The sequence below is a fragment of the Bradyrhizobium sp. HKCCYLS3077 genome, from assembly GCF_051167555.1.
Classification (GTDB): domain Bacteria; phylum Pseudomonadota; class Alphaproteobacteria; order Rhizobiales; family Xanthobacteraceae; genus Bradyrhizobium.
Genome location: NZ_JBNPTH010000013.1, coordinates 1 through 115,343 on the forward strand (window position 1 = coordinate 1; position 115,343 = coordinate 115,343).

General features: G+C 65.3%; 84 protein-coding genes, 1 tRNA gene and 1 pseudogene (1 of these 86 running past the window's edge). 44 read left to right on the forward strand and 42 right to left on the reverse strand.

Annotation, left to right across the window (positions count from 1 at the left end; genetic code table 11):
- The coding region (locus ACQR0Z_RS34200) for a hypothetical protein (RefSeq protein WP_434921579.1) at nucleotides 1-228 on the forward strand (228 nt) is incomplete at its 5' end.
- On the opposite strand, the gene ACQR0Z_RS34205 is transcribed toward ACQR0Z_RS34200, so the two are convergent.
- Nucleotides 215-856: an NADPH-dependent F420 reductase gene (locus ACQR0Z_RS34205; protein WP_434921580.1), complete on the reverse strand. Its 642-nt coding sequence runs from the start codon at nucleotides 854-856 to the stop codon at nucleotides 215-217. The two genes, ACQR0Z_RS34200 and ACQR0Z_RS34205, sit on opposite strands and share 14 nt — an antisense overlap.
- Nucleotides 857-1,034: 178 nt before the next feature.
- Here ACQR0Z_RS34205 and ACQR0Z_RS34210 point away from each other — a divergent pair, with 178 nt between their 5' ends.
- The 4 genes and pseudogenes from ACQR0Z_RS34210 (at nucleotide 1,035) to ACQR0Z_RS34225 (ending at nucleotide 7,106) form a co-directional block, all read left to right on the forward strand.
- Nucleotides 1,035-1,964 (forward strand): LysR substrate-binding domain-containing protein, encoded by a 930-nt coding sequence (locus ACQR0Z_RS34210; protein WP_434860015.1) that lies wholly within the window; start codon nucleotides 1,035-1,037, stop codon nucleotides 1,962-1,964.
- Nucleotides 1,965-2,129: 165 nt separating this feature from the next.
- A complete protein-coding gene (locus ACQR0Z_RS34215) occupies nucleotides 2,130-2,705 on the forward strand; it encodes a DUF3885 domain-containing protein (protein WP_434921581.1) in 576 nt (191 codons plus the stop codon).
- 2,527 nt (nucleotides 2,706-5,232) lie between these two features.
- Nucleotides 5,233-5,412, forward strand: a pseudogene (locus tag ACQR0Z_RS34220) (hypothetical protein); the annotation flags it as partial.
- Nucleotides 5,413-5,564: 152 nt separating this feature from the next.
- A complete protein-coding gene (locus tag ACQR0Z_RS34225; protein WP_434921582.1) occupies nucleotides 5,565-7,106 on the forward strand; it encodes a hypothetical protein in 1,542 nt (513 codons plus the stop codon).
- A 1-nt stretch (nucleotide 7,107) separates the two neighbouring features.
- Here ACQR0Z_RS34225 and ACQR0Z_RS34230 read toward each other — a convergent pair whose 3' ends face one another.
- The 3 genes from ACQR0Z_RS34230 to ACQR0Z_RS34240 all read right to left on the reverse strand — a co-directional run bounded on the left by ACQR0Z_RS34230 (nucleotide 7,108) and on the right by ACQR0Z_RS34240 (nucleotide 10,725).
- Entirely contained in the window at nucleotides 7,108-8,316 is a 1,209-nt protein-coding gene (locus ACQR0Z_RS34230; RefSeq protein WP_434921583.1) for a CaiB/BaiF CoA transferase family protein, read from the reverse strand.
- A gap of 248 nt (nucleotides 8,317-8,564) precedes the next feature.
- Entirely contained in the window at nucleotides 8,565-8,765 is a 201-nt protein-coding gene (locus ACQR0Z_RS34235) for a cold-shock protein (RefSeq protein WP_434860019.1), read from the reverse strand.
- A gap of 235 nt (nucleotides 8,766-9,000) precedes the next feature.
- Complete coding sequence (locus tag ACQR0Z_RS34240; RefSeq protein WP_434921584.1) at nucleotides 9,001-10,725, reverse strand: adenylate/guanylate cyclase domain-containing protein; 1,725 nt, start codon at nucleotides 10,723-10,725, stop codon at nucleotides 9,001-9,003.
- 239 nt (nucleotides 10,726-10,964) lie between these two features.
- On the opposite strand from ACQR0Z_RS34240, the gene ACQR0Z_RS34245 reads away from it, so the two are divergent.
- Nucleotides 10,965-12,470 carry a glycosyltransferase family 39 protein gene (locus tag ACQR0Z_RS34245; RefSeq protein WP_434921645.1) on the forward strand — a complete coding sequence of 502 codons (1,506 nt, stop codon included), beginning with the start codon at nucleotides 10,965-10,967 and terminating at the stop codon, nucleotides 12,468-12,470.
- Here ACQR0Z_RS34245 and ACQR0Z_RS34250 read toward each other — a convergent pair whose 3' ends face one another.
- Nucleotides 12,471-13,502, reverse strand: coding sequence for a YcjF family protein (locus ACQR0Z_RS34250; protein WP_434921585.1), 1,032 nt, complete (start codon nucleotides 13,500-13,502; stop codon nucleotides 12,471-12,473).
- Nucleotides 13,499-14,962, reverse strand: coding sequence for a YcjX family protein (locus tag ACQR0Z_RS34255; protein WP_434878477.1), 1,464 nt, complete (start codon nucleotides 14,960-14,962; stop codon nucleotides 13,499-13,501). Before ACQR0Z_RS34255 ends, ACQR0Z_RS34250 begins: the two co-directional genes overlap by 4 nt.
- Nucleotides 14,963-15,169: 207 nt before the next feature.
- Between ACQR0Z_RS34255 and trhA the strand changes: the two genes are divergently transcribed.
- Together trhA and ACQR0Z_RS34265 are read left to right on the forward strand one after the other, a co-directional pair.
- Complete coding sequence (gene trhA / locus ACQR0Z_RS34260; protein ID WP_434860023.1) at nucleotides 15,170-15,865, forward strand: PAQR family membrane homeostasis protein TrhA; 696 nt, start codon at nucleotides 15,170-15,172, stop codon at nucleotides 15,863-15,865.
- 24 nt (nucleotides 15,866-15,889) lie between these two features.
- Nucleotides 15,890-16,684: an SDR family oxidoreductase gene (locus ACQR0Z_RS34265; RefSeq protein ID WP_434921586.1), complete on the forward strand. Its 795-nt coding sequence runs from the start codon at nucleotides 15,890-15,892 to the stop codon at nucleotides 16,682-16,684.
- A 663-nt stretch (nucleotides 16,685-17,347) separates the two neighbouring features.
- Here the strand turns inward: ACQR0Z_RS34265 and ACQR0Z_RS34270 are convergent.
- Nucleotides 17,348-17,818, reverse strand: a complete 471-nt coding sequence (locus ACQR0Z_RS34270; protein ID WP_434878480.1) for a MarR family winged helix-turn-helix transcriptional regulator — start codon at nucleotides 17,816-17,818, stop codon at nucleotides 17,348-17,350.
- An 86-nt stretch (nucleotides 17,819-17,904) separates the two neighbouring features.
- Here ACQR0Z_RS34270 and ACQR0Z_RS34275 point away from each other — a divergent pair, with 86 nt between their 5' ends.
- Nucleotides 17,905-18,702, forward strand: a complete 798-nt coding sequence (locus ACQR0Z_RS34275) for an SDR family NAD(P)-dependent oxidoreductase (protein ID WP_434921587.1) — start codon at nucleotides 17,905-17,907, stop codon at nucleotides 18,700-18,702.
- 387 nt (nucleotides 18,703-19,089) lie between these two features.
- On the forward strand, nucleotides 19,090-20,763 hold the full coding sequence (locus ACQR0Z_RS34280) for an outer membrane beta-barrel protein (RefSeq protein ID WP_434921588.1): 1,674 nt from the start codon (nucleotides 19,090-19,092) through the stop codon (nucleotides 20,761-20,763).
- Between the two features lie 427 nt (nucleotides 20,764-21,190).
- On the opposite strand, the gene ACQR0Z_RS34285 is transcribed toward ACQR0Z_RS34280, so the two are convergent.
- The 9 genes from ACQR0Z_RS34285 to ACQR0Z_RS34325 all read right to left on the reverse strand — a co-directional run bounded on the left by ACQR0Z_RS34285 (nucleotide 21,191) and on the right by ACQR0Z_RS34325 (nucleotide 33,114).
- On the reverse strand, nucleotides 21,191-22,942 hold the full coding sequence (locus tag ACQR0Z_RS34285) for a hypothetical protein (RefSeq protein WP_434921589.1): 1,752 nt from the start codon (nucleotides 22,940-22,942) through the stop codon (nucleotides 21,191-21,193).
- A gap of 346 nt (nucleotides 22,943-23,288) precedes the next feature.
- A complete protein-coding gene (gene mdlC / locus ACQR0Z_RS34290) occupies nucleotides 23,289-24,911 on the reverse strand; it encodes a benzoylformate decarboxylase (RefSeq protein WP_434921590.1) in 1,623 nt (540 codons plus the stop codon).
- Between the two features lie 110 nt (nucleotides 24,912-25,021).
- A complete protein-coding gene (locus tag ACQR0Z_RS34295; protein ID WP_434921591.1) occupies nucleotides 25,022-25,870 on the reverse strand; it encodes an FAS1-like dehydratase domain-containing protein in 849 nt (282 codons plus the stop codon).
- 2 nt (nucleotides 25,871-25,872) lie between these two features.
- Nucleotides 25,873-26,985, reverse strand: coding sequence for a CaiB/BaiF CoA transferase family protein (locus ACQR0Z_RS34300; protein WP_434921592.1), 1,113 nt, complete (start codon nucleotides 26,983-26,985; stop codon nucleotides 25,873-25,875).
- 170 nt (nucleotides 26,986-27,155) lie between these two features.
- Entirely contained in the window at nucleotides 27,156-28,322 is a 1,167-nt protein-coding gene (locus ACQR0Z_RS34305; RefSeq protein WP_434921593.1) for an acyl-CoA dehydrogenase family protein, read from the reverse strand.
- Nucleotides 28,323-28,480: 158 nt separating this feature from the next.
- Nucleotides 28,481-29,062, reverse strand: coding sequence for a thiamine pyrophosphate-dependent enzyme (locus tag ACQR0Z_RS34310; RefSeq protein WP_434921594.1), 582 nt, complete (start codon nucleotides 29,060-29,062; stop codon nucleotides 28,481-28,483).
- Nucleotides 29,062-29,607, reverse strand: a complete 546-nt coding sequence (locus tag ACQR0Z_RS34315) for a phosphonopyruvate decarboxylase (protein ID WP_434921595.1) — start codon at nucleotides 29,605-29,607, stop codon at nucleotides 29,062-29,064. The genes ACQR0Z_RS34310 and ACQR0Z_RS34315 overlap by 1 nt, the downstream gene beginning before the upstream one ends.
- Nucleotides 29,608-30,242: 635 nt before the next feature.
- Nucleotides 30,243-31,514: a cytochrome P450 gene (locus tag ACQR0Z_RS34320; RefSeq protein WP_434921596.1), complete on the reverse strand. Its 1,272-nt coding sequence runs from the start codon at nucleotides 31,512-31,514 to the stop codon at nucleotides 30,243-30,245.
- A 304-nt stretch (nucleotides 31,515-31,818) separates the two neighbouring features.
- Nucleotides 31,819-33,114: a cytochrome P450 gene (locus ACQR0Z_RS34325; RefSeq protein ID WP_434921597.1), complete on the reverse strand. Its 1,296-nt coding sequence runs from the start codon at nucleotides 33,112-33,114 to the stop codon at nucleotides 31,819-31,821.
- 222 nt (nucleotides 33,115-33,336) lie between these two features.
- Between ACQR0Z_RS34325 and ACQR0Z_RS34330 the strand changes: the two genes are divergently transcribed.
- From ACQR0Z_RS34330 to ACQR0Z_RS34340, 3 genes are all read left to right on the forward strand, one after another.
- Nucleotides 33,337-34,509, forward strand: coding sequence for an isovaleryl-CoA dehydrogenase (locus ACQR0Z_RS34330; RefSeq protein WP_434921598.1), 1,173 nt, complete (start codon nucleotides 33,337-33,339; stop codon nucleotides 34,507-34,509).
- Nucleotides 34,510-34,719: 210 nt separating this feature from the next.
- Nucleotides 34,720-35,841: a DUF898 family protein gene (locus tag ACQR0Z_RS34335; RefSeq protein ID WP_434878521.1), complete on the forward strand. Its 1,122-nt coding sequence runs from the start codon at nucleotides 34,720-34,722 to the stop codon at nucleotides 35,839-35,841.
- Nucleotides 35,816-36,976, forward strand: coding sequence for a M48 family metallopeptidase (locus tag ACQR0Z_RS34340; protein ID WP_434878493.1), 1,161 nt, complete (start codon nucleotides 35,816-35,818; stop codon nucleotides 36,974-36,976). The genes ACQR0Z_RS34335 and ACQR0Z_RS34340 overlap by 26 nt, the downstream gene beginning before the upstream one ends.
- A 223-nt stretch (nucleotides 36,977-37,199) precedes the next feature.
- Here the strand turns inward: ACQR0Z_RS34340 and ACQR0Z_RS34345 are convergent, their stop codons facing one another.
- Both ACQR0Z_RS34345 and ACQR0Z_RS34350 read right to left on the reverse strand, forming a co-directional pair.
- Nucleotides 37,200-37,943 (reverse strand): DUF2927 domain-containing protein, encoded by a 744-nt coding sequence (locus ACQR0Z_RS34345; protein ID WP_434921646.1) that lies wholly within the window; start codon nucleotides 37,941-37,943, stop codon nucleotides 37,200-37,202.
- Between the two features lie 128 nt (nucleotides 37,944-38,071).
- Complete coding sequence (locus tag ACQR0Z_RS34350; RefSeq protein WP_434860040.1) at nucleotides 38,072-38,644, reverse strand: L,D-transpeptidase; 573 nt, start codon at nucleotides 38,642-38,644, stop codon at nucleotides 38,072-38,074.
- Nucleotides 38,645-38,923: 279 nt separating this feature from the next.
- Between ACQR0Z_RS34350 and ACQR0Z_RS34355 the strand changes: the two genes are divergently transcribed.
- Together ACQR0Z_RS34355 and ACQR0Z_RS34360 are read left to right on the forward strand one after the other, a co-directional pair.
- A complete protein-coding gene (locus ACQR0Z_RS34355; protein WP_434921647.1) occupies nucleotides 38,924-40,471 on the forward strand; it encodes an acetolactate synthase large subunit in 1,548 nt (515 codons plus the stop codon).
- A 135-nt stretch (nucleotides 40,472-40,606) separates the two neighbouring features.
- The gene (locus tag ACQR0Z_RS34360; RefSeq protein WP_434921599.1) at nucleotides 40,607-41,122 is read left to right on the forward strand and encodes a hypothetical protein; all 516 of its coding nucleotides are present in this window, start codon (nucleotides 40,607-40,609) and stop codon (nucleotides 41,120-41,122) included.
- A gap of 101 nt (nucleotides 41,123-41,223) precedes the next feature.
- On the opposite strand, the gene ACQR0Z_RS34365 is transcribed toward ACQR0Z_RS34360, so the two are convergent.
- From ACQR0Z_RS34365 to ACQR0Z_RS34380, 4 genes are all read right to left on the reverse strand, one after another.
- Nucleotides 41,224-41,424: a hypothetical protein gene (locus ACQR0Z_RS34365; protein ID WP_434860043.1), complete on the reverse strand. Its 201-nt coding sequence runs from the start codon at nucleotides 41,422-41,424 to the stop codon at nucleotides 41,224-41,226.
- Nucleotides 41,425-41,658: 234 nt separating this feature from the next.
- Nucleotides 41,659-42,816, reverse strand: coding sequence for a Na+/H+ antiporter NhaA (nhaA, locus tag ACQR0Z_RS34370; RefSeq protein ID WP_434921648.1), 1,158 nt, complete (start codon nucleotides 42,814-42,816; stop codon nucleotides 41,659-41,661).
- 82 nt (nucleotides 42,817-42,898) lie between these two features.
- Nucleotides 42,899-43,747: an OpgC domain-containing protein gene (gene opgC, locus ACQR0Z_RS34375; RefSeq protein WP_434921600.1), complete on the reverse strand. Its 849-nt coding sequence runs from the start codon at nucleotides 43,745-43,747 to the stop codon at nucleotides 42,899-42,901.
- Nucleotides 43,744-44,109, reverse strand: coding sequence for a hypothetical protein (locus ACQR0Z_RS34380; RefSeq protein ID WP_434921649.1), 366 nt, complete (start codon nucleotides 44,107-44,109; stop codon nucleotides 43,744-43,746). Before ACQR0Z_RS34380 ends, opgC begins: the two co-directional genes overlap by 4 nt.
- A 1,168-nt stretch (nucleotides 44,110-45,277) precedes the next feature.
- Between ACQR0Z_RS34380 and ACQR0Z_RS34385 the strand changes: the two genes are divergently transcribed.
- Complete coding sequence (locus ACQR0Z_RS34385; protein WP_434921601.1) at nucleotides 45,278-47,026, forward strand: ABC transporter ATP-binding protein; 1,749 nt, start codon at nucleotides 45,278-45,280, stop codon at nucleotides 47,024-47,026.
- A gap of 196 nt (nucleotides 47,027-47,222) precedes the next feature.
- Here the strand turns inward: ACQR0Z_RS34385 and ACQR0Z_RS34390 are convergent, their stop codons facing one another.
- Nucleotides 47,223-48,011: a thioesterase II family protein gene (locus tag ACQR0Z_RS34390; protein WP_434921602.1), complete on the reverse strand. Its 789-nt coding sequence runs from the start codon at nucleotides 48,009-48,011 to the stop codon at nucleotides 47,223-47,225.
- A 785-nt stretch (nucleotides 48,012-48,796) separates the two neighbouring features.
- Between ACQR0Z_RS34390 and ACQR0Z_RS34395 the strand changes: the two genes are divergently transcribed.
- Together ACQR0Z_RS34395 and ACQR0Z_RS34400 are read left to right on the forward strand one after the other, a co-directional pair.
- Nucleotides 48,797-49,771 (forward strand): TauD/TfdA family dioxygenase, encoded by a 975-nt coding sequence (locus ACQR0Z_RS34395; protein ID WP_434921603.1) that lies wholly within the window; start codon nucleotides 48,797-48,799, stop codon nucleotides 49,769-49,771.
- 7 nt (nucleotides 49,772-49,778) lie between these two features.
- Nucleotides 49,779-53,978 (forward strand): amino acid adenylation domain-containing protein, encoded by a 4,200-nt coding sequence (locus ACQR0Z_RS34400; protein WP_434921604.1) that lies wholly within the window; start codon nucleotides 49,779-49,781, stop codon nucleotides 53,976-53,978.
- 14 nt (nucleotides 53,979-53,992) lie between these two features.
- On the opposite strand, the gene ACQR0Z_RS34405 is transcribed toward ACQR0Z_RS34400, so the two are convergent.
- Nucleotides 53,993-54,265, reverse strand: coding sequence for a hypothetical protein (locus tag ACQR0Z_RS34405; protein ID WP_434921605.1), 273 nt, complete (start codon nucleotides 54,263-54,265; stop codon nucleotides 53,993-53,995).
- Nucleotides 54,266-54,344: 79 nt separating this feature from the next.
- On the opposite strand from ACQR0Z_RS34405, the gene ACQR0Z_RS34410 reads away from it, so the two are divergent.
- The 4 genes from ACQR0Z_RS34410 to ACQR0Z_RS34425 all read left to right on the forward strand — a co-directional run bounded on the left by ACQR0Z_RS34410 (nucleotide 54,345) and on the right by ACQR0Z_RS34425 (nucleotide 74,210).
- Entirely contained in the window at nucleotides 54,345-70,061 is a 15,717-nt protein-coding gene (locus ACQR0Z_RS34410) for an amino acid adenylation domain-containing protein (RefSeq protein WP_434921606.1), read from the forward strand.
- Entirely contained in the window at nucleotides 70,058-70,276 is a 219-nt protein-coding gene (locus tag ACQR0Z_RS34415; RefSeq protein WP_434860054.1) for an MbtH family protein, read from the forward strand. Before ACQR0Z_RS34410 ends, ACQR0Z_RS34415 begins: the two co-directional genes overlap by 4 nt.
- Entirely contained in the window at nucleotides 70,273-71,238 is a 966-nt protein-coding gene (locus ACQR0Z_RS34420) for a phytanoyl-CoA dioxygenase family protein (protein WP_434921607.1), read from the forward strand. The genes ACQR0Z_RS34415 and ACQR0Z_RS34420 overlap by 4 nt, the downstream gene beginning before the upstream one ends.
- A gap of 788 nt (nucleotides 71,239-72,026) precedes the next feature.
- Nucleotides 72,027-74,210 carry a TonB-dependent siderophore receptor gene (locus tag ACQR0Z_RS34425; RefSeq protein WP_434921608.1) on the forward strand — a complete coding sequence of 728 codons (2,184 nt, stop codon included), beginning with the start codon at nucleotides 72,027-72,029 and terminating at the stop codon, nucleotides 74,208-74,210.
- 372 nt (nucleotides 74,211-74,582) lie between these two features.
- On the opposite strand, the gene ACQR0Z_RS34430 is transcribed toward ACQR0Z_RS34425, so the two are convergent.
- The 3 genes from ACQR0Z_RS34430 to exbB form a co-directional block, all read right to left on the reverse strand.
- The gene (locus ACQR0Z_RS34430) at nucleotides 74,583-75,398 is read right to left on the reverse strand and encodes a TonB family protein (RefSeq protein ID WP_434921609.1); all 816 of its coding nucleotides are present in this window, start codon (nucleotides 75,396-75,398) and stop codon (nucleotides 74,583-74,585) included.
- Between the two features lie 74 nt (nucleotides 75,399-75,472).
- Nucleotides 75,473-75,895 (reverse strand): TonB system transport protein ExbD, encoded by a 423-nt coding sequence (gene exbD, locus ACQR0Z_RS34435; RefSeq protein ID WP_434921610.1) that lies wholly within the window; start codon nucleotides 75,893-75,895, stop codon nucleotides 75,473-75,475.
- Nucleotides 75,896-75,903: 8 nt separating this feature from the next.
- Nucleotides 75,904-76,593 (reverse strand): tonB-system energizer ExbB, encoded by a 690-nt coding sequence (gene exbB / locus ACQR0Z_RS34440; protein WP_434921611.1) that lies wholly within the window; start codon nucleotides 76,591-76,593, stop codon nucleotides 75,904-75,906.
- Nucleotides 76,594-77,162: 569 nt separating this feature from the next.
- Between exbB and ACQR0Z_RS34445 the strand changes: the two genes are divergently transcribed.
- The 3 genes from ACQR0Z_RS34445 to ACQR0Z_RS34455 all read left to right on the forward strand — a co-directional run bounded on the left by ACQR0Z_RS34445 (nucleotide 77,163) and on the right by ACQR0Z_RS34455 (nucleotide 78,937).
- Nucleotides 77,163-77,507, forward strand: a complete 345-nt coding sequence (locus ACQR0Z_RS34445) for a hypothetical protein (RefSeq protein ID WP_434921612.1) — start codon at nucleotides 77,163-77,165, stop codon at nucleotides 77,505-77,507.
- Between the two features lie 77 nt (nucleotides 77,508-77,584).
- Nucleotides 77,585-78,205, forward strand: a complete 621-nt coding sequence (locus tag ACQR0Z_RS34450; RefSeq protein WP_434860061.1) for a response regulator transcription factor — start codon at nucleotides 77,585-77,587, stop codon at nucleotides 78,203-78,205.
- A 567-nt stretch (nucleotides 78,206-78,772) separates the two neighbouring features.
- On the forward strand, nucleotides 78,773-78,937 hold the full coding sequence (locus ACQR0Z_RS34455) for a hypothetical protein (protein WP_434921613.1): 165 nt from the start codon (nucleotides 78,773-78,775) through the stop codon (nucleotides 78,935-78,937).
- A gap of 218 nt (nucleotides 78,938-79,155) precedes the next feature.
- Here the strand turns inward: ACQR0Z_RS34455 and ACQR0Z_RS34460 are convergent.
- From ACQR0Z_RS34460 to ACQR0Z_RS34470, 3 genes are all read right to left on the reverse strand, one after another.
- Nucleotides 79,156-79,230 (reverse strand) — tRNA-Val (locus ACQR0Z_RS34460).
- Between the two features lie 240 nt (nucleotides 79,231-79,470).
- Nucleotides 79,471-80,751, reverse strand: coding sequence for a hypothetical protein (locus tag ACQR0Z_RS34465; protein WP_434921614.1), 1,281 nt, complete (start codon nucleotides 80,749-80,751; stop codon nucleotides 79,471-79,473).
- Between the two features lie 132 nt (nucleotides 80,752-80,883).
- The gene (locus ACQR0Z_RS34470) at nucleotides 80,884-81,546 is read right to left on the reverse strand and encodes a DUF1134 domain-containing protein (protein WP_434860063.1); all 663 of its coding nucleotides are present in this window, start codon (nucleotides 81,544-81,546) and stop codon (nucleotides 80,884-80,886) included.
- 120 nt (nucleotides 81,547-81,666) lie between these two features.
- Here ACQR0Z_RS34470 and ACQR0Z_RS34475 point away from each other — a divergent pair, with 120 nt between their 5' ends.
- Nucleotides 81,667-82,179, forward strand: a complete 513-nt coding sequence (locus ACQR0Z_RS34475; protein WP_434921615.1) for a YHS domain-containing (seleno)protein — start codon at nucleotides 81,667-81,669, stop codon at nucleotides 82,177-82,179.
- 20 nt (nucleotides 82,180-82,199) lie between these two features.
- Here the strand turns inward: ACQR0Z_RS34475 and cysQ are convergent, their stop codons facing one another.
- Nucleotides 82,200-83,036, reverse strand: a complete 837-nt coding sequence (gene cysQ, locus ACQR0Z_RS34480) for a 3'(2'),5'-bisphosphate nucleotidase CysQ (RefSeq protein WP_434921616.1) — start codon at nucleotides 83,034-83,036, stop codon at nucleotides 82,200-82,202.
- A 241-nt stretch (nucleotides 83,037-83,277) separates the two neighbouring features.
- On the opposite strand from cysQ, the gene chpT reads away from it, so the two are divergent.
- The 8 genes from chpT to ACQR0Z_RS34520 all read left to right on the forward strand — a co-directional run bounded on the left by chpT (nucleotide 83,278) and on the right by ACQR0Z_RS34520 (nucleotide 91,006).
- Nucleotides 83,278-83,940 carry a histidine phosphotransferase ChpT gene (gene chpT / locus ACQR0Z_RS34485; protein WP_434860066.1) on the forward strand — a complete coding sequence of 221 codons (663 nt, stop codon included), beginning with the start codon at nucleotides 83,278-83,280 and terminating at the stop codon, nucleotides 83,938-83,940.
- A 253-nt stretch (nucleotides 83,941-84,193) separates the two neighbouring features.
- Nucleotides 84,194-86,992 (forward strand): hybrid sensor histidine kinase/response regulator, encoded by a 2,799-nt coding sequence (locus ACQR0Z_RS34490; protein WP_434921617.1) that lies wholly within the window; start codon nucleotides 84,194-84,196, stop codon nucleotides 86,990-86,992.
- Nucleotides 86,993-87,019: 27 nt separating this feature from the next.
- Entirely contained in the window at nucleotides 87,020-87,496 is a 477-nt protein-coding gene (locus ACQR0Z_RS34495) for a chemotaxis protein CheW (protein WP_434862038.1), read from the forward strand.
- A gap of 30 nt (nucleotides 87,497-87,526) precedes the next feature.
- A complete protein-coding gene (locus tag ACQR0Z_RS34500) occupies nucleotides 87,527-87,916 on the forward strand; it encodes a response regulator (protein WP_434862037.1) in 390 nt (129 codons plus the stop codon).
- Between the two features lie 27 nt (nucleotides 87,917-87,943).
- On the forward strand, nucleotides 87,944-88,813 hold the full coding sequence (locus ACQR0Z_RS34505; protein ID WP_434862036.1) for a CheR family methyltransferase: 870 nt from the start codon (nucleotides 87,944-87,946) through the stop codon (nucleotides 88,811-88,813).
- Between the two features lie 99 nt (nucleotides 88,814-88,912).
- On the forward strand, nucleotides 88,913-89,233 hold the full coding sequence (locus ACQR0Z_RS34510; protein WP_434862035.1) for a PilZ domain-containing protein: 321 nt from the start codon (nucleotides 88,913-88,915) through the stop codon (nucleotides 89,231-89,233).
- Between the two features lie 182 nt (nucleotides 89,234-89,415).
- Nucleotides 89,416-89,925, forward strand: a complete 510-nt coding sequence (locus ACQR0Z_RS34515; protein ID WP_434862034.1) for a response regulator — start codon at nucleotides 89,416-89,418, stop codon at nucleotides 89,923-89,925.
- Between the two features lie 445 nt (nucleotides 89,926-90,370).
- Nucleotides 90,371-91,006 carry a response regulator transcription factor gene (locus ACQR0Z_RS34520; protein ID WP_315717165.1) on the forward strand — a complete coding sequence of 212 codons (636 nt, stop codon included), beginning with the start codon at nucleotides 90,371-90,373 and terminating at the stop codon, nucleotides 91,004-91,006.
- Nucleotides 91,007-91,065: 59 nt separating this feature from the next.
- Here the strand turns inward: ACQR0Z_RS34520 and ACQR0Z_RS34525 are convergent, their stop codons facing one another.
- Together ACQR0Z_RS34525 and ACQR0Z_RS34530 are read right to left on the reverse strand one after the other, a co-directional pair.
- A complete protein-coding gene (locus tag ACQR0Z_RS34525; RefSeq protein ID WP_434921618.1) occupies nucleotides 91,066-94,677 on the reverse strand; it encodes a PAS domain S-box protein in 3,612 nt (1,203 codons plus the stop codon).
- Nucleotides 94,658-95,092 (reverse strand): response regulator, encoded by a 435-nt coding sequence (locus tag ACQR0Z_RS34530; protein WP_434862041.1) that lies wholly within the window; start codon nucleotides 95,090-95,092, stop codon nucleotides 94,658-94,660. The genes ACQR0Z_RS34525 and ACQR0Z_RS34530 overlap by 20 nt, the downstream gene beginning before the upstream one ends.
- A 350-nt stretch (nucleotides 95,093-95,442) precedes the next feature.
- Between ACQR0Z_RS34530 and ACQR0Z_RS34535 the strand changes: the two genes are divergently transcribed.
- Together ACQR0Z_RS34535 and ACQR0Z_RS34540 are read left to right on the forward strand one after the other, a co-directional pair.
- Nucleotides 95,443-97,536: a methyl-accepting chemotaxis protein gene (locus ACQR0Z_RS34535; protein WP_434921619.1), complete on the forward strand. Its 2,094-nt coding sequence runs from the start codon at nucleotides 95,443-95,445 to the stop codon at nucleotides 97,534-97,536.
- Between the two features lie 56 nt (nucleotides 97,537-97,592).
- Nucleotides 97,593-99,794 carry a HAMP domain-containing methyl-accepting chemotaxis protein gene (locus ACQR0Z_RS34540; RefSeq protein ID WP_434921620.1) on the forward strand — a complete coding sequence of 734 codons (2,202 nt, stop codon included), beginning with the start codon at nucleotides 97,593-97,595 and terminating at the stop codon, nucleotides 99,792-99,794.
- Between the two features lie 36 nt (nucleotides 99,795-99,830).
- Here ACQR0Z_RS34540 and ACQR0Z_RS34545 read toward each other — a convergent pair whose 3' ends face one another.
- The gene (locus ACQR0Z_RS34545; RefSeq protein WP_434862030.1) at nucleotides 99,831-100,541 is read right to left on the reverse strand and encodes a GntR family transcriptional regulator; all 711 of its coding nucleotides are present in this window, start codon (nucleotides 100,539-100,541) and stop codon (nucleotides 99,831-99,833) included.
- Between the two features lie 123 nt (nucleotides 100,542-100,664).
- On the opposite strand from ACQR0Z_RS34545, the gene ACQR0Z_RS34550 reads away from it, so the two are divergent.
- From ACQR0Z_RS34550 to ACQR0Z_RS34575, 6 genes are all read left to right on the forward strand, one after another.
- Entirely contained in the window at nucleotides 100,665-101,696 is a 1,032-nt protein-coding gene (locus ACQR0Z_RS34550; protein ID WP_434921621.1) for an ABC transporter substrate-binding protein, read from the forward strand.
- Nucleotides 101,696-102,460 carry an ABC transporter ATP-binding protein gene (locus tag ACQR0Z_RS34555; protein ID WP_015663656.1) on the forward strand — a complete coding sequence of 255 codons (765 nt, stop codon included), beginning with the start codon at nucleotides 101,696-101,698 and terminating at the stop codon, nucleotides 102,458-102,460. The genes ACQR0Z_RS34550 and ACQR0Z_RS34555 overlap by 1 nt, the downstream gene beginning before the upstream one ends.
- Before the next feature lie 12 nt (nucleotides 102,461-102,472).
- Nucleotides 102,473-103,333: an ABC transporter permease gene (locus ACQR0Z_RS34560; protein ID WP_434921622.1), complete on the forward strand. Its 861-nt coding sequence runs from the start codon at nucleotides 102,473-102,475 to the stop codon at nucleotides 103,331-103,333.
- Nucleotides 103,330-105,066, forward strand: a complete 1,737-nt coding sequence (gene araD / locus ACQR0Z_RS34565) for an L-arabinonate dehydratase (RefSeq protein WP_434921623.1) — start codon at nucleotides 103,330-103,332, stop codon at nucleotides 105,064-105,066. The genes ACQR0Z_RS34560 and araD overlap by 4 nt, the downstream gene beginning before the upstream one ends.
- Before the next feature lie 167 nt (nucleotides 105,067-105,233).
- Nucleotides 105,234-105,953: a ribonuclease activity regulator RraA gene (locus ACQR0Z_RS34570; protein ID WP_434921624.1), complete on the forward strand. Its 720-nt coding sequence runs from the start codon at nucleotides 105,234-105,236 to the stop codon at nucleotides 105,951-105,953.
- A gap of 182 nt (nucleotides 105,954-106,135) precedes the next feature.
- Nucleotides 106,136-107,035, forward strand: coding sequence for an EamA family transporter (locus tag ACQR0Z_RS34575; protein ID WP_434921625.1), 900 nt, complete (start codon nucleotides 106,136-106,138; stop codon nucleotides 107,033-107,035).
- Here ACQR0Z_RS34575 and ACQR0Z_RS34580 read toward each other — a convergent pair whose 3' ends face one another.
- From ACQR0Z_RS34580 to ACQR0Z_RS34600, 5 genes are all read right to left on the reverse strand, one after another.
- Nucleotides 107,036-107,473, reverse strand: coding sequence for an EamA family transporter (locus tag ACQR0Z_RS34580; RefSeq protein WP_434921626.1), 438 nt, complete (start codon nucleotides 107,471-107,473; stop codon nucleotides 107,036-107,038).
- Nucleotides 107,474-107,671: 198 nt separating this feature from the next.
- Nucleotides 107,672-108,154, reverse strand: coding sequence for a DUF1178 family protein (locus tag ACQR0Z_RS34585; protein WP_434921627.1), 483 nt, complete (start codon nucleotides 108,152-108,154; stop codon nucleotides 107,672-107,674).
- The gene (locus ACQR0Z_RS34590) at nucleotides 108,151-109,029 is read right to left on the reverse strand and encodes a carbon-nitrogen hydrolase family protein (RefSeq protein WP_434921628.1); all 879 of its coding nucleotides are present in this window, start codon (nucleotides 109,027-109,029) and stop codon (nucleotides 108,151-108,153) included. Before ACQR0Z_RS34590 ends, ACQR0Z_RS34585 begins: the two co-directional genes overlap by 4 nt.
- Nucleotides 109,026-109,301, reverse strand: a complete 276-nt coding sequence (gene grxC, locus ACQR0Z_RS34595) for a glutaredoxin 3 (RefSeq protein WP_434862021.1) — start codon at nucleotides 109,299-109,301, stop codon at nucleotides 109,026-109,028. Before grxC ends, ACQR0Z_RS34590 begins: the two co-directional genes overlap by 4 nt.
- 30 nt (nucleotides 109,302-109,331) lie before the next feature.
- Nucleotides 109,332-110,135, reverse strand: coding sequence for a ComF family protein (locus ACQR0Z_RS34600; RefSeq protein ID WP_434921629.1), 804 nt, complete (start codon nucleotides 110,133-110,135; stop codon nucleotides 109,332-109,334).
- A 79-nt stretch (nucleotides 110,136-110,214) separates the two neighbouring features.
- On the opposite strand from ACQR0Z_RS34600, the gene ACQR0Z_RS34605 reads away from it, so the two are divergent.
- Nucleotides 110,215-111,072, forward strand: a complete 858-nt coding sequence (locus tag ACQR0Z_RS34605; protein ID WP_434921630.1) for a methyltransferase domain-containing protein — start codon at nucleotides 110,215-110,217, stop codon at nucleotides 111,070-111,072.
- A 151-nt stretch (nucleotides 111,073-111,223) separates the two neighbouring features.
- Here ACQR0Z_RS34605 and ACQR0Z_RS34610 read toward each other — a convergent pair whose 3' ends face one another.
- Nucleotides 111,224-111,634: a (deoxy)nucleoside triphosphate pyrophosphohydrolase gene (locus tag ACQR0Z_RS34610; protein WP_434862018.1), complete on the reverse strand. Its 411-nt coding sequence runs from the start codon at nucleotides 111,632-111,634 to the stop codon at nucleotides 111,224-111,226.
- A 206-nt stretch (nucleotides 111,635-111,840) separates the two neighbouring features.
- On the opposite strand from ACQR0Z_RS34610, the gene ACQR0Z_RS34615 reads away from it, so the two are divergent.
- Nucleotides 111,841-113,169: a TadE/TadG family type IV pilus assembly protein gene (locus ACQR0Z_RS34615; RefSeq protein WP_434921631.1), complete on the forward strand. Its 1,329-nt coding sequence runs from the start codon at nucleotides 111,841-111,843 to the stop codon at nucleotides 113,167-113,169.
- Nucleotides 113,170-113,227: 58 nt separating this feature from the next.
- Here ACQR0Z_RS34615 and argJ read toward each other — a convergent pair whose 3' ends face one another.
- Entirely contained in the window at nucleotides 113,228-114,469 is a 1,242-nt protein-coding gene (gene argJ / locus ACQR0Z_RS34620; RefSeq protein WP_434921632.1) for a bifunctional glutamate N-acetyltransferase/amino-acid acetyltransferase ArgJ, read from the reverse strand.
- Between the two features lie 273 nt (nucleotides 114,470-114,742).
- A protein-coding gene (locus tag ACQR0Z_RS34625; protein WP_434921633.1) for a peptidylprolyl isomerase crosses the window boundary here: on the reverse strand, nucleotides 114,743-115,343 show its 3' portion. The gene runs 299 nt beyond the window's last position; only the last 601 of its 900 coding nucleotides appear in the window; its start codon lies off the right edge, out of view; its stop codon occupies nucleotides 114,743-114,745.

Here is a 115,343-nt window from a genome sequence, read left to right on the forward strand (position 1 = left end):
ATTCGCAACCTTCTGAACCTGAACAGAATCAACGCCGTGCACATTCTCAAGCACGTTTCGTACCGGACAGCCGTGGGCTTGTCCCGGGCATCCACGTCGTTCGGCACGCTGGGAACGACGTGGATGGCCGGGACAAGCCCGGCCATGACGGCGCTGAGAGAGAGGAGCCCAATCTTCGATTGTCATGTGCGGCAGCCCTGGTGGGCGGCTGCGGTCAGTCGAACTTGACGAGATTGAGCGCGGGCAGCGGGCCGCCCGGGAACTGGACGAGACGTGCGCCGATCGAAAGCGGACCGAGATCGATGCCGAAGAAGCCGAGGCGGTCGATCAGCGCGCCAAGCTCGGCTTTCGCGTCCGCATCGTCGCCCGAATAGAACAGCACGCGCCGGCCGCCTTCGCTGCGGGGATCGCCCGCCAGCACCGGCGCGAGCAGATGGTTGAACGCCTTGATGACGCGAGCGCCCGGCACCATGCCGGCGACGATCTCCGAGGACGTGCGGCCATGAAGCTCGGCCGGCTTGAACAGCGGCGCCTCGATCGGATTGTTGGCGTCGATCACGATCCTCCCGGCGAAGTTCGGCAGGCCGGCGAGCGCCGCTGGAAGCTTCGACCAGTTCACTGCGACGACAACGATGTCCTTTGCCGCGGCCTCCTCGCGCGTGCTGGCGCGGATGCTCGGCCCGATCGCGGCGACGGTCTCTGCAAGGCTGTCGGGGCCGCGGCTGTTGGAGAGCGTTGCCGCGATGCCGTTGCGGGCGAGCGCCGCAGCGACGGCGCGGCCGATATTCCCCGCGCCGATGATGCCGATGCTGGGATCGCGCCGTGCCGGTTCGGAGGATTCATTGAAGGTTGTCATCACGCGCCTGCCTTTCGTCTCGCATTGTTGATCAGCGGCGGACCGTCCAGCGTTTCTCGCTGCGGGCCACATTCGTTCAGGTCCAGTCGTCCGCTGAAGTCACCATGACCGAAGCCGAGCGGCAGGATTAGCCGGCCGTGGCTTGCAGGATTTTCAACGAATGTTTTAAAGTGGAGGCGTGGAAACTCTCGCCAATCTCGAGTCCTTCATCCGCAGCGCGGAGCAGGGCAGCTTCTCGGAGGCCGCGCGGCGCCTGTCGATCACGCCCGCTGCGGTGAGCCGCAACGTCGCGACCCTGGAGCGCAACCTCGGTGTGCGCCTGTTCCAGCGCTCGACGCGGAAGCTGACCCTCACCGAAGCCGGTGAAGCGTTCCGCGCGGCGATTGCCGACAACCTCGAAAGCCTGCAGGCAGCGATCGCGGGGATTGCGACGGACAAGGGCGATCCGGCCGGGACTCTCAAAGTCAGCATGCCCCCGACGCTGGGCATGATGTACATCCTGCCTCAGTTGTCGAGCTTCAGGGCGCGCCACCCGCGCATCAGGCCGGAGTGGCATTTCGAGACTCGCCAGGTCGATCTGATCGCCGAAGGCTATGACGTCGCGATCGGCGGCGGCTTCGACCGCTCCGCCGGGATCGTGGCCCGCGCGCTGGCGCCTGCGCATATCATCGCGGTCGCTTCCCCCGCCTATCTGAAAGGGCGCAAGCTGCCGGCCGATCCCGGCCGGCTGCGCGAGATGGACGGCATCGTCATGCGCTCGCTCGATACGGGACGTATCCGGCAATGGACCATGCGCGACGTCACTGGCCGGGAAATGGCCGCGCCGCTTCCTGCGACCCTTGTGGTGAATGATCCCGTGGCGATGCGAGAGGCCGCACTGCTCGGCCTCGGCGTCACCTTGACCGCCAGCGCCGACGTCCTGCCGGCCTTGGAATCGGGAGCGCTGCTGCGCCTCGTTCCCAACTGGTACGCCGACGCCGGCGCGATCTCGATCTACTACGCATCGCGCAAGCTGCTGCCGGGCAAGACCCGCGTCTTCGTCGACTGGGTCGCCGAGGCGTTCAAGACGCAGCGTCTGGCCGAGCGTTTCGCGGGCAGTCTCCGGTAGCTGGTCGTTGCCGGGAGCGGGTCATCTTGAGCCCTCGGGATCAACGGTGACGACATGGGGTGACGTCATGTGTGCCGAACGCCACAGTCAGAAGGGTCGAGGCATGCAACTGGCATGGACCATGACATTCCCCAGTCAGTCCTTCTCTGTTCAGCCAGGTCGCCTATGAACGATCAGACGACACAGCTCCTCGACCTCTTCCAGGCCAGCTGGTCCCGCTTCCACGGCATCGCGCCGCCGCTGGCGTATGTTCTCAGGAGCGCGCAGCGAACGCCCTGGGTGCGTTTCCACGCTGTGCCGAATTCCAAGCGCTACGCGGACAGCGCTGAGGAGCGTCAGGAGATTCTGCACCGGGCGAACGCGTTAGGAACTGAGATCCTCTCCCCTGACTCGGATTGCTGGCTGGTCCAATGCCGCGCCGAGGGAGAGACGATGTCATCTCCCGCTGCATCCTCGTTCAAGCCTGACGCGTCCTTTCGATTCCCCGACGCCGAGGATGACGACCATCATTGGATCGCAGCGGTGACTTTGGTGCGCTGGCAAGAGAGGAGCTTCGACGACTTGCTGATAGCCAGAGCTGACGGTGAGACAGGGCCAACCTTGTGGATGAACGGCAGCAACGGAGCGATCTTCGCTCCTTACGACGGTGGCTTCGACCTGTTTCCTGCCTCTGTTGCCGACGTGAACCGTCTCAAGGCACGCCATGCGGATTGGCTGTCGCGCCATCCTGACGGCCTGTGATCCTACTGTGCAAATGCGGGTGATACTGGCGCATTCAGATTCTTAGCCCGCACGACGGGCAATTCCCGCAATCCCCTCATGCGCCATTTGCCCGTCGAGCCAGTTTGCCGCACGCTGCGCCCTTGTGTTGTCGGGCAAATCACGACGATGATTCCGGCCATCCCGCCTGCGATGAAGAGGGGCGTGTCGGCCGATCGTCACGAGACGTGGCAGCGGGGAGCGGTGGCCGTGTCGGGCTTGGGGCTTCGCGATGAGCGGGGCCGGCGAGCAAGCCGGATGCGGACGGTCAAGTCGTAGGGTCCTGGCATCCCGATGCCGATGCCAAGTTCGTAAGCAGGCTTCGCCTGCTGCGGATGACGGTGACCAGAAAGCCCGGCGCACCGGGGAGACTACGAAGCAGCCGTAAAGCCATCGCGCAGGGAAGGCCGGGTGTGTCCGGCTGAGCCTGTGGTTCCTGCCCCGTGCACTCTTTTCCCGCACGGGGGCCGCGGGTATCAGTCGATACCCGGTCTTCCCTGCGCCCTCCGACGAGTCGGGAGGGAGACAAGCCTGCCAAACCTCGGGCGCAATCGTGCCGCGAGCTCGTGCCATGCTGCTCGCGGTGCTGAACAGAGCGCTCGTCGCCGCGTCCCGATCAGCCGCATATTCAGGCACCGCTTGCCACACGAGTTCCACTTTGTTGGCGCAAATCCGCCCCGGATGAATCCCTAAAACTCAGCCAAGCCTTCGAAAAGTAAGATTTTAGCAATCAATCAAACGCTAACTAAGGTTACCAAGTGCTCAACGTCATGCGGAGACTCTGAACGTGAGCGAGAAACAGGCCGAACGGGCCAGCCTCGATAGGGGCCCTGATATGGGCCTTGGCATGGCCAAGGATGGCGCAGAGCCGGTACTGAACACCCCCGCATCTCCCGAAGTCGCCGAGTCCGCCGTGCCTGCGGTTGCCGCGGTCGCACAGCCGATGATCGCGCCGGATCACGAAGCGCCTGCGGCGGACGTGCCGGGGCAACTCGTGAGCGAGACCAAGCCGGTCGTGGCGGAAGCCGCTGCGACGAAGACGGAGGCCAAGCCAGAGGCCGTTGCCATGATCACGGAGCCGGCCAACGTCGAGCCTGCCAAGATCGAGCCGGCCAAGATCGAACCGACTCCGATGACCCATTCAGAGCCGGCGCCGATCCAGGACAACGCCGAAACGATCAAGGCCGAGCCGGCCAAGCCTGAGACAGCAAAGCCTGAGACCGCAAAGGCCGAGCCTGCAAAGATGGAGGCCGCAAAGCCTGCGCCTGCCAAGCCCGAGCCCGGCAGGATCAACCTCGCCAAGCCGTTGCCCGGCAAGTCCGAGGCCGCGACCACCTCGAACATCGCAAGATCATCGCCGACGATTCTCGACCTGATGCGGACCGAACCGGTGAAATCTCCACCGATCAAGACCGCTGCCGCCGGCGAACCGCTCAAGGTCGACACCCCCAAACTGTCATCGCTCGCGGCGAGCGCGCCCAAGATCGGGCCGATGGCGGCCACGCCGTCCAAATCGGAGATCAAGCCCGATAAGAAGGCGGAGCTGCCGAACAAGGCCGACGTGTCGGCCAAGCCGGCAGCCACGGCGAAGCCGGAGCCCGTCTCCAAGCCCGAGCTGGCGGCCAAGCCCGATCTGGCGATCAAGCCGGAATCGGCTGCGCCTGCGGCTGCAGCGGTCAAGCCCGACCTGGCCGCGAAACGCCCGGCCGCAGCAAATGTCGAGACGGCGGCGAAGGCCGGCATCGCCAGCGCCGCGGTGGACAAGGCCACGGCCTGGGCCAAAGCGAAGTTCAAGCCCGAGCCGACCCCAGCCGATTCAGCGAAGACGGCCAGCCCCGCGGCAGCGGCCGGCGCCGCCGCGCCGCAGCCGGGCGTGATCGCGGCGCAGCGCGCCGCGGCCGCGCGCCTCGGCCTTCCCGCGATGGCTGCCATCCTGCTGCTGGCGATGGTCGTCGGCGGAGTCGCCGGAGGTCTGGTCACGGCCACCTTCGTCAAGCGCAGTGGCGGCGAGGTCGCCGGCGGCACGGCGGAGACCACCACCGATCCCACGCTCGCCGCCACCGTGGCGCGGATCGACGGGGATATCGCCGCGCTCAAAGCGAGCCTCGACCAGACCAATCAGACCAGCCTGGTCGAACTCAACAAGTCGGCCGAGCGCATCGACCGGCTGGAGAAGATCCTGGGCGAGCTGTCGACCAAGTCCTCGGCCAAGCCGAGCGAATTGCAGCGCCTGAGCGACGCGGTGGAGCGGCTGCGCGCGGCGCAGGCGTCCGCCACGGCGCAGCAGCCGGCGACGCGCGACGCCAACGCATCTGTCCCGCAGGCCGTCGGCGCCATCAATGCCGCTGCGCCGCCTGCAGGCGTGGCCACCAGGCAGGAAGCGAGCCGGATGCTTGAAGCCGCGCGCGCCGAAGCAGCCAAGTCCGAAGCAGCCAAGTCCGAGGCCGCAAGGGCAGAGGCGAGCCGGGCCGCCGATGCGGCGCGGGCCGAGGCCAGCAAGCCGAAGGTTGTCGACGGCTGGGTGCTGCGCGACGTCGGCCGTGGCGGGGCGCTGATCGAGGGCCGCGGCGGCCTCTATGAAGTCTACGCCGGCGATCCCGTTCCGGGCCTCGGCAAGGTCGACGCCATCCGCAAGCAGGACGGCCGCTGGGTCGTCGTCACCACCAAGGGGCTTGTCGTCGCGCGCTGACGGACCATCTTCTCGTGAACGCAGTCGACGAGGCGCCTCACCGGCACGTGAGGCGCCTCGTCGCACAATTGGCTGCAGCCGCCGCCTTTCGGCTATGTTCGAGGGCTAGCAGGCCGTCAGTTGCGTCTACGTCGGAAGCGAGGAGGCCGGTCTTGCGACTGTCTGTCATTGGTCTTGTGCTGCTGGGCCTGAGCTCGCTCGCCCACGCCGACGAGAGCGCGCCGCTGGAGCGCGGCACCGCGATCCTCGAGCCGTTCGCGCTGCGCGAGCTCGACAAGGGTGCGTTCGGGCTCGGCGCGATGCTCGCGAAAAGCGAAGCGCCGCTGACCGGCGCCGCGTTGTTCGCGCTGCCTGCCATGGTCCCCGTACGCAAGGCGCTCGACGCCGAGTTCGACCGTTATGTCGACAAGCACAAGGCGACGTTGCCGAACGAAAGCATCGGCGTCGGCAATGCCTACGCATTCCAATTGTTCGACCGCGCGGTGCTGGATTCTTCCGACGCCCGCTTCGTGCTGGCCGGAATCGTCAACCGCATGGACCGCGCTTTCGTCGATCCCGCTCATTGCGGCGAGGTGCGGCTGCTGTATCGCCTGACGCGGACCACGCCGCCCGAGGCCAAAGGCGGCGAGGTCGCGTCGCCCAGGCTGCCGATGACGCTGAACGTCGTGCTCAAGGCGCGCAGCGACGAGCAGGCCAAGAGCGACAGGCCGAGCTGCGCCGACATCGCGCGCCGCTGGCTCGCGACCGCCAACCTGAAACTGACCGGCGCCGAGCTGGCGGCCAAGCTGGCCGCGCCCGACGGACCATTGGCGCTGATCCGGCCGGAGAACATCCACCGCATCGAGACCAATCTGCAGATCGCGCATGCGCCGAAATCGGCGGTGCGCGAATTCCGCACCGACTACATGATGAAGGTGTTCGACTATCAGGCCGCGAGCAACAGCTTCGAGGAGGCGGTGCTGGAGGATCAGGTCGATCGCGACCGGCTGCTCGCCGACGCGGATCTCGCGCGCGAATTCAAGGCGTGGCTGCTCGAGCCGGTCAATCTCGCCGCGTTCGATCGCGGCATGGCGGTGATCCCGGACAAGTTCCTGGCCAAGGTCGCGGTGGCGCCGACGCCCACCGGCTTCGTCAATTCGGATCTGCTGCCGGCCTATGGGCTGGTGCAGGGAGAGGAAGGGAAGGGCGCGGTCTTCAGCGAGGCCGACGTGGTCGGGGCGCTGGAGAAGGCGGCCGCGCAGGGGGTGGCGCTGCAGACCATTCAATCGGTCGCCGGCTTCGAGCGGCGCCTGAACGATGCGAGCTGCGGCGGTTGCCACCAGACCCGCGGCATCGGCGGTTTCCACTTCCCGGGCGTCGACTGGATGGCCGAGAAGCCGTCCAACACCACGGTGGTGCCGGCCTCGCCGCACTTCTTCGGCGACCAGGTGCGCCGTCGCGACATCCTCACTGCCTTCGCCGAAGGCCGCGCACCCGACTTCTCGCGCGGCTTCGCCAGCCGTCCGCAACTGCGCGGCAGCGACGAACTTGCGGGCACCGTCTACAATGACGGCTGGGGCGGGCATTGCTACGCGGCCAAGAGCGAGGCCGCCGGCAACGACAGGAGCTTTTCGACCTGGAGCTGCGCCGCGAGGCTATCCTGTCAGACCGGCCCCGCGACGCGCTTCGGCATGTGCTTCATCGCGACGCGCTAGCTCAGGCCACCGCGCCCTTTGCGCGCAAGGTCTGGATGGCGTCGTCGTCGAAGCCGGCCTGGCGCAGGATCTCGTCGCTGTGCTGGCCCACGCCGGGCGGTTTGCGCGGGGCGACCTTGCGCTGGCCGTCGATGAAGATCGGGCTGCTGACGGTGAGCATGGTGTCGTTCTCGAACGGCACCAGCACCTCGTTCTCCAGCATCTGCTTGTCGTTCGGAATGTCGTCCAAAATTCCGACGACGCCGAACACCAGGCCGCTGCCGTCGAGGATCTTGCGCCAATCGGCCAGCGGCTTGGTCGCGAACACCGCGTCGAACTCGTGAATCAGCTCGACCGAGCGGGCGTGGCGGTCGGCCTTGGTGGCGAAGCGCGGATCGTCGATCAGGTCGTCACGGCCCAAGCAGCGCGCCAGGATCGGCCACTGCTTCTCCTCGTTGAGCAGCGACAGCATGATCCAGCGGCCGTCCTGGCACTTGTAGTGGTTGGCGACCGCGTTCAGCGCCCGCTCGCGCGGCCGCCGCTCGACGAAGGTCGCGCCGCACAGCTTGGCCTGGGCGAGCACGGAGGCCGCCCAGACGCCGTTCGCCATCAGGTTGGAGGCCACATGCGAGCCCTGGCCGGTCCGCTCGCGCTGATACAGCGCCGTGACGATCGCGCCATAAAAGGCCATCGCGCAGGGATGGTCCCCCATGCCGGCCACCGAGCGCGCCGGCGTCGTGCTCTCGTCGGCGCGGACGAGGTCCATCAGTCCGGACCGCGCCCAATAGGCGTTGCTGTCGAAGCCCGGCTTGTCGGCCTCCTCGCCCTTTTCCCCATACCCCGTAAACGACGCATAGATCAGCCGCTCATTCAAAGGCGCCAGTCTTTCGTAGGTGAGGCCGAGCTTGGCGCGGACCGAGGGCGGGAAGTTGGTGATGAAAACGTCGGCCTCGCGAACCAGCCTTTGCAGGACGTCTTGCGCCTCCGGCTTCGACAGATCGAGCGCGAGGCTGCGCTTGTTGCGGGCTTCGAGATACCAGGCGTAATTGTGCTCGCTGCGGGGATAGCCGGGCAGGTTCGGGAGGTTGCGGTAGGGATCGCCGGCGCCGGGCGGCTCGATCTTGATGACGTCGGCGCCGAAATCGGAAAGAACGGTGGCGGCGGCAGGGGCGGCGATGAAGCTCGCGCAATCCAGCACCTTCAGGCCATGAAAAATGCCCTTGTCATCCATGTGGCGTCACTCCCGTCATCGTTTCCGCGCGCTGGAATTCCGGTGTCGGCGCGGTTCGGGGCCTATTTGACCCGGGACGGGCGGGCGAGGCAATGGCGGGGAAGACGGATGCTACTACAAACAATATGAAACATGTGATCAGGAGCGGTCGCCGCTCCTGTCTGATCTCGTCGTGTCAAATAGCGATGGCGTGGTGCCTGGAACGCGTGCGCCGAAAAGCCGTCTGACGGAATGGCGCGCCGCGCCTGCTACACCTTGAGGTTCTCAGCCGACGTCCTGCCACGGTTGGCGATCTCTTCGTACTCGATGGTCTGCCCCTCGTTGAGGGTCGTGAGTCCGGCCTTCTGCACTGCGGAGATATGAACGAAAATGTCCTTGCCCCCGGCCGCGGGCTGGATGAAACCATAGCCCTTGGTCGGGTTGAACCACTTGACCGTACCTTTAGCCATACGTTGCCTCCGCGGGTATCAATCCAGAACGAGCCTACGGTCCCCGCAAACCGTCAGGCCCGGATTTCGAGACTACTGCGGTTGTGACAGGCTTGGTAGCGCAAACAGCGGGCGCTCCTGGCCCGAAACGATCGATATCGTGGCGGTTTTGCGGCTTTCGACCGACGCGCGCCCACCCCGTCGCAACCGTTCTCGATATGACAGCGCAGGCTGCGGACAGGTTCAATGAGACCTTTCATGCGGCAGCGCCTCCACCTGCCACGAGATCGGTGGGCTCCGCAGCGGTGCGGACCCGCATCGGCTCGGCGCGGCCGCGGATCTCCACCTCCCGCTGCGGCAGGATGTCCGGACCGATCCCGGCCCGCGCGTAGACGTCGTCGGAGATGATGACCTGACAGCCGAGTGTCTTTGTCAGGTCCTGCAGCCGCGAGGCCACATTCACGGCATCGCCGAGCGCCGTAAACACCATGTGGTCGCGATAGCCGATCTCGCCAACGATGACTTCGCCGCCGTGAATGCCGATGCCGAAGCGGATCGGCTCGGGCAGATCGTGGCTCAGGAGCCGATTGAGCTCGGCGACGTTGACCGCGATGTCACCCGCGGCCCGGATCGCCTGGCTGCAGGCGACCTGCGGATCCGTCGACAGTCCGAACAGCGCGAGCATGCCGTCACCGACGAACTGATTAGGTTGCCCGCCGTTGCTGAGCACGGCTTGTGAGACCGCTGTGAGAAAGCGATTGACGATGAACACGACGTCGAACGGCAGGCGCTTCTCGGCAAGGCTGGTCGATCCGCGCATGTCGACGAACAGGCTGACGAGATAGCGTTCCTGCCCGATGCCAGCGCTCGGGTTGCTGTGCGCTCCATGCGCCAGGTTGGGCATGAACAACTGGAAGAAGGACAGGTCGTCGGTGGGACGCAACTGACAGGCCAGCCGAATCGAAGGATCGTCGGTGCCGACCTGCGCCAGGACCAAGGCTTCCCGTGGTGATGGCGGCGGCAAGTGGCTAGGATCGCCGATCACCCGGATGCGGCACGTCGAGCAGCGCGCGCGTCCGCCGCACATGCTGGCATGAGGTACGTTGTTGCGTTGGCTGGCCTCCAGCACCGAGAGGCCCTTCGGCACCCGGATGACGCGGCCGTTGTTGTAGGACAGGGTCACCACCCCGCCGCGCCGCTCGTGCAACGCGCGGGCTCCGCGGGCGGCGAGCGCGATGCCGATCAGGCCGAGATAGCCGATCAGGAAACCGTTCATGATGGCTTCGAGCTTTGCCCCCTCCATGGGGGTTCCCATCTGCTTCTGAGACAGGTTCTCGGCGCGCCATTGCGCGGTCGTGCTCGCGGCGATGACGTCACGGCCGCCGCGGTAGAAGCCGAGCAGCGCCAGCGTGGGGATCAGTACGGCGCAAGCGAGCAGCCACGGCGCCGCGCGCCTGTAGAACGGCTTCAGCCGCAGCCAGAAATGCAGCCCGATGCAGCCGTGGGTCCACGACGTCAGCAGTGCCGCGGACATCAGCCAGAGCCGCCAGGACGGGCCGGTCCAATAGGAATACAGAACCTGCGGGTACAGCTTCTCCTGTCCGTACAGCGTCTGCCCGAGACGCACGCCCGCGATGTGGCTGAAGATCAGCGCGGGAATGCTCAGGCCGAGCAAAAGCTGCAATGGCTCGATCGTGCCGCAGCTGAATTGCCGGCGCTGATACAGTGCCCACACACCCAGCCCGCTATGCGTCAGAGCGGCCGCGTAGAATACGATGGCGACGGGGAGGAATTGCCAGAAGGCGATGTGGTAGGACACGCCTTCGGCGAGGGCGTCCAGCGAGATGTTACCGAGGGCATGGTTGAGGAAGTGGCTGAGGAGATAGCAGAACAGGATGATCCCGCAGACCAGCCGGATCTGGCGGAGGCCGAGGCCGCGAAACGCGGTGCGCAGATGGTGTGGAAGCGAGAAGCGGGTCATGCGGTCCGTGCGAGCGTGAACCGCCAAACTAGAGATTTATTCCAGCACGGCCTAGAGGCGATGGCCGAGCGGCGGCGGTATCGGCGGGGCGTCTGCGCACGAGCATCGACTCCCGCGTTGACTCGTCCGGCCATGTCGGGGAAAAGCACGCCGTGGCGACCATCCCTCCCGACATTGACAGCCGAAAATCCCAGGACCAGCGCGCGGCGTGGCTGATCCCGTTGGCCGTGATCACGGGCATGACGATCATGCGCATGGTCTATGCGGCCGCTCTCGATCTGCGCACCGACGAGGCCTATTACTGGACCTGGTCGAAGGAGCTGCAGCTCTGCTTCCTCGACCATCCGCCGATGATCTCCTGGTTCGTCCGGCTGGGAACCGCGCTGTTCGGCGACACCAATCTCGGCGTTCGTTTCGCCGGCATCGTTGCGATGGCCGCGACGCAGGTGCTGCTCGCCGACATCGTCCGCCGCGTCACCCACAATGTGCAGGCTGTGATTCTCGCAGTGCTGCTGCCCGAGGCCGCGCTGTATTACGGGCTCCTGATGGCCAAGGTCGCGCCGGATGTCGCGGCGATTCCGTTCGCGGTGGCGATGGTGTGGGCGCTGGTCAGGCTCGCCGAATGCAATGACGCACGTTGGTGGCTGGCCGCCGGGATGTTCGGCGGTCTGGCGTTGTTGTCCAAATTCACGGTGGTGATGCTGCTGCCCGCCGTCGCGGCGTTCCTGCTCGTGCCGAGCTGGCGTGGCCGCTGGCTGTTCAGTCCGTATCCGTGGCTCGGCGCGGCAATCGCGCTGGTCGTGTTCTCGCCGGTGCTGATCTGGAACGTTCAGCACGATTGGGCCTCGTTCCGCTTCCAATTCGTCCGTGCCACGGCGCCGCATGATTTCTCGTTGCGGACGCTCGGTGACTACATCGGGCTGCAGTTCGGTCAGGTCGGCTTCGTGCTGCTGCCGGTCACGCTGACGGCGCTGACGCTGACCGCCTGGCGCGGCTATCGCGCGCGGGAGCCGGTCGGCATGCTGCTGTCGACGGCGGTGCTCGTTCCCTTTCTCTACTTCCTCTGGAAATCCCTGACTCTGCGGATCGGCGACACCTGGCCGATGTTCATGTGGCCGATCGGGTTTGCAGCGGTGGCGATCAACATCGTCAAGCTCAGGGAGGACGGCGCTCCGGCCTGGTTCATCCGCTCGACGCTGCGCTGGGCGCGGATCGCGGTGGCGAGTGGGATCGCCATGGTCGTGCTGATCTTCCTCTATTACGTCGCCGCGCCCTGGAATTGCCTGGGCCGCACCGATCCGATCGGCGCGGAGGCTGGCTATGAGCAGGTGGCGGAGCGGCTCGAACAGGAGCTCAAAACCACCGGCGCCAGCTGGATCGCGACTTCCGACTATCGCACCTATGCGATGATGCGCTGGTTCTTGCGCGGCCGCGTGCCGGTGATCCAGATCAACGAGCGCGCCCGCTTTATCGGCTTTCGAAACCCTGGCATGAACCTGATCGCCGATCATGCCGGGCTCTATGTCGTGCGCGAGCCGGACAACACCGCACCGCTGCTGGCGGGCACCACCGCACGGCGCGAGCCGCTCGGCAGCGTGGAGCGGAGCTGGCGCGGCCGTGTCATGGACAGCTACACGTTCGGCAAGCTGACGGGCTGGACGCCCGAGCTCTCGCCGCCGGCGGAGTCGCCGCTGTACCAGTGGCGCTGGCTCGCCGGCGATCCCGACGCCACGCCGTACGCCTGATCATTTCTCGTCATCCTCCTGCTTGCGCAGCAGGTCCTTGGCGAGATCCGCGAGCGCCGGCCGCGGCAGCGCGGCGAACGGCATCGGTCGCGTGACGTCGATCGCGGCGAGACCGAGCCGCGCCGTCAGCAGGCCGTTGAGCACGCCTTCGCCGAGGCGCTGTGACAGCTTCGCCGCGATGCCGTGACCGAGCACCTGCTGGATCAGGCTGTCGCTCGCCGCCATGCCGCCGGTGATGGCGAGATGCGCGACGACGTGGCGCAAGAGACTGATCATGCCGAGCGCGCCGGGACGTCCGCCATAGAGCCGCGCCAATTGCCGGATCATGCGTAAGGACGCGACGAACACGAACAGCACGTCGATCATCGCGCGCGGGCTGACCGCGGTGACCACCGAGACGCGCTGCGCGGCGACCGAGACCAGCCGTCTTGCCTCGATGTCGAGCGGCGCCATCAGCTCGCGCTCGGCGAGCTTGATCATGTCGGCGCCGTCGATGATGTCGTCGGCATGACCGGCAAGCGCGGCGCGGGGCCGCGCCAGTCGCGGATTTGCGTGCGCGATCCGCAACAGCTCGGCCACGACCTCGCGGCTTTCGGCGCGATCATCGGAGAGCAGCACCGCAGCCGCGCGCTGATGCAGCTTCTCGATCGTGGCGAGCCGCACCAGCCCGTAGGTCTCGCGGCCGATCACGGCGGCCAGCGCGATCGCCGCTGCCGCGGCAAAACCTGAGCCGACATAGCCGAGCGCCTCGCTGCGCGCGAACAGATCCTCGATCAGCCGGGTGACGCCGAGGCCCAGGCCGAGCAGGACGAGGCCGCCGACCGATCCCCAAAACAAGCCGCCCCAGGGAAAGCCGCGCCGCGCCGGCAGCACGGTCTCGATCGGCACCGGCAGTTGCGCCGGATCGGCCTCCGGGGTGATCTGGATGGTGCCGCGGCTCGGGCGCGCGGCGTCCTCGGTATCGACCACGACGACATCGGGATCGTCGAGCCGGAAGGTCTGGGGCCGACGGGGCTTGGCGCGATCGCTCATTGCAGCCGGTCTCCGATCAGGAACTGAAGGGCGCGGTCCATGCGGATATGGGGCAGCGCCGGCTCGACGCCAGCCTCCGGGACCAGCAGCGGCGGCCGGAAGCGGAGGAAACGGAAGTCGGTGCCGTCGGCGCCCGCGCTGGACAGGCCGCGATAGGCGCCGCCCTTGAACAGCTCCTCGGCATCGGCCGGAAGCTCGCCGGGGAAGGTGGCGACCTCGGTGTTGCCGTCGAAGATTTCGCCATTGGCGCTCTCGCCGGCGGCCGGCGTGCCGAGCAGCGACGGCAGCTTGTCGCGGCCGCGCGCGACCAGCGCCTCGCGCGTCGCGCGCACCGCTGCCAGTGCCACCACGTCGATCACGGCGCCGGTGCTCTCGGCGCGAGCGACCGCGCGATTGACCGCGCGCCGCAGCACCGCTTCGAGACGATCGTGGCTGGTGTGGTGGAGATGGTCGGCCTTGGTCGCTGCGAACAGGATGCGGTCGATCCGCGGCCTGAACAAAGCCGTCAGCAAATTGCCGCGTCCGACGCGGAAGCAGTCGAGAATGCCGGTCAGCGCGGCCTCGAGATCGTGCAGCGCCTCGGGGCCGGCGTTGAACGCAGCAAGAGCATCGACCAGCACGATCTGGCGGTCGAGCCGCGCGAAATGATCGCGGAAGAACGGCCTCACCACGATTTCTTTGTAGGACTCGAAGCGCCGCGCCATCATCGCCCACAGCGAGCCGCTCGGCGCGCTGCCGTCGGCCGGCACGTCGAGCGGGGCGAAGGTCAGCGCCGGCGAGCCGGCGAGATTGCCGGGCATCAGGAAACGTCCGGGCGGCAGCAGGCTCATCGCGAAGCGCTCATCGCGGCAGGCCCGCAAATAATCGGTGAACAGACGGGCCGCCTCGAGCGTCGCCGGCTCATCCTCGCGGCCCTCGGCCGACAGGGTCGAAAGATGCGCGTGCCAGGCCTTGGCGACATCTGCCCGCGGCTCGCTGCGCGACAGCGCGAGGCTCTCGCTCGCCCACTGTTCATAGGTCTTGTTGAGCAGCGGCAAATCGAGCAGCCACTCGCCGGGATAGTCGACGATGTCCAGGGTCAAGGTGCGCTCGGCGCCGTTGGTGCGCTGAAATTCGATCACCAGCCGGAGCTCGCTGATATCGACCGTCGAGCTCGGCCAGCGCCGCTCGGCGACCAGCGCCTTGACGTGGCTCTCATAGGCAAAGCGCGGCACGCCGTCGTCGGGTTGCGGCGCGAGATAGGCCTTTGCGATACGGCCCGACGCCAGCGCCTCGAACACCGGCATGCGTCCGCCGCGAACGAGGTCGTGGATCAGCGCGGTGATGAACACCGTCTTGCCGGCCCGTGACAGCCCGGTGACGCCGAGCCGTAATGTCGGGTTCAGAAAGCTCTCGCCATAATCGAGCAGGGCGCGGGCCGAGAGCCGCGCTTCCTCGACGAGATCGGAGAAGGACACCATGGGAGGAGGGGATTGGCCAGTTGAAAAGGGCGTGAGCGATTTTTGACAGGTGGCGACGCAAAACGCCGGATTCAAGCTCACATTTCCGCACCGTTTCCGGATAGAACCAGACCTTGAACGGAACGTTGACCACTGGAAACCATAATCATTGCGGCACAATTGTCCCCTGTGGCCAGTTGTGCCGGCCAGCCAGCGCCAGGTTCTGAGATGACCGTATTTCAACTGAAGCAGTTCGCATCCACCTCCGTCCACGCCGCCACCGGGGCGATGCGGTGGAATTACGACAAGGTCGAGATCATCGCCGACGGCGTCGTGCATATTGTCGGCATCGCGGCGGGCCTGGTCGCGGCGACCGTCCTCGTGGTGCTGACCTCGATTTATGCCAGCGCCGTCGACATCGTCGTGGTGTCGATCTATGTCGCGGGCCTGCTGTCGATGCTGACCTTGTCGGCGACCTATAATCTCTGGCCGGTGTCGCCGACCAAATGGGTGCTGCGTCGGTTCGATCATTCCGCCATCTACGTGCTGATCGCCGCGACCTACACGCCGTTCATCGCCGCGTTGAAGGACACGCTGTTCTCGTCGGTGCTGCTGCTCGGCGTCTGGGGCGTCGCCATCTTCGGCATCGTGCTCAAGCTGCGCTGGCCCGGCCGCTTCGATGCGCTGTCGATCGGGCTGTATCTGGCGCTCGGCTGGAGCGGCATCATGATGTACGACCGGGTGATCACGGTGATGCCGACCTCGGTGCTGGCCTGCGTGCTCACCGGCGGCATTCTCTACAGCCTCGGCGTCATCTTCCATTCCTGGCGGCGCTTGCGTTTCCAGAACGCGATCTGGCATGGTTTCGTGTTGCTGGGCGCCGGCTTTCATTATACGGCCGTTCTGGACCTGGTTCTGACATAGAAAATTTCACGAGGAGGGCTTTGCATGCAGGTGACCGGAAATATTGTGGTGGTCACCGGCGGAGCCCGCGGCATCGGCAAGGCGCTGTGCGAGGCTTTTGCCGGCGCCGGGGCGGCCAAGGTGATCGTGGCCGACCTCGACGAGGCCGGTGCCAAGGCCGTTGCTGAGAGCATCGGCGGCGCGGCGTTCAAATGCGACGTTTCCCAGGAAGCCGACATCAAGCATGTCATCGAAGAGACCGAGCGGCAGTTCGGACCGATTGCGCTGTTCTGTTCCAATGCCGGCATCGGCGGTGGCTTCGATCCGCTGTCGGTGAATGTCGGCGGCACCTCCGACGAGCCGTGGGCGCGGAGCTGGGCGATCCACGTCATGGCCCATGTCTGGGCAGCGCGGCATCTGATCCCGCGCTACAAGGCGCGGGGTGGCGGATATTTTCTGAACACGATCTCGGCCGCCGGCCTGCTGTCGCAGGTCGGCAGCGCGCCTTACTCGACCACCAAGCACGCCGCGGTCGGCTTCGCCGAGAACCTCGCGATCTCGCACAAGGCCGACAACATCAAGGTCTCGATCCTGTGCCCGCAGGGCGTCGACACCGACATGCTGCGCTCGATCCCCAAGGGCCCGCAATCCGGCGACGGCGATCTTTCGCCGGAGCAGGTCGCGCAGGAGGTGCTGAAGGGTCTCGCCGAAGAGAGCTTCCTGATCCTGCCGCATCCCCAGGTGCTCGGCTACATGCGCAAGAAGACCGAGAACTACGACCGCTGGCTCGGCGGCATGGCGAAGATCCAGGCGAGGATGCGCGAGGAGTTCGGGAAGTAGCTGCTTGTTCATTGGCGTCTCCGTCATTGCGAGCGAAGCAATCCAGGGCTGAGCGTGGGACTCGGGATTGCTTCGCTTCGCTCGCAATGACGGCGTGGAGGGAGGCGCGGTATATCCAGGCAACTTGACGTGACTCCGCATCCCCGCGGCGTATGACGCCCGAGCTGTGCAATCGACTTGCCCCTCAACTATTCGAAGGGCGCAGGGAATGCCGGGTGATGGCCTCACCCATGGCCCGCCTGCGGAAAAAATGCAGGCGGCAGGTACCACAGGTGCAGCCGGATCGACCCGGCATTCCCTGCGCGACGGTCTTAACGCTTATACGCAGTCTCCCTGGTGCGCCGGGCTTGTGTTGGCCACCATTCGCAACGATGCTTGCGCATCGCGCGGGACACCAGCATCGGGGTGTCAGGACGCTGCGACTTCACGTCCGCAGTCCCACCGTTCGTCGGCGCATCCGAGGACACGCTGCGGCAGACCGCGGCCATCGCATCCCTGCCTCGCGTGTCGTGACGATCGCGCGCAACGCCCCTTCGAGTGAGACGGGATGCGCGGAAGAATCGTCCTGATTTGCCCGACGTGACAAGGCCGCAAGATGCGACAATTCAACACGACGGGCAGTTTCGTCATGGCCCCCTTGCGTCATCTGCCCCTCGTGCACGGTCAGCCCGGCGATGGCATGTCTGCATCCGCAGCGCGCCGGGCTTCGAGCGCGCGCGCGTAAAGGAGCAGGCCGTCGCGGACCGTTCGCCGTTCGGATGTCGACAGTGACAACAGTGCTCCGCGGACCTGCTGCCGGCCGAACGCATGCAGCGAGGCCAACGTTTTTCGCCCCTTGGCGGTGAGGCAGAGCGGCTTGCTGCGGGCATCGCCGGGATCGACCGTCTCTTGCAATTCGCCAGCATCGATCAGCTTGCGGACCATGCGGCTGACGCTGGATTTTTCCAGATGCAGCGCGGCGCCGATCTGCATCGCCGTCAACGGGCCGCGCAGGCCGATCTCCAGGATGGTGTGGACGGCCGACGGCGGATGTTCGGTGGCGGCCAGCGTGGCGTCCATGAAGCCGAGCTCGCGCACCATCAGGCGCGAGGCGGCGCGGATGTCGTCGACGAGAGTGAGGTCCGGCTCAGGCATCTTGACTCCTGTCCAATAGTTGTAGCATACAACAAATAGCCGACGCAACGGAGCGTCGCCGGCGGTCTGCCTCCGGAGGGTGCGACATGGGTGATACACGGCTCGCGGCGCAGCTCGGAACGCCCACGGCCTCGCGCATGCAGGGACAGGTCTGCCTCGTCACCGGAGGCGGCTCCGGCATCGGCCGCGCCGCCGCCCTGAAGCTGGCGGCCGAAGGGGCGGAGGCCGTGATCATCGCCGGCCGCCGCGAGGCAGAGCTCGAGGACACGGCGTCGCAATGCCGGGCGCTCGGTTGCGAGGTGCTTGCCGTGAGAACCGACGTGACACGCACAGACGACGTGGCAGACCTGGTGCAAACCGTGCTGGATCGCTACGGCAGGTTGGATGCGGCCTTCAACAATGCCGGGTTTCAGGAGCGCCGGGCGCCGATCGAGCAACAGGGCGACGACGTCTATGAGGACGTGTTCGGCACCAATGTGCGATCGGTGTTTCTGTGCCTGCGTGCGCAGCTTGCAGCCATGTATGTCCGCGGACAGGGCCGCATCGTGATCAACGCCTCGGTGAGCGGGGTGCGCAATCCGAATGCCGGGCTCGCGCTCTATTCGGCGTCGAAGGCCGCCGTCATTTCCCTGACCCGCTCGGCTGCGATGGAGGCGGGGCCGCGTGGCGTCCGGATCAATGCGATCGCGCCGGGACGCGTCGTCACCGACATGATGCTGCGCGCCGGTGTCGGTGACATGGCGACGGTCGCTGCCGGGCTGCCGTTGCGCCGGATGGGGCAGCCGGAGGACATCGCCGAGGCCGTGCTGTGGCTATTGTCGGATGCATCGTCCTACGTCGTCGGCCACGTCTTGGCCGCGGATGGCGGATTTCTGGCAGCCTGAGGCTCACGAGTCCGCCGATCATCCGGCGGCATGCGAACACGGCGAGGGTGGCGGTCGACCAGATGCGGCTCGACCCGATCTCCGCGCGAGCGGTCGCCCGAATGGGTGCGTTCGTTCGAAGAGCGTTCAACTTGCGACCCGGCCGCCGCCGAAACCGATTGCGTGCGCTTCTCAATCTCGCATGAAATCTCCCCAGCGCGGCAAAACTTCCGCCGAGCTTTGCCGATTATTTCCAAGGGAAGGGGAACTCGTCGCGGAAGCGCTGCGTGTCGTCGCGACGGCGCCCTGACCTGACGTTCACGCATTTTTCGGCATATCCCCGGTTTTGCTTTGCAAGCTCATTCACCTCACAAGACCGGCGCGTTCGCGGTGCGGACGAAGCGGCTCATGGTGACGCGATCCCAGCGCGGGGTCACGCTCGCCTTCGTCGAGGTGCTGCTTCTGGCGGTGATGGTGGCTGACCCGGCCTCCGCGCAGCAGACCGTCAAGACGAAGCCGACCGACGTCGTGCCGGGACGCGCCGATCGCCTGTTCTTCCGTCACGTCACCGCGCGCAGCATCTACTACAACGTTCCGCGGATCGCGACCGACAGCCGCATTCTCATGATGCGCCAGGATCCGCGCGGCATCAGCGCGCTGCTGCGTCCCATGCGCGAGGCGGGGGCGCCATCGCTGGCTGCGCCGGGCAGGGATGCGCCGGCCGGCAGCTTCGCGTTCGGGCCTGCAACCTTCCGGCCGGCGCGTGGCACGGTCGGGGCGGCCACGCTGCCGGCCACCCGCACCGCAGCGCCCACCGCGCCACCGGCGCCGAAGCAGATTGCGGCCGCGACTGCGGCGCCCGAAACCACGGTCGCTGCGGCCCAGCCTGTGCCGGTGCTGCGCAATCGTGACGTCCTGCCCGAGCGCAATCTCGACACCGTGAAGCCGCAGCCGGTGGCGGCGGAGGCGAAGCCCTATGATCCGACAGGCGTGACGATCGGCTCGTTCCTGGTGAAGCCGGCGGTCGAAATCCAGGCCGGCTATGACACCAATCCGACCCGGCGTAACGGCGGGGCCGGATCGCCGGTGGCGATCGTCGCGACTGAAGTCGCGGTGCGCTCGCAATGGGAGCGCCATCAGCTCAACGCCGATTTTCGCGGCGCCTATATCGAGGACACCAACGTCCGCTCGCTCAGCCATCCGACGTTCGAGGCGCGCGCGCAGGGACGCTACGATGTCATCGAGGGAACGGCGCTGACCGGCGAGGCGCGCTTCGTCAACGATGCGCTGGCGCTTCCCGGCGCCGTCAAGCTGCCGCGCGCGACGACCTTCGGCGGCAGTGCCGGCGTGCTGCAGAAGATCGGCCCAGCCGAGATCGCGTTCAAGGGATCGGCCGATCGCGTCGTGTTCAACGATGCGCTGATCACCGCCAACGTGCCGCTGCGGACGCAGGATCGCAACTTTACCCAGCCGGGCGCACAGGTGCGCGTCACCTATGTGCTGACGCCGAACATCTCGCCTTTCATCGACATGAGCTTCGACCGGCGCAACCATGATCTGCAGGTCGACTTCAACGGCCAGCGCCGCGACTCCACCGGCATCGCCGGACGCGCCGGCGCGGTCGTCAACATGGGCTCGGTGACCGGCGAGGCCTCGGTCGGCTATCTCACCCGTCGCATGGACTCGCCCATGATGCCCAATATCAGCGGCGTGATCGCGGATGCGACCTTGGCCTGGGCCGCGACCGATACGACGACCTTCGTGCTGGTGGCGCGCTCGCAGGCGTCGGAGACGCCGGCCGTGAACGTCTCCGGCATCCTGTCGCGCGACGTGATCCTGCAGATGGATCATCAGTTCGAGCCCTGGCTGATCGGCTCGCTGCGCGGCGGCTATGGCCAGGACCAGTTCGTCGGCATCGGCCGCGTCGACCAGCGCATGTTTCTCGCCGCGGGCGGCGTCTACAAGCTGAACCGCAACGTGCAGCTCAAGAGCGAGGTGCGCACGGAGTGGACGCGCTCCAACGCGGCGCTGAACAACTTCATGGCCGTGGTCGGCGTCGTCGGGGTGCGGGTGCAGTACTGAGGCGCAGCGGGACGCGAGGCGTGCCGCTCCACGCGGCGCCGATCTCCGTACTCGACCCTCATGGTGAGGAGGCGCGCAGCGCCGTCTCGAACCATGAGGCCACAGCCGGGCCTCGCCCTTCGAGACGCCCGCCTGCGGCGCGCTCCTCAGGGTGAGGAGCGAGGTCGTCCGCGTAGCCAGTGTGCAGCGACAACTTCCGCGCTTCATCCCACCCACGCAAAAAAAGCCCCGCCGGGGAGCGGGGCGCGAAGGCACGGGCATGCCGGGGCGGATGGGGAGCCGGGGCGCATCACGCGGCGGGGTGAGGTCAACTCCCGCCGCGTGACCGTGATCCCCGGCCAGTTCGGCATGCGGCTGGTACTGGCCGTGTTCTTGTTGTCGTGACCGCGCCGCCCGACAGTCATCGGCGGCGCGGTGTGCAGCGGCCTTACTGCTCGAGCGCGGCGAGCGCTGCGTTGCCGATCTTCTGCGCCTCGGCCCAGGCGGCCTGGGTCGCCTGCTGCGCGGCGGCGTAGCCGGCCTGGATCTGCTTCTCGGCTGCCTCCCGCAGTGCCCCCTCCTGCTGCTCGCCGGTGACGCGCGCCTGGCTCAGCGCCTGGTTGTCCGCGTTCAGCTGGTTGTTGGCGGCGTTGAACGCGTTGGCGGTGGTCTGCGCCTTGGCCTGGGCGGCCGCGAGAGCCGCTTGGTTGGCCGCGTTGTTGGCGCGCTCGAGCACCTCGGCGGCCTCCTGCGCGTCCTGCTTGGCCTGTTGCGCGGCCTGGCGGGCCTGCTCCAGGGCCTGACGGTCGGCATTGACCTTCTGCTCGGCCGCCTCGACCGTCGCATCGATCGCGCCGATCTTCTGGTTCAGCGCGGCCTCGACCGCCTTCTGGTTCGCCGACGCGGCGGCGTTGGCCGCCTGGGTCTTCTGCTGGGCGACCGCGCGCGCCTGCTCGCCGGTCTTCAACGCGGCCTGGAGTGCGGCCTGCTCGGCGGCTTCCTGCGCCTCCTGGTTCTGCTGGTTGTTGTTATTGTTGTTGCCATTGCCGGCCGCGGCGCCGCCGCCATTGTTGGCATTGCCACCATTGTTGGCGTTGCCGCCATTGCCAGCGTTGCCGGCGGCCTGACCGGCCTTGGCCGCAGCTTCCGCCGTCTCGCGTGCGGTGTCCTTGGCGGCGTTGGCGGCTTCCTTGGCCTCGTTGGAGACGTCGATGTCCTTGTCGAGCTTCTGGAAGGCGGCCTGCAGCGCGGCCGAGGCGGTGGTCAGTTTGGCGGCAGCCGCAGCGGCGGCGGCCTTGTTGGCGGCGGTCGGGTTCTTCTCGGACTGCTCCTGGGCCTCGATCGCGGCGCCCTTGGCGTTCTGCTCGGCCTGGCGCGCGACGTTGATCGCCTGGCGGTCGGCGGCGACCTGGGCCTCGGCCTTGGCGGCAGCCTGAGCGGCGGCCGCGGCGGCGGCATTGGCCTTGGCGACCGCGTCATTGTTCGCGGCACCCGCGGCGGCGGCGGCCTTGGCCGGCGTTGCGGCGGCGGCAGGTGCAGCCGCGGCCTTGGCGACGGCCACGGTGGTGGTCGCAGCCGGCTTGGCGGCGGCCGCCGTGGAGGTGGCGGGGGCCGCGGCGGCGGCCTTGGCCGTGCCGGTGGTCGTCGCCGCAGCCGTGGCCGCGGCCGGCTTGGCGACCGGGGTCGGCGTCGCGGCGGTGGCGACGGTGGTGGGCTTGGCCGCCGCGGTGCCGGTGGTCGTGGTCGCAGCAGCGGTCGCCGCGGTCTTGGCAGCGCTGCTCGCCGCAGCCGTGGCCGCGGTGGTCGCAGCCTTCGCGGCGGCGTTGGCAGCCGCCTTCGCGGCAGCATCAGCGGCGGCCTTGGCGGCCGCCTTGGCCGCGGCGTCCTGCGCGGCCTTCGCGGCGGCGGCGGCTGTTGCCTTGGCGGCGGCATCCTGCGCGGCTTTCGCTGCGGCATTGGCTGCCGCCTTGGCAGCAGCATCCTGCGCCGCCTTCGCGGCGGCCTTGGCAGCCGCGTCCTGGGCGGCCTTCGCGGCGGCGTTGGTGGTGGCCGAGGTGGCGAGCGCGGTGGTCACGGCCTGCGCGTTCGCCTGATGCGGCATGGCCGCCATCGCGAGCGCGGACATGAGGGCAAGCGCGCTGACGTGCCGATAGAGGTCGGTTCTCGATGTCGCCGTTTGAAAGGTCTTCTTGTCCGCCATCAGCTCAACTCCATGGGTACGCTGGATTGGATGGTGGAACCTTCTGATAATGATTTTGGCTTGCAGAATGGTCGGACCTTGCACGCAGCAAGGCGTCTGCTTGCCAGCAAAGGGCAGGATTTCGCGATGTTTGCGGCGGAGTGGCTGCGACGGGATGGCGCAGGGGCGCAGAAAGCTTTCGAAACAATCGCTTGCGGCTGTAACTGCCGGTTGCACCGTTGCGGCGGGGGCGTGAGCATTCGGCGGCAGGTCTTGCTGTCGCCCTAAAAGATGCGGCGCATGGTCGCATCCCCTGGGATTGACATGGCGTCCGGTGGACGAACAGCGGCTCAGCTCTTTGGCGCGTTCAGCCCTTTGGCGCGTAGAGCAGCGGCACGGCGGAGTCGACCATCACCTCGACGAGGCTGGTGCCGTCATGCGCCAGGCCGCGCGCGAGCGCAGCCGGCAGATCGGCGGCGCGGCTGATGCGCACGGCATCGCAGCCCAAGCCCTCGGCGAGCTTGACGAAATCGAGGCCGGGCAGCTCCAGCCCGGGCACGTTGCGCACCTGCATGACCTGGCTGAACGAGCGCATCGCGCCGTAGCCGGAATTGTTGATGACCACGACGGTCACCGGCAGCTTGCGCTGTGCCGCGGTCCACAGCGCCTGCAGCGAATACATCGCCGAGCCGTCGCCGATCAGGCAGATGGTGCGATCCTTGGGCCGTCCCAGCGCCATGCCGACCGCGGCCGGCAGGCTGTAGCCGAGGCCGCCGCTCGCCATCGTGTAGAACGAATCCGCGCCCGGCATCGGCATGTATTTGTGCATCACAGGCCGATGCGAGGGGATCTCTTCGACGAGTGCAGCATGAGCCGGCAGGGCTTGCGACAGCGTGTGCAGCAGATAGTCGACGGGAATGGGATCGGCCGGCTTCGGCACCTCCGGCAGCACGCGGCCCTTCGGCGCCGCGCGTTTGGTCTCCGGCAGCAGCTCGAGCAGCAGCGACAGCGCAGGGCGCATCGTCGCGATGATGCTGGTGCCGATCGGCGGCACGGCCGCGCCCTCGGCATCATCGGTGATCTGATAGAGCGAGGTGGCGCCGTCGAAGATCGCGGCGTGGCCTTCGACGTGGAAGGTGAACACCGGCGCGCCGATCACGACAACGAGGTCGTGCGGCTTCAGCGCGTCCGACAATTGTCCGGGCGAGGCGTGCAGAAAACCCTGGAATTGCGGATGGCGCTCGGGGAATGAGCAGCGCGCCGAGAACGGGCTGACCCAGACGCTGGCTTTCGCCTTCTCCACGACCTGAACCATCAGATCGACGCAGGCCGCGCGGTCGATGCCGGGGCCGACGACGAGGGCGGGATTCTTCGCAGCCGTGAGCGCTGCGACCAGCTCCTCCATCGCGGCGCGGTCAGGGCCGAGCTCGCGGCTGACCTTGCGTGCTGCAACCGGCTGCGCCGGATGCATCCAGTCATCGATCGGGATCGAGACGAAGGTCGGGCCGCAGGGCGGCTGCATCGCGGTGTAGTAGGCGCGGGCGATGGCTGCCGGCACGTCCTCGGGCCGCGCCGGCTCGACGCTGTATTTGACGTAAGGGCGCGGGAATTCGCTCGGGCGCTCGGCATAGAGGAACGCCTGCAGCGGCAGGATCGAGCGCGCCTGCTGGCCGGCGGTGATGACCAGCGGCGTCTGGTTACGATGCGCGGTGTAGATGTTGCCGAGCGCGTTGCCGACGCCGGCGGCCGAATGCAGGTTGACGAAGCCGGCATTGCGCGTCGCCTGGGCATAGCCATCGGCCATGCCGACCACGGAGGCCTCCTGCAGGCCGAGCACGTAGTCGATGTCGTCGGGCCAGTCGCTCAGGAACGGCAGCTCGGTCGAGCCGGGATTGCCGAAGACCTTGTTGATGCCGAAGGCGCGCAGCAGCTCGAAGGTGGCCTGCTTGACGGTGACGGGCTTGGTTGTTGTTTTCGTTGTCTTGGCCAAAGGCGTTTCCTCGGATTGCCGTCATTGCGAGGAGCGAAGCGACGAAGCAATCCAGAGCCACCGCGGGACTCTGGATTGCGTCGCTTCGCTCGCAATGACGAGAGCTTATATCACCACGTCGCGGTGCCCTTCATGGTCGGCTGGCGCTCGGCGTTGGCGGTCCACAGCTCCAGGCCGCCGTCCTTGTCATTGGCGTTCACCGAGAACTCGCCGCCTTCGAACAGCGGCTGCACGCCGCGATAGGCGAACTTGGCGGGCGGCTTGCCCTTCAGCTTCGCCGCGAACTCGACCAGCAGCGCGGCCTGCAAGGGTCCGTGGAAGACGAGGCCCGGATAGCCCTCGACCTTGGTGACGTAGTCGCGATCGTAATGGATGCGGTGGCCGTTGAAGGTCAGCGCGGAGTAACGAAACAGCAGCACGGGATCGGAAACATGGCTCTCGCTGTGCTGCGCGACCGGCGGAGGCGGCGGCGCCTTCGCGGGCGCAGGCTGGCTGCCGCCCATGTCGCGATAGACGATGTCCTGGCGCTCGCGGATCGCGACACCGCGTGGCGTCGACACGACATGCTCGACGGCGACGAAGCAGAGCTGCCCGGTCGAGCCGCTCTTCAGGCTGACATCCGTGATGGTCGAGACGCGCGTCGCGAGATCGCCGACGCGCAGCGGATCGATGAACTGAACCTCGCCGCCGGCCCACATCCGCCGCGGCAGCGGCACCGGCGGCAGGAAGCCGCCTCGCGTGGGATGGCCGTCGGGGCCGAGCTGGTCATGCGGAAACACCGGCTGGCCCAGGCACCAGTGCACCGTGTAGGGCGCGATATCGCCGGTCGCAGGCTCGCCGATGTCCTGGAACAAGGTCGCGCGCAGGCCCTTGGTGAGCTGCGCGGTGACGATGTCGGCGGCCTCGGCGCTGCGGCCGACCCATTGCTTGAGGTGATCGAGATCGAGGGGCTCCGTCATGATCATCCCTTTTTCGGGTGGGGTGACGCCGCTTCGCCGATCGCGGGTACGGCGCCATATGATCTGTTATCGCCGACCACGATCGCCGCCGGCGCCGGGTAGGAGACGACGCCGTTCGGCGTGTCGACCTCGATGCGCCGCAGATGCGGATGTGTTGCGAGGTCCGCCATGCTGTTGACCTCGGCAAAGGCGATGTCGGCCGCGGCGAGTTTTGTCAGCAACTCGTCGCGCGACAGCGCCGCGAAGCGATCGGCGACGATCTGGTCGGTCAAGGCGCGGTTGCGGACGCGCTCGACCATGTTGGCGAAGCGTGGGTCATCCGGCAGGCCGGGCTGCTCCAGCACCTTGGCGCACAAGGTCTTCCACTCGCGCTCGCTCTGGATCGAGATCAGGATGTCCTTGCCGTCCTTCGAGGTGAACACGCCATAGGGCGCGATCGAGGGATGGGCGAGGCCGATGCGCTTCGGTGCATTGCCGGACTCCGCATTGAGCAGGGGCACCGTGAGCCAGTCGGCCATCACGTCGAACATCGAGATCCGGATGTCGGCGCCCTCGCCGGTGCGGCCGCGCTTGATCAGCGCCTCCAGGATCGCCGCGTGCGCGGTGGCGCCGGTGGCGACGTCGACGATCGACATGCCGACGCGCGACGGGCCTTCGGGGCCGCCGGTGATCGAGGCGAGCCCGCTCTCGGCCTGGATCAAGAGATCATAGGCCTTGCGGTCGGCATAGGGACCGGTGTCGCCATAGCCCGTGATGGTGCAGCAAATCAGCTTCGGATAGTCCTTGCGCAGCCGCTCGCGGGCGAAGCCGAGCTTGTCCATCGAGCCGGGCTTGAGGTTCTGCAACAGCACGTCGGCGCCGGCGATGAGTTGCTCCAGCTCGGCGCGGCCTTCGGGCTTCGACAGATCGACGATGCGCGAATCCTTGCCGCGGTTGAGCCAGACGAAATAGCTGCTCTGCCCCTTGGCGGCGGCGTCATAGCCCCGGGCGAAATCGCCCTCGGGCCGTTCGATCTTGATGACATGGGCGCCGGCATCCGCCAGGCGCGACGAGCAGAACGGCGCAGCCACCGCCTGTTCGACGGCGACGACGGTGATCCCTTCAAGCGGAAGCATGGTTTGAACTCGAGAGTTGGGGCCTCATGGTTCGAGACGCGCCGCAAGGGCGGCGCTCCTCACCATGAGGGTTGAGATTTTCGCTGCGCCCGAAGTCCTCATCCTGAGGAGCCCGCCGGAGGCGGGCGTCTCGAAGGATGGCCACGAGCTCTGGGGCGGCCGCGACATTGCTAGTACGACCTGGGCATGCCGAGCACGTGCTCGGCGACGTAGGACAGGATGAGATTGGTCGAGATCGGCGCCACCTGGTACAGCCGCGTCTCGCGGAACTTGCGCTCGACGTCGTACTCCTCGGCGAAGCCGAAGCCGCCATGGGTCTGGATGCAGGCATTGGCCGCCTCGAACGAGGCGTCGGCCGCGAGCATCTTGGCCATGTTGGCCTCGGCGCCGCAGTCCTGCCCGGCCTCGTATTTGCGGGTCGCTTCCTTCACCATCAGCTCGGCGGCGCGCATCGAGGCATAGGCCTTGGCGATCGGGAACTGGATGCCTTGATTTTGCCCGATCGGACGGCCGAACACGACGCGCTCCTTGGCGTAGTTGGTGGCCTTGGCGATGAACCATTTGGCGTCGCCGACGCATTCGGCCGCGATCAGGATGCGCTCGGCATTCATGCCGGAGAGGATGTAGCGAAAACCCTTGCCTTCCTCGCCGATCAAATTCTCCGCCGGCACGCGCATGTCGGTGAAGAACACCTCCGTGGTGGCGTGGTTCATCATCGTCCGGATCGGGCGAATGGTGAGCCCGGCCTTCTTAGCCTCGCGCATGTCGACGAGAAACACCGACAGGCCATCGGTGCGCTTCTGCACCTGGTCCTTCGGCGTGGTGCGCGCGAGCAGCAGCATCAGGTCGGAATATTCGGCGCGGCTGGTCCAGATCTTCTGGCCGTTGACGACGTAGCTGTCGCCATCGCGCTTGGCGACCGTCTTCAGCGAGGTGGTGTCGGTGCCGGAGGTGGGCTCGGTGACGCCGAACGCCTGCAGCCGCAACTCGCCGCTCGCGACCTTCGGCAGCCACTTCGCCTTCTGCTCGGGCGAGCCGTGGCGCAGCACCGTGCCCATCGTGTACATCTGCGCGTGGCAGCCGCCGCCATTGCCGCCGGCGCGCTGGATCTCCTCGAGGATCGCGGCCGCGGCCGACAGCTTCAGCCCGGCGCCGCCATATTCCTCGGGAATCAGCACGGAGAGATAGCCCGCCTGCGTCAGCGCGTCGACGAAGGCGGACGGGTAGGCCATCTCGCGATCGAGCTTGCGCCAATATTCGCCGGGGAACTGGGCGCAGAGCTTGGCCACCGCGTCGCGGATGTCGGCGTAGTCGTCGTGCTGATGCTGGTCTGTCATGTCCTTGTTCCCCAGGCCGCTGTCACGCTGCCTGTGGTCTCCCTGGGTTTGTTGCTAATAGCCTATGACGAAGCGTGCGGCGCTTGGCAAGCCTGGCATGCCAGCGTTGCGGGCAGTCTTCCCTGCCGCGGTATGGGGATGAAGCGTGCATCCATGCTCTAGCTGACGGGATAGCCGAGATGGCCGCGAAAACGGTTCTTCAGGAACACGCCGTCGCGCGGCGGCAACGCGCGGTCGACGTGATCGGTGGAGATCACGATGCGGGCAAAGTGGGGTCCGGCGCGATCGTGCAGCTTCGGCCTGAAGGCGTCGAGCGCCGCGTGATCCGCGATCGTGTGCACCGATGGGAAGCCGGCACCCGACGCGATCAGCTCGAGATTGGCGCCGAGGCCGGAATGGCTCGTCTGCATTCCCGTTTCGCCGAAATGCGCGTTGTCGAGCACGACGACTGAGAGATTGGTGGGCTTCTTCGCCGCCGATGTCGCGAGGCTGCCGAGGCCCATCCATTGCTCGCCGTCGCCGGTGATGACCGCGACCGGCCGCGACGGCTGCGCCAGCGCAAGCCCGAGGCCGATCATGACGGCGCCACCCATCGCGCCCCATAGATAGAAGTTGGCGTCGTGATCGCCGGCGGCGAACAAATCGTAGGACGATGAGCCGAGGCCGCTGACGACCAGCAGGTCGCCGCGATCTCTCAGCAGCGCCTGCACGGCGGCGCGACGGTCGAGCGCTGATCTCATCACTTGCCCTCCGTCCACTTCTTGGCGCCGATCATGCGCTGTGAGATTAGCACCGCGATCGGCTGGTCGCTGTCGAAGGCAAGCTTTGCGGCTGCGGCCGCCATCTCGCCGGCATCCTCGGGATGCTCCAGCCGGAACACGGTGACACCCATGATCTCGAACGCCGCCTGCGTCGCCTTGCCCATCGGCACCTGCCACGGATTGAACTCGGCCCATTCGCCCCGCATCGTGACGAAGGTGAGGAACGGGAACCGGCAGCTCGCCAGCAGCGACAGCATGTTGACGCAATTGCCGACGCCGCTCGACTGCATCAAGAGCACCGCGCGCTGGCCGCCGAGCCAGGCGCCGGCCGACAGCGCGACGCCTTCCTCCTCGGTGGTCAAGACGGTGGTGGAGATCGCGGGATCGTCATGCGCGAGGCGGATGAGGCGGGAATGGCCGGCATCGGGCACGTAGCAGAGCTGCCGGACGTCGGCCGCCTTCAGCGCCTGGTAGATGGCGAGCGGCCAGTCTGGAGCTGTCGTCGGCGTGTCGGAAGCGGCCATGGCGTCCTGCGGAATATGCGCACCGATGGTGCAGCGGTTGATTTAGCCACAAACGGCGAGCGAGGCCCATTGAATCTCGTTCACCCCGCCATGCCGGATTCTTATAGGCAGTTGCGGGGCCTCATGGTTCGAGACGCCGCTGCGCGGCTCCTCACCATGAGGGGACGGTCATCCGAAGATACGGAACTCTCAAACCTCTCCAAGAACACGCGGCTGATGCTCATGTGTGGGGACTGGCGGGCGCGACGCTCGCTGCCAGCCTCTCCCCGCGTGCGGGGAGAGGCCGGATTGCATCGGAGATGCACCGGGTGAGGGGGGCTCTCCGCATGTCTGGTGCTCGTGGCCGCCCCTCACCCCAAACCTCTCCCCGTGAAGAACGGGGAGAGGGAGCGCACCGACATCGCCGCGCCGATACTCCTTCCATCTCTACATGAAACAGCTTCCTTGCTTGTCCATGGTCGATATAGGACCCACTTGGGTGCCAGATCCTCATGGTGAGGAGCGCCGCGGGAGAAAGCCGGCCAAGACAACAGTCTTGATGGCGGCGCGTCTCGAACCATGAGGCCGAGGTGTCGGGCCTCGCCCTTCGAGACGCCCGCCTATGGGCGGGCCCTCAGGGTGAGGGTTGAAAGTCCTCACCCCGGGATTCGCACCGGCAGGCTCTCGTAGCCGCGGACGAAGCTGGAATAGACGCGCTTCGGCGGGCCTACGACCTCGATGCGGTCGAAGCGCTTGAGGATCTCCTGCCAGACGATGCGCAGCTGCAGTTCGGCCAGGCGCATGCCGACGCAGCGGTGGATGCCGAAGCCGAAGGAGAGGTGGATGCGCGGCCGCTTGCGGTCGATGATGAAGGCGTCGGGATTCTCGATCACCTCGCCGTCGCGGTTGCCCGAGACGTACCACATCACGACGCGGTCGCCCTTCCTGATCTTCTGGCCGCCCAGTTCGGTGTCGACCAGCGCGGTGCGCCGCATATGCGCGAGCGGCGTCTGCCAGCGGATCACCTCGGGCACCATGGTGTCGATCAGCGCCGGGTTGTCGCGCAGCTTCTGATACTCGGCCGGGTTCTCGTGCAGCGCCAGCACCGACGCGGTCATGGTGTTGCGTGTGGTGTCGTTGCCGCCGACGATGAGCAGGATCAGATTGCCCATCAGATTGTCCGGCGTCATCTGCCGCGTCGCCTCGCTGTGCGCCATCATCGAAATCAGGTCGCGCCCGGGATTGGCCTGGCGTTCCTTCCACATCCGGCCGAAGGTCTCGGCGCAATCCGCGAGCTCGCGCCGGCGCTCCTCCTCCGAGGAGACGATGCCGCTCTTTGGCAAAGCCGTGGAGACATCCGACCAGCGCGTCAGCTTGCGCCGTTCCTCGAACGGGAAGTCGAACAGCGTCGCGAGCATCTGCGTCGTCAGCTCGATCGACACCTTCTCGACCCAGTTGAAGGTCTCGTTGCGCGGCAGGGAGTCCAGCACCTTGGCCGAGCGCTGCCGGATCAGCACTGCCATCTCGTCGAGATGCTCCGGCGTGAACATCGGCTGCACCGTCTTGCGCTGCTCGCCATGGCGGGGCTCGTCCATCGCGATGAAGCTCGGCCATTCATAGCCGGGCGGCACGTCGCGGATCATGATGCCGCCATTGCTGACATCCGAGGAGAAGATCGCGTGGCTGGTGTCGACATGCATGATGTCGTGATAGCGCGTCACCGACCAATACGGCTCGATCGGCGCCTTGGTGCAGTAATGCACCGGCGCTTCCTTGCGCAGCCGCTCGAACCACGGCCACAGCGTGTCGTTCTGGAACAGGCGGGGCGCGCCCGGATGGAAGTCCTCGATCGGCGTCGCATAGGCCTCTAGCCGCGCCTCGCGCAGCAGATCGGCAGGGTCGGAACGAAGCGCGGCCTGGGCGGTCATGGGGTGGTCCTTCTTCAAAGGTCGATTCATTCTCGACAATTCACGAAGTATGGGTGGTCTCCGTCATTGCGAGCGAAGCGAAGCAATCCAGGGCCAGGAAGAAAGTCTGGATTGCTTCGTCGCCTTCGGCTCCTCGCAATGACGCAACGCGTGGATAGGATCGTAGGGTGGGCAAAGCGAAGCGTGCCCACCGTCTTTCGCGCCAGTCGCGATATGGTGGGCACGGCGTTCGCGCGAGGCGCGACCGCCTTTGCCCACCCTACGAGATCGTTCGTGCCGGACCCGATTCGTCATCAAATACAACCTACGCCGCAATCCTCACCGGCAATGTCTCATAGCCCTTCACGAAGCTCGAATAGACGCGCTTCGGCTCGTCCATCACGTCGATATGATCGAAGCGCTTCAGGATTTCCTCCCAGATGATCTTGAGCTGCAGTTCGGCGAGCCGCAGGCCGACGCAGCGGTGGATGCCGAAGCCGAACGACAGATGCGTCCGGGGGCGGGCACGGTCGATGATGAAGTCGTAGGGACGCTCGATCGCCGCTTCGTCGCGATTGCCCGAGACGTACCACATCACGACCTTGTCGCCCTTTTTGATCTGCTTGCCGCGGAACTCGATGTCATCAAGCGCGGTGCGGCGCATATGCGCCAGCGGGGTCTGCCAGCGGATCACCTCCGGCACGAAGCTGTCGAGCAGCGCCGGATTGTCCTTGAGCTTGCGATACTGATCCGGGTTCTGGCTCAGCGCGTAGATGCTGCCGGACATCGTGTTGCGCGTGGTGTCGTTGCCGCCGACGATCAGGAGCACGAGATTGCCGAGGAAGTTCTTCGGGTCCATGTCGCGCGTCGCTTCGCTGTGCGCCATCATCGACAGAAGATCGCTCTTCGGCGGCTGGTTCTGCCGCTGCTGCCACAGCCGGGCGAAGTAGCGCGCGCAGTCCATCAGCTCGGCCTGCCGCTCGTCCTCGGTCGCGACCAGTCCACCGGGGCCCGGCAGCGTGGTCGCGATGTCGGACCACCGCGTCAGCTTGCGGCGGTCCTCCCAGGGGAAGTCGAACAGCACCGCCAGCATCTGTGTCGTCAGCTCGATCGAGACGCGGTCGACCCAGTCGAACACCTCGCCGACGGGCAGGTTGTCGAGGCATTCGGCCGAGCGCTTGCGGATGTTGATCGCGAGCTCGTCGAGATGCGTCGGCGTGAACATCGGCGCCACGGTCTTGCGCTGGGCGGCGTGGCGCGGCGGGTCCATCGCGATGAAGCTCTCGCGGCGCAGGTCGGGCGGCACGTCGCGGATGGTGATGCCGCCGAGCGCTGAGGCCGACGAGAACACCGCGTGGTTGGTCTCGATCTCCATGATGTCGTCGTAGCGGGTGATCGACCAGTAAGGACCGAACATCGAGTCCTTGCAGTAGTGCACCGGGTCCTCGCGCCGCAGCCGGTCGAAGTATGGCCAATGCGTGTCGGTGCGGAACAGCTCGGGATCGCCGGGATCGAAGTCGGTTAGCGGCAAGGATGCCGCACGGCGTGTGGCTGCGTCGATCGCGTGCTCGGCGGCGCTGGCGTGCCGGTGTGCCTCGGCCGGTTTGGCGGTCCCGTGCATGGACGTCTCCCTGAGAGCCGGATTCTTCTGTCCGGCGATGTTTGGCGCGATTACATCCTGCCCGGGAGCGCTGGGCAAGCGCGGAGTTTGACGGGGCCGCCCGGACGGGTCTTGCGTCGCGAGGCTGCTGTTCGGTCCGAGGTGGGGCGTGACAAGCGTCACGTCACGGAATATGGCTTTGGCGATTGTTGCAAAGCAGAAGAAGAGCAGGAGGCCGCCACCATGATCGCCAACGCGCAGCGCATGTTCAATTTCGATCTCGGCGAGACCGCCGACGCGATCCGCGAGACGGTGGCCAGCTTTTCCCAGGAGCAGATCGCGCCGCGCGCGGCCGAGATCGACCGCTCCAACCAGTTTCCGCGCGATCTCTGGCCCAAGCTCGGCGAGCTCGGCCTGCACGGCATCACAGTCGAGGAGGAGTATGGTGGTGCCGGTCTCGGCTATCTCGAGCACTGCATCGCCATGGAGGAGATTTCGCGCGCCTCGGCCTCGGTCGGCCTTTCGTACGGTGCGCACTCCAACCTCTGCGTCAACCAGATCCGCCGCAACGGCAACGAGGCGCAGAAGCAGAGATATCTGCCCAAGCTGATCTCCGGCGAGCATGTCGGCTCGCTCGCGATGTCCGAGCCGCAGGCCGGCTCCGACGTCGTCTCGATGAAGACCCGCGCTGACAAGAAAGGCGACCGCTTCGTCCTCAACGGCAACAAGATGTGGATCACCAATGGTCCGGTCGCCGAGACGCTGGTGGTCTACGCCAAGACCGATCCGCAGGGCGGCCCGCGCGGCATCACCGCCTTCCTGATCGAGAAGGGCATGAAGGGATTCTCGACGGCGCAGAAACTCGACAAGCTCGGCATGCGCGGCTCCGATACCTGTGAGCTCGTGTTCGAGGATTGCGAGGTGCCGGAGGAGAACGTGCTGGGGCAGGTCGGCCGCGGCGTGAACGTGCTGATGAGCGGCCTCGACTACGAGCGTGCGGTGCTCGCGGCTGGTCCGCTCGGCATCATGCAGGCCTGCATGGACGTGGTGCTGCCTTACGTGCATGAGCGCAAGCAGTTCGGCCAGCCGATCGGCACCTTCCAGCTGGTGCAGGGCAAGGTCGCCGACATGTACACCACGATGAATGCCGCGCGCGCCTATGTCTATGCGGTGGCCAAGGCCTGCGATCGCGGCGAGACCACCCGCGAGGATGCGGCTGGCGCCATTCTATTTGCAGCAGAGAAGGCGACGCAGTGCGCGCTCGACGCGATCCAGCTGCTCGGCGGCAACGGCTACATCAACGATTATGCCACCGGACGGCTGCTGCGCGACGCCAAGCTCTACGAGATCGGCGCCGGCACCAGCGAGATCCGGCGCATGCTGATCGGACGGGAATTGTTCGAGAAGACGTCCTGAACCGCGCAGCGCTCCGGCAGGCGAGGGGCGCGTTCGCCAACCGGTCAGGTGCCGATATTTCTTCAAGCATGCTGCGGCCGGAGCTTTTTTCCGGCCCACTTGCGTGCAAAATACGTCGAACCTCGGAGTCGCGCCCGCGACCAACAGACGAGGCGTATCGGGCATATTTTTATGTCATTGCGTGTGTCGGAGGCGTAAGCCGTGAACCAGATGAGTTTCGTTCCGGAGCAGCCTCCGCCGCTTCCCCCTTTGACGGCAGCGTTCTCGGGCAGCCGTGGTGAATTCTTCCGGCTGGTGAGCCGCGGCGCCGCGATCGAACTGATTACGCTGGGGTTCTACCGGTTCTGGCTGGCCACCGATATCCGGCGGCATCTCTGGGTCAACACCGCCGTCGACGGCGATGCCGCCGAATATACCGGGCGCGGCAAGGAGCTCCTGATCGGCTTCCTGTTCGCGATGGCGATCCTGGTGCCGATCTACCTTGCCTATTTCCTGATCGGCGTCGAGGCCGAACGCTATCAGGGCTTTGCCAGCGTGCCGCTGGTGATCGCCTTCTATGCCTTCGGCCAGTTCGCGATCTTCCGCGCGCGGCGCTACCGGCTGACGCGCACGGTCTGGCGCGGCATCCGGTTCTGGATGGATGGGTCGGGCTGGGCCTATGCCGGGCGCGCCATGCTGTGGACGCTGCTGACCGTGCTGACGCTGGGGCTGGCCTGGCCATGGCGGGCCGCCGCGCTCGAGCGCTACAAGATGCGGCACTCGCATTACGGCAATCTCAGCGGTGACTTCGAAGGCCGGGGCTGGGCGTTCTTCAAGCAGGCCTGGTATCTGTGGCTGATCGCGCCGTTTGCGCTGGCCTTGTTTCCGCTGTTTCCGTTCGTCTACGCGCAGTTCAAAGCGATCGAGTGGCGCTGGTGGGTGTCGGGCATCCGCTTCGGCGGCGTCCGTCTTGAGTCTCACCTGCCGGGAAATGCGTTTTTCGGCCTCTACTGGAAGGTGATCGGCTGGTGGACGCTGCTGTCGATCGCCTCGATCCTCTATTTCGCCGGTGTTGCGGTCCTGGTGTTCAAGTGGCTCGGGCCGGACGCCAACCCGCAGGACCTGTCCAACAACATCCCGATGATGGTGCTGATGGGGATCGGCTACATCATCTGGATCCTGGCGCTCAACGTCGTGACGCGCCTCTATCTGGTGCGCGACATGTGGGCGACGGTGCTCGAGTCGATCCAGATTCATGGCATCGAGGCCATGGCCGATGTCGCCGCCAAGGGCGATCTGGCCAGCGCGCTCGGCGAGGGGTTTGCCGATGGACTCGACGTCGCAGGATTCTGATCCCGCGCTCGGCCCCGCCGGCGATGCCGAGGCGCCGCCCGTGGCCGAGGTGCCGCCCGTCGGGTCGACCGCTCCGTCCGGCGGTCCCGCAACCTATTTCGACGGACTGTCGAACCGGCGCCAGAACGTCACGATTGGCTTTGCCAATCAGCTGGTGATGCGCAGTCCCGATAATTTCGTGTCCTGGCCCTATCAGGACATCCGCCGCGTCGACGGCCCCAGTGGCACGCTGCGCGTCAGCTGCCTGTCGGCCTCGCCGCTGGCGCGGCTCGAGATTCGCGACACGGCGCTGGCGGCCGAACTGATCGCGCGCTGCAGCCAGATCGACCAGAACCTGCTCACGCGCGGCGGCATCGCGCGGATCATCGGCTGGTCGCTGGCGGCCGCGGCCTCGATCGTCGCCATCGTTCTGGTCGTGCTGCCGTTCGCCGCCGAACGGCTGACGCCGCTGGTTCCGCCGGCCATGGAGAAACATCTCGGCGAGGCCGCCGTGGTGCAGATCCACGCGCTGTTCGGCGACAAGGCGTGCAACCAGACGGCGGGGCAGGCGGCCTTTGCCAAGCTGGTGACGGCGCTGCGCCGGCCGGCGGATCTCGACGACAGCATCGCATCGCAGGTGCTGGATACGCCGATCCCCAATGCGTTCGCGCTGCCGGGCGGGCGCTTCTTCCTGTTTCGCGGGCTGCTCGACAAATCGAACGATCCCGACGAGGTCGCCGGCGTGCTGGCGCATGAGCTCGGTCATCTGAAGCATCGCGACAACCTGCGGCAGCTGATTCACAACGGATCGAGCTCGTTCCTGATCGGGCTCCTGTTCGGCGACATCACGGGCGCGGGCGCGGCGATCTTCGCCTCGCGCGCCATGATCAACGCGTCCTATTCGCGCGAGGCCGAGGAGGCTGCCGACAGTTTTGCGATCGACGTCATGCACAAGCTTGGCCGGCCGACGCGGCCGATGGGCGAGCTGATGTTCCGGATCACCGGCAAGGAGGACGGCAAGCGCCCGTCGCTGTGGGCGAGCCACCCGCTGACCGAGGACCGCCTCGCCCGCATGCGCGCCGCCGACCGCCCCGCCAGCGGCCCGCCGCTGCTCAGCGCGGAGGAATGGAAGGCGCTGAAGGGGATCTGCAGGTAGCCGTCGCGTTCATGCGCCTTACGCGCGATTGGTTGGGACGATCGACAGTCTCTCATCCGTCATTGCGAGCGCAGCGAAGCAATCCAGAGTCCCGCCCGTCGCCCTGGATTGCTTCGCTGCGCTCGCAATGACGGGGTGAGAGCGGTGCGCATCAGCTTCGACGCGGGTTGAGCGATGACACGTTGAGCGACGGCACTTCTGGTGAGAAGGCGGCGCCGCCGCCTCACTCCGCCAGATTGTTGGTCTTCTTCACCCACGCCCGGACGTCCGTCAGCACGTCCGGCAGCACGGCCCGGACCTCGGCCAGCGTCATGCCGGCCTTGACGCGGGGGTCGTAGAGCAGGTTGAGGATGTACTGATCGTAGACGTCGAAATAGCCCATCGAGACGTTGTCGTTGAACATCGTCCAGGGCACGCTGGAGGTGTCGTTGATCGGCCCGAGCGACTGCAACAGCTCCTCATAGGCGCAGTCGAGGAAGACGAAGTCGCCATTGTCGACGGTCAGGATAACGTCGGAATGCTCGATCTCGAACGCGTCGTTCTTGCGGAAGCCGGACAGGCATTGCGGGTCGAGCGAGGTCTTGATCTCGCGGGCGCGCTCGCTGCCATAGGCCTGGCTGATGGTGTGGTAGAGGTCGCGATCGCGCACCAGCTTGACGCGGACATTGGCGTCGCCGTCGCTCTCGGTCATCGCGATGTCGAGATGACGGATGCGCGTGGCGATGTCGCCGACGACCTTGGCGAGCTGCGCCTTGCGGTCGGGGCGGCGGCCGTCCGCGAACACCCGCACCGGCGCGCTGTACTTCCTGATCCGGTCGACGCGGCCGGCGAGGTGATACTCCGCGCCGAACGCGGTCTTGAAGAAGCCGTCGATGATCTCGGCGTCGGTGAAGCTCTTCTTCTCGGCGCGCTGGCGCGCGGCGATGGCTGGAACCTCGGCGGTCGAGGCCGGCAATGGGATCGTCATGGTCACGAGCGCGGCCGCCGCCGCGGTCAGCGCAAGCGCTGTCCTCGGCAGGCGGCGCCAGGAGCGGCGCTGCTCCTGGCGAGGGCGGACGCTGTGGCCTTCGGACATCATCCCGATCGATCAGGCTCTCAGTTCTTGACGATCACGGTGGTGCCGACCGAGACCCGATCATAGAGATCGGCGACGTCGTCATTGGTCATGCGGAAGCAGCCCGACGACACCGCCTGGCCGATCGTCTCCGGTTCGTTGGAGCCGTGGATGCGATACAGCGTCGAGCCGAGATACATCGCCCGCGCACCGAGCGGGTTCTCGATGCCGCCGGCCATGTGGCGCGGCAAATCGGGGCGGCGGCGGAGCATCTGCGCCGGCGGGGTCCAGGCCGGCCATTCCTTCTTGGCGGTGATGCGGTGGACGCCGCTCCAGCGGAACCCGTCGCGGCCGACGCCGATGCCATAGCGCAACGCCTGGCCGCCCTGCAGCACCAGATAGAGCCGGCGCTCGGAGGTGTTCACGACGATCGTGCCCGGCGCATACTGGCTCTGGAACATGACGGTCTCGCGCGGAATCGGGCTGACGCCGCCCTGGTAGAAGTTCGGCCCGCCACCGAAGATGTCCCTGGTGTCGAACATTTCCGCCCGCGCCAGGCCGGCGCTGGCCATCAACGCGACTGCAGCAATTCCCAAAGCAATAGACTGCTTCATTTCCATCCCCTGGCAAACAATCGAATTCCGTTCGCAGACAGGCCATAAACGGTTGCAATTCGCAACCCACGGCGGCGTGAGGCCGCCATGTGAAGCCGATCCGTGGCCCAAATCCCACGGCGCGGCGCATGGTCGGAGCCCAATACCCTGTTAGCAAAGTCCGCGTATGAGCAGGGCCGTGATGGCAGCAATGCGGCCGGGCCCTTTGACGGGGCCGGCGAACAATGATTGATCTGCCTTAAGCTTTTGAATACGGCGCGGATACAGCGGGAGCGAATGATGAACGGTGCGGAAAGCCTGGTGCGGACTTTGGTCGCGGGGGGCGTTGACGTCTGCTTTACCAATCCGGGCACGTCCGAGATGCATTTCGTCGCGGCGCTCGACCGGGTCGAGGGCATGCGCTGCGTGCTCGGCCTGTTCGAGGGCGTGGTGACCGGCGCCGCCGACGGCTATTTCCGCATGAAGGGCACGCCGGCCTCGACGCTTCTCCACCTCGGCCCCGGCCTCGCCAATGGCCTCGCCAATCTGCACAACGCCAAGAAGGCACGCTCGGGCATCGTCAACATCGTCGGCCAGCACGCCACCTACCACATCGGCTTCAACGCCCCGCTGACCTCGGACATCGAGGGCCTGGCGCGGCCGATGTCCGACTGGGTGCGGACCTCGCCGAGCGCCAAGGCGGTGGCCGCCGACGGTGCCGCCGCGATCGCCGCCGCCAAGAGCGCGCCGCCGCAGATCGCCACGCTGATCCTGCCCGCCGACACCGCCTGGAACGAGGCCGACGGCATCGCCCAGGTTCCCGCTGATGCCCAGCGCCCGAGCTACTCGGCCGACGCGGTCGAGAAGGCGGCGAAGATCCTGCACGCCCACGGCCCGGACACGCTGGTGCTGATGACCGCGGGCGCGCTGACCGAGCAGGCGCTGACCTTCGCCCAGCAGATCGCCGGCAAGACCGGCTGCCGCGTCATGGGCCAGACTTACCACCCGCGCATGGCGCGCGGCGCAGGCCGCTTCTCGATCGACCGCATTCCCTATGTGATCGAGCAGGCGCTGCCGATCCTGAAGAACTACAAGCACATCGTGCTGGTCGAGGCCAACGACCCCGTCGCCTTCTTCGCCTATCCGAACAAGCCGAGCATGCTGAAAGCGGAGGGCACCGAGGTGCACCGCATGACCGCCTGGGGCGAGAACTCGGCCGCCGCGCTGGAGGCGCTCGCCGGCCATCTCGGCGCCAAGGCGGCTGACGTGAAGCCGCAGGCGCTCGCCGAGCTGATCAAGCCGACCGGCGCGCTGAACCACACGACGATTGCCCAGGCCATCGCCTATGCGATCCCCGAGAATGCGATCGTCGTCGACGAATCCATCACCACCGGCCGCGGCTTCTTCCCGCCGACGGCGGCAGCGAAGCCGCATGACTGGCTGCAGAACATGGGCGGCTCGATCGGCTTCTCGACCCCCGTCGCGACCGGCGCCGCGGTGGCCTGCCCGGACCGCAAGGTGATGTGCCTCGTCGGCGACGGCAGCGCGATGTACACGATCCAGTCGCTGTGGACCCAGGCGCGCGAGAACCTCAACGTCGTCACCGTGGTGTTCGCCAACAGGATCTACCAGATCCTGCGCGGCGAGTTCGACGGCGTCGGCGCCGGCCAGCCCGGCCAGCGCGCCCAGGACATGCTGAAGATCGACCGCCCGACGCTCGACTTCGTCGCGATGGCCAAGGGCATGGGCGTCCCCGGCCGCGCGGTCACCACGGCGGACGAGTTCAACGCCGCGCTGGCGGAAGCGAATGCCGAATACGGCCCGCGCCTGATCGAAGTGCAGATGTAAGCGCCTCGCCCACGACCCGGCGGCCGCAAATCGGCCGCCGGCCGATGGCAGCGTCATCGCCGCTTTTTAGGTTGGCGACTCAACGCGATCGCGTGTTGATGGTGACGTCTCCATCGTTTGTTCTGTTTGGGCGGCATGCACAGCGAATTGAACCGGTTGATCTCCGCGCTGCAGGAGTTCTATGCGCGCGAGCGCTTCATCCTCGACCGTGATCTCGGTGAGCGCGCCCTGACGCACCGGCTGGCCGTGCATCTGGAACGCAACTTCCTCGGCTGGGACGTCGATTGCGACTACAACCGGCTCGACGACCGCACCATGCTGCTGCCGCGCGGCTCGATCGTCTCGACCGACGACGAACTGGGCAAATCGATCTATCCTGACATCGTCGTGCACAAGCGCGCCGTCCCCGACAATCTCCTGGCCATCGAGGTCCGCAAGGCCAGCAATCACCAGCCGCTCGCGCATGACCGCCACAAGCTGATGGCGCTGACCGACCCGCATCTATGGTTTGCCTATTGGATCGGCGTGCTGGTGATCCTCGACCGCCGCGGTGTGATCACGCCCGAGGTCTATGTCGGCGCCCGGATCGATCCCGTGCTGTCGGCCTGGTTTGCTGGCCGATTGCAGCAGATGGGGCTGGCCTCGGGCTGAGATGCATCGGTCCCCGTTCCACATGAACAAGGGCCGCCCCTGAAGGGAGCGGCCCGATCTCGTGACGAAGCGGCGGGCCTGCGGACAGGCGCCGCCATCGCCTATTTCGACATGGCGTCGCCAGACGACTTCTTCGCCGCCTTCTTCTTCGTCTTGCTCATCTTCATGTCGTCTCCTCCGCCCATGGCGTCGCCGCCCTTGGCCGCCTGGCCGGTGGTCGTCATCGGCTTCTCGGTCGACTGGGCAAGAGCAGCCGACGAGACGAAGGCGAGGGCGGCGGTGGCGATGATCAGTTTACGCATGCGGAAAACCTCCGTGGGTTGGAAACGGTGCGGACCATAGGGGGATTCGAGCCGCGGCGTTCTGACGCACGAGTCAGGAAAACGTGAGAGTTCCGCCCTGCAATTGCCCGTTTGCGCCGTCCTCACGGGCTACGGCGGGGGCATTCTGTGGCGAATGTGCTCTGCGCAGGGACCCCATGCGCAAGCAAGCGAGGTCAAAATGGCCGGGTGGCGGCGATCCCGACTGATACGAAGCTACGTCGCAGCTATGGCGGCACGCCTCGCAGGCAGACTCAGCAGCGCCATGCCGAGTAGTCCGGACATCAGAGATCCCAGCATCACGCCGACCTTCACCTCGTTCTGAAGCGTCTCGGCGCTGGGAAATGCGAGCAGGCCGATGAACAGGCTCATGGTGAAGCCGATGCCGCAGAGGACGGACACCCCGTAGATCTGGTGCCAGGCCGTTCCGTCAGGCCGGTCAGCCAGCCCAAGGCGAATGGCGACCCACGTCGCGGCGAACACGCCGATCTGCTTGCCCAGGAACAGGCCCGTCACGATGCCGATGGTCACGGGCTCCTTCAGCGCCACCCAGGTCATTCCGGCGAGAGACAGGCCGGCATTGGCGAAAGCGAAGACAGGCAGGATCGCATAGGAGACCCATGGCTGGATCGCATGCTCCAGCCGGAGCAGCGGCGATTGCCCGGCTCCCGACGCAGGAATGGTCAGTGCGAGTGCGACGCCTGCCAAGGTGGCGTGGACGCCGGACTGCAGCGTGGTGAACCAGAGGACGGCGCCAGGGATCAAGTAGACCCACAAGCTGGCAACCCCGGCTCGATTCAGGATCAGCAGCATCAAGATGATGGCTGCTGCCGCAGCGAGCCATCCGAGGAGAAGATGATCGGTGTAGAAGACCGCAATGACCGTGACCGCAGCGAGGTCGTCCAGAATGGCGAGGGCTGTCAGGAACACCTTGAGCGATGCCGGCACGCGCGAGCCGAGCAGCGCCAGTGCTCCGAGAGCGAACGCGATGTCGGTGGCCGTCGGTATCGCCCAGCCGCGGATCGTCTCGGCATCGTCCAGGTTGAAGCCGACGTAGAAGAGGGCGGGAACAGCCATTCCGCCTGCTGCCGCAAACGCCGGGAGCGCCCTACGCGGCCAGCTCGAAAGCTGCCCCGTCAGGAACTCGCGCTTGATCTCCAGCCCGACGAGCAGAAAGAACACCGCCATGAGAGCGTCGTTGATCCAGTGCAGGATGGACAGACCTGCGACGTATTGCTGGAGCGTGCCGAAGTAGAACTCTGATGCCGGGGAGTTGGCGATGATCAGCGCGGCGGTGGCCGCGATCATCAGGATGACGCCGGCGCCCGCTTGACTGGCCACATGGTGCTTCAACCATTGAGACAATGACAACATCAGATGATCTATGCCCGCCACGGGCAGTCGGATCAAACCATGCGGCGGTGATGCGGATGCGGCCAATCGCTGCGGGCTCTCGTCAGGAACTTCCTGACGCGCCGGCGCTTGTCGGTCTCGCGTCGCGGCTTCGACCATCGATATGCTTGAACCAGCTCATGATCTTGGCTGCCGATGTCATCAGCACGATCCCGGCGAGACTCACGAGCAGCTGCAGGGCGACGCCGCCGTGAGCTTCCATGATGATGAAGTGCGCTGCGAATGAGAGCAGGACGCCGAGACAGAAGATCTCGAGCGAATGCTGGCCGCAAAGCACCAGCGGGCGAAGATAGGGCGAACGCAAGCCGGGTGTCCCATGCGGCACAAGGCGCACCACGAACACCGCCAGTGCCAGAAAGTGCATGATCCGCAACGGATCGAGACTCGCTTTGTCGATCGGATACATCCACTGCGCGAGCCATCGCGGCACCAGGATGGTCCACGCGGGGACGTGCCAGGTGACGACGATCGCCAGCGAGATCACGAGGGTGATGGCGGCGTGACAGGTCGCGCAAGACACGTTCCCGCTGCCCGACAGAGGGGCGTCATCGAAGAACTGCATGCGCAACATCTGGGAGTCCGATTGGTCCAGCTCGACAGCCGCGCCGTGCAGGGCGTTCACCGCAACAACAGACGCCGTCGTTGCCGAATAGTCGTACGAACCTCCCATGATCGACCATCTTTGCCGCCGCTTGCCGAACTCGCACGGACGATTTCGCAAATGGTGTCGACCATTGCTTCGCCCTGCAAAGAGAATTTTGCGGATTGTCCGTTGAGGTGTTGAAATCCGTGCCGGTCGGGCGGCTTCCCTCGGCATTGCTGTCAAGCTCTGAGCGTCAAAGCCTTCATTGATTCGACCTGCCAGCAGGAGCGGGGGAGACAACTGGCTCAAGTCATATGGCCCGGCATGAAGCAGCGAATGTCGATGCGCAAGGCGCTATCGAGCTGCCAGTAGTAGACTGGCCAGACCATGGTCCGACCGGCGCGGTTCGGTTCTTTGATGACGGCTTCTTCGGGTACGTTCCACCACTGGCCCTCGATCCGGACGCGGTACTGACCGTCAGTCACGTCCCAATCGATATCGGACAGAGCCGTTCCATCGGCATCGGAACAACACGGGCCCTTCTGCGAACGCAGGGTCTCGAACCAGCTCTTCAGGGGAGAGGAGGCGTATCGACCGTCGGCATCCCGCGCCTTGGCGTCGAAACTTTGGACGACCAACTGCGCCAGAGCCGTGACGGAGATAATTGCCATTCCAACACGCTGTCTTCGAAACGCGCTCGAAGCCGTCGGCATCATAATCTCTCGCAGGCGACAACTGACGTGCGTCTCAAAACGCTTGAACAAGCGCGATGCCAGGACCGAGAGCGTTGGCTGCATGATGAGCTCCTCCTACCGCGTGATGTCGAACAACTCATGGAGATCTGTGGCAGAAGTTCGGGGCAAATCGACTTGATAGTCGTGAATGATACGTCGAGTTGAGCGCCTCGACTGCAGTCAAAACTGGCGCGGACGCACGGGAAGAAGTCCCGATCATTTCGGCTGCGTCGTCTCCGCGCTATGTTTTTGACGTCGAATTCGAACGTGGCGACCTCTCCGCAACGAGTACGCTGTCCTGACTGCGTGTACTCCAAGGACCTGAAGGCCGCCGATCCCGACAATGACGACACGCTGGACGCGAAAGAGCTGAAGGCGGTGGCCAAGCTGTTGAAGTGAATGGCACCGGAGCGAAGCCGGTCCGCTGAGTCGTGAGGTCGCGCCGGGAAGTCGCCGTGGGCTCGTTGTTCTCGAGGGGAAGCCGAACATCTTCATGCACGTTCCGGCTTCTGCTGCCACCACGATATCGGAATGAGCAGGCATTGGCTTCGGAGCTGGCCACCGTGCGAACCGAGCCGGCAAGTGAAAAGCTGCGCAGCAGACGTCTTGTCGGAGAAAAACATCGAGCGTGATAAATAAGTCCTGCCTGCGCACCCCCAAGCTTGAATGATGGTCATTCGGGAATATTGAGCGCGCAAAAGAGGAGATCTTGCCCGAGAGTTCGGGAGAGGATGGAGGGGGGGCCGGCCCTGTTCTGGCAAGGATTGCCTGCGCAGATGGACCGATCGTTGCTGTCCAGATCGTGGCCAGGTTAACCATCGAGCTATCGACCGAACGGCCGGAGGAGCCCGGGCCTGTCTTTGGGATCGTGGATCGATTGGGGGCTGATCTATGCTGCTTGGTCACGGCTTCGATCTGGGCGGCGCCCGAAGCGAATGGCCGGCCTGCTCACGGCAATGCCGTCGGTCGCGATCTGTTTGGCATCTCGCTGTGCTGGACGGAGGGCCGCTGGATCTGGCGCGTGGGCTCCGTTGTTCCTCCGGACGACTGCGAGGTCGACGGTCCATGGCGTCAGCAAGCCGCAGTCCCGTGAGGTGTTCTCGTCATGAAGGAGTGGATCAAGCTGTCGGTGTGGATGTCCCACCACCTCCGGCTCAGGGAACGCCGTATGATTGTGGTGACCGTGCTGTGTGTGGTGATCGCGTCAGGATGCTTGGCGATGTCACCTCTTCTTCTCGGCCGACTGACCGATGACCTGCTGCAAGCAAGGTTCGGCTCAGGCTGGTACACCGCCTTTCTGGTATTCGGATATCTGGCCGCGATCGCTCTGCCGAGAATCATCGGAGTTCTCGTGCTGCAGCTCCAGAGCACATTGCGGCTCAATGCCAACAGCTCGCTGCTTGCAGGATACTTCGACTATCTTTGCGAGCAATCAGATGGTTTTTTCTCAAAGCGAAATTCAGGCGAACTGAGCCAGGAAATCGCGCAGGCGTCGAACGATCTTTACATCATCATACGAAGCGTCTCGTCCTCTGTGGTCGCCCCGCTGGTGCAGATCGGTGTCGCCATGGTCGTGCTTGCGGCCAACCGAAACGTCATCATGGCAACATTGATCGCGGTCTATGTCGTGCTGTTCATGGCGAACCATCGTGTCCACGGTCGAAAGCTCGGTGCGCTCAAGACCGGATCAATGGTCGCCGGCCGAAGGACCTATGCGACGCTGGTGGATTCGATTGCCAACATTCAAGTCGCGCGCCAATTCAACGGGTACGACCTTCTGCTCGCAAGGTACCGCAAGGCGCTCGATGAAGATCGAGATGCGCAGACCGCCTATTGGAACGTCAGCGTCCGGATGCAGCTTGTGAATGCGCTGCTCTTCGTCGGACTCTTTGGTGCCTCCTTTATGCTTGCTCTGTACGATGTGGTTCAGGAAGGTCACTCGGTCGGCAATCTCGTGCTTGTCGGCACATACGCACTGACGCTTCTTTCTCCGATTGAGACTCTCGGTAACATGTTCTCCGAGATCAATCGGTCGCTCGCGACGTTCGGACAATTCATCGAAAAGCTGTCAGGCGCTCCGGCTCAACTGGTCAGGCCCGCTCCAACGACCGTGTCTGCCTCGCCATATCCCGCGATCGAATTCGAGCATGTATCATTGACCTATCCCGGCGCACAGACTGCCGCCCTGAACGATGTCAGCTTTACTGTGTTGCCAGGCCAGCGCGTTGTCATAACGGGACCAAGTGGCGCAGGTAAGAGTTCGGTCGTCAAGGCCTTGACGAGGCAGTACCCGCCCGACCGCGGGGCAATCCGGGTGTTCGGGCACGATATTGCGGCCTTTGACGTGCGGACCTTGAATGAGCGCGTGGGATGCGTTTCTCAAGACGTGTTCCTGTTCAAGGATACGCTCAGGTTCAATCTGCTGATTGCACGCCCGTCGGCTTCCGATCAGGAGTTACGATCCGCGCTCGACCGCGCTGGGCTAGGCGATTTCTTGAGCAGATTGCCCGCTGGCCTGGAGACGCTTCTCGGTGATCGCGGTGCCACGATCTCGGGCGGCCAGCGACAGAGGCTTGCTCTTGCGAGATTGTTCCTGCGCGCCCCCGATATTGTGGTGATCGATGAGGGGATGTCCTCGCTCGACGTGGTGACCGAACGCTGGGTGATCGACCAGATTCTCGGATCATTCGCGGGGGCAACGATCTTGATGGTGACGCATCGACCCAGCGCCATGGTGATGGGCGATGCGGTCATCGTGGTTCACGACGGCCGCATAGAAGGATATGGTACGTATGATGAACTGCGATCTCGAAGCGATTTCTTTGCGTGCGTGACCGGCGAAGCGACCTGCTGAGCCGTGCAGGGTTCGCTCGTCAGCCGTTGCCGCGCGTTTCTGTGGGTTATCACTTTCGGAGCATGTCAAGGCGTCGATTGTCATCTTGCGCTTAGGCGACCGAAGCGGCCATGCGACCAGACCCATCGATTGATAGTGAAAATCGCAATGATCTCGCAGCTCGCGCGCGTGAGCGAAATGCCGATCTTGGTCGCAGCTAAGCCACCATTCGGATCACGATCGCAGCGATATGTGCCAGAACGTCCTTCTCAGCCGAACGGATAAAAAAGTGGTCGCCATCGAACATGTGCATGCCCGTGGGTTCCGGGGCATGTGTGGCCCATGCGCGGAGATCGTGTGGCGTCGTCAACGGATCACGGATGCCGCCGAAGACCGTGACCGGACATGACAGCTTCGGACCCGGCCTGTAGCGATAGGTCTCGCTCGCTGCGAAATCGGCGCGCAGCATTGGCAGCAAGAGCTCCAGCAGTCCGACGTGATGGAAGACTTCAGGAGGCGTGCCGTTCAGTCTCCGGAGACGCGCGATAAACTCGGGCTCAGGCAGGCCGTGCGAGGGGGCTTGCGGATCGGGCAGATGCGGTGCGCGCCGTCCCGAGACGATCAGGTGATGTGGGGCGGAATGCGAGGCAGTCATCAGCCGTTGAGCGACGAGGAAAGCCAACAGTGCGCCCAGGGAATGACCGAAGAAGCAGACGGGACCGCGTAGATTGGGAATGACGGCCGTGGTGATGGCGTCGGCGAGCGGCTCGGCTCGATCGAACGGCACTTCGGCGAAACGCCCGTCGCGTCCGGGATACTGGATTGCCCAGACGTTGCACCAGCCCGGCAGATGATCAGTCCATCGGCGTGCCATCGATGCCGTCCCCCCAGCGTGCGGAAATGCCAAAAGCGTCGCGCGGCCTGCTGAGGTGCTGCGCCACTTTACAATCCATGGCGTGTCGTTTGTATCTGTCACAGAGTAAGTCTCGGTGTGGGGACGTGGCATCCAGCTACGATTGATCCTCTACAGCGCCGGTCCGACGACAAAAAGAGTCTTTGAAGGGACGCGCGGTGAAACTGCATGATATCCGGCTCAGCCAGGGGGCCTTCGGCGCATCATGGTGTGACGAGCGAAAGTCATCATCGTAACCATGCCTGGACACGAGATCCAACAAGCGTGAGAGCGGTCCTCGCCGTTGTCGACTCTCGCAAACGTATGAGGCGTTGCACTAATTGTTCGAGAGTGGCGCGGTTGCATCAATTTTCGATGACACGGTCAGGAACGCGGCCTTTCGGGAAAGTTTGATCTTGGCCAATGGGAGCGGTCGCGACCGATCTCGGGAGAATCTGGAAAGGGCGGAGATGCCCAGCGGACGCGTCGTCGCGTGTGGTGTTGCGGTTAAAATTGGTTTCAGGCTACCAATTCCGTCCAAAGCGGATCGTCGCCGAATTCCGGGAGGGAACATGGTCAACTGTTATTTCAGTTCTCAGCAATGCTCGGCGATTGAACCACGTCGACAGATGCTGTCTGCCGTCGAACCGATTCCGGCAGCCTCGGTCGAAATCAGCTTGTCCGGGCCACGCTAGTTTTCACGCACTTCGTAGCTTGCTGCCGCAAGGCTCCTGACATCCATCGCAGATTTCATCGTCTCCGTAGGCGCCTGATCGACGATCGGCGCGGCGAACGATTGCGCTCTGGGCTCATGCTTGGACGCGTGCCTCGATGAATTCGCGTTTCGCGTCCGGATCACGGGAGCGGCGGAGGGGACCGTTTGGAAGGAGGCCCTCTTGTTGGATCGATCTGACGTGACCGCGCAGCCATTGCGGGAGGATGGGCGCCTGCCGCTGGTCGTGCGGCCGGTGAGAGATGGTCTCGAAGCTGGCCCGTTTCTGCGGGCCAATCGCGCAGCCGTCGACCATCTGCTCTTGCAGCATGGAGCGATCCTGTTCCGTGGCTTCTCGACCGACTCGGTCGAACGCTTCGAGATCGTCATCAAGGCGCTCACCAACGAGGTGCTGGCTTACGAATATCGTTCGACACCACGAGAGAAGCTTGGGGGCGCCACCTATACCGCCTCCGAGTATCCCGCGATGCATACGATTCCGATGCATTGCGAAAATGCGTACCAGCGCGATTGGCCGACGAAGCTCCTCTTCGCCTGCGCGCGCGCCCCTCAGACCGGTGGGCAGACGCCGCTGGCTGACATGGTTGCTGTGACGAGCCGAATTTCACCGGCTTGTTTCGACAGCTTCAGGACGAAAGGGGTCGCTTACCTCCGTAACTATCATGAGGGGCTTGATCTGAGCTGGCGCAACGTTTTTCAGACGGACTCACCCGAAGAGGTGGAGCTCATTTGTCGGCGGTTGGAAGTCGACTTCGAATGGGTGGACGGCGAGCGTCTGCGAACGCGGCAGCTCGCGCAGGGCGTCGCGCGCCATCATGGGCTGGATCAGACCATCTTCTTCAACCAGGCCCACTTGTTTCATGTCTCGAGCCTGGGCAGTGAGACGGCTGATGCGCTCGTAGAGACCTTCGGACTCGAGGACCTGCCACGGCACGCGTGCTTCGGCGATGGCAGCGAGATTCCGTCCGCCCAACTCGCCGAGATCAGAGCTGCCTTCGACGCTGAAAAGGTGCATTTCGACTGGCAACAGGGCGACGTCCTCCTGGTCGACAACATGCAGGTGGCACACGGCCGCGAGCCCTTTACGGGAGAAAGACTGATCCTGGCGTCGCTCTGCGATGCTTACTCCAAATCGCGATAGTCCGAACATGCAGCACGCCTCCAAGCCTGCATCATTTGCGTTCGAGCCCCTGTCGCAGCCGGTAGCTGGAGTTTCTAGGCCGACCTCCCTGTCGGCTGCCCAGACCGAAATCTGGCTCGCGCAGGCGCTCGCGCCAGAGAGTCCGGTTTACACGCTGGCGCAAAGGGCGACGCTTCCGGACGACCTCGATGTGGCCTCGTTCGAGCGTGCGGTGCAGGCGACGGTTGATGAGACCGAGGCTTTGCATGTGCGGTTCGTCTCGGGCGACAACGGCCCGTTGCAGATCCAGGGCGTTGCTCCGCATTGGAGCCTCGAGGGCGAGCGCAGCGTCGGGTTGCCACCGCCCGACATCGATAGGGTGATCGACGAAGCCTTGCGGTGGCCGTTGCCGCTCGCGGAAGGCGCGCTCTTCCGGTTGTTCCTGTTTCGGCGCCAGGATGGAGCGTGGGAGTACTGCCAGCTCTTCCATCATATTGCGATGGACGGTTTGAGTTGCGTGTTGTTCGCCACGCGGGTCGCCGAACACTATGGGAGTTTCGTTCGCGGCGGTCAGCCGGCGCCGCGGCGGTTCGAACATTTCGGCGCTCTGTTGGCTGCCGATCGCGACTATCGCAGCTCCAAGCGGGCCGAGGAGGATCGCAAATATTGGCGTGAGACGCTCGCGGGACTGGATGACGGGTTGGAGGGGCAGGCAGCCAAGGCGTCTTATGCGGCGGTTTTGCAGACGGCACGTCTTTGTCGTAAGCAAACCGCTCGGCTGAAGGCCATCGCGACCTCGGCTGGTACGACCCTCCCCAGCCTGTTTGGCGCGGTGGCTGGAGTCCTTTCCTCGGTTCGGAAGGATACCGACGACACCGTCATCGGTTTCGTCGTCGCCGGGCGGCCGGACGGTCCATCGCGGAGCATCCCTGGAGCGGTGTCCAACATCGTCGCCTTGCGGCTATGCGTACCACAGGGGCTTCGCTGGATTGAGTTGATCCGCTTAGCGGGCAGGCTGGTCAAAAGAGGGCTCCGGCATCAGCGAGCACGCCTGGAGGACGTCAGGCGGGATCTCGGCCTGTTCGGTCATGGCGAGCAGCTCACCTCGATCGTCGTCAACTACACGCCGTTCTATGGGCCCATTGACCTTGGCGCGTCCACAGTGCGCCTTCGCAACATGGGTAATGGTCCAGTCGACGATTTTGCGATCGTCGTCTATCACCACCCGGACGACGACGAGATTCTCATCGATTTCAAGGCGAACGGCTCTCGGCGTAGCGCCTCCGATGTCGCGCAATTTCGCCAGCAGTTCGAGTTTCTGCTCGCGGCTCTCGCCGTGGATGCCGATGCGCCGGCCGAGTCGGCCGCGGTCCTCGGACCAGGAGAGCGCGAGCGGATCCTCACGGGCTGGAACGAGACCAGCAACGCTCTCCCGGATGTGACCCTGCCGGACATGTTTGCCGCGGTTGTCCAACGCGTCGGCCGCGATATCGCCATCGTCGCTGGCGATGTGACACTCAGCTACCGCGATATCGACGAGCAATCAAATCGTATCGCCCGTGCCCTGATTGCGTTCGGCGCCCGTCCCGAAACGCGGGTGGCGGTTGCGATGCGTCGCTCTGAGCGGCTGATTCTGGCTTTGCTCGCGATCCTCAAGACGGGGGCGGCCTATCTGCCGCTCGATCTCGACAGCCCGCGTGCCAGGCTCGAGCTGGTTCTGGCCGATGCGGAGCCGGTTGCTATCGTCACATGCCAGGACGATCGCGCGAACATCGAGGCTTTGGTCGGCACCAAGCTCAACCGCGGCAGCATCTTCGTGCTCGATGATCCCGATACGAACTGGTGCACAGATGAAGTCTGCGAAGCTGCCGCGGCGGGCGTCGTGCGATCCTGCGCGCTCCTGCCCGATCATCCGGCCTATCTCTGCTACACATCGGGTTCAACCGGCCAGCCAAAGGCCGTCATCGTCACGCATCGTGACGTGGCAGACCTCGTCCGCGATCGCCGCTGGCAACAGTCGGCGCCTGTCCGGATGCTCGTCCATTCGCCAGTGGCGTTCGATGCCTCGACCTACGAAATTTGGGTTCCGCTCCTGAACGGCGGTTCGACCGTGGTGGCGCCTCCGGGCCGGCTCGATTCGCGAACGCTGGAAAACGTCATCGCTTCGCAGGGGGTGACGGACCTGTGGCTGACGGCTGGCCTGTTCCATCTCATTGCGGATGAGTCGCCGATCTCGTTCTCTGGGCTCCGCCAAGTCGTGGCCGGTGGCGACGTGCTCTCGGCCGAAGCCATCAGCAAGGTTCTAAAGGCGTGTCCGGATCTCCGCGTGGTGAACGGCTACGGCCCCACGGAAACCACCACCTTCTGCACGACCCATGAGATGACGGAGCGTTCGGCCCGGTCAGCGCCGGTGCCGATCGGCCGGCCGCTGGACAATGTCAGGGCTTATGTTCTGGATCGCCGGCTTCGTGTGTTGCCTGCCGGCGTGGTCGGCGAGCTGTATATCGCGGGCGCCGGGCTGGCGCGGGGATATTGGCGGCGACCCGATCTCACCTCCGAGCGCTTCGTCGCCTGCCCGTTTGGACCCGCTGGTGAGCGCATGTATCGGACCGGCGATCGCGCCTCCTGGCACCAGGATGGATATCTGATGTTCGCGGGCCGCGCAGATTCGCAGTTGAAACTGCGCGGATTTCGCATCGAGCCGCGGGAGATCGAGGCTGCGCTCGCCGAACTCGGGATCGGCCAGAGCGCGGTCGTGCTGCACAAGGGATCGGCTGGGCGCGATCTCCTCACCGCTTACGTCGTCGGCGAGGGCGCCGACCCGCAAATGCTCAGGCGGCAGCTCGCGACGAAGCTGCCGGACTACATGGTACCGGCGGTGATCATTAGGCTCGAGACTCTGCCATTGACGCCAAACGGCAAGCTGGATCGGCGCAGCCTCCCGGCTCCCAGCTTTACAAGCCAGGAGCCGATGGCTCCGCGAACCGCGATGGAGGAGATCATCGGCCGGCTGTTTGCGGACGCACTTCAACTCGAGACGGTTGGCATCCACGACAACTTCTTCGATGACCTCGGCGGCAATTCCCTGCTGGCGCTGCGCATCACCGGCGCTATCCGTCGCGACATCGGTGCAGACGTCGCCGCGACCGCGATGTTCACCGCGCCGACGATCGCCTTGCTGGCCCGCCATGTCGAAAGCTTCAAACCTGCCGCTGCTGCGGTTGCAGCCCCGGCGGTCGTCGCGTCTGGCGAGGCGATCGAGACGACGATGTCGCTCGCCGAAATCGAGACCATCCTCGAAGGGCGATTTCGCAACGAGTCCTCCGACGCCAAGGCCTTCATCGCCACGGTGACGGAGCAGGGTGATGAATTCCTGCTGTTCTCGCCCGGTGAGCGGCGCGCCAGCGATCGGACGGATGTCGCCTTTCCCCTGGGATCGATCTCGAAATTCCTCGCCTCGCTGCTGCTGGGCATGATGGAGCAGGCCGGCCGGATCACGATCCACACCGCTTTTGGAAGGAGGGTCCCTCGCGAGTGGCGGCTCCCCGAAACGCTTGCCGAGGGCATCTCGATGGCCGACCTGGCCACGCACACGTCGGGCTTGCCGGCCTATGTCAAAGAACTCGTGAATTGTTCGGAAGACGTCCTTCGCAACTATCTCGAGACGTTCGAGGGTGATCTGAGCGACAGAGCGTATGAATACTGTTCGCTCGGAATCTCGCTGCTCGGTTTCGCTTTGCGCCAAGACGAGGCGGATGACTACCTGAAGGTCCTGAAACGATATCTCCTCGATCCGCTCGGCATGACCAACACGGTTTCGAGGATACGAAGGACTTTGTCCGACGGCACCCAAGAGACGGGCTTCCATTTCTACGAATGCAGCTCCGACATGGCCGCCTCGATCGACGATCTGCACCGGATTCTCGCCGCCTTTCTGGCGCGCGGGTCGTCACCGGCCAAATCCGCTCTGTCCCGCATGCTGACGGTGTCACGGCCAACGGGGATGCCTGAACTCAATATGACGATCGGGCTTCGGTCGAGAACCACCCATGGGGATCATCTTCTCTATCATGGCGGCGGCGGCTCCGGCTTCCGGGCATTCTTCGGTCTCGCCCCGAGACGATCGAAGGGCATCGTGATCCTCACGAACCGTGAGATTCACATCGGCGATATCGGCCAGCATTGGCTCAGTCCGGCCTATCCGCTCATCGTCCCCAGACGCCCATAGCCGCGCAGGCTTGCTCAGGCCGGGGCGGCAGCAATCGCCTGGATGACGATCAGCACCGCGATACAGGCTCGCTCTCGTGTTCTTCCAACGGACGGCTCTTCCCCATGATGACAGGTCCTCTCGTTTCGCTCAGTGCTGCGCAGTTGGAGATCTGGCTGGCGCAGGCGCTGCAGCCTGATAGTCCATCCTACACCGTCGGCGAGGTGATCCATCTTCCCAGCGGCCTCGATCGCGGCTGCTTCGAGCGCGCGCTCCGGCAGACGGTCGATGAGACCGATGCGTTGCACGTTCCGATTCTCGCGCTCGGACCGGGGACCCGTCCAACGGCTCGGTGTGCGGCCGCGCTGGCATCTCGTGCAGGAGGACATGCTGCTCCGCTCGGACGCCGATCTGTCGGCCAGACTGGCGCACGAGCTCACCGTGCCCATCGACATCGAGGGCGACTGTCTGGCGCGCTCGCTGCTGCTGCTGTTCGAAGACGGGCATTTCGTCTGGTGCCAGCTCTTCCACCACATTGCGATGGATGGCTTTGCACGCGCGCTTTTTGCCAAGCGCGTTGCCGACACGTACAGCCGGCTCATCTCGGGCAGGGAGACCTCCCCGAGGCCCTTCGGGGCTTTCGCAGAGCTGCTGGGTGATGATCGCGACTATCGTGCGTCCGACGGAGCTTTACAGGATCGCGCCTATTGGCGAAACGAGCTCGATGGTTTCGTTCATGGTGCATCCGCAGGAGCGCATGATCCGGATGGAAATGGCTTTCGACGTCAGACGGAACATCTCTCCGCAGGTTTGACCTCCGCTCTTGGGATGGTGACTGCGACGACCGGCCTGAGCATCGCAACCATCCTCTGTGCCGCTGCGGCGGTGATCTCGTCGTCAAGCCGTGGATCTCGCGATACCGTCATCGGCTTCGTGGTTTCGGCGCGTTCCGCAGCAGCGGCGCGGAGCACGCCGGGCACCGTCTCGAACGTGGTTCCGCTTCGGCTGGCCGTCGATCCCCGCGTCAGCTGGCGCGAGTTTCTGGCCGAGATCCGGTTGAAGGTAAAAGCCGCGCTCCAGCATCAGCGTACACGGCTCGAGGACATCCGCCGCGACTTGTCCCTGACCGGAGCAGGGGACGAGCTCACCTCCGTCGTGGTCAACGTCATCCCGTTCTTCGACCTTCTGCAATTCGGTGACGAGACCGCGAAGCTGGAAAACCTGTCGAATGGTCCGGTCGACGACTACTCGGTCGTCGCCTACCCGAACGGCGACACCCCGATGTTGCGGATCGACTTCAACGCCAATGCCGGGCGGCGCAACGACGAGGACCTCGCGCGGTTTCGTCGGCGCTTCCTGCATCTTCTGTCGTGTTTGACATCTGACGTGGATGGCCGTGTGGGCGCGGTAGACCTGCTGCTGGAGGAGGAGCGCGATCTGGTGCTAGGTCGCTGGAATGCGACGGCCGCTCCGCTGCCCGAGAGGCTGCCCGCGGCGTGGTTCGAAGCGCAGGTGCGCCGCTCGCCCGACGTCACGGCGGTCGTCTGCGGTAACGCTGCCTGGACATATGACGAGCTGAATCGTCGCGCCAACCGGATCGCCCACACGCTGCTGGCCCGGGGCCTCGGACCCGAGGACCGCGTCGCTCTCGTCATGTCGCGCACGACGCCGGATCTGATTGCTGCGCTGATGGGCGTGCTCAAGAGCGGCGCTGCCTACCTGCCGCTCGATGCGACCTATCCGCCGGCGCGCATCGCCGCGGTGATCCGCGACGCTCATGTTCGCGTCGCGCTGACAGATGACGCCAATGTGGAGCGCCTGCCTGCAGACCTGCCTTGCCTGCGTCTCGGCCATGATGCGCTCGCAGCTGACGAGACCGATCCGTCTCCGCATCAGGGCCATCACCGCCTGGCCCCCGGCAACGCCGCCTATGTCATCTACACCTCCGGATCGACCGGCGTGCCCAAGGGCGTCGTCGTCGAACAGCGAGGTGTCGCCGATCTCATTGCCTGGGCCCAAGACACCTACGGGCGCAGCCTCGACCGCGTCTTCGTCACGACATCGCTCGCCTTCGACGTCTCGGTCTTCGAGATCCTGGCGCCGCTGTGCCGGGGAGGGCGCATCGACCTGCTGGAGAACCTGCTCGCGCTCGCCGAGCATGCCGGCGATGCGGGTCCCGCCGCGATGATCAGCGGCGTTCCGTCCGCGCTGGCGAGCCTGCTCGATCACGCCGCCCTGCCACCAAAACTGTCCGCCGTCGTGCTGGCGGGGGAGGCGTTGCCGGCGCGCCTCATCCGCCGGCTGCGGGCTGAACGCCCCGGCTGCCGCATCTCCAACGTCTATGGCCCGACGGAGGCCACGGTCTACGCCACCGCGTGGCACGCGCCCGACAGCGGCGACGAGGTTCCGCCGATCGGACGGCCGCTGCGCAACCGGCCCGTCTACGTCCTCGACAAGGCGCTGCGGCCACTGCCTCCCGGTGTCGCCGGCGATCTGTATCTCGCCGGCGTCGGGCTGGCGCGCGGCTATCTCGACCGCCCTGGTCTCACCGCCGAACGCTTTGTCGCCAATCCCCATGGCGCCCCTGGCGAGCGGATGTACCGCACCGGCGACATCGTGCGGTGGCGCAGCGACGGCAACCTCGACTATCTCGGCCGTTCCGATCATCAGGTGAAGGTCCGCGGCTACCGGATCGAGCTCGGCGAAGTGGAGGAGCGTCTGGTGCGTCATGCCGCCGTCAAGGACGCCGTCGTCGTGCCGCGCGACCTCGGATCGGGTGTCGCCTCGCTGGTCGCCTATGTCGTGGCGCGCGATACCATGCCGCCGGCTGCGGAGCTGCGCGCTCATCTGGCCGAGACGCTGCCGGACTACATGGTGCCGGGTGCCTTCGTCGGCCTGGCAGCGCTGCCGCTCAACGCCAATGGCAAGCTCGATCGCGCCGCGCTGCCCGCGCCGCGGGCCGGGAGCTGGGGCGAGAGCGCCGTCCCGCTCTCGACGCCCACCGAGATGATCATCGCCGACATCTTCGCGGACCTCCTCGCCACTCCCGACATCCATGCCAACGCAAACTTCTTCCATCTCGGCGGGGATTCGCTGCTGGCCGTTCGCCTGGTCGCTGCCCTGCGCAGCCGAATGGGAGGACGCTGGCCGCTCAGCACGGTGTTCCGATCGCCGACCGTGGCCATGCTTGCGCAGCATGTTGAGAGAGAAGCCGCCAGCGGCGATCTGAGTGATGACAAGCCGCAATGGACCCGTCTCACTCCACGGCCCGAACGCATCCCGCTCTCCAGGGCCCAACGCCGTCTTTGGCTGCTGGATCGCCTCGAGGGATCATTGCCCGCCTATCACGTTCCCGTGGCGATCGAGCTTGCGGGTCACCTCGATGAGGCCGCGCTCCGTGACGCCGTCAACGATGTCGTTCGGCGCCACGAGCCGCTTCGGACTTGCTTCGGCGAGGAGGACGGCGAGCCGTTTCAGATCGTCGTCGCCGAAACGAGCATCAGCCTCGAACCGAAGATCGTGCAGGTCGAAGCGGCAGAAGTCGACCCATCGATCCTCGCCGAAGGACGAACCCCCTTCGATCTTGAGCATGACATTCCCTGTCGTGCGGTGTTGTTCCGGATTGCTCCGGAGCTGCATGTTCTCCTTCTGACCGTGCATCACATCGCGATCGATGGCGCGTCGCTGACGCCATTGTTGCGGGATCTCATCCATAGCTATGCAGATCGGCACGCCGGGCGCCCCACGATGCTGGCTCCGTTGCCTCTCCAATATGCGGATTTCGCTCTCTCCGAGCAGAGCGGAGATGGCTCGCCGGGATCGAGCCCGCCGGATGACGAAGCGTTCTGGACGGAGACCCTCCACGGCCTGCCGCAGGAAGCGACGCCCCGAACCGACTACGTCCGTCCGGCGGTTCTCGACGACAGCGGCGACGAGCATCATTTCGCTATTCCTGTCGAACTGCATCGCCGTATCCTTGACCTCGCGGCCGAAGCCGATGCCACCCCTTTCATGTTCATCCATGCGGCGCTCGCCGTGTTGTTGTCCAGGCTCGGCGCTGGAACGGATGTGCCGATCGGCACGCCGATCGATGGACGCCATGATCCCGTCCTTCGCGACCTGGTCGGATGTTTTGCCAACACGCTGGTGTTGCGGACCGACCTTGGAGACGATCCGTCGTTCAGAACTCTGCTGGCCCGGGTGCGTGAGGCAGATCTCGCCGCCTACGACCATCAGGCTCTGCCGTTCGAGCGCTTGATCGAGCTTCTCGATCCACCTCGCTCGCTCTCTCTCCATCCGCTGTTCCAGGTGATGATGGCCTTTGGCAACGCCGATCCGTTGCCTTGCGCACCTGGATTGTCGATTCGACGCCGCGCGGTGTCGACCAAGACGTCGAAGTTCGATCTGTCGTTCACCTTTCGCGATTACCGGGATTCCGATCTGCGGCCGCTCGGCATGAGCGCCGTGATCGAATACAGCACGTCGCTCTATGCCCCGACGACGATCGACCTGTTTGCGAGGCGCTTCCTGCATCTTCTGTCGTGTTTGACATCTGACGTGGATGGCCGCGTGGGCGCGGTGGACCTGCTGCTGGAGGAAGAGCGCGATCTGGTGCTCGGCCGCTGGAATGCGACGGCCGCTCCGCTGCCCGAGAGGCTGCCCGCGGCGTGGTTCGAAGCGCAGGTTCAGCGCTCGCGCGACGCCACGGCGGTCGTCTGCGGTAGCGCTGCCTGGACATATGACGAGCTGAATCGTCGCGCCAACCGGATCGCCCACACGCTGCTGGCCCAGGGCCTTGGGCCCGAGGACCGCGTCGCTCTCGTCATGTCGCGCACGACGCCGGATCTGATTGCTGCGCTGATGGGCGTGCTCAAGAGCGGCGCTGCCTACCTGCCGCTCGATGCGACCTATCCGCCGGCGCGCATCGCCGCGGTGATCCGCGACGCTCATGTTCGCTTCGCGCTGACAGATGACGCCAATGTGGAGCGCCTGCCTGCGGACCTGCCTTGCCTGCGTCTCGGTCACGGTGCGCTCGCCGCTGAGGAAACCGACCCGTCTCCGCATCAGGGCCATCACCGCCTGGCCCCCGGCAACGCCGCCTATGTCATCTACACCTCCGGATCGACCGGCCTGCCCAAGGGCGTCGTCGTCGAGCAGCGGGGTGTCGCCGATCTCATTGCCTGGGCCCACGACACTTACGGGCGCAGCCTCGACCGCGTCTTCGTGACGACATCGCTCGCCTTCGACGTCTCCGTGTTCGAGATCCTGGCGCCGCTGTGCCGGGGAGGGCGCATCGACCTGCTGGAGAACCTGCTCGCGCTCGCCGAGCATGCCGATGATGCGGGCCCTGCTGCGATGATCAGCGGCGTTCCGTCTGCGCTGGCGAGTCTGCTCGACCACGCCGGCCTGCCGCCGGTTCTGTCCGCCGTCGTGCTGGCGGGGGAGGCGTTGCCGGCGCGCCTCGTCCGCCGGCTGCGGGCTGAACGCCCCGGCTGCCGCATCTCCAACGTCTATGGTCCGACCGAGGCCACGGTCTACGCCACCGCTTGGCACGCTCCCGGCAGCGGCGACGAGGTTCCGCCGATCGGACGGCCGCTGCGCAACCGGCCCGTCTACGTCCTCGACGAGGCGCTGCGGCCACTGCCTCCCGGTGTCGCCGGCGATCTCTATCTCGCCGGCGTCGGGCTGGCGCGCGGCTATCTCGACCGCCCAGGTCTCACCGCCGAACGCTTTGTCGCCAATCCCCATGGCGCCCCCGGCGAGCGGATGTACCGCACCGGCGACATCGTGCGGTGGCGCAGCGACGGCAACCTCGACTATCTCGGCCGTTCCGATCATCAGGTGAAGGTCCGCGGCTACCGGATCGAGCTCGGCGAAGTGGAAGAGCGTCTGGTGCGTCATGCCGCCGTCAAGGACGCCGTGGTCGTGCCGCGCGACCTCGGATCGGGTGTCGCCTCGCTGGTCGCCTATGTCGTGGCGCGCGATACCATGCCGCCGGCCGCGGAGCTGCGCGCTCATCTGGCTGAGACGCTGCCGGACTACATGGTGCCGGGTGTCTTCGTCAGCCTTGCGGCGCTGCCGCTCAACGCCAATGGCAAGCTCGATCGCGCCGCGCTGCCCGCGCCGCGGGCCGGGAGCTGGGGCGAGAGCGCCGTCCCGCTCTCGACGCCCACCGAGATGATCATCGCCGACATCTTCGCGGACCTCCTCGCCACTCCCGACATCCATGCCAACTCAAACTTCTTCCATCTCGGCGGCGACAGCATCACATCGCTACGGCTGGTGGCGCGTGCCCGCACGCGCGGCCTCGCCATCAGCCCGCGCCAGGTCTTCCGTCATCCCACCGTCGCCGGACTCGCGCTGGTGGCCAGCCGGGCTGCCGATGGTCCTTCGTCCGATCCGATCCCGGGGACATCGCTGCCGGCAACGCCGATCATGCTCTGGCTGAGGGATCGAGGGCAGAGCGCCCATTTCAGCCAATCCGTACTGCTCGATGTCCCCGTCGATTTGACCGAGACCGCGGTGACCTTGCTGCTCGATCGGCTTGCCGCCCGCCACGATGCGCTGCGGCTTCGTCTCAACGCCGATTGGACCCTCGAGGTGCGGCCGGCCGAAGCCGGATTCCATGCCGGTTCGGTTGCCACATTGCCGGCCGGGGCCGACGTTGCTGTGGCAACGCAGGAGGCCGCGATGCAGCTTCAGCCCTTCGAAGGCCGGCTGCTGCAGGCGCGACTCGTACCCGAGTCCGGAGATCTCGGACGCCGTCTGCTCCTCGTAATCCATCACCTTGCCATCGACGGCGTGTCCTGGCGCATCGTGATGAACGAACTTGCGGCGCTGTGGCAGGCGTTCGCGAATGGTACCGAGCCTCCGCCGCCCCCCTCGACCTTCCGCAGCTGGGCTCTCGGACTGAGTGACGCTGCGGGAAGCGCTGAGGTGGTCAGCGAAATTCCCTACTGGCGCGCGGTTCTGGACGCATCCACGATCAGCTTTGCGTCAGGCCCGCTGATGGCGGCCCGCGACCGCGTCGCGCTCGTCAATCGCATGACCAGCTCTCTGACGCCGGCGGAGACGAGATCGCTCCTCGCCGCTCCCGGCCGGCTGAACCTGAAGATCCACGAGCTTCTGCTGACGGCGCTTCTCATGGCTGTCCGCCGGACCGCGCAGTCGGACGATGGTGCACTGAGGATCGACGTCGAGGGACACGGACGCGAAGACGTCGTCGCGGGGATCGACGCCGGCCAGACGGTGGGCTGGTTCACGAGCCTCTTTCCGGCGGTGTTGAGCGGTCCTGCCGGAAACGGAGCAGCCGAACTTCCGGCGCTCATGCGCAGCGTCAAGCAGGCCATGCGCACGATCCCAGCCAATGGCGTGGGGTTTGGGCTGTTGCGCTACTTGAACGAGTCCGAAGGCAAGCTGCTTCGGGATGCTATGACGCCTGAGATCTGCTTCAACTATCTCGGCCGCTTCAGTGACGGAGCGGGATCATGGCTGCCGGCGCTTGAGCATCCGGCCCTCGGCGTTGTCCGTGATCCCGATATGGCTGTCGCGCATGCCATCGAGGTGCTTGCGCATATCAGGGATGACAGGTCCGGTCCTGTCTTTTCGATCGAATGGGCATGGGCCCCCGATCTCGTCGCCTGCTCGACCGTTGAAGCACTGGCTCGGTCGTGGGACGACGCCCTCCGATCCGTCCTCGATTTCGCGGGCAGGGACGACGTTCGTCCGATCTTGACGCCGGCAGATCTTCCGCTGGTCAACCTGTCACAGGCCGAGATCGATGGGCTCGCTGCGCGGCGGCCGCAGCTCGAGGATGTTCTTCCGCTCACGCCGCTTCAGGAAGGACTGCTGTTTCACACGCTTTATGACGACGAGGGCGATGACACCTATCTCGTCCAACTGGTCTTGAGGTTGGGTGGGCAAGTCGATCCGGTCCGCCTGCGTGCGTCATGTGCTGCGCTCGTCGCGCGACATGCCGTCCTGCGCTCATGTTTCGAGCACCAGGGCCATGATCGTCCGATCCAGATCGTCTTGTCCGCGGTCGAGCTGTGCTGGGAAGAGGTCCGCATCGCCAATGCGGATGACGAGCAGGCCTGGCTCGCGTCCAACCAGGCCAGACGCTTCGACCCCGCGCAGCCGCCTTTGGTCGCCTTCACGCTGCTTCAACGAGACGACGGGACCTCGCTGCTGGTCCTCAGTCTGCATCATCTTCTTCTCGATGGCTGGTCGATTCCGGTCGTGATGCGAGATCTCGCCGCGCTGTATGACGGTGTCGGTCTGCCGGCGGCCGTTCCCCATCGCCGCTTTCTGGAATGGCTGGCCGCTCAAGACCGGGTCGAGGCTCTCAAGTCCTGGACCGAAGCCCTTGCCGGTGCTCCGCCGCTCACGCATCTGGTCGAGAAGAAGGATAAGAGCCGGTCGATGCTCCACGCCGTTGCGCGGGCTTCCTTGAGCGCTGCGGAAACCTCCGCGGTCGCATCCTGTGCCGCAGCCTTGTCCACCACGCCCAGCGTGCTGGTGCAGACCGCGTGGGCGGTTCTGCTGTCGCGTCTGACGCGCCAGGACGAGGTTTCGTTTGGGATCACGGTTTCGGGCCGGCCGCCCGAACTCTCAGGCGCGGACCGGATCGTCGGTCTGCTGATCAATACGCTCCCGCTGTGGGTCTCCGTCCGGAAGGACATGACGTTGCGGCAGCTCTGCCAATCCGTTCAGGACAGGGTCGCCTTCCTGCTCGCGCATCCCAACGTGCCGTTGGCCGATCTCCAGCGCATCGCAGACGGCAAGCTGTTCGATACGCTGGTCGTGTACGAGAGCTTCCCCGATCGCGAGGCAAGCCTCGGCGCCGGCGACTTGCGCATCGACGCCGTCGAGGGACGTGAAACGTCTCACTACACGCTCTCGTTTCTGGCGCTACCAGGCAAGCAGCTCGCCTTCAGGCTCAACTATCGCGCCGATCTGTTCGAGCCGGGTGTCGGGGACGAACTGCTCACCCGCTTTCGGCATCTTCTGATCGGGCTTTGCGCCAACCCGGACCAGGCCGTTGGCGCCCTGAGAGCGAGTTCTCGCGAAGATCTGCAGCCGGGACTGATCAGCGGTCCAGATCCAGTGGCGCCAGCCCAAGACGTGATCGCCCGTTTCAACGCGCAGGTCGTTCGCCGGCCGGCGACGATTGCTGTCGAGAGCGGGGCGGATTGGCTGACTTTCAAAGACCTCGATCTCTGGTCGGATGCGATCGCCGCGCGCCTGACGAACAGAGGCGTAAGGCCGGAAGACCGGGTTGCGCTTCTCTTCGAGCGCGGAGCGGAATTGGTGGCCGCGCTCATCGGTGTTCTGAAGACCGGCGCCACGTTCGTGCCGCTCGACCCGAAGTACCCCGATGCGAGGCTCGAGGCGCTGATCGCACAAGCCGACGTCAGCTTGACGCTCGGCGACGCCGCCGCAAGGCAACGCATGCGGTCCAAGATCAGTCTGGTCGATGCCCGCGAGAGCGGCGATCGCTTTCCCACGGTCCTCCCGTCCCCTGACAGCCCGGCCTACCTCATTTTCACCTCCGGCACGACGGGACGACCGAAAGGAGTCGTCGTCACCCGGGGCGGGCTTGCAAACTACGCCGGTTGGGCGATCGACGCCTACGGTCTCGGCGAGGGCGGTGGCGCGGCGGTCACCACGTCCCTCGCGTTCGACGCGACCATCACGAGTTTGTTGCTGCCGCTCCTGGCCGGCGAACGCGTCATTCTGTTTGACGAAGCGCGCCAGTTCGATCTGCTGGCCGACCGACGTGATCGCCTTTCCCTGCTCAAGCTGACGCCGACCCAAGTCGGATTGCTGGCGCAGATGTCCACTGTGGAACGTCTCGCCGGACTGGCGCGGCGGCTCGTCATCGGCGGCGAAGCGCTTGCGGCGGAAACGCTGCAGCCCTGGCGAAGAGGGGCGCCCGACACACGCCTCATCAACGAGTACGGTCCGACCGAAACCGTCGTCGGCTGTGTGGCCTATGAAGTTCGTGCCGACGATCCGGAAGCGGGCGCTGTCGCGATCGGCGCGCCAATTGCCGGCACCCGGCTCCTGATCCTCGATGAGGCGCTGCAACCCGTTCCTCAAGGACTCCCCGGAGAATTGTACATTGCGGGCGCCGGACTTGCGCGCGGCTATTTCCGGCGGCCGGATCTCACAGCCGAGCGCTTCGTCGCGGCCCCCTGCTGCGGTCCAGGCGCGCGCATGTATCGGACCGGCGACCTCGTGCAGCGCCGAGGCGATGGCGCGCTCGTCTTCCTCGGCCGCACGGATCATCAGATCAAGATGCGGGGTCACCGGATAGAACCTGCCGAGATCGAGATGGCGCTTCTCGAACTGCCGGGCATCGATCAGGCATTGGTGTTGGCGAGGTCCGACGAGGCGGGGCGGCAGAGGCTCGTGGCCTATGCCGTTGCCCGCGCCGCGCCTCCGCACTGGCGCGAGATGCTGGCGGGCCGGCTGCCGGACTTCATGGTGCCGGACGATCTGGTGATGCTCGACCAGTTCCCGCTGACGGCCAACGGCAAGATCGATCGGGCGGGGTTGCTGACACCGACGCCCAAGGCCGAGAGTTTCGTAGAGCCGGAGACGGAGGCTGAGCGCGCACTCGCGCAGATCGCCGCGGGCCTTCTCAAGGTCGATCGCGTCAGCGCGGACGCAGGCTTCTTCGCGCTCGGTGGCGATTCCATCCTGTCGATCCAACTGGTCAGCCGCGCCCGTCGCGCCGGCTATGTGCTGAAGCCGCAACAGGTGTTCGAGCTGCAGACGGTGCGCGCCCTTGCGGCCGCAGCCCGGCCCGTGAAGGCGGACGCCGCCGCGCGGCCTGCCGCGGCGACGTCATTCGAGCCGACACCGATCATGCAATGGTTGTCGCGCCGCGGCGGTCCCATCGGGTGCTACGCCCAGTCGGTGGTCATAGACCTCGGGTCGGACACCACCTCCACCGCGGTGATCGAAGCCGTCGGCACGCTTTGGCGTCGTCACGAGATGCTCCGCGCCAAGCAGCTTGCCGACGCCATCACGATCCTGCCGGTTGAAGCAGCCACACCACCAGACGTCTCAGAGAAGGCCGCGGCAACGACGGAGTGGAGAGCGCAGCTTGCGGAGGAGCGTCAGAGGCTGGCCTCGGCTCTCTCGCCCGAACGCGGCGTCATGCTGCGGGCGACGATCTTTGCCGGTGAGGATCGGCTCTGGCTGCTGCTCTGCCTGCATCATCTCGTCTGCGATGGTGTTTCCTGGCGGATCCTGATCGAGGATCTCGAGAATCTTCTTCGCGGCCGCGCGCTCGATCAGCCCTCGACGCCGTTTGCCGCCTACGCGCGCGAGATGGCCGGCGATGCCTCGTCGCGCCGGGACGAGCTCCCGTTCTGGCACGGGCAGCTCGATTCAGCGGGCCAGCTGCTGCCGAACGTCTCCCTCGACCGGGCACGCGATACGTTCGGGACGCGGCAGGTGCTCCGCACGACCTGTCCGCACGAGGTGACCCGAGCGCTGCTTGGGCCGATCCCGCAAGCCTTCGCCGCGAGCATTGACGATATCCTGCTGACGGCTCTCGTGGTCGCCGTCAAGCGCTGGCGTCAGGGTCAAGGAGATGCACGGCCGAAGCTGCTCGTGGCTGTCGAAGGCCACGGACGCGGGCATGGGTCTCTCGATGTCTCGCGCACGGTGGGCTGGTTCACCGTGATGTATCCGCTCCTACTGTCGCTCGACGAGTCGTCGAACGAGATCGATGATGCGGTGCTGACCATCAAGGAGCAGCGGCGACGCATGCCGGGAGATGGCAGCGGCTACGGCATCCTCCGCGCATTGGCCGAGAACGGCGACGCGGACGCCCGGAGTCTGACCGCCAATGGGATTGAGCCGCAGATTCTCTTCAACTACCTGGGGCGTTCGACAGGAGCGCTCGACGAATTCGCCGCGAGCGCCGACGACGACTTACCGCTCGCACATATCCTGACCGTCAATGCCATCACCCGAGAGGGGGAGGGGCGGTCCACATTTGACCTCGATTGGTCATTCGCTCCCCGTCTGATCGGTGCGTCGGACGTCACGGCGATCGCTGACCATTGGCACGCTGCGATTGCTGACATTGCGAGCTCGGTGGCGCGGGGCGGGGGAGGGCGGTCGCCGTCAGATTTCCCGCTCGTCGCGCTATCGCAGGAGCAGGTCAACGGCCTCCTCAGGGCCGTTCCGGACGCCGTCGATATTCTACCCCTCGCCCCGCTCCAGGAAGGCCTCCTGTTCCACGCCCGCTACGAGCGAGAGGCGAGCGCCATCTACGTGTCGCAGGTCGTTCTCGAGCTCGAAGGTCCGCTGGATGAGGAGCGGCTGCACGCGGCAGCCACTCGTCTGATCGACCGGCATGACAGCCTGAGGGCGACCTTCCTCGACACCAGCGATGCGCGGCCGGTGCAAGCGATCCGCCGCACGGTGCCGCTCGACTGGCGGGTCATGAGCCTGCCGCAGCAAAGCGACGTCGCCCCCGATCAGGCCATTCGCGACATCATGGATAAGGATCGCTGCGCGGGTTTCCGGCTGGATCGTTCCGATCCGCTGGTCCGCTTCCGCCTCATTCGCCGTGATGCGCAGCATCACAGTCTGCTCTGCACCTTCCATCATATCGTCGTCGACGGCTGGTCGATCCCGAACATCATTCGCGAATTGATGACACTGCACGCTGATCCCTCGGCGGAACTGGTTTCTCCGGGGCGGCGCAAGGACTACCTCACCTGGCTCGCCGCGCAGGATCGTGAAGCTGCGATCGGCGCTTGGCTCAACGCCTTGCGTGGACTCAACCAGCCGGTCCGATTGGCCGGCGCCGCCGCGCCGGGCGACGGCTCGCACGTGCAGATCAGGCGCCGCCTCGCCCTGAACACGGAGGCCGGCCTTCTCGCCCTCGCACGCGCCAACGATCTGACCCTCAACACCGTGATGCAGGTCGCCTGGGCCATTCTGCTCGGACGGCTCACGCGACGCAACGACGTGGTCTTCGGCATCACGATCGGTGGGCGGCCGCCGGAATTGCCAGGTGTCGAGACGAGCGTGGGTTTGTTCATCAACACGCTTCCGCTGCGGGTCGTGCTACGCACGGACGAAAGCGCCCATGCTCTTCTGCAACGGGTTCAGGCCTCTCAAGCCGCGCTGCTGTCGCATCAACATGTAAGCCTCACTGCCATCCAGCGGGCCATCGGACTGGGCGATCTGTTCGACACGCTGCTCGCGTACGAAAACTACCCGCTCGACCGGGCCGCGCTTGCTCGACCGGTGGGAGAGCTCGCGGTCGCCCGCGTCTGGAGCGTCGATTTCGCGCACTATCCGCTGTCGATCGTCATCGTACCGAGCGAGTCGCTGGACATCAGGTTCAACGCCCGAGCGGACATCATTCCGGAAGCAACGCTCGAGGGAATTGCCGCGCAATTCGTTGCGCTTTTGGAGGATCTTTCGCGGCAGACCGATCGGCCCGTAGGAGCTCTTGGAACGACAAGATCGTCCGTACCACCGGCGCTGGGGGGCGCTGAGGTCGATCAGCCCGAACGTTCGATCTGTGATGTCTTCGCGCGCCAAGTCGAACAGCGGCCCGGCGCGACGGCCATCGTCGATGGAGACCGGACGATCACCTATGCCGAGCTTGATGCATCGTCCAACCGGCTCGCCCGGCATCTCGTGACCTTGGGCCTCAGCGTCGGTCAATCCGTGGCCATGGTTCTGCCGAGAGGTCGGGAGCAGGTCATCACGATGCTGGCGATCCTCAAGGCCGGGGGCTGCTACATCCCACTCGACGAAGCGCTTCCGGCCGCCCGCGTTGCTGACATCCTGGCCGAAGCCGGTGCGACCGTCCTGGTCACTGTGACAGCTACAGACCCTTCCGTGCGCGAAGGCATCAGGGCGGTCGTCCTGGATGATCCTGAGACCGCATCTTGTATCGCCTCGTTGCCTTCAACGCCGCCTGGCATCACGGCGCATCCGCTGGCAGCCGCCTATGTGATCTACACATCCGGGTCCACGGGGCGCCCCAAGGGCGTGGTGGTGACGCACGCGAATGTCTTGCGGCTGTTCACGGCCACGCGGCAGTTTGCCTTCAATGAACGGGATTGCTGGACTCTCTTCCACTCGACGGCGTTCGACTTCTCGGTCTGGGAGATATGGGGCGCGCTGTTGCATGGCGGTCGTCTCGTCATCGTGCCGTGGGAGACGTCGCGCGACCCTGGCGCGTTCCTGGCGCTGCTCGAGGCGCAGGCAGTCACGATCCTGAACCAGACCCCGTCGGCGTTCTACCAGCTCCTGGACGCGATCGAACTGCAGCCCGAGCTCGCTGCGAGTTTAGCGCTTCGCTGGGTTATTTTCGGTGGCGAGGCTCTCGACGTTCACAAATTGCGTCCTTGGTTCGACCGGTTCGGAACCGATCGGCCGCAGCTCGTCAACATGTACGGGATCACCGAGACGACGGTCCATGTCACGCATCTCCTCCTGCCGGTCTCGCCGACGAGAGGCGGCAGCCCGATCGGCATCCCGATCGATGATCTCGAAATTCACCTCCTCGACACGGCGCTGCGCGAAGTGCCGAGCGGACTCATCGGCGAGGTCTTCGTCGGCGGAGGCGGCGTGTCTCGGGGGTACCTCGGGCGCCCCGATCTCACAGCCGAACGCTTCGTCGCCGATCCGACGGGCAGCGGCAGACGACTCTACCGGACCGGCGATCTGGCCTTGCGGCGCGAGGATGGAAGCCTGGCCTATGTCGGCCGCTCCGATCATCAGGTGAAGATGCGCGGCTTCCGCATCGAGCTCGGCGAAATCGAAAGCCGGCTCTCGCTGGTCGATGGCGTCAGGCAGGCGGCCGTGATCCTGCGCGAGGACGAGCCGGGGTATCGGCGGCTCGTGGGTTATGTCGTGCTGAGCAAGGATGCCGTGCATGACGAGGCGAGCCTGCGGGCGTCGCTGGCCGCCTACCTGCCCGGCTACATGGTCCCGTCGCAGATCATCATGCTCGACCACATGCCGTTGACCCGCAACGGCAAGCTTGACCGCGACCGGCTGCCCGCGCCGGAACGCGCTGTGTCCGTCAGCAGGCGCGCCCCGCGTGACAGGCGAGAGGAAGAGATGGGCAGACTGTTTGCCGAGGTTCTCGGCCTGCCCGAGGTCGGTGTCGACGAGGAATTCTTTGCGCTGGGCGGCGACTCGCTGCGTGCGATGCGTCTGATCGGGCTGGTCAGAGCCCGCTTCCAGGTCAATTGCTCGATCCGCACGCTGTTCGACAATCCGACGGTCGAAGCCCTGGCGAACAGCATTGATCACGTCGCCCCTGAGGGGAATCCCTTGGAGGGTCTCATTGCGATCAGAGCTGCCGGGACGAGGCCGCCCCTGTTCTGCATCCATCCGGGTGGCGGGCTGAGCTGGGTCTATGCGCGATTGATGCGATATCTCCCGGCCGATCAGCCGATCTTTGCGCTGCAGGCCCGCGGCTTCAAGGACGGCGACACGCTTGCTTCGAGCATCGAGGCGATGGCGGAGGACTATCTGGCGGCCATGCGCAGGGTCCGGCCGAAAGGTCCATATCACCTTCTCGGTTGGTCGTTCGGCGGCTTGACCGCCTATGCCATTGCGTGCCGCCTGCAAGAGCAGGGCGAGGCTCCGGGGATCGTCACGCTGCTCGACGCCTATCCGGTCCGCGCTGCGGATCAAGCCATGCCGGTCCATGACGATGAATTGCTTGCCGATCAGGTCGCGATGTTAGGCGCGGTTCCTCGGTGGAAGGAAGCCAGGTCCCTGCGCCAGGCGCTGCTGGCCGATCGTGGTGCTCTCGCGACGCTTAGTGCAAGGGACATCGACGCGCTCGTCGAGATCACGCGAAACAACGTTCGATTGGCCACGGGTTGGGAGCCGCCCCGTCTGGAAGGTGATGCGCATCTCTTCATTGCGGATGCCGGCGCCCTGCCGCCGTTCGATTGGAGGGACCGGGTTGACGGGACGCTCCATCGCCACCTCATTCCCTGTCGCCACGGGGACATGCTGCAACCCGGCCCGCTCGCCAGCATCTGTCACACCCTCAACGGCCTACTGACACAAGCTCACAAGCAGGAGATCCTCTCATGACCAACCCGTTCGAAGATCCTGACGCCCGATACCTGGTTCTGATCAACGAGGAGGGGCAATACTCGCTCTGGCCGGCGTTCGCGGACGTTCCTCCCGGCTGGGAGGTCCGGCTGCGGGACGCCGCGCGCGCCGAGGCGCTTGCTTTCGTGAACGAGAACTGGACCGACATGCGTCCGCGCAGCCTGGTCAAGGCCATGGAGGGCGGCACGCAATGACCGAGCTCGTCGAAAGAACGGCAGAGACGCTTCGATCAGATTGGCATGAGGCGTTTGCCCGCGAGGGATACATCGTTATTCACGACGTCCTGTCCGCCGCTGAAATCGATGCCTGCGCGGCGTCGCTCGCAACGCTGCGCGAGCTGCGTCCGGACCTCGTCGCTCCGTCGACCGCGCCCGCCCGCGATCGGATCGAATCCATGGTGAGGCTGGCGCAGGCAGGAAACGAGATCGATGCGGTGGAGCAAATTGCCCTGCATCCAACGATTCGCGACGCCCTTCACCAGGTGTTCGGTCAGGAGCCGGTGGCGCGCTACACGCGGCTTCTCGCTCAATCCCCGGGCGCCTTGCCGGTCAACGCTGCGCGACGCGGCACGCCCCATCTCCATAATTTCGGAATGGCGACCCGCCCGCCGGGCGGCCGGGCGATCGCCTGGACTCCCGTCGACGACGTTCATCTCGATGCCGGCCCGATGTGGGTGCTGCCGCGATCTCATATCGCGTTCGCCTCATTTCCGGATCGGCTGCTCGATGCCATTCCGGACGGTCGCGACCGCCTGCACGAGCTGTGGCGGCAAGGCGGCAGCGCCGAAGACTGGCTGAGCTGGCACGGCGCGGTCGGCGATCACTCGATGGCGATCCTCGCCGATTGGATCGAGGAGACCGGCGCTCAGCCTGTTCCGGTGATGCTGCGCAGGGGAGACGTTCTGATCTTCTCCAACGACCTGCTGCATGGCTCGCTGATAGCCCGCAATCCCGACATCCCGCGCCGGATCATGTTCACCCACTATCATGCCGACGGGCGAGAACTCTGGGAGCTCGGTGACGCCGTGGGATCTGACGAGAATCCGCAAGGACCCCGGCTCTTCGAGAAGCGCGACTGGGTCCGGCGCACGCGCGGACTGACCGATCCCGACGGCCTGTACCGGTTCTATGCTTCCATGAAGGGATTTTTCGACTAACTCACCGGGTGAATGTACCAGCTTCGTCCGGGACGGCATTGAAACAGACGTCGCGAGACTTTCGCGATGCCGCTCCAAAATGCGCGGCTTGAGCGTCCATACACGGCAACTGAACCAATTGGCGGTGATGAGGGCGGATCCTCGTCCCGCTTAGTCAACATCACGGAAAGCACCCAATGTAACCAGTCCATGGAGCAAGCACCCATGGTCAAATCGCGACGTGCCTTGGCCGCACTGATCAGCGTTTCCGCGCTGTTCGGGCCGTTTGTTGCGCACTCCCAGACGCTGACGAGGCTTCACGCATTCACGGGATAGGGCGACGGCCTCAAGCCATGGTCGCTGTTGAGCGCGGGCGGGAAGTTGTTCGGGACGACGCCGGCCGGCGGCGCCGCAAGTTCAACCATGGCGCGGGTCACACACGCGCGCTGTGACGCGAGTCGTTCGACGGTGCTGCAGGATGCAATCTGCAAGGCGACAATCAGCGATCGGTATCGGCAACTATCAAGCACGTCATGGACGAGAGTATTCTTCAGCGTGGCCAGGACGCGTCGTTCGCGCGACCCGGTCGTCCGAATGGCAGCCTGCCGGGACGAATGATGCTTTGACCAAGGGAATTTGCTTAATCGAATTTCGGGAAATTTTGGAAATTAGCCGCCTCTCTTGTCTCAACCTTGCGTTTGGCGAAATTGCGCTGTGTTGCTGCCTGAATCGATTCCTAGCTATCAAGTCAAGCTAATAGCAAATCGCTGAGGGGATCGGGGCACATGGTGAGACGCAGTCTACTTACAATGCTGTTGACGACGGTTGCGCAAAACGCCCTTGCTCAATCTGCAGGAGGGACGGCTCCGATCGCCGTCCCTGAAATCGTCGTCTCTGCTCCGCCGAAATACGATCCTTACGGCGGCAAGTACAACGGAGCCGTCGCTGAGACATCCGATGTGACCGGGACGAACAAGCCGATCCTCGACACGCCCCGCTCGGTCTACGTCGTCACCCCGCAGACGCTTCAGCAGCAGATGCCGCAGAGCCTCGTCGAAGCGGCTCGGAGCATCCCGGGTGTTTATGCCGGCAACGGCACCGGCGGCAACACGGACTACCTCACGCTTAAGGGGTTCGAAGTCAACACGACGGACGCGATCCTGATCGGCAGTGGCAACGGGCTGCTGGTCGACGGTGTACGTGCGCCGATGAATCGCGCCCTGAACGCGAACTCGAACAGCGTGGAAGTTCTCAGCGGTCCGGCCTCCTACCTCTATGGCTATTCGTCCGAGGGCGGTGTCTTGAACGTCAACCGGAAGCTGCCTTTGCCGGAAGCCCATTACACGGCGGAGTTCCTCGGCGGTCTGCCGAGCGGCGATTTCAAGAACTTCGCAGGCTCGATCGATGCGACGGGGCCGCTGTACAAAACGGCTGATGGCGTATTTGCCTATCGGTTTGTCGCCAGTGCGTCAAAGAACGATCCCTGGCGCACCGGCAATCCGGTCAGCCGCGATGAGCTCATTGCGCCGACGTTGGCGTATTATAGCGACATGGTGACTTCGGTCCTCGCCTACGAGCACGGACAGAACCGGCAGCCTTATGACCGCGGTGTGACCAGCTTCAACAATGCGCCGCTGAACATCCCGCGAACTATTTCATATTCGGAGGAGTTTTCGAACTATAGCGAGAAATATGATTGGGTACATGGCCATACAGACTATAATCTGGACGAGAATACCGACTTTCATCTGAAATATTCGTACGCATCCACGCTCATGAACCAGTCCGTGATCCGGTCGGACAACCAGACGGACTTCAATGCCGCAACTGGAAACTTGAAGCGCTATTACTCCACCAACGGGCCTGACGGCCGTCTGACCGATCAAGGTCTGATCGGCTTCAGCGGCGCTCACCGGTTCGATACCGGAATCCTGCACCATGAGGTCCAGGCCGGCGTTGATTATTACGAGGCTAAGCTCACCGAGCGAGATGTCTACAACAGCAAGAGCTTTGACGGGTTCAATCTCTATAATCCAATCTACGGTCAGGCCAATATTCCGGCTCTCACAGCAACGAGCCATCCGGCCGGCGAGCCGCTCTCATTGCAAAAGATCCGAGAGCTCGGCGTGTTCGCGCAGGATGCGGTCACCCTCGGCAAGTTGACCTTGACCGGAGGCGGCCGCTACGCCCAGATCTACGAGTATCAGCGCTATGCCGGATCGACCCAGACGGACTACACCTCGTATGCGTTCCTGCCGTCGGTTTCGGCGCTTTTCAAGATCAATGATCGCGCGTCGCTGTTTGCCGATTACGCGCAGTCCTATCGTCCGAACATCTACGCGACGGGCCTCGGCGTGAACCTGAAGTTTGTCGGGCCGATCCTGCCTCAGCAGGGCACCGGCTATGAAGGCGGCATCAAGGCCAAGTTTCTCGATGGAAAGCTGCTGGCGCAGGCATCAGTGTTCCGCATCGACAAGACCAACGTCCAGACCCTGATCGGCAGTGCCTTGACCTTTCAGCAGGCTCAGCGTTCGGAGGGCGTTGCGCTGTCGCTGCTCGGCAAAGTCACGCCGAACTTGGACGTCAATGTCGCCTATAGCCATCAGCGTGTCTGGGTGACCGACGACATTGCGACGAACAACACCATCGGGAAGCAGGTCGTCAATGCGCCCAGTGACATCTTCGCGCTCTTCGGCGCCTATCATTTCATGGACGGTCGGCTCGACGGCCTGACGCTGTCGGCGGGTCTGAGCGGTGCGACCAGGAATGCGGTCGACTCGAAAAACACGTTCTTCCTTCCTTCATACGTGGTCGCCAACGCCGGCATCTCCTACAGCTTCAAGCCGCAGCCCGGAGGACCGCTGACGACCCTGTCGTTCAAGGTCAACAATCTGTTCGATACGACCTATTATCCGTCGTCCGGAAGCAAGACGAACTGGATCACGGTCGGGGATCCGCGCACGTTCCTCTTCAGCATGCGGGTGAGCTTGTAGGACACCCCGTCACTGCCCGGTGACGACGTGAGCTCTTTACGTCGGGTTACCGGCTGCTCAATGGGCACTTGGGCTCCCGTGGACAAATCGGTCACTTGTTGATCGATCTCGAGGGAGCATGCTCATTTCCTCTTGGCTCGCCCGCCGTACAATTCCGACATCGTGTCCGGCAAGCGATGCAGTGCATGACGTGATCTTCGTCAAAGACGGCGATCGGGATCTGGCCGGCTGACCCATGGCGTGCGTACGCAGCAACGTCCGCTCTGGATGGCCCGCTGCAACTTGTCCGCTCGCGCAATGGGCAATGGTGCGATGAGTTGATTTGCGAAAACATTGCCGAGCTTGGCGCTGTCCGGACCGAACCCCGGCATCTCAGGGAGCGAAGGTGACCGGCACGGTCAGGGCGGTCTGCGCCTGGGGCATGCTGGGCGGAAATGGCGGGAGCGGCTGCGCGCGTTCGATCATAGCCAGGACTTCCTGATCGAGCGCGGACGAGCCCGAGCTGCGCTGGATGTGGCGTGACAGAACGCGGCCGTCGCGGCTGACCGTGAAGCTGAGCTGGACAGTCCCGGTCCGATGCTCGGCAGCGGCTGCGGCCGGATACTGCTTGACGCGGAGGAGCTTGGCCCTCAGCTCTCCAAGCCACGCCGCGCGTCCATCATCGGCGCCGACACTTGCTGCGTCCTGATGCCTTGGCGGGGCGACGAATTTGGCGGCCTGTGCCGAAGCGGCCTGGGCCGGTCTTGCAGCCGGCTTCTTGCGATCGTGGGGCTCGGTCTTCGCATGCTGGGCGATCGGAGGACGAATGGGTGCCGCGGGCGCTGGCCGCTCGACCACTGTCTCCACCGGCGGCTGCACCGCGACCGGCTGCTCGGCCGTCTCGGATGGTGCCATTGGCTGCGACATCTGCTGGGCGGGCTCCGACGACTGAGGGGGCAGGGTCGAAGCCGACTGCTGTTCCGGTTCTGAGGCCGTGTCTTCGGGAGACGGCGCGGGCTGCGGGGCTGGTTCCTCGACCGGCTTGCGGTCGATCGCGTCCTGTGCTGAGGTAGCGCCGACCGTCTGAGACGAGGGTTCGGTCAAAGGCGGCATGAATTCGACGGTCACGACGGGGGCGGCAGCCAGACCGGCCGCGGGTCGATACAATGCCAGATAGCCGATCAATGCGGCGGTGTGTGCGGCCAGCACAGCGGTGGCTGCGAGCCCCCATCCCGCGCGTCGTGCGCGGCCGTCGTCGTCGGACCAATGCGTTGGCATGCTGCTCATGTGCCGGGCGGGGACTCCAGCGCAACCAGGGCGATCTTGGTATAGCCGGTTGTCCGGAGCAAATTCATGAGCTGCATGATTTCACCATAGCTCACCGCGCTGTCAGCACGCACGAACAGCCGCTTCTCGCGGTCGTGGCTGCTGGCGGCATCGAGCGCTCGCCCGACATCGTCCCGACTCACCGGTCCGTCGTTGATCGCGACCGAGCGATCGGCCTTCAGCGTGACAAAGATAGGTTTGTCGGGTCGCGGTTGCAGCTGTGCCGTCGATCTCGGAAGATCGACCGGCACGTCGACTGTCGCGAGCGGAGCGGCCACCATGAAGATGATCAGGAGCACCAGGATCACGTCGATGAACGGCGTCACATTGATGTCGTGGCTCATTGCGAGATCGTCGCCGCTGTCAGCTGGAAACACCATCTTCGCGCCTATTCTGCTGCTTCGGAGATGGGGGGCTCGGACGATTCGTCGGTCGTCGATCTCGGCAATGATCGGGCCGGCGTCCGGTCAACCAGGCACAGCACGGCGACGGACATGTCCCGCAATGTCGCGCGATAGTTGCCGATCGCCCGTGTGAAGCAGTTGTAGATCACAACCGCGGGAATCGCGGCGACCAGCCCGGTTGCGGTCGACAGCAGCGCCTCCGCGATACCGGGGGCCACGACAGCGAGGTTGGTGGTATGCAGGCGCGAGATGCCAATGAAGCTGTTCATGATGCCCCAGACGGTACCGAACAGACCAACAAAAGGGGCGACCGCACCGATCGTAGCAAGCAGGCCCATGCCAAAGGCGATGCGCCGACTGGCGGCTGCCTCCACGCGCTCCAGCTGCCAGGACAGCCTGTCTCTGACGCCATGCTCCGAAACGCCGGATGATAGTTCGACTTCCCTCAGGGCCGCTGCCACAAACCTGGTCGCAACGTTACGACTGGGGCGCAGCTCCGACGCGGCGGCTGCAAGCGTCTGCGCCGCGGTCAGCACGCGCAGTCCGGCGCGTGCGTTCCGTTTCGCGAGATGGAGCTCGACGGATTTGAACAGCCACACCGTCCATGTCAGCACGGACGTCAGGACCAACCCGATCATCACGCTCTTCACGATGATGTCGGCACCGAGAAACATGGTGAAAGGAGATAGTTCTCCAGGTGTGGAGCCACCTTCAAGTGCCTGCTCAGCAATCGGAGGCGACGCGTTTGGGGGCGACGAAGGCGCCACATGCGCAGGCTCGCTGACAGCCACGGGTTGCGGGGGCGTGGTGACCGTAGCAGCCTCACTCGAGGCAGGTGGTTTCGTTGCTGACTCCGGAGCTGGCGCGCCTGCCGCCCGTGATGGTGAGTTTGGGCCGGTCGGCACTGCCGTGGACGAAGTCGAGCCACTCGTCTCGATCGGCGTTCCACTGCCAATATAAGACGGGCTCTGCGCCAACGTTGTCCGATCCGACCAGCATAGTACAAAAGTGACAATGGCTGCAGCCATCCAGATCCGAAATGAAAGACCTCGGGATTGCTGCAGGGTTCTAAGAAATCTTGACACACTCATTCTAAGCCCTGACCTGCAATGCCGATGCGAAGCGTGAAGCGGACAACTCGACGACGACGCGCGCCTCACAAGCGGACAACCGCAAGATTTCAACTTCGGTCTACTCTGACGCCGTCATTCCCAACTCATCGTCGTGCGGGATAGGGGCGAAAGTGCGAAAGGAAGAGCGGGTCTTCGTGGCGCAACGCACGACAGCGCCGCTGGCTTGCGATCTCGATCCCGAAGTTGAACGGGATTGTCAGAATCTCCCGACATGTTTCGGGAAGAAATTCCTGTTTGCACCAGGGCGCGTCATGTTCTCGGAACGCGACGATGGAGCTGATCTCTCGGTCCAATTTCAGCTGCTCGACGGAGATGGCAACGGGTGCCGCAACGGAAGGCGGGGAGTCGCCGACCGAATTGATCGCGCATGGAAGCAATCTAAGATGGCAATCAACAAAAGGTTGAGTTGCATGCACGTCTTCAATCGAGGCCAGATCAATCCGTCGGAATTCTGAAAATCAATCATCGCGCCGCTTGCCGCCGTCGAACTGAGTAGCTACATACCTTTTTGAACTGATCGCCGAGCAGATAAATGCGCATTCTGATTGTTGATGATCACCCGTTGATCGTCTCGGGTTGCAGGGCTTTGATCGAGAGCGATCCGGAGATTGAACTGATCGACGCGGCGGACGGAAAGAGCGGATACACCAAATACTTCTCGTCGAGTCCGGACGTTGCAGCAATCGACATCAATCTTCCGGGCATTTCCGGGTTCGAATTGTGTCGCCGAATCCTGCTGCGTGACCCGAAAGCCCGGATCATCATCTTCAGCATGCACAGCGACCCCATCTTTGCCGCCCGCGCGATCGACGCTGGTGCGAAGGGGTATCTGTCCAAGAGCGACGATCCCTTGCGTTTCCTCGACGCGATGCATCAGGTCGCGAAAGGTGCGGCGTATATTTCCGAGGAAATCGCCCACAAGCTTGCCTTCTTCAAAGCGTCCGGAGGGGCAAGTCCGCTCCGTGAACTGACTTCACGGGAGCTCGAGATCCTTCGCCTCCTTGGCGCTGGTCTTGCTCCTGCGGAAGTCGCCAACATCTTGGAGGTCTCGTACAAGACGATCGCCAACAATTGCACGGTGTTGAAGAGAAATCTCGGCGCCCGAAGCTTGATGGACCTCGCCCGGATCGCGGTCGAACATGGATTGGCGTGAAGAAGTCGTACGGCTCCAGCCGTTGCTTGCGCCTCGTAACGTCCTCGTAGTCGAGTATGTCACGCACGCCATTTGCGTACTCGTCGCGTGCGCGTTGTCCGATCATCGAGAAGCAGATCGACAGCTATCGACGGTCAGATCTTGGACGTAGACAGGCGGATGTTGTCCGGCCCACGATCTCTCTCCCAGCTCCTAGAATGCAGTCGTTTCGCCGGACATTCCCGCAGCCTCGTCGTCGATATGAGAGTTCATGCCGGAGCCCTCATCGCGGCTCTTCTGGGGGGATCAACATCCGCAATCTCGGCTATGTACCGGCCGAGGAGATCATCGGGCTGAGGAACATCGTCTTCAACGGACCGTTCCGCGATCACGGGCATGCCGGACGTCACCGGCAAGGTGACGGACGAGGACGTCGTGAAGATCCAGGCCTTTATCCAGGCGACGGCTGACGCGATCACGCCGAAGAGGCCATAGCGACCATCCTGCGGGCGACCGGGTCCGATGAGGAGGCCGGTCGCCGTGCAGCCAGAGAATGGATGCGCTCGTGCTTCAATCGACCAAGCCTCGTTGCCGCTTTTCCGTCCGGTCGATGCGGCCAAGCGTCGTTGCCGCATGCTGGCCGGCCTCCTGATGCTGCTGAACGGCTGCGCGCTCGCGCGCGAGCGATACGATGGCTGCGAGCTCTATGGCCAGATGGCCAGGATGAAGAACCTCGCGTCGCTGGCGATGTGACCAGCCACAATTTCATTGCGCCCGCTGCCCGATCGCAAGCTTTGGGTTCGTGCGGAGCGCCTCTGCTTGATCGTCCAGCAGGTGTGTTTTGGGGGACCTGCGGTCAACGAGACCGTGACAATCGCCGACATTTGCGGTGTGCCCGGAGTGTGCCCCGGCAAAATGGCGGGACATCGCTAGGGAATAGTCGGCTAAGCTCTTGAAATTTCCGGCTTTAATGGTGGGCGCACAAGGGATCGAACCTTGGACCTCTCCCGTGTGAAGGGAACGCTCTCCCGCTGAGCTATGCGCCCGGATCTGGGTGGCTGCCGGCCGAGAGGCCGTGAAGGCAGCTGCCGAAGCAGTCCGTCAGAGCCCGCGATTTACGAAGCGCGGGTAGGGGGTGTCAAGGATTTGCGGCGGGGTCGGTGCGGAAAACTGCGCGGGAGTGACCGCGCTGCCCCCGATTGGACCGAAATCGGCCGTTCGGCGCGCCTCCCTGGAGTTCCAAAGGAAGGCTCCAAGGGGCAGGCAGGTCGCGATCCTGTCCGCCCTCAGGCCCCGATCTGCCGCGCCCGCGAGGCATGCGACTGCAGCGCGCGGATGCGGTCGGCCAGCGTGCCGCCCTGGGGCGCGCCGCCGGCCGCGGCCGGGGCGGCGGGAGCGCCGTTGGCATTCGCGGGCTTGGCGGCGGGCTCGGCGGCCAGCATGGCCTCGATCGTCGAGTTCGGGCCCTCGATCTGCATCGCGAGTTTTGCCACCTCGGCGGCGATGTCGTTGATGCGCTCGCGCAACAGCGCGTTCTCCATGCGCTCCTGGGCCCAGGTGCTCTCGGCCTGCTGCTGGATCGCGTTCATCTCGCGCTGCAGCTTGGTGCGCTCGTCGCGCGCGGCCTGCAGCTGCTCCTCGAGCGCGGCCTTCTCAGACTTGAGCCGGTCGAAGGCGGCGGACTTGCCGCTGCCGTGGCCGGCGAGCTCGTCGCGCAGTTCCTTCAGGGCGCGGTCGGCGGCGGCATTGGCCTCGCGGAGCTGGCTGTTCTCGAAATCGCGTTCGGCGAGCAGCTTGCCCTGGGTCGACAGCCGGCCCTCGAGGTCGGCCACGCGAGAGGCCAGCATCTCGGCTTCCTTGACCTGGACGATCAGCTGGCGGTCGAGCTCGGTGACGCGCTGGCTGAGATTCTCCACCCGTGCGCGGGCGTCGTTGAGCGCCTTGGTCGCGGTGTCGGACTCGTCGCGCTCCAGCGCCAGGCGCGCCTGGGTCGCGGAGAATTCCTTCTCGGCTTCGGAGACGCGGCTGCGCAGCTCCTCGACCTGGGTCTTCACCGTGACGAGTTCGACCTGGCGGCTGTCGGCGAGCATGGACTTGTCGTTGAGCTCGGCGGTGAGGCGGACCAGCTCGGCCTGCTTCTCCTTCAGCGCCTGCTCGGCGGCGCGCAGCGCCTCGGTCTTGGCGGCGAACTCTTCCTCCGTCGCGCGCAGCTGGTCCTTCAGCGCCTTCTCACGTGCCTCCAGCGCGAAGATCGCGGCGTTCTTCTCGCCGAGCTCGATCTTCATGCGGTTGATGGCGTCGGTCTTCTTGCCGAGATCGGCGAGCTGGCCGGTGGCCTTGTTCTTGAGTGCGTCGACGCTCATCTCCAGCCGCCGCGCCGACATCGCGAACTCCGCGCGCAGCTGGTCCTTGTCGGCCTGGATCTCGGCCATCGACAGCGGCGTGGCCGCTTCCAGCCGGCGCGTCGTCAGCCGCACCGCACGATTGTGCACCAGCGGCACGATCATGAGGGCACAGAGCATGGCGATCAGAAAACCGATCGCAAAATACATGATCGGCTCGACCATGACGCACAACTCCCGGTCCGGAATTATTAACGGAATCACAATGCACGGGGGGCTGATTCAACGCCAGCCCAATGCCGTGTTAACCTTGATCCGTCACCGGAGAATGTGTCGCGATGGTATCAGTTGGCGGCCTCAGAACGGGTTCCAGGTCGCGCTCGGGGTAAACTTCAGATAGCCGACATTGGCGCCGAGCCGCAGACCGATGCCGGAGCGGATCGGCACCAGCACGATGTTGTTGGCGGTCAGCGCGGTCATGCCGAAGCCGCCGACGATGTAGGCCGAGCCGTCGATCCCGACGAAGCGCTGATAGATCGCGCTGGTGGCTGGCAGATTGTACACCAAGGTCATGGTGCGCGCGCCGTCGCCGCCCCAGTCGAAGCCGAGTGAGGGGCCCTGCCAGTAGACGCGGAGGTCGCCGGCATTCTTGGTGTAGAGCGTGCCTTCGCCGTAGCGCAGCCCGGCCACGAACGCGCCCGCGCCTTCCTCACCGAGGATATAACCGTTCGGCAGGCCCCATTGGCTGACGGCGCGCTCGATCACCGAGGCGAGCCCGCGCGAGACGTTGCCGAAGAAGCGGTGGCCGGCATTGACCAACTCGTCCGGATTGAAGCTGTCGGGGCTCGGCGCCGGGCGCGGGGGCGGTGCCGGCTGCTGGTACTGCGGCGGCGCAGCCTGGTAGGGCGGCGCGCCCTGATAGGGCTGCGCGGGCGGGGGCGCCTGCTGCGCGACGACCGACGCGGTCGTGGCCAGAATGGCCGCAAGCGTCGTGGCGGCAAGGCGGGTTGCGAAACTCATCGATGGAAATCCCCTGCTATCGGCTGCCCGACCATCGCCCTTAACCTGACGCCAACCACATCCGGCGATTGTCCGCTGAAGGGCATAGCCCCTGCTGCACCCATGTTATCGGCACCAACTATGACCGCACAACGGCAACAACGGAACATCAGCGGCTCGAGGCCGCTGTTTCGCCGCGTATTTGCCGCCATCGCGCTGGCGGCGCTGATGATGCCGCCGGTCGTCAGCCGTGCGGCCACCACGGGGCGAATCATCACCGATCGCTTCAGCGGGCTGGCCATCGATGGTTTCGACCCGGTGTCGTATTTCGTGGATGGCCAGGCGCAGCTCGGCCTCCCCGACTATGAGGCGGCCCAGGGCGGGGTGGTCTGGCGGTTCCGCAACGAGGGCAACCGCGCCTCGTTCCTGGCCCATCCGGAGGTCTATGGCCCGCAATTCGGTGGCTATGACCCGACCGACGTGGCGCGCGGCGTCACCGTGGCCGGCAATCCGCGCTTTTTCGCCGTCATCGAGGAGCGGCTGTTCCTGTTCAGCCGCGAGGAGAGCCGGGATGCCTTCAAGGCCGACCCGGCCCGTTATCTGGCGCGGGCCGAAGCGCGGTGGCCGGCGCTGCAGGACGATCTGCCGGAATAGGTCCGCCTCAGACGGGTCTGTCAGACGGCTCTCGCCGCACTGGGGTCGCCCCAGGCGATGAAGCTCGGCACGAGGAAGATGTCGCCGCGCTCGCCATAGCACAAGGGCACGCCGGTCTCACCGGTCACGGTGCCGCCCGCTGCCACCACGACGGCATGGCCGGCCGCCACGTCCCATTCCGAAGTCGGGCCGAGCCGTGGATAGATGTCCGCCAGCCCCTCGGCCAGCCGGCCGAACTTCACCGCAGAACCGAGCGGCAGCCGCGTCGCGCCGGGCCGCGCGGCGATGAACGCCTCGGTGCGGTCGTCGCCATGCGACCGGCTGACGGCGGCCACCCAGGCCTCGCCCGGCTTCGGCATCGGACGGGTGCGGATCGGTTCGGCCGCGCCGAGGCCCGCCTCGGAAAATGACAGCCGCTCGGCGCCGCGCCCGACCAGGCCGCGCCAGATCAGCCCGATTGCCGGCGCGCAGACGATGCCGAGCAGGGGGCTGGCGTCGCTGACCAGCGCCAGGTTGACGGTGAACTCGCCCCGCCCGGCGACGAACTCCTTGGTGCCGTCGAGCGGATCGATCAGGAAAAAGCTGCCCGTGAACGGCGCCGCGCAGGCCCCGACCCGCTCTTCCGACAAGGCCGGGATGTCGGGCGCCAGCCGCGCCAAGCCGTCTGCGATCACCTTGTCGGCGGCCAGGTCGGCCTCGGTGACCGGCGAGCCGTCGGATTTGTCGGTGACGGCCATGGCGCGGCGGTTGACGGCCAGGATGGCGTGGGCCGCCTGCACCACGAGCTCGGTCAGCGGCGTCATCAGCGCGGCGGCGGCTTCGAGACCGACGGTTCCTGCGGTCGGGCGGGCCGTCATCGCGCCGCGCCCTCTCGGGCCGATCCGTATCCAGCTTGCATGGTCAATTTCCTCTGTCCGTCCGGTCACGGAGCGCTCCCATCGGCCGGTTTGATGCGCGATTGGGCAGCGCCGGCGTGGAAAACCGCTACGTACTTTCCCGTGTCCTGCCCTAAGCTCGGTGGCGGTTCATGCTTTCGCAGTGTATCAAACCACCAGGCAAGCATGATTCGTCAAAGTTCGCGGATTCCAGGAACATCGAATGTCCGGCACGTCCTCTTCAGAGATCGCCAATCCGATTCCCGCTCCCGATACGCTCGAACTTGCCGCTCTGCTCTGCTCGAAGGTCTGTCACGACCTCATTAGTCCGGTCGGCGCCATCGTCAATGGCCTCGAGGTGCTCGACGACAATCCGAAGCCCGAGGATCGCGATTTCGCGCTCGAACTGATCCGCAAGAGCGCCAAGACCGCCTCGGCCCGGCTGCAGTTCTGCCGGCTCGCCTTCGGTGCGGCCGGCTCGGCCGGCGCGCAGATCGATCTCGGCGATGCCCAGACCATGGCGCGCGGCCATATCGAGGATGCCAAGACCTCCATCACCTGGAATCTGCCGCGGCTGCTGCTGCCGAAGAACCGGGTCAAGCTGCTGCTGAACATGATGGTGGTGGCGCAGCAGACGATCCCGCGCGGCGGCATGCTGACGGTCGATCCGATCGGCGAGGGCGAGACGATGAGCTTCCGCGTCGCCGCCACCGGTCTCAACGCCCGTCTGCCGCAGAACATCGTCAACCTGCTCTCCGGCGAACTTCAGTCGACGGTCGACGCCCACGCCGTGCAGCCTTACTACACCCGGATGCTGGCCGAGGCCTGCGGCCTCAAGGTCACGCTGGCCGCCGACGGCCCCGCGATGGTCGTGCAGGCCGCCTGATCCCGGCAGGGGATCCCGCTCGGTCCTGCGGCTACGAACTGCGACTTCGTGTCGTCGGTCCGGCGCAAGAAACCATTCACCGTGGTTAATCAAGTCTTAGCCGCGTCTCCGAAATTGTCCGGAGACATCTTATCTCTTTGTTGAGTCCGTTCATTTGCGCTTACTCAACTAATATTAAACGCTTTGGACCGAAACTGGCCACGGTTTGAAGGGCGCGTCATGTCGCGTTCCGTTGCGTGCGAAGGCCAGTTTCATGGATGACCTGTTGCGTGAGTTTCTGACGGAGACCAGCGAGAGCCTGGATACCGTCGATAATCAGTTGGTGCGGTTCGAGCAGGAGCCGAACAACGCCAAGATCCTCGATAACATCTTCCGTCTGGTACACACGATCAAGGGGACCTGCGGCTTCCTCGGCCTGCCGCGGCTCGAAGCGCTGGCGCATGCCGCCGAAACCCTGATGGGCAAATTCCGCGACGGCATGCCGGTCACCGGCGAGGCCGTGACGCTGATCCTCACCACGATCGATCGCATCAAGGACCTGCTGGCGCAGCTCGAGGCCAATGAGTCCGAGCCCGAGGGCGAAGACCGCGATCTCATCAGCGAGCTCGAGGCGATGGTCGAGCGCGGCATGGCCGCGATGGCCGCCGGCGAGGCTGCGCCCCCGCTGGTGCCTGCGGCGCCCGCCGCTGCACCTGCGGCCAAGCCCGCCGCAGCGGTCACCCAAGGCTCCCTGATCGATCAGACGCTGGAGCGTCCGCTGCGTCCGGGCGAGGTCTCGCTCGACGAACTGGAGCGCGCCTTCCGCGAGACCGCCATCGAGACTCCGCCCGCGCATGAAAAGGCGCCGGAGCCGAAGGCTGAAGCCAAGCCTGCTGCGCCGAAGCCGTCTGCGAAAGCCGAGCCCGCGAAGGCGGAGGCCAAGGCCGACGCGCCGAAAAAGGCGGCGCGCGCCAAGGCGAACGCCGATGGCGAGATGGCCGAGAGCGACAAGGTCGCCAACCAGTCGATCCGCGTCAATGTCGACACGCTCGAACATCTGATGACGATGGTCTCGGAGCTCGTGCTGACGCGCAACCAGCTGCTCGAGATCGCCCGCCGCAACGAGGACACCGAGTTCAAGGTGCCGCTGCAGCGGCTCTCCAACGTCACCGCCGAGCTGCAGGAAGGCGTCATGAAGACGCGCATGCAGCCGATCGGCAATGCCTGGCAGAAGCTGCCGCGCATCGTCCGCGACCTCGCGACCGAACTCGGCAAGCAGATCGAGCTCGAGATGCACGGCGCCGACACCGAACTCGACCGCCAGGTGCTCGACCTCATCAAGGATCCGCTCACCCACATGGTGCGCAACTCGGCGGACCATGGTCTGGAGACGATGGCCGAGCGCGCCGCCAGCGGCAAGGCCGAGCAGGGCACGATCCGCCTCTCCGCCTATCATGAAGGCGGCCACATCATCATCTGCATCGCCGACAACGGCCGCGGCCTCAACACCGAGCGGATCAAGGCCAAGGCTCTCGCGAACGGTCTCGTCACCGAGGCCGAGCTCGAGAAGATGACGGAAGCGCAGATCCACAAGTTCATCTTCGAGCCGGGCTTCTCGACGGCGGCCGCCGTCACCTCGGTCTCCGGCCGCGGCGTCGGCATGGACGTGGTGCGCACCAATATCGACCAGATCGGCGGCACCATCGACATCAAGTCGGTGGCCGGCGAGGGCACCTCGGTCACCATCAAGATCCCGCTGACCTTGGCCATCGTTTCGGCGCTGATCGTCGAGGCCGGCGGTGACCGCTTCGCGATCCCGCAGCTGGCCGTGGTCGAGCTGGTGCGCGCGCGCGCCAATTCCGAGCACCGCATCGAGCGCATCAAGGACACCGCGGTGCTCCGCCTGCGCAACAAGCTGCTGCCGCTGATGCATCTGAAGAAGCTGCTCAAGATCGACGACGGCTCGTCGTCCGATCCGGAGAACGGCTTCATCGTCGTGACGCAGGTCGGCAACCAGACCTTCGGCATCGTGGTGGATTGCGTGTTCCACACCGAGGAAATCGTCGTCAAGCCGATGTCGACCAAGCTGCGTCACATCGACATGTTCTCGGGCAACACCATCCTGGGCGATGGCGCGGTCATCATGATCATCGATCCGAACGGCATCGCCAAGGCGCTGGGCGCCGCCGGCTCCGCCTCGCAGGCGGTCGCCGACGAGCATGCCGCGCATCACGCCATCGGCGGCGAGCAGCTCACCTCGCTGCTGGTGTTCCGCGCCGGCACGGCGCATCCGAAGGCGGTGCCGCTGGCGCTGGTCACGCGCCTCGAGGAGATCGCGGCCGACAAGATCGAGATCAGCAACGATCGCTACATGGTTCAGTATCGCGACCAGCTGATGCCGCTGGTGCAGATGGAAGGCGTGTCGGTGCAGACCTCGGGATCGCAGCCGATCCTGGTGTTCGCCGACGAGACCCGTGCGATGGGCCTCGTGGTCGACGAGATCATCGACATCGTCGAGGAGCGGCTCCACATCCAGGTCTCCGGCGCCAGGGACGGCATCCTCGGCTCGGCCGTGATCAAGGGCCAGGCCACCGAGGTGATCGACGTCGGCCACTTCCTGCCGATGGCGTTCGCCGACTGGTTCATCCGCAAGGAGATGAGCTCGGAGGCGCTGACCCGATCCGTGCTGCTGGTCGACGACAGCCCGTTCTTCCGCAACATGCTGGCGCCGGTGCTGAAGTCGGCCGGCTACAAGGTGCGCACCGCTTCGTCGGCCATCGAGGGCCTTGCCACGCTGCGCTCCGGGCACACCTTCGACATCGTCGTCACCGACATCGAGATGCCGGAGATGAACGGCTTCGAGTTCGCCGAGGCGATCCGCGCCGATCAGAACCTCAATCAGCTGCCGGTGATCGCGGTGTCGTCGCTGATCTCGCCGGCCGCTGTCGAGCGCGGCCGCCAGGCCGGTCTCTACGACTACATCGCCAAGTTCGACCGTCCCGGCCTGATCGCGTCGTTGAAGGATCAGTTCGACGAGCGGGAACGCGCCGAAGCCGCCAAGCGCGCGGCGTGATGTGACGACCAGCAGGAGAAGCGTGCGATGAGCAGCAACAAGATCGAGACCACCGACGGCGCGGCGTCCGAATTCGTCACCGCCGTGATCGGCGGCCAGCTGTTCGGCCTGCCGATCTCGCGGGTGCAGGACGTGTTCATGCCCGAGCGGGTGACGCGGGTGCCGCTGTCGTCGGCCGAGATCGCCGGCGTGCTAAACCTGCGCGGCCGCATCGTCACCGTGATCGACATGCGGGCGCGGCTCGGACTCGCCAAGGCCGATGACGGCAAGCCGCCGATGGCGGTCGGCGTCGATCTGCGCGGCGAGTCCTATGGCCTGCTGATCGATCAGATCGGCGAGGTGCTGCGGCTGCCCGAGGCCAGCCGCGAGGAGAATCCGGTCAACCTGGATCCGCGCATGGCCAAGTTCGCCGGCGGCGTGCATCGCCTCGATGGCCAGCTGATGGTGATCCTCGATGTCGATCGCGTGCTCGAACTCCTGCCGAAGGCAGCCATCGCTGCTTAGCCCGTCAACCGTCCCATAGGGGAGACACACATGAAAAGCTGCCTCGTCGTTGATGACTCGAGCGTCGTGCGCAAGATCGCACGCCGGATTCTCGAAGAACTGGGTTTCTCGGTCGTCGAGGCCGAGGACGGAGAGCAGGCGCTGCAGCTGTGCACGAACAGCCTGCCGGACGCCATCCTGCTCGATTGGAACATGCCGGTGATGGATGGCTACGACTTCCTCGGCCGGCTGCGCCGTCTGCCGGGCGGAGAAGGGCCGAAGGTGGTGTTCTGCACCACGGAGAATGACATCGATCATATCTCACGTGCGCTCAACGCCGGCGCCAACGAATACATCATGAAGCCGTTCGACAAGGAAATCGTCGCCGCCAAATTCCAGGAAGTCGGTCTTATCCAGGCACTGTCAGCTGAATCCGCCTGATCCATTTCTGCCCAGAAGAGGCCGTCCGTGAACCAGCCAGATTATGAATTCCTGCGCAAGCTGCTTCGAGACAAGTCAGGTCTCGACCTGTCTGCCGACAAGCAATATCTGATCGAGAGCCGCCTGCTTCCGCTTGCGCGCAAGGCCGGTCTCGCCAGCATCAGCGATCTCGTCCAGAAACTGAAGGACGGATCCAGCGCCCTGATCAGCCAGGTCGTCGAAGCCATGACGACCAACGAGACGTTCTTCTTCCGCGACAAGGTGCCGTTCGATCATTTCCGCGACGGAATCATGCCGGAGCTCCTGAAGGCGCGCGCCAATCGCAAGTCGATCCGGATCTGGTGCGCGGCATGCTCGACGGGCCAGGAGCCGTATTCGCTGGCGATGTCTCTCAAGGAGATGGGCGCAGCGCTCAATGGCTGGCGCGTCGAAATCATCGCCACCGATCTCTCCCAGGAGGTGTTGGAGAAATCGAAGGCGGGTCTTTATAGCCAGTTCGAGGTCCAGCGCGGTCTGCCGATCCAGCTGCTTGTCAAATATTTCAAGCAGGCCGGCGAGCTCTGGCAGATCAATTCGGACGTGCGCGGCATGGTGCAGCATCGGCAGCTCAACCTGCTGCACGACTTCTCGCAGCTCGGCACATTCGACGTCGTGTTCTGCCGCAACGTGCTGATCTATTTCGATCAGGACACGAAGATCAACATCTTCGGCCGGCTGGCCAAGCTGATGGAGCCGGATGGATTTCTCGTGCTCGGTGCGGCGGAGACCGTCGTCGGCCTCACCGACGTGTTCAAGCCGCAGGCGGACCGGCGCGGCCTCTATCGTCCGAGCGGCGCCGTCGCGGCGGCGAAGGCGCCTGCACCGGGACTGCCGCGAATGGCCGGTGCCGGGACCTAGCGCGCCGTCCTGGGAGGCCAATCGGCTCCATCGGCATCGATGGTGCCCGGAGCCCTCCCGAACACCACGAGCGGATGCCCATAAGGCAGGACACAGAAGATGTCTGAAGAGAACAAAGGTACGGAGCGCGTCACTTTCAGTCGAGGCTACGATGTCTGCATCATGGGCATCGACGGAACCTGGCGACGCGACTGCCAGCTCAACGCCATTTCGGATAATGACGCGGTGCTGACGGTTGAAGGCTCGATCCAGGGACTGAACCTGAAGGAGTTCTTCCTCCTGCTGTCGTCGACCGGGCTGGCCTATCGCCGGTGCGAACTGGTTCGGGTCAACGGCGCCGAAATGGACATCCAGTTCATCAAGGGCAAGAACAAGAAGAAGCGCAGTGCTTCCTCCGGCCAGGAGGCGACTGTGGGCTGACGGATCTTGCGCCGCTCCATTGCGTCAAGGAGCGCCGGCGCAGGCGCGAAGGGACCGACGAACCGCCGAAGGTCCTGCGCAAGTCCTAAAGTCGCCGGTCGATTTTCTGGGAACCGCTTTACGGGGCTGCAGGATCGGACGTGTAGGACAATGAGGTCATTCAAAATTGTCAGGGACGACCAATGTCGGTCATGAGTTCGGAACTTGCACCTAGCCGGCCGGAGGCCGCGGAAGACGTCGAGCGGCGCGCGCTGCAGCTCCTGGTGGTCGACGACGATGCGTCGCAGAGGGCCTTGATTTCGCTGGCTGCGAAGCAGGCGGGTCATTCCGTCACGGTGGTGGCCACCTGTAACGAGGCGATCCGGGAAGTGCGCAACAAGCGCTTCGATTGTATCACGCTCGATCTGATGCTCGAGGATGGTGACGGCACCGAGGTGCTCAGGGCCATCGCCGACTCCCGCTTCGCCGGTTCCGTCATCGTGATCAGCGGCATGGACTCGGCGAGGCGAATCGCGGCCCGGCTGTTTGCCCGCTCGCTTGGCCTGGACCTGCAGAGTCTGCCGAAGCCGGTCGATCTTGCCGCGCTACGCATTTTCCTCGCCAATCTCGGCAAGACGGCGCTTGGCCTCCCTGTGGTCCATACCTGGGGCGGTGTTGCGGCCGAGGGTGTTGCCGCAAAGCATCGGTCCTGACATCCTGTATTCATATGACGTCGGAGCGAGGCCGCTCGCTCCTGCGCAAGGCAGCCATTCATCGAGCTCGAGCTGAATCCGGGCCCGTCACGGCTGATTTGGGCGCGCCTTGTGTCAATTGTTGTGCAGAGTCCCGAGCACCGCCCGTGAGCTGGATCGACGCGACTGCGGCTGGTGTATCCAGCATGCGCGCATCCGGTCGGCTTCGGGCTCGATCGTGATCCAACGCCGTCGATGAATTTTGCACGGCAACATGCTGCGCTTCACGACGGTCTTGAGATCGTGTCCAGATCGTGGTCTCGTGATGACGATCGTCGACCTTTCGCTACTACTTGTGGGTTAGGATCATAAACCGTACAAATACGGGTGCCCAAACCACCCGACGAATATGGTATCATAAGCCGCGCTTTCATTGTTTCTTCTCTCTTTGCAAGAGCACTCTCCCATGGCCGAACAAACAACTTCCCGCGGTGAGATTTTTGTCGTCGATGACGATCCAGCCGTGCGCGACACCCTCTCGATGGTCCTGTCGGCCGGCGGGTACGAGGTGATCTGTTTCGCCGATGGCGCAGCACTGTTGGCCGTGGCGCGCAGCAGGACGCCGGCTTGCATTCTGCTCGACGTTCATATTCCCGGAAAGTCGGGTCTGGACATCCTCCGGGAACTGCATGGCGAAGACTATCCGGCGCCGATCTTCATGATCTCCGGTCAGGGCGACATCCCCATGGCCGTGAATGCGATCAAGAACGGCGCGCTGGACTTCATCGAGAAACCGTTCCGCGGCAGTGAAATCGTGGCCCGCCTGAACGAAGCCATCGGCGCATTTGCGCGGCGGCAGAAGGAAAATGCCTCGCCGAAAATCGGCTCGCTGCACTTCCCCGGCCGCGAGCCGCTCACGCGCCGCGAGCGTGAGGTGCTGGAGCAGTTCACGGCAGGGGCCTCGAACAAGGAGGCCGGCCGGACCCTGGGCATCAGCCCGCGCACGATCGAGGATCATCGCGCCAACATCATGAAGAAGCTCGGCGCCCGTAACGCCGCCGATCTGATTCGCATCGTGATGACGGCTTCTCGCGCCAACTGAGCAGAAGCGGCTGCCCGGGCGCAGCCAGCAGGTTTCGGCGCGATCAGATCGGCCGTGTCTCAGGCCGCCTCCGTCGCGAGCGCCTTCCGGACCATCTTGGCCAGCTCGGATTTGCGGTAGGGCTTCGGCAGCAGGAGGATGCCCTCGTCGAGCCGGCCGTGATGCACGACCGCATTCTCGGTGTAGCCGGACGTGAACAGCACGGGTTGGCCCGGACGCAGCCGCTGGATCTCGCTGGCGAGCTGCCGGCCATTCATGGTTCCCGGCATGATGATGTCGGTGAACAATAGATCGAAGGGCTCTCCGGCATTGAGGATCGCGAGCGCCTCGGCTGCGTTGGCGGCTTCCAGCGTCGCATATCCAAGCGCATGAAGCTGCGCGAGAACGTAGCCGCGCACCAGCCGGTCGTCTTCGACCACAAGGATGGTTTCGTGGCCGCCCTGGACCGCTGGTGCAGCTCCCGACGGCAGCGTGACCGCGCCGTCACTGCCCGGCGGCAGATACATGCGGATCGTGGTGCCGTGCCCCTCTTCGCTGTAGATCCGGATATGCCCCGCCGACTGCTTCACGAAGCCGTACACCATCGACAGGCCGAGACCCGTTCCCTTGCCGGGCCCCTTTGACGTGAAGAACGGATTGAACACCTTGTCGATGATGCCGGCTGGGATGCCGCTGCCGCTGTCGCTGACCGCGATCATCGCATAGCGGCCGGGCCTGACGTCGTCGTAGAGGCTCGCATAGTTTTCGTCGAGATCGGCCCAGCCGGTCTCCAGGATCAGCTTGCCGCCATCGGGCATGGCGTCGCGGGCGTTGAGCGCGAGGTTGATGACGGCGGTGGCGAGCTGGTTGGGATCGACATGCGCGACGCAGGTTTCGTCCTGAAACACCGACTCGATCTCGATCTGCTCGCCGAGCGTCGGCCGCAGCAGCTTGGCCGTATCGATCATCAGCGTGTTGACGTCGATCTCGCGCGGCTGCAGCGGCTGCCGGCGTGCGAAGGCGAGCAGATGCTGGGTGAGATCCGCCCCGCGTGCGGCGGCCTCGTCGATCATCCGCGTGATCGCCGCAAGCTGCGGCTCCTTGGCGACGGCGGCAGCGAGAATCTCGATGGTGCCGGTGATCACGGTGAGGATGTTGTTGAAGTCGTGCGCGATGCCGCCGGTCAGCTGGCCGATCGCCTCCATCTTCTCGGATTGGCGGATCCGCTCTTCCGTTGCGATCTTGTCGGTGAGGTCGCGGAAGAATCCGTTGAGCACGACGCCGCTGCGGGTTTTCAGCGCCGTGACGCTCAGCTCGGCCCTGAACTCGCGGCCGTCGCGCCGTTTCACCATCACCTCGCGCCGGCGTCCGCTGCCCAGCGCGTTGGCCTGGCCCGTCATCACCAGCCGGCCGAGCGCGGCGCGCAGTTCCTCGCCTTCGCCGCCGACCGTGATCACGTCGAAGACGTCCCTGCCGATGATCTCGGCGCGTGACCAGCCGAAGATCTTTTCGGCCTGCGAGTTCCAGTTGAGAATGGCGCCCTTGTCGTCGATCTGGACAAACGCATCCAGCGCGGTCTCGACAATGTTGCGGGCGAGCTGCTCGCTTTCGCGGAGCGTTTCCTGCGCCAGCCTGCTCTCGGTCATGTCGCGCCCGATGAAGAAGTGGCGCTGCACCGGCTCTGACCAGTTCGACGTCCAGGAGAGCGTCACGACGCGGCCGTCCTTGTGGAGATAGCGGCCGTCGCTGGTACGGGTGCGCAGACCGTGGCGCGAAGCGCGCAGCTCTTCGCGCGCCCTTGCCAGATCATCGGGATGGATGAACTCGGCGCCGTTGCGTCCGACCATCTCCGTCGGCGAGTAACCGAGGATCGTCTCGACGCTCGGCGAGACCTGGACGACGGTGCCGGCGCGGTCGGTGATCAGGATGAGGTCCTGCGAGGTTTCGAAGATGCGCCGCCGCTCTTCGGTCTGCTGGCGCAGCGCCGCCTCCGTCCGGCGGCTCTCGGTGATGTCGCGTGCGATCTTGGAGGCGCCGATGATCTGTCCGTTCGGGGATTTGATCGGCGAAACGCTGAGTGAAACCTGAACCAGCTCGCCATCCTTACGCACGCGCACCGTCTCGAAGTGCTGAATTCGCTCGCCGCGCGCCACCTTCACGAGGATGTCCTGTGCCTCCGCGATGCGGTCCGGGGGCACCACGAAATCCGCCTGTCGACCGACGGCTTCTTCGGCGGAATAGCCCAGCATGGTTTCGGCCGCCGGATTCCACGCCGTGATCGTGCCATCCAGCGCCAGCGTCACGATCGCATCATTCGAGGATTGAACCGCCGCGCTATAGAGGCGTTCGCGAGCGGCGAAATGATCGCGGGCCGCCTCGGTCAGGTAGTGCTCCTGAACCTCGCGCTCGAGTTCGGCTGTCTTGGAGCGGACCTCGTCCAGGACGCGGGCGAAGGCGCGCGCCAACACGCCGGTCTCGCCGACGGCCTCCAGCGGGATCTTCACCGTCTCGCCGCGTCCGACGCCCTCGACGGCCTGGGTCAGCTGGTTGATCGGACGCGTCAGCGAGCGCGCGACCACGAAGGCGAGCGCCGCCGCGCACAGCATGGCGATCAGGCCGACCTCGATCGCGGTCTTGCGGATGGCCAGCGCGGGCGCCATGAACGCGGTGTTCGGAATGGTCTCGATCACGGCGACCCATTCCTGTCCGGCCAGCAGGGCCGGGACGAAGGCGACGCCGCCGGGACGATTGTTGTCGTCGTGCAGGATTCTGGCAAAGCCTTCGGTGGTGCCGGCCGCGCTGGCGAGCGTCGGGAAGTCATCCTGCCATCGCGTCGCCCCCCCGCGTTTCGAGGCGAATTCCCGATCGGATTCGGGATGGAAAAGATAGTCACCGCGCGCATTCACGACATAGAGCTGCGCACCCGGCCTGGCCGCGCTGCGCAGATGCGTGAACACCGGGCGCATGTCGAGATCGAGGATCAGGATGGCGAAGGGTTTGCCGTCCGGGGCGTAGATCGGCGTGCCGACGCAGAGCATCGGGACGCCGGTCCTCGGATCCGTGGTGTTGCCGTCGAGGATGACCGGCGAGAGGCGGATGCCGCCCGGCGGCAGGCTCAACGTTTCCCTGATGTAGTTACGCGCGCCTCGCGTAATCAGCTCGCTCTCGGGAACGATCCGCACGGTGCCGCCGGGACCCAGTCGGTCGACCCGGATCAGTTCGCGATAGTCGTTCTCGATTCCGACAAGACGGATCATCGCATAGGTCGACTTCGCCTGCAGCTCGGCGAAATAGCGCGCCGCCACGCGCTCACGCCATGACTGCGCCGTCAGTCCCTCGCGCGGATCGGGAACCCCGCTCTTGAGCGTCCGGATCAGCGTCGCGAGATTGGGCGAGGCGCGATAGCCGTTGATGTCGTTGCGGGCGCCGCTGACATAGTTCTCGATCTCGGTCGCCATCAGACGCGCATGCGATTCGATGCGGTCGAGCGCGCGCGGCAGCAGCGCCCGCTCCAGGCTGCGGTAGCCCAGCCAGCCGACCGCGAAGACCGCGATGGCGACCAGCAGGATCATCGCGACGGCCAGACGCGTCGTCAGCGTCATGCGCGAACGCAAGGGAGCAGCCGCGCCGGCGCCGGCTCCGCTGCCGAGCAGCGGCTCATCGCTTCCGCTCTCAGGAGTTCGGAACAGCATCGCGGCCTGGCCCTGGTGGAGCTGTCGGCTTGCCGGCCGACGCCAGACAATCGGAAACCATCGTCAACAGGGCCGCCGGCTTGAACGGCTTGGGCAGCGCGGACACGGCCCCCAGTTTGGTGGCCATCGTCAGGTAATCGGGCTCTGATGTCGCATTCGGGGTGTCGGGGCGTCCCGAGGTCATGATGATCGGAACGCTCGGCTTCCGCTTGAGGATCATGCGCATCGCTTCCAGCCCATCCATGCCCGGCATGAAGATATCGAGGATCACCAGATCGAAGTCCTCGGTGTCGAGGCGGGCGAGCGCTTTCCGGCCGTCGCTTGCGCTCGCAACGACATGGCCGTGCTGCTCGAGCACGCGCTGCATCGTCAGCTGCATGAGCGGATCGTCGTCCACGACCAGTAGCTTTGCCACGCTCCACGTCTCCCGAATGGCTGGCAGCCGGACCAATCGTCAATTGTAGAGGTTTTGCCCAATTTGCGGCGCGCCGCAAGCGCTTCGCAGCTCAAGTCACATGCAGGACAGGCCTCGGGCCGGCCGCCACAGCGCCCAAATGGGCGCTTGATGGCGGATCCGGGGCGTATGCCCCGCATCGGTCTTTGCCTTCATTTAAGGCACTCGCGCCGTAGTTGTCCGGGCCGGACGTTTCACATTCGCTTAATTCGGTCAATGGAAAAGTCACCAAGGTTCTCGTTTTGATTGCATGGGATCAAGGACAGCCTTGGGGCGATATTCTGGGGCGCGCGATCTTGGGATGAAGTGACATGGTGCTCGATCATTTGAAAATCGGTATTCGCCTGTCTGTTGGTTTCGGTCTGCTGGTCGCGGTGGGGCTTGCGACAGCCGCCTTTGCTTACTGGGAGCTCGACATCATCTCGGCCAAGGTGCTGCGCATGGGAGACCAGTCGCAGAACGCCATGGGAGTGATCAAGATCGCCGGCGATCTGCACGCTGCCTCGCGCGCCATGCTCCGTTTCCAGATGGATCGCGATCAGGCCTCGTCCAGCGAGGCAGAGGCCCGGCTGTCCAGCGCAGCAAGCACGCTCGAGGCTACGATCCGCCGCACCGTATCGCAGGAGCGGCTGGCAGCCTATCGCCTGCTTCAGCCGGAGATCGTCTCGCTGAACGAGAAGCGCGCAACGCTCGCGGCCGCGCTGCAGGCCTACTTCACCGGCCGCGACGCCTTGTTCGCAGATGGAGATCAGCTCGCCGCCGATATCCGCAAGCTGGTCGATGCCGCGCCGGGAACGCCGCACGTCCAGGCGATCGTTGCGCTGGAGGTCGGCATCAACACGGCACGCGTCTTCGTCTGGCGGCATCTCGCCACCTCGGAGGTCAAGCCGCGTGAGGCCTTCCTCGCCGAGATCGGCCAGGTGCGTTCACGGCTCGCGGAGCTGGAGAAGCGCGATCTTGGCGATGGGCTCGGCCGCTCCTTGACAGCGGTCAAAAGCGAGCTGGCGCGATATTCCGACAGCTTCGAGAAGGCGTCGAGCAATCTGCTCCGAGCCAATGCGATCTATGCCGGCGAGATTGCGCCACTCACCAAGACGGCGATCGATCGGATCGAGAAGGTCGAGACCGGCATTCGTGCAAGCTACACCGCCACCATCGCAGAGACCCTCGGGCTGATCCAAGGCTCGTCGCGGGTGCAGATCACCATCGCGCTGCTCGCTGCACTCATGGGTGCAAGCTGCGCATTCCTGATCACCCGCAGCATCGTCCGGCCGGTTCAGGTCCTGGTGGACGAAGCCGGCCGGTTATCCGCCGGCGATACGTCGGTGGAGTTCCTGGGGGCACGGCGCGGCGATGAGATCGGCCTGCTGGCGGGCGCTGTCGCGCGATTTCGCGACAACGTGCTGTCACAGCAGAGCGCCGCCAAGGAGGTGGCCGCGGCGGCGGAGCAGCGCGATGCCACCAATCGCAATACTGAGAACGCGGTCGAGGAGTTCCGTCGTGCAGCCGAGGGGCTGCTCGGCCGGGTCGGCGAGAATGCCGGCACGATGAAGCAGACCGCGAGCGCACTGACCGACATCGCAACGCAAGCGACCCAGCAGGCGGAGGCCGCGGCGAACGCATCGGAGCGGACCGCATCGAACGTCCAGACCGTTGCGGCGGCCGCCGAGGAGCTGGCCGGCTCCATCCACGAGATCGGGCGCCAGATCGACCGCTCCAACGCGACGGTGCGCTCCGCCAACGCGACCACCGCCCGGTCGGAGAGCGAGATCGAGGGCCTGGCGCAGGCTGCGCAGAGCATCTCCTCGGTCGTCGACCTCATCCAGGCCATTGCGGCGCAGACCAATCTGCTCGCGCTCAATGCCACGATCGAGGCGGCGCGCGCCGGCGAGGCTGGCCGCGGCTTCGCCGTGGTCGCGCAGGAGGTGAAATCACTCGCGGAGCAGACGGCCAAGGCGACGCAGGAAATCGCCCAGCACGTCCAGGGCATCCAGACCTCGACCGGCAATGCGGTGGCCTCTGTGAAGCAGGTCGGCGTTGCCATGCGCGAGATCGACGAGGTCACCACTGCGATCGCAAGTGCGGTCGAGCAGCAGGGGGCTGCGACGCGCGAGATCTCGGAGAATGTGCAGATGGCCGCGTCGGGTTCTCAGACGCTGGCCTCGAGCATTGCCACCGTGAGCGATGCGATCCGCAGGACCAATCGTTCCGCAGACCAGGTCTCGGAGTCCTCGAGCCACGTGTCCGACGCCGCCGAACGGCTGGCCGAGGAGGTGCGCAGCTTCTTCGTCAAGCTGCGTACCGGACCGCTGGATCGTCGCAAGGAAGACGATGCGAACTACCGGGGCCCGGAGCGGCGGCAGAACTACATCGCCGGCGTGACCGGCCGAAGGGTCGTGGGGTGAGTCGGAGCGCGCGAGTAGCGCAGCTCACCAATTTTGAATGAACGGGTGGTGATTTGATGTTGAGCTTCGTTTCCAATCTGAAGATTCAGACCCGGCTGCTGGCCGGATTTGGTTTGCTTTGCATGCTGCTCGCATGTGCGGTCGGCTACTCGGCCTATGCCGTATCGAACGTCTCCGAGCATTTCAGCAAGATCGTGACCCTCAGGTCGCCGGTCGCCATCAGCAGCACGCAGCTCGTCGCCGATCTGCACGCCACACTGGCTGCGCTCCGTGGTTACCTGCTCACCGGAGATCCGGAGATGAAGCAGCGGCGCGCCGCGCTCTGGCTGGAGTTCGACAAGACCATCCAGGAATTCGATCGCCTGGCCGCGGGCTTCAAAGTGGCCGAGAACAGATCGCTATGGGCGGAGGTCAAGCCGCTGATCGCCGAGTTCAGGGCGGCTCAGGACAAGGCTGAAAGCGTGGCGTTCACGGCCGATGCCTATCCGGCCACCAGGCTGCTCGGCGCGGAGGCGTCGCCGCTGATCGCGACCATGTTCGCCGAGGTCACCAAGATGATCGATGAGGAGAACGGTCTGGAGGCGACGCCCGAGCGGAAGCGTCTCCTCAAGACGATGGCCGATCTGCGCGGCAATCTCGCGGCAGCAGGCTCGCAGCTCAGGCTCTATGTCGCCTCCGGCGATCCGTCCGACCGCGACAAGTTTGCCGGTCCCTACACCAATTACAAGAACGCCGTGGCGGCCATCACGGCGCAAGCCGGCCTGCTGACGGCGTCGCAGAAAGCAGCTTTCGACAAGATAGCCCGGGCGAGCGAGAGCTTCGCGCCGCTTCCCGACAAGATCTTTGCGCTCCGCCAGTCGCCGCAATGGAACGCTGCGGTGTTCCTGCTGGCGACCGAGGCCGCGCCGCGAGCCAACAAGCTGCTCGAGATGCTCGATGGCAAGCGGCGGGCGGATGGAACGTTCGGCGGCGGACTCAAGACCAACCAGCAGGAGGTGCTGGTGAAGGACTCGGCCGCCGTTGCCGGACTGATCGACCAGCTCCTGTTCACCGAATGGATGCTGCTGGCGGTCGGACTTGCGTTGGCGCTGAGCACTGCGATCCTGGTGGCCCGTTCGATCACCCGGCCGATCAAGGAATTGGTGGCCGATTCCACGCGGCTGTCGGATGGCGATACGACGGTCGAATTCAAGACCGCCGCGCGCGGCGACGAGATCGGCGACGTCTCGAAGGCCGTCGCGGTTTTCCGCGACAACGTGATCGCCCAGCAGCAGGCGTCGTCCAACTATGTTCGCGAGGCCGAGGCGCGCGAGGCGATGAACCGGAACATGGAGGAGGCGGTGGAGGCCTTCCGCATCAAATCGACCGAGCTGTTGTCCGAGGTCGACGACAATGTCGGTGTGATGAGAAACACCGCGGAATCGCTGACGGGAATCGCGGGGCATGCGACCGACCAGGCCGCGTCGGCGGCGGGCGCCTCGGAGAAGACCGCCGTCAACGTGCAGACGGTCGCCTCGGCCGCGGAGCAGCTCACGAGCTCCATCGTCGAAATCGGCCGGCAGATCGAGTTGTCAAACACCACGGTGCGCAACGCCAATGCCACCACGGCGCGGTCGGAGGCCGAGATCGAGGGGCTCGCCCAGGCGGCGCAGAGCATCTCGACCGTGGTCGATCTGATTCAGGCGATCGCGGCGCAGACCAACCTTCTGGCGCTCAACGCCACGATCGAGGCGGCGCGCGCCGGCGAGGCCGGCCGCGGCTTCGCCGTGGTGGCGCAGGAGGTGAAGTCGCTGGCGGAGCAGACCGCCAAGGCGACGCAGGAGATCAGTCAGCACGTCCAGGGCATCCAGAGCTCGACCAGCAACGCGGTCGCCTCGGTCAAGGAGGTGTCGACGGCCATGCGGCAGATGGCCGACGTGACCACGGCGATCGCCAGCGCCGTGGAAGAGCAGGGCGCCGCGACGCGCGAGATCTCGCACAACGTCCAGATGGCGGCCTCGGGCAGCAAGATGCTGGCGTCCAACATCTCCACCGTCAGCGCGGCCATCGAGGAGACCAGCCAATCCGCGGACAGTGTCCGAACCGCGTCCAACAACGTCTCGCGCGTGGCCGAGAGTCTCGCGGCTGAAGTCCAGGACTTCTTCGTCCGGCTCCGTCAGGGCGCGCTCGACCGGCGCGTCGGCGACGATCCGAACTATCAAGGACCGGAACGTCGTGCCAAGGCGAGCGCGAGGCACGGGAGCCGGCGGGCGGCGTAACATCGCGTTCTGCGGCCAGGCAGATGGGCAGACGGGCTATCCGCTCAGATAGTCCGGCCAAAGGCTGCGGATGGTGGCGAGATCGCTCAGCGTTCCCGTCAGGTGCTCGCGCAGATGGACCTGTGCGGCATCGGGCTGGCCCGCCGCGATCGCGTCCACGATCTGCTGGTGATGGCGCAGGATGGTCTGCGCCTTGCCGGGCGAAGGCAGATGCAGCCGGCGCAACCGATCGATGTGGCCGCTGCGGCTGCGCACCAGGGTCCATAGCTCCTGCTTGTCGGCCGCGGCATAGAGCCGTTCGTGGAAGGCATTGTCGGCGACGGTGAACGCGGCAAAATCGCCTTCGGTCGCAAAGCGGCGCTGCTGCCCGATCAGCGCGTGGAGCGCGTCGACCGGGACCAGGCTGGGCGTCAGCGCGAGCAGCCGCACGATCTCCAGTTCCAGCGCCTGTCGCAGGAATTGCGCCTGCTGCGCCTTGCCGACGTCGATCCGGCTGACCAGCGTTGCGTGTTGAGGAAAAACGTCGACCAGCCCCTCCTCGGCGAGGCGCATCAGCGCGTCGCGGATCGGCGTCGAGCTCAGGCCAAATTCAGATTGCAGCGCAGCGCGCGACAGCGGCGCGCCCGGCGGCAACGCCAGCGCGAGGATCTGGTCGCGCAGCCGCTCGAACACCTGCGGTGCGGCGCGCCGGCTCGGGTCGAGCCGGTCGTGGAAAGGCGAGGCGGCAGGCGTCGCGGGCTGGGCCATGGATCAGACGTCCGGCGCGAATGTCGCAGGTGACATACCAGCGCTTGTCAGAGATGCACTAATGCATTAGTGCATCTCTGGTCCGGCCGTCAAGAAGGAGCCGGCACGCGAGGAGGGATGTCCATGTTCGAATTGTCGGGGCGCTCGGCCGCACGGGCCGCCGGCCTGCTGGCCGCCACGCTCATGGTGGCGCTCTGGGGGGCTGAAGCCTCGGCCCAGCAGAAGACCGAGGTGTCGCTGTCGCGGCAGCCCGGCATCTTCTACATGCCGAGCCACATCATCGAGAAGAACAAGCTGATCGAGAAGCACGCGGCCGCGCTCGGCGTCCCCGGTGTCACGACCAAATGGCTGACCTTCTCCGGCGGCGGTGCCCAGACCGACGCGCTGCTGTCCGGCAGCGTCGACATCCTCAACACCGGCACCGGCAATCTGCTCTTGCTGTGGGACCGCACCCGCGGCGGCGTGAAGGGCATCGTCGCGACCTCGGCGCAGCCGATGACCTTGATCAGCCGTGCCCCCCACATCAAGTCGATCAAGGATTTCGGTCCGACCGACAAGATCGCGGTGCCGACGGTGAAGGTCTCGACCCAGGCCATCGTGCTGCAGATCGCCGCCGCCGAAGCGTTCGGCGCCGAGCAGTGGAACAAGCTCGACGCCAACACGGTGCAGCTCGGCCACCCCGACGCCTACACCGCGCTGACCAATCCGCAGCACGAGGTCCACAACCACTTTTCGATCCCGCCCTATACGTTCCTCGAAATGAAGAACGTGCCGGGCGCGCATGTCGTTCTGAACTCGCCGGACGTGATGGGCGGGCCGCTCAGCCAGGCGCAGTTCTTCACCACGACGAAGTTCGCCGACGCCAATCCGAAGATCATCCAGGCGGTGCGCGACGCCACCAAGGAAGCCCAGGACCTGATCCGCGGCGATACCAAGACGGCGGTCGAGATCTACAAGGAGATCACCGGCGATAAGACGTCCGTCGAGGACCTGCTGGCCTGGCTCAAGGAGCCCGGCATGATGGAATGGAATCTGGAGCCGCAGGGCACGATGAAGTTCGCGACGCATCTGGCCAAGATCGGTACCATCAAGACTCAACCGAAGGCCTGGACCGATTATTATCTGCCCGTCGCGCACGACCTGAAGGGCAACTGATGTCCGCGCTGCTCGATGTCGATGGCGTCACGCTACGCTACAAGACCTCCAGCGCCGTGATCACGGCGACGGAGCGCGTCGGCTTCTCGGTCGACCGCTCCGACCGCTTCGTGTTGCTCGGCCCCTCCGGCTGCGGCAAGTCCACGTTGCTGAAGGCGGTCGGCGGCTACATCAAGCCGAGCGAGGGCCGCATGCGCATCAATGGCCGCGAGATCACCGGCCCCGGCGCCGATCGCATGATGATCTTTCAGGAGTTCGATCAGCTCCTGCCCTGGAAGACCGTGCTCGCCAACGTCATGTTCCCGCTGCTGACGGCGCGGCGCATGCCGCGCAAGGAGGCCGAGAGCCGGGCCCGCGCCTATATCGAGAAGGTCGGGCTGACGCGCGTCGTCGATGCCTATCCGCACACGTTGTCCGGCGGCATGAAGCAGCGCGTCGCGATCGCCCGGGGCATGGCGATGGAGCCGGACATCCTGCTGATGGACGAGCCGTTCGCCGCGCTCGACGCGCTGACGCGGCGGACCTGCCAGGACGAGCTGCTTCAGCTCTGGAATGAGACCAAATTCACGGTGCTGTTCGTGACGCATTCGATCGCGGAAGCGATCAAGATCGGCAACCGCATCCTGCTGCTGTCGCCGCATCCCGGCCGCGTCAAGGCCGAGGTGATCGACGTCGACAAGGTCTCGGCCGAGGACGGCAGCGCCGCGCGGCTGGAGAAGCAGATCCATGATCTGCTGTTCTCCGAACCCGCAACGGCGCATTGAGGAGAGCTGGACATGGCTGACGCCAAGATCATCCTGCGCGATACGTCGACCGCCGGCGCGGGGCCTGCCGATGTCGAGCGCAAGCTGAGCGTGCTCGAATTGCTGTGGAACGACGGCTTCGTCCGCAAGAGCCTGATCATCGTCGTGCTCGCGGCGATCTGGCAGGCCTATGGCAGCTATCTCGACAATCCGCTGCTGTTCCCGACCTTCTCCGATACGATCGCAGCGCTGTGGGAGAAGGTGCGCGACGGCACCATCCCGATGCGCGCCTGGACCTCGCTGAAGGTGCTGTTCATGGGCTATGCTGCCGGCATCACGCTGGCTGCCATCCTCACGGTGCTGGCGATCTCGACCCGCATCGGCACCGATTTCCTCGAGACCGTCACCGCGATGTTCAACCCGCTGCCGGCGATCGCGCTGTTGCCGCTGGCGTTGATCTGGTTCGGGCTCGGCAGCGGCAGTCTCGTGTTCGTGCTGATCCATTCGGTGCTGTGGCCGGTCGCGCTCAACACCCATTCCGGCTTCAAGAGCGTGTCGAACACGCTGCGCATGGTCGGCCGCAATTACGGCCTCACCGGCTTCTCTTACGTCATCCGCATCCTGATTCCCGCGGCGTTCGGCGCGATCCTCACTGGCCTCAAGATCGGCTGGGCCTTCGCTTGGCGCACCTTGATCGCGGCCGAGCTGGTGTTCGGCGTGTCGTCGGGGCAGGGCGGCCTCGGCTGGTTCATCTTCGAGAACCGCAACCTGCTGGAGATTCCGGCTGTCTTCGCCGGCCTCTTGACCGTCATCCTGATCGGCCTGGTGGTCGAGAACCTGATCTTCCGCACCATCGAGCGCAAGACCGTGCTGACCTGGGGAACGCAATCATGAGCCACAAGAAGACCCCCGATCAGCTGCGCAGCGCGCGCTGGTTCGCGCCCGACGATCTCCGCTCCTTCGGCCACCGCTCGCGCGTGATGCAGATGGGCTATGCCCAGGAGGAGTGGAAGGGCCGTCCGGTCATCGCCATCGTCAACACCTGGTCGGATGCGCAGCCCTGTCACATGCACTTCAAGCAGCGCGTCGATGACGTGAAGCGCGGCGTGCTGATGGCCGGCGGCTTCCCGATCGAGCTGCCGGCGCTGTCGCTGTCGGAGTCGCTGCTGAAGCCGACCACGATGCTCTATCGCAACATGCTGGCGATGGACGTCGAGGAGCTCTTGCGCAGCCATCCCGTCGACGGCGTCGTGCTGATGGGCGGCTGCGACAAGACCACGCCGGCGCTGCTGCTCGGCGCCACCAGCATGAACCTGCCGGCGATCTATCTGCCGGCGGGACCGATGCTGCGCGGCAATTGGAAGGGCAAGACGCTCGGCTCCGGCTCGGACGCCTGGAAGTACTGGGACGAGCGCCGTGCCGGCAAATTGTCGGATACCGACTGGAATGCGATGGAGGCCGGCATTGCCCGCAGCCACGGCACCTGCATGACCATGGGCACGGCGTCGACCATGACAGCGATCGCAGAAGCGATCGGCATGACCCTGCCGGGCGCGTCGTCCATCCCCGCTGCCGATGCCGAGCACATCCGCATGAGCTCGGAATGCGGCCGCCGCATCGTCGACATGGTGTGGGAGGACCTGACGCCGTCGAAGATCCAGACGCGCGAAGCGTTCGAGAACGCGATCGCGGTGGCCATGGCGATGGGCTGCTCCACCAATGCGATCATCCATGTCATCGCGCAGGCGCGCCGCGCCGGCGCCGACATCGGCCTCAATGATTTCGAGGCGGCGAGCCGCAAGGTGCCGGTGCTCGCCAATGTCCGGCCGAGCGGCGACACCTATCTGATGGAGGACTTCTACTATGCCGGCGGCCTGCCCGGACTGATGAGCCGGATGACAGAGCATCTTCATCTCGACTGCCTCACCGTCAACGGCCGCACGCTCGGCGACAACATCGGGGGCGCCGGCGTCTACAATGACGACGTCATCCGCCCGCAGTCGAACCCGATCTATCGCGAGGGCGCGCTCGCCGTGCTCAAGGGCAATCTCGCGCCGGACGGCTGCGTCATCAAGCCCTCCGCCTGCGAACCGCGCTTCCTCAGGCACACCGGCCCGGCGCTGGTGTTCGACGACTATCCGTCGATGAAGAAGGCGATCGACGATCCCGACCTCGACGTCACCGCCGATCACGTACTGATCCTGCGCAATGCCGGGCCGCAGGGCGGACCGGGCATGCCCGAATGGGGCATGCTGCCGATCCCGACCAAGCTCGTGAAGCAGGGCGTGCGCGACATGGTCCGGCTGTCGGACGCGCGCATGAGCGGTACCAGCTACGGCGCCTGCATCCTGCATGTCTCGCCCGAGGCGTATGTCGGCGGTCCGCTGGCGCTGGTGCAAACCGGCGATCTCATCACGCTCGACGTCGCCGCCCGCACCATCAATCTCGACGTTCCCGCGGACGAACTGGCCCGCCGCCGCGCCGCCTGGACACCGCCCGCGCCGCGCTTCGAGCGCGGCTACGGCTGGATGTTCGCCCGCCACATCAAGCAGGCCAATGACGGCTGCGACTTCGACTTCCTGGAGACCGGCTTCGGCGCGCCGGTGAAGGAGCCGGCGATTTATTAGTTCATTGGGCGAGAGGCAGCGCTCGCCACGACCGCAGTGCGCTCCCTCCCCCCTTGTGGGGGAGGGGTGGGGAGGGGGGTAGCCCCAAGCGACACTGCCAATGTGGACCCCCACCCCCGACCCCTCCCCGCAAGGGGGAGGGGAGCGCAGCGAGCAAGATCAAGACAATGACCAAACTCAGCACCGCCACCCGCAACAAGCTCAAGACCGTCTCGACCGCCACCGTCGCGACCGCGCTGTTCAAGCGCGGGCTGCGCATCCAGTGCATCCAGAACGTCCATCCGCTCAGCCCCCAGCAGGCGACGATGGTCGGCGAGGCCTTCACGCTGCGCTACATCCCGGCGCGCGAGGACCTCAACACGATCGACGTGTTCCGCGATCGCGGCCATCCGCAGCGCAAGGCCGTCGAGGATTGTCCGCCCGGCGCGGTGCTGGTGATGGACAGCCGCAAGGATGCGCGCGCGGCCTCGGCCGGTGCGATCCTCGTCAGCCGCCTGCAGCAGCGCGGCGTCGCCGGTGTCGTCACCGACGGCGGCTTCCGCGATGCGGCCGATATCGCCAAGCTCGGCATTCCCGCCTTTCACCAGCGGCCGAGCGCGCCGACCAATCTCACGCTGCACCACGCGATCGAGATCAACGGTCCGATCGCCTGCGGTGACGCGCCGGTGTTTCCTGGCGACGTCATCCTCGGCGACAGCGACGGGGTCATCGTCATCCCTGCCGGCATCGCTGACGAGATCGCGGATGAGACCTTCGAGATGACCGCATTCGAGGACTTCGTTGCGGAGGAAGTCGCCAAGGGCCGTTCCATCCTCGGCCTCTATCCGCCGACCGACCCGCAGACCCCCGCCGATTTCGCGGCGTGGCGGGCGAAGAACGGCAGATAACCGGTCCGCACTCCGCTCTCGTCCGGCCTTCGGACCGGACCACGATCTGGCGGCGAAGAACTCGGCTCGCCGCCGACGCGGCTGCGCAACTCTGACATGCGGAGGCACGGCTGCCTGTCCTGTTGACCGGCCACCGCTTGCTCGTCACGGTGCCGGCCTCACCGCTGCACCGTGCCCCCCCGATGTTCTCGATCGCCTCGCTCTGGATTCCGTTCACGCTGATCGCCGCCGCCGGACAGGTGGCGCGTAACGCGATGCAGCGCTCGCTCACGGCCAAGCTCGGCACCTGGGGCGCGACCAACATCCGCTTCCTGTTCGGCTTCCCGTTCTCCCTGGTATTCCTGACCGTGGTCCTGCTGGCGACCGGGGACCATCTGCCATGGCCGTCCCCGGCGTTCTGGCCGTGGCTGCTGCTCGGCGCGCTCAGCCAGATCATCGCGACCGGCCTGATGCTGCTGGCGATGACCGACCGCTCCTTCGTCGTCACCACGGCCTATTTGAAGACCGAGGCGATCCAGACCGCGATCTTCGGCTTCATCTTCCTCGGTGATCCGCTCTCGGTGCCGAAGGTGATCGCGATCCTCGTCGCCACCATCGGGGTCGTCATCACGGCGCTGCGGCCGGGCGGCGAGAAGAGCTTTGCAGAGCTGAAGCCGACAGTGACCGGGCTGGTCGCCGCCGCCGCGTTCGCCCTGTCGGCCGTTGGCTTTCGCGGTGCCATCATCACCATCGATGGCGTGTCCTTCGTCACCGCGGCATCCTACACCTTGGTGTGGGGCCTGTTCGTGCAGACGGCGATCCTGACCGTCTATCTGCTCGCCCGCGCGCCGGACATCCTGCGCGGAATCCTGTCGCTGTGGCGTCCCTCGATGATGGCCGGCTTCGTCGGCGCCTTCGCCTCGCAGTTCTGGTTCCTCGCCTTTGCGCTCACGGCGGCGGCCAATGTTCGCACGCTGGCGCTGGTCGAGGTGCTGTTCGCGCAAGGCGTCTCATACTACTCGTTCAAGCAGCCGGTCTCGCTGCGCGAGCTCGGCGGCATCGCGCTGATCGTGGCCGGCGTTGCATTGCTGATTGCCGTGTAGTCAGCTCTTGATCGCGATCAGCACGGCGCCGCAGGCGATCAGCGCGATGCCGATCCAGCCCTGCAGGCTCGGCCGCTCGCCGAGGAAGACCACGCCGAACAGCGCCACCAGCACGACGCTGAGCTTGTCGATCGGCGCGACCAGCGTGGCCGGTCCGAGCTTGAGGGCGCGGAAGTAGCACAGCCACGACGCGCCGGTGCCGAGCGCCGACAGCGCCAGGAAGACCCAGCTCTTGGTCGAGATCGGGCCGGGTGTGGTGAGCTGTCCGGTGGCGAACAGGATCAGGGCCAGCGTGACCAGCACGATCGCGGTGCGGATCAGCGTCGCGAGATCGGAGTTGAGGCCCTCGACCCCGACCTTGGCGAAGATCGCGGTCAGCGCGGCAAAGAACGCCGAGAGCAACGCCCAGAGTTGCCAGGAGGAGGAGAGAGGGGACATTGTGATCTCGCAGAGCAAGGCCGCAGTTCGGGTCGAGATCTCCCAACCGTCATTGCGAGCGTAGCGAAGCAATCCAGGGCTGCGCGCGGAACTCTGGATTGCTTCGCTGCGCTCGCAATGACGGAGGTTGCTGCGAGAGTTTACATCCCATCAGCTCGGTCCGTCATTCGTGCGCGCCGGCGCGATCATTCCGGCCCGTCAATTCCGATCGTCCGGCAGCACCGGGATCGGGGCGACCTCGATGCCTTCCTCGATCAGCTCGCGGGCTTCGTCGAGCGAGGCCTCGCCGTAGATCGGCCGGTGCTCGGTCTCGCCGTAATGCATCTTGCGCGCTTCGGTCGGGAAGCGCTCGCCGACATCGTCGGCGTTCTTGACGATGTGGTCGCGCAATTCCTTCAGCTTGGCGCGCAGCTCGCGCTCCTTCGCCATCATCAGCGACGTCGATCCCGGCGGGATCACCTCCTGCGCGGGCGCAGGGACCGGGGCGGCCGGCACCGGCGCGACCTCGCGGCCCTTCTTGCTGACGATGCGCGGCGCCATGATCGCCTTTTCGATCTTGGTCGAGCCGCAGGTCGGGCATTCAACCAGCTTGCGCTTCACCTGGGAGTCGTAGGCCGATGAACTCTGGAACCAGCTTTCGAACGTGTGGTCACGCTCGCAGCGCAACGCGTAGCGGATCATGCCGAGCCCCGCACGAGGTGCAGATAGTCCGGCCCGCCCTTGGGATCGGCGATGCCGAAGCGGCGGCCGTGCTGCAGCGAGGGGATGGTCTGGCGCACGCTCTCGACCCTGGAGGGATCGACTTTGGCGACGATCACGCCTGGCTCGACGCCGCCCTCCGCGAGGATCTCGCCCCAGGGATCGATGATCAGCGAGTGGCCGAAGGTCTCGCGCTTGTTCTCATGCAGGCCGCATTGCGCGGCGGCGAACACGAAGCAGCCGGTCTCGATGGCGCGGGCGCGCAGCAGCGTGTGCCAATGCGCCTCGCCGGTCTTGCGGGTGAACGCCGAGGGCACGCTGATGAACGAGGCGCCGCTCTCGGCCAGCGCGCGATACAGCGCCGGGAAGCGGACGTCGTAGCAGATCGTGAGACCCAGGCGTCCCCACGGCAGGTCGCTGATGACCGCCGTCTCGCCGGGCTGGTAGTTCGCCGACTCGCGGTAGCTCTCGCCGCCCGGCAGGTCGATGTCGAACATGTGGATCTTGTCGTAGCTCGCCAGCACGTTGCCGTCGGGCCCGATCAGGAACGACCGGTTCACGGCTTTCTCGGCCGAGAAGCGCAGTGCCAGCGATCCGATGTGCAGATGGATGTTCAGCTCCTTGGCCAGCGCGCGATAGGCCTTGAGCGAGGGATCGTCGTCCTCGCTCTTGAGCTGCTCGAACAGCGCCGTCCGGTTGAGCTGCATCATGTTGCTCACTTCCGGCGTCTGGACGTACTGCGCGCCTTGCGCGACCGCTTCCCGGATCAGCCTGGTGCCCTGCTCGAGGCTCGGCTCGGGCAGCAGCGAGGTGCGCATCTGCACCATGGCGGCGGTAAAGCTGCGGTCGTTGCTCATGATGTCGCCTTGTCTCCGGTCAGCATGGCGTCGAGCCGGCCCTCGCGGTCGAGCGCGTAGAGGTCGTCGCAGCCGCCGACATGGGTCTTGCCGATGAAGATCTGCGGGAAGGTCGAGCCGGGACCGACGCGGTCATACATCTGCTGCCGGACGTTCGGATCCTTGCCCGCGTCGTACTCGGTGAAGGGGACGTTCTTGCGGGTCAGGAGCGATTTGGCGGCCGTGCAGTAGCCGCACCCCGGACGGGTATAGATTTCGATCGCAGCGGTCATGTCGCGCTCAGCTGTTACGGAAGTGTCAGATTATATGGGAGCGCGGGGCGCATCGACAACCCGGGCGAAGACCAGCACGCTGACCTCCGCCGCCTTGGCCCGCAGCAGCGCGCGGGCGCAGGCGTCGACCGTGGCGCCAGTCGTCAGGACGTCGTCGACGAGCACGACACGGCGTCCCTGCACATCGTGCAGGCGGTCTGAAGATACCTGGAATGCACCCTGCACATTGCTGGCGCGCTGGGGCCGCGACAGGCCGACCTGCTGCTCCGTTGCGCGCACCCGGCGCAGCGCATCGCCCTGCATCCGGACGCCGCTGGAGCGTGCGATCACCCTCGCCAGCGCCCCGGACTGGTTGTAACGGCGCGAAAAGCCCCGCCGCCAATGCAGCGGGACAGGGACGACGAGGTCGGCGTCGGCCAGCAGCTCACGGCCGGCCCGCGTCATCCAGCGGCCCATGATCGGCGCCAGATCGGTGCGATCCTGATATTTCAACTGATGCACCAGCGTCCGCGCCACCTCGTCATAGCGCACCGCGGCCCGCGCACGAGCATAGGCCGGCGGGGCGGCAATCGCCTCCATCGACAGCAGCTCGGGACCGGGATCGTAGACGAAGGGAATGCCGAGCTTCGGGCAATACGGCCGCTCGATGAACGACAGCTTGCCCCAGCAGGCGGCGCAGACACCCTCGCCGTCGACCGGCTCGCGGCAGGCGATGCACAGGGTCGGCAGCGCGATGTCGAGCGCGAGCTTGGCCAGATGGCCGCAGGCGCCCCGCGCGGCGTTCGCCGCGGCACGAAGTTGCCCGAAGCGGATTGGAGCAAAGCTGAGGCTCATGGATTGAGGCTAGCGGCGCGGGCAGTCCGGCTCAAGCGGCGCATTGCCCGTTCCCGAGGATCGGCGTAACCAGCCCCGCATGACACAGCCTGCCACCGCTCCCATCCTGTTCGATCGTTCGCTGCTGGCGCTCAGACAACGGCGGGCGGCGAGGGCGCCGGAGACCTTCCTGCTCGAGCGCGTCGCCGAAGACCTCGTGGACCGCCTCGCCGCGGTCAACAGGTCCTTTCAATCGGCTGCCGACATCTGGACGCCCGGCAATGGCCTGAAGCCGCACCTGGCCGGGCAGGTCGCGGAGCTCGCGCATGTCGCTCCGTCCGACACGGCCGCCGAGACGCTGCCCTTGCAACCGCAATCGCTCGACCTCGCGGTCTCCGCGCTGGCGTTCCAGTTCGTCAACGATCTCCCCGGGCTGCTGGTGCAGATCCGCCGCGCGTTGCGGCCCGACGGTCTGTTGCTGGCGGCGATGGTCGGCGGCGATACGCTGACCGAGCTCCGGCAGAGTTTCGCGGCAGCGGAAGCCGAATGCGAGGGCGGCGTGTCGCCGCGGGTGGCGCCGTTCGCCGATCTGCGCGACATCGGCGGTCTGCTGCAGCGGGCCGGCTTCGCACTGCCCGTGACCGATGTCGACCGCGTCGTCGTGCGCTATGCCAGTGCGTTCGCCCTGATGCAGGATCTTCGCCGCATGGCCGCGACCAACAGCCTGGTCGAGCGCCGCCGCACGCCGCTGCGCCGCGCGACCCTGCTGCGCATGGCCGAAATCTACGCCGAGCGCTTCGCCGACGCGGACGGCCGCCTCCGCGCCACCTTCGACATCATCTGGATCTCCGGCTGGGCGCCGCATGAGAGCCAGCAGAAGCCGCTCAAGCCGGGCTCGGCGACGGCGAGTCTGGAGGCGGCGGTGAAGCGTGTGCCGCACTCCAATGAGGGCGATTAGCAACACTCGTCATCGCCGGGCTTGACCCGGCGATCCATCCTCTTTTTCGCAGGATGATGGATGCGCGGGCCTTCGCCGCGCCGAAGGGCTTTGGCCCCGCAGGCGGGTCAAGCCCGCGCATGACGACCGAAAGTGAGGAGCCGCGCTCGGCTCACATCAACAGATCTATCAGATGCGGCAGCAGCGGAATGTCCGCGGGCGGCATCGGATAGTCGCGCAGCTTGTTCGGCCGCACCCAGGCGAGTTGCTGCCCTTCGCGCGCGGTCACCACGCCTTCCCAGCGCCGGCAGATGTACAGCGGCATCAGCAGATGGAACGTCTCATAGGCGTGGCTGGCGAAGGTCAGCGGCGCGAGGCAGGCTTCGCGCACGGTGATGCCGAGCTCCTCGTCGAGCTCGCGGATCAGGCTGGCCTCCGGGCGCTCACCCGGCTCGAGCTTGCCGCCGGGAAACTCCCAGAGGCCCGCGAGGGTCTTGCCCGGCGGCCGCTGCGCCAGCAGCACGCGATTGTCGGCGTCGACCAGCGCGCATGCGACGACGAGGGTCAGTTTCAACTCAGTCATGAATCAACTCAGTCATGAAGTCCGTCTGCAATTCCGCCAGTTCGCGAAGAGAGCACGTCGTCTCATCGGGACGACGCTTAAGGCCATCTTAACCTAGGCCGGTTCGTCCCGTGTTTCCACGGTTGAAATAAGCCAACCTTAATCGGCTCGCGCATATTTTCACGGGTGTACGCCGTGATCCCTTCATGGTTCGTTAGGCATTTTTCATGCGAACTTTATCAAACCTGCTTGCCCGCCTGCGACGCGACGTCAGTGGCAACGTCGCCGTGACGTTCGCCATCGTCTGCGTCCCCGTTCTGACCGCCGTGGGCTGCGGCGTCGATTACAGCCGGGCGAACCAGATGCGCGCCAAGCTGCAGGCTGCGGTGGACGCCGCCTCGGTCGGTGCGGTGTCCCGGACCTCGCCGGCCTTCATCGCGGCCGGCGCGATGAACTCGGACGGCGTGATCAGCGTCGGCAATGACGATGCCACGAAGATCTTCAACGGCAACATGTCGGGCACGTCCGGCTACACGCTCACCAACTTGGCGCCCGAGGTGAAGAAGAGCGGTTCGGTGCTGACCGCCACCGTCTCGTTCACCGCCACCGTGCCGATGATGTTCATGAACATCGTCGGCATCAAGACGATGACGCTGCAGGGCTCGTCGAAGGCGACGGCGTCGATGCCGAAATACATCGACTTCTATCTGTTGCTCGACAATTCGCCGTCGATGGGCGTGGCAGCCACCCCTGCCGACGTGACCAAGATGGTGAACAACACCTCGGACAAATGCGCCTTCGCGTGCCACGACTACAACGATTCCAACAACTATTATAACCTGGCCAAGAAGCTCGGTGTCACGACCCGGATCGACGTGCTGCGCAGCGCCACCCAGCAGCTGATGGATACGGCCGCGCAGACGCAGACCTATCCGAACCAGTTCCGCATGGCGATCTACGATTTCGGCGCGGCGTCGAAGACAATCGGGCTGCGCGCGCTTTTCGCATTGTCCGCGAGCCTGTCGAGCGCCAAGAGCGCTGCGGGAAACATCGACCTCATGGGCGTCTATGGCAACAACGACGCCTACACGGCCGACAAGGACACGCCATTCTCGACGGTGATCCCCGCCATCAACAACGAGATCTCGACACCCGGCGACGGCACCACGGGCTCGCCGCTGAAATATCTGTTCTTCGTGTCCGACGGCGTCGCCGACGAGAGCAATGCCGGGTGTCTGAAGCCGAAGGCCGGCGGCAATCGCTGCCAGTCGCCGATCAATCCGGCGCTGTGCACGGCGCTCAAGAACCGCGGCATCAAGATCGCCGTGCTCTACACCACCTATCTGCAGCTGCCGACCAACAGCTGGTACATGAACTGGATCGATCCCTTCAACAAGGGACCGTTCGGCCCGTCCCCGAACAGCGAGATCGCGCAGAACATGCAGTCCTGCGCCTCGCCCGGGTTCTATTTCGAGGTCTCGCCGACGCAGGGCATCTCCGACGCGATGAACGCGCTGTTCAAGAAGGCGGTCGCTGACGCACGCATCGCGGGTTAGCCGGTGCGCAAGGGAGGCGCGCGACCGAGCGCGCCTCCGAGGCCCCCGGTTGGTTGGGTCAGGAGCGATAGTCGCCGTTGATCGCGACATATTCCTTGGTGAGGTCGCAGGTCAGCACGCGGTCGCGGCCCTTGCCGAGGCCGAGCGCGACCTTGATCTGGATGGTCTGCGCCTTCATCGCCTCGGAGACCTCCTTCTCGTCATAGGACGGATCGCGCGCGCCCTTCGAAGCCACGCGGATGCCGTTGAAGGAGATCGACAGCTTGTCGCGATCGGCCGGCTCGCCGGCCTTGCCGACGGCCATCACGACGCGGCCCCAATTGGCATCCTCGCCGGCGATCGCGGTCTTCACCAGCGGCGAGTTGGCGATCGACATCGCGATCCTGCGCGCCGACTGCTTTGTCTTGGCGCCCTCGACGATGATCTCGACCAGCTTGCGCGCGCCTTCGCCGTCGCGCGCCACTTGTTCGGCGAGGTCGGCCAGCACGGCGTTGAACGCCTTCACGAAGGCCTTGGCGTTGGGATCGCTGATCTTGCTGATCTTGGTCGCGCCCTTGGCCGCGGCGGTGCCGGTCGCGAAGGCGAGCAAGGTGTCGGAGGTCGATGTGTCGCCGTCGATCGTCACCGCGTTGAAGGTGTCCTCGACGCCGGCCTTCAGCAGCGCCTGCAGCGCGGGCGCCGTGATCGGCGCGTCGGTGAAGATGAAGGACAGCATCGTCGCCATATCAGGCGCGATCATGCCGGCGCCCTTGGCCATGCCGTTGATCGTCACCTTGGCCTTGCCGAGCTTGACAGTGGCGGTCGCGACCTTCGGGAAGGTGTCGGTGGTCATGATGGCGCGCGCCGCGCCCATCCAGTCCTCAGGTGCAGCCGTGCCGGCAAGGCCCTCGAGCACGCCGTCGAACTTGGTGGCGTCGAGCGGTTCGCCGATGACGCCGGTGGACGCCAGGAAGATCTCGTCCTGCTTGCAGCCGACCGCCTTGGCGGCGATCGACGCGGTCAGCGCCGTCGACTGCTTGCCGGTCTTGCCGGTGAAGGCGTTGGCATTGCCGGAGTTGACGACCAGGGCGCGCGCCTTGCCGCCCTTCAGCTTGGCGCGGCACCATTCGACCGGGGCCGAGGGGCATTTCGACTTGGTGAAAACGCCGGCCACGGTGGTGCCGGGATCGAGCAGCGCCAGCAGCACGTCGGTGCGGTTCTTGTAGCGGATGCCGGCCGCGGCGGTCGCGAGCCTGACGCCGGCGAGCGCCGGCATCTCGGGGACTTCGGTCGGGGCGAGCGGGGAGACGGCAGAGGACATCGAAAGGCTTCCGGCAGGAATGGCGGGAAGCGCTCTGTATCATCTCGATCGACGTTGTGGGAGTGGATGTCTCCACGCCCACATCCGTCATCCCGGCGAACGCCGGGATCCATAACCACAGGGTTCAGTTGTAAGGCGCGGGACTGGCCGCGTGCCCATTCCCAACATCACGGAGTATGGGTCCCGGCGTTCGCCGGGACGACACCGATTGTGACGCGGTGGTTGCGGCTCTCTGACAACTGCGTGACGAGCAGCCGCGATTGACCAAACCGCTTACTTCTTGGCCGGCTCGGCCGGCTTCGCGTCCGCCGGCTTGGCGGCGTCGGCGGCCGGCTTGTCCAGGCGCTCGATCTTGGCCGCCTCGCGCAGCTTGCCGACGTAATCGGCCTGGGCCTTGCGGGTGACGTAGGTCTCGATCTGGCTCTTGACCTGATCGAACTCCGGCGGCTTGCGGTTGCGCTTCTCTTCGACCTTGATGATGTGCCAGCCGAACTGGGTCTTCACCGGATCCGAGATCTTGCCCGGCTCCATGCTGAACGCCACGTTGGCGAATTCCGGCACCATCTGCTCCTTGGTGAAGAAGCCGAGGTCGCCGCCGTCCGAGGCGCCGGGGTCCTTGGATTTCTTCTTGGCGAGCTCGGCGAAATCCGCGCCCTTGGCGAGCTCGGCCTTGACGGCCTTGGCCTCGTCCTCGGTCTCGACCAGGATGTGGCGCGCATGCACCTCCTGCTCGCCGCCGATCTGCTTGGAGGCTTCCTCATAGACCTTCTTCATCGCGTCCGGCGTGGTCGCGGCCTTGCCCTCGCTGGCGAGCAGGCTATCCATCAGCAGGCGGTTGCGGGTGAAGGCGAGGCGCTTCTTGAAGTCCTCGCTG

Excerpts from the sequence above, each read along its gene's own strand:
- ACQR0Z_RS34390 (WP_434921602.1), bottom strand. The coding sequence starts at position 48,011 with ATGCCACGTCCCCACACCGAGACTTACTCTGTGACAGATACAAACGAC.
- ACQR0Z_RS34295 (WP_434921591.1), bottom strand. The coding sequence starts at position 25,870 with ATGACGGAGCCCCTCGATCTCGATCACCTCAAGCAATGGGTCGGCCGC.
- ACQR0Z_RS34315 (WP_434921595.1), bottom strand. The coding sequence starts at position 29,607 with ATGGCCGCTTCCGACACGCCGACGACAGCTCCAGACTGGCCGCTCGCC.
- chpT (WP_434860066.1), top strand. The coding sequence starts at position 83,278 with ATGTCCGGCACGTCCTCTTCAGAGATCGCCAATCCGATTCCCGCTCCC.
- ACQR0Z_RS34265 (WP_434921586.1), top strand. The coding sequence starts at position 15,890 with ATGCAGGTGACCGGAAATATTGTGGTGGTCACCGGCGGAGCCCGCGGC.
- ACQR0Z_RS34360 (WP_434921599.1), top strand. The coding sequence starts at position 40,607 with ATGCACAGCGAATTGAACCGGTTGATCTCCGCGCTGCAGGAGTTCTAT.
- argJ (WP_434921632.1), bottom strand. The coding sequence starts at position 114,469 with ATGTCCTCTGCCGTCTCCCCGCTCGCCCCGACCGAAGTCCCCGAGATG.
- exbB (WP_434921611.1), bottom strand. The coding sequence starts at position 76,593 with ATGTTTCTCGGTGCCGACATCATCGTGAAGAGCGTGATGATCGGGTTG.
- ACQR0Z_RS34255 (WP_434878477.1), bottom strand. The coding sequence starts at position 14,962 with ATGGTGTCCTTCTCCGATCTCGTCGAGGAAGCGCGGCTCTCGGCCCGC.
- ACQR0Z_RS34285 (WP_434921589.1), bottom strand. The coding sequence starts at position 22,942 with ATGGCGGACAAGAAGACCTTTCAAACGGCGACATCGAGAACCGACCTC.
- ACQR0Z_RS34275 (WP_434921587.1), top strand. The coding sequence starts at position 17,905 with ATGGGTGATACACGGCTCGCGGCGCAGCTCGGAACGCCCACGGCCTCG.
- ACQR0Z_RS34205 (WP_434921580.1), bottom strand. The coding sequence starts at position 856 with ATGACAACCTTCAATGAATCCTCCGAACCGGCACGGCGCGATCCCAGC.
- ACQR0Z_RS34535 (WP_434921619.1), top strand. The coding sequence starts at position 95,443 with ATGGTGCTCGATCATTTGAAAATCGGTATTCGCCTGTCTGTTGGTTTC.
- ACQR0Z_RS34245 (WP_434921645.1), top strand. The coding sequence starts at position 10,965 with ATGACGATCATGCGCATGGTCTATGCGGCCGCTCTCGATCTGCGCACC.
- ACQR0Z_RS34600 (WP_434921629.1), bottom strand. The coding sequence starts at position 110,135 with ATGAGCCTCAGCTTTGCTCCAATCCGCTTCGGGCAACTTCGTGCCGCG.
- ACQR0Z_RS34470 (WP_434860063.1), bottom strand. The coding sequence starts at position 81,546 with ATGAGTTTCGCAACCCGCCTTGCCGCCACGACGCTTGCGGCCATTCTG.
- ACQR0Z_RS34610 (WP_434862018.1), bottom strand. The coding sequence starts at position 111,634 with ATGACTGAGTTGAAACTGACCCTCGTCGTCGCATGCGCGCTGGTCGAC.
- ACQR0Z_RS34365 (WP_434860043.1), bottom strand. The coding sequence starts at position 41,424 with ATGCGTAAACTGATCATCGCCACCGCCGCCCTCGCCTTCGTCTCGTCG.
- ACQR0Z_RS34580 (WP_434921626.1), bottom strand. The coding sequence starts at position 107,473 with ATGTCCCCTCTCTCCTCCTCCTGGCAACTCTGGGCGTTGCTCTCGGCG.
- ACQR0Z_RS34450 (WP_434860061.1), top strand. The coding sequence starts at position 77,585 with ATGCGCATTCTGATTGTTGATGATCACCCGTTGATCGTCTCGGGTTGC.
- ACQR0Z_RS34605 (WP_434921630.1), top strand. The coding sequence starts at position 110,215 with ATGACACAGCCTGCCACCGCTCCCATCCTGTTCGATCGTTCGCTGCTG.
- ACQR0Z_RS34280 (WP_434921588.1), top strand. The coding sequence starts at position 19,090 with ATGGTGACGCGATCCCAGCGCGGGGTCACGCTCGCCTTCGTCGAGGTG.
- ACQR0Z_RS34615 (WP_434921631.1), top strand. The coding sequence starts at position 111,841 with ATGCGAACTTTATCAAACCTGCTTGCCCGCCTGCGACGCGACGTCAGT.
- ACQR0Z_RS34235 (WP_434860019.1), bottom strand. The coding sequence starts at position 8,765 with ATGGCTAAAGGTACGGTCAAGTGGTTCAACCCGACCAAGGGCTATGGT.
- ACQR0Z_RS34520 (WP_315717165.1), top strand. The coding sequence starts at position 90,371 with ATGGCCGAACAAACAACTTCCCGCGGTGAGATTTTTGTCGTCGATGAC.
- ACQR0Z_RS34230 (WP_434921583.1), bottom strand. The coding sequence starts at position 8,316 with ATGGATGACAAGGGCATTTTTCATGGCCTGAAGGTGCTGGATTGCGCG.
- ACQR0Z_RS34545 (WP_434862030.1), bottom strand. The coding sequence starts at position 100,541 with ATGGCCCAGCCCGCGACGCCTGCCGCCTCGCCTTTCCACGACCGGCTC.
- ACQR0Z_RS34340 (WP_434878493.1), top strand. The coding sequence starts at position 35,816 with ATGGACTCGACGTCGCAGGATTCTGATCCCGCGCTCGGCCCCGCCGGC.
- exbD (WP_434921610.1), bottom strand. The coding sequence starts at position 75,895 with ATGGTGTTTCCAGCTGACAGCGGCGACGATCTCGCAATGAGCCACGAC.
- ACQR0Z_RS34540 (WP_434921620.1), top strand. The coding sequence starts at position 97,593 with ATGTTGAGCTTCGTTTCCAATCTGAAGATTCAGACCCGGCTGCTGGCC.
- ACQR0Z_RS34410 (WP_434921606.1), top strand. The coding sequence starts at position 54,345 with ATGCTGCTCCGCTCGGACGCCGATCTGTCGGCCAGACTGGCGCACGAG.
- araD (WP_434921623.1), top strand. The coding sequence starts at position 103,330 with ATGAGCCACAAGAAGACCCCCGATCAGCTGCGCAGCGCGCGCTGGTTC.
- ACQR0Z_RS34310 (WP_434921594.1), bottom strand. The coding sequence starts at position 29,062 with ATGAGATCAGCGCTCGACCGTCGCGCCGCCGTGCAGGCGCTGCTGAGA.
- ACQR0Z_RS34550 (WP_434921621.1), top strand. The coding sequence starts at position 100,665 with ATGTTCGAATTGTCGGGGCGCTCGGCCGCACGGGCCGCCGGCCTGCTG.
- ACQR0Z_RS34215 (WP_434921581.1), top strand. The coding sequence starts at position 2,130 with ATGAACGATCAGACGACACAGCTCCTCGACCTCTTCCAGGCCAGCTGG.
- ACQR0Z_RS34425 (WP_434921608.1), top strand. The coding sequence starts at position 72,027 with ATGCTGTTGACGACGGTTGCGCAAAACGCCCTTGCTCAATCTGCAGGA.
- cysQ (WP_434921616.1), bottom strand. The coding sequence starts at position 83,036 with ATGACGGCCCGCCCGACCGCAGGAACCGTCGGTCTCGAAGCCGCCGCC.
- ACQR0Z_RS34325 (WP_434921597.1), bottom strand. The coding sequence starts at position 33,114 with ATGCACGGGACCGCCAAACCGGCCGAGGCACACCGGCACGCCAGCGCC.
- nhaA (WP_434921648.1), bottom strand. The coding sequence starts at position 42,816 with ATGTTGTCATTGTCTCAATGGTTGAAGCACCATGTGGCCAGTCAAGCG.
- ACQR0Z_RS34240 (WP_434921584.1), bottom strand. The coding sequence starts at position 10,725 with ATGACCCGCTTCTCGCTTCCACACCATCTGCGCACCGCGTTTCGCGGC.
- ACQR0Z_RS34420 (WP_434921607.1), top strand. The coding sequence starts at position 70,273 with ATGACCGAGCTCGTCGAAAGAACGGCAGAGACGCTTCGATCAGATTGG.
- ACQR0Z_RS34515 (WP_434862034.1), top strand. The coding sequence starts at position 89,416 with ATGTCGGTCATGAGTTCGGAACTTGCACCTAGCCGGCCGGAGGCCGCG.
- ACQR0Z_RS34590 (WP_434921628.1), bottom strand. The coding sequence starts at position 109,029 with ATGAGCAACGACCGCAGCTTTACCGCCGCCATGGTGCAGATGCGCACC.
- ACQR0Z_RS34560 (WP_434921622.1), top strand. The coding sequence starts at position 102,473 with ATGGCTGACGCCAAGATCATCCTGCGCGATACGTCGACCGCCGGCGCG.
- ACQR0Z_RS34570 (WP_434921624.1), top strand. The coding sequence starts at position 105,234 with ATGACCAAACTCAGCACCGCCACCCGCAACAAGCTCAAGACCGTCTCG.
- ACQR0Z_RS34490 (WP_434921617.1), top strand. The coding sequence starts at position 84,194 with ATGGATGACCTGTTGCGTGAGTTTCTGACGGAGACCAGCGAGAGCCTG.
- ACQR0Z_RS34495 (WP_434862038.1), top strand. The coding sequence starts at position 87,020 with ATGAGCAGCAACAAGATCGAGACCACCGACGGCGCGGCGTCCGAATTC.
- ACQR0Z_RS34475 (WP_434921615.1), top strand. The coding sequence starts at position 81,667 with ATGACCGCACAACGGCAACAACGGAACATCAGCGGCTCGAGGCCGCTG.
- ACQR0Z_RS34355 (WP_434921647.1), top strand. The coding sequence starts at position 38,924 with ATGAACGGTGCGGAAAGCCTGGTGCGGACTTTGGTCGCGGGGGGCGTT.
- ACQR0Z_RS34300 (WP_434921592.1), bottom strand. The coding sequence starts at position 26,985 with ATGCTTCCGCTTGAAGGGATCACCGTCGTCGCCGTCGAACAGGCGGTG.
- ACQR0Z_RS34335 (WP_434878521.1), top strand. The coding sequence starts at position 34,720 with ATGAGTTTCGTTCCGGAGCAGCCTCCGCCGCTTCCCCCTTTGACGGCA.
- ACQR0Z_RS34385 (WP_434921601.1), top strand. The coding sequence starts at position 45,278 with ATGAAGGAGTGGATCAAGCTGTCGGTGTGGATGTCCCACCACCTCCGG.
- ACQR0Z_RS34575 (WP_434921625.1), top strand. The coding sequence starts at position 106,136 with ATGTTCTCGATCGCCTCGCTCTGGATTCCGTTCACGCTGATCGCCGCC.
- trhA (WP_434860023.1), top strand. The coding sequence starts at position 15,170 with ATGACCGTATTTCAACTGAAGCAGTTCGCATCCACCTCCGTCCACGCC.
- ACQR0Z_RS34270 (WP_434878480.1), bottom strand. The coding sequence starts at position 17,818 with ATGCCTGAGCCGGACCTCACTCTCGTCGACGACATCCGCGCCGCCTCG.
- ACQR0Z_RS34555 (WP_015663656.1), top strand. The coding sequence starts at position 101,696 with ATGTCCGCGCTGCTCGATGTCGATGGCGTCACGCTACGCTACAAGACC.
- ACQR0Z_RS34585 (WP_434921627.1), bottom strand. The coding sequence starts at position 108,154 with ATGATCCGCTACGCGTTGCGCTGCGAGCGTGACCACACGTTCGAAAGC.
- ACQR0Z_RS34465 (WP_434921614.1), bottom strand. The coding sequence starts at position 80,751 with ATGGTCGAGCCGATCATGTATTTTGCGATCGGTTTTCTGATCGCCATG.
- ACQR0Z_RS34250 (WP_434921585.1), bottom strand. The coding sequence starts at position 13,502 with ATGAGCGATCGCGCCAAGCCCCGTCGGCCCCAGACCTTCCGGCTCGAC.
- ACQR0Z_RS34415 (WP_434860054.1), top strand. The coding sequence starts at position 70,058 with ATGACCAACCCGTTCGAAGATCCTGACGCCCGATACCTGGTTCTGATC.
- ACQR0Z_RS34400 (WP_434921604.1), top strand. The coding sequence starts at position 49,779 with ATGCAGCACGCCTCCAAGCCTGCATCATTTGCGTTCGAGCCCCTGTCG.
- ACQR0Z_RS34380 (WP_434921649.1), bottom strand. The coding sequence starts at position 44,109 with ATGGCAATTATCTCCGTCACGGCTCTGGCGCAGTTGGTCGTCCAAAGT.
- ACQR0Z_RS34305 (WP_434921593.1), bottom strand. The coding sequence starts at position 28,322 with ATGACAGACCAGCATCAGCACGACGACTACGCCGACATCCGCGACGCG.
- ACQR0Z_RS34320 (WP_434921596.1), bottom strand. The coding sequence starts at position 31,514 with ATGACCGCCCAGGCCGCGCTTCGTTCCGACCCTGCCGATCTGCTGCGC.
- ACQR0Z_RS34510 (WP_434862035.1), top strand. The coding sequence starts at position 88,913 with ATGTCTGAAGAGAACAAAGGTACGGAGCGCGTCACTTTCAGTCGAGGC.
- ACQR0Z_RS34500 (WP_434862037.1), top strand. The coding sequence starts at position 87,527 with ATGAAAAGCTGCCTCGTCGTTGATGACTCGAGCGTCGTGCGCAAGATC.
- ACQR0Z_RS34350 (WP_434860040.1), bottom strand. The coding sequence starts at position 38,644 with ATGAAGCAGTCTATTGCTTTGGGAATTGCTGCAGTCGCGTTGATGGCC.
- ACQR0Z_RS34525 (WP_434921618.1), bottom strand. The coding sequence starts at position 94,677 with ATGCTGTTCCGAACTCCTGAGAGCGGAAGCGATGAGCCGCTGCTCGGC.
- grxC (WP_434862021.1), bottom strand. The coding sequence starts at position 109,301 with ATGACCGCTGCGATCGAAATCTATACCCGTCCGGGGTGCGGCTACTGC.
- ACQR0Z_RS34345 (WP_434921646.1), bottom strand. The coding sequence starts at position 37,943 with ATGACGATCCCATTGCCGGCCTCGACCGCCGAGGTTCCAGCCATCGCC.
- ACQR0Z_RS34330 (WP_434921598.1), top strand. The coding sequence starts at position 33,337 with ATGATCGCCAACGCGCAGCGCATGTTCAATTTCGATCTCGGCGAGACC.